The sequence below is a fragment of the Thioalkalivibrio sp. ALJ1 genome (assembly GCF_000745395.1).
GTDB lineage: Bacteria > Pseudomonadota > Gammaproteobacteria > Ectothiorhodospirales > Ectothiorhodospiraceae > Thioalkalivibrio.
The window spans coordinates 503,143-618,485 of the sequence record NZ_KN050684.1 but is presented as its reverse complement, the minus strand read 5'-3'; the positions used below and the strand labels follow the sequence as shown (position 1 = coordinate 618,485).

Sequence of the window (115,343 nt, the reverse complement as noted above, 5' to 3'; positions counted from 1 at the left end):
TCCTGCTGGACGTCGAGATGCCGCGCATGGACGGCTTCGAGTTTGCCTCCCATGTGCGTGACCATCCGGATTTCGGGCAGGTGCCGATCATCATGATTACCTCGCGTAGCGGAACCAAGCACCGCGAGCGGGCAAACCGTCTTGGGGTCAATGGCTACCTCGGCAAGCCCTATCTGGAAAATGACCTGCTGAACGCGATCCGCGAGCAACTGCATGAGGTGCTGGCATGAGCGAGGAAGGGCAGACCGGAGCGGTCGAGGCCGTGATCGTTCAGCTGGACACCGGGTCCATCCTGTTGCCGCGCAGTGCCTTCCTTGAGGTGACGACGCGTACCGGTGCGGTGGAGCAAGCTTCGGAGCACTCGGACATCCCGTGGCTGGAGCCAAGCCTGGTTTGGCAGGATGTGCGGGTGCCGGTGGTCAACGTGAACCAGTTGCTGGACTCGGAGCGTGACAGTGGCGTGGATCGGGCCCGGTTTAGCCGTTTGCTGGTCATGCAGGCGGTGATGCAGCCGGATCACCTGCCCTTCTACGCGTTGGAGGTGCGGGGGACCCCGCATCCGGTGCAGATCACCCCACAGAACATCTACGCCCTTGAAGATGCCGAAGCGACGCCCTGGTCCTGGCGGGTCAAGGCCTCCGGCGTGACGACCCACTTGATGCGGCTGGATACCCTGGAGCAGCGTCTGCTGGAGCTCGTCGAGACGCAGCCGGCCTGATCTTCGGGGTACGTAACGCGGTCAGGTCGTGCGGGTGTTCCACTATCCCTGGAGGTCGCCAAGGCGCGCCTGAACCAGCGTGATCAGGGCGATCGTCGCTGTCTCGGTGCGCAAGGTTCGCGGCCCCATCCCCACGCCAAGAAAGCCGCTCGCCTGGGCCTGCTCGTGTTCCTCGGGCGTGAGTCCTCCCTCCGGTCCGATATACAGCGCGATGGATTGAGGCGCCGATTCGAGCGCTGCGAGGCGGCTTTCCAGTCCCGGTCCACCCTCTTCTGCGAGAATGCGAACCCCGTCGGTAAGGCCCGCGAGGGCGACCCCTGGTTCCGCTGCCTCATGCAACTGCGGCAATTCGTTCCGGCCACACTGTTCTGCCGCAGCTTGCAGGATGCCGCGCCAGTGGCGCTGGCGTTTCTGCAGGCCCTTGTGGGCGGCGGCCGACCGCGAACGCTCACAGAGCACCGGCCGAATGGATTGCACGCCCAGCTCCACGGCCTTCTGAATGGCGAGGTCCATGTGATCCCCACGGGCGACGCCCTGAAGCAGATGCACAGGAAAGGCGGGGTGGCTAGGGTCGGCGGCACGCGGGCCGAGATGGAAGGTGCCGTGGCGACGATCGGTTAGTTCGAGTGTGGCCTCGAACTCGTTGCCGTGGCCGTCGAAAACGCGGCAAGGGGCACCGCTTTTCAGGCGCAGGACCGTAGTGGCGTAGTGCAGTCGATCTTGCGAAGCGGGGAAGGACTGCCCCGCGGCCAGTGCCTCGTTTTCAAGCAGTAGCCGGGGGCAGCGCATATCACTCTACTTCCGATTGTTGAGGTCCAGGGCCTTCCAGATCTGTTCGGTCGGTCCGGCCTGGTTCATCGAATAGAAGTGGATACCCGGGGCGCCCTTCGCCAGAAGGTCGTCGGTCAGCCGCGTGGCGAGCTCGATGCCGAGCTTGCGGATCGACTCCTTGTCATCACCGTAGGCCTCCATCCGCTTGCGGATGTAGCGCGGGATCTCGGCCCCGCACATCTCGGAGAAGCGCACGATCTGGGTGTAATTGGTGATCGGCATGATCCCGGCGATGATCGGGATATCGATGCCCATCTTCTGCACCCGTTCCATGAAGGCCACGTAGGCATCCACATTATAGAAGTACTGGGTGATTGCGGCGTCGGCGCCGGCGTCCACCTTGGTCTTGAAATTCTCGAGGTCCTTCTCGGCATTGGGTGCCTGTGGATGGAACTCCGGATAGGCCGCCACCTCGATCTTGAACTGGTTGCCGAACTCGGCGCGCACGAACTCGACGAGCTCCGAGGCGTAGCGGAAGTCACCGCTGGCGCGGCTGGTGCCGGACGGCAGGTCACCGCGCAGGGCGACGATGCGTTTCACACCGATGTCGCGATAGGTCGACAGCAGGTCGCGCAGCTCGTCCTTGGATGAGGAGATGCAGGAGACGTGCGGGGCGGCCGGAATGCCGTCGTGGTCGATGATGTCCTTGACCGTCTCCAGGGTGCGGTCGCGGGTGGAGCCCCCGGCGCCGAAGGTGACGGAATAGAACTCGGGATTCAGGGCGCCCAGGCGCTTGCGGGCCTTGGCCAGCCGTTCGGCCCCGGCCTCGTCCTTGGGCGGGAAGAATTCAACGCTGTAGACGCGTTCTTGTGTAGACATGTTTGTCCTCCAGACAAAAAGAAGGCGGGCCGCACGAACATGCGGCCCGCCTCGGCGTTCACATTAGCAACGAATTGAAATGTGAGGCTGGCCGATCAGTAGCGGTAGTGTTCCGGCTTGAACGGGCCATCCGCCGACATACCCAGGTACTTGGCCTGATCGTCGGTCAGACGGGTCAGGTTGGCACCCAGCTTCTTCAGGTGCAGCTGCGCGACCTTCTCGTCCAGGTGCTTCGGCAGCACGAAGACGTTCTTGTCGTACTCGTCACCCTTGGTCCACAGCTCGATCTGAGCCAGGGTCTGGTTGGTGAAGGAGTTGGACATCACGAAGCTCGGATGACCGGTACCGCAGCCCAGGTTCACCAGACGGCCTTCGGCCAGCATGATGATCCGGTTGCCGTTCGGCAGGATGATGTGGTCAACCTGCGGCTTGATGTTCTCCCACTCGTACTTGCGCATCGCGGCCACGGCGATCTCGGAGTCGAAGTGACCGATGTTGCAGACGATGGCCTGGTTCTTCATGCGGGTCATGTGATCTTCGGTGATCACGTCCTTGTTACCGGTGGCGGTAACGAAGATCTCGGCCTTGTCGGCCGCTTCTTCCATCGTGACCACACGGAAGCCTTCCATGGCGGCCTGCAGGGCGCAGATCGGGTCGATCTCGGTGATCCACACGGTGGCACCAAGGCCGGCCAGCGACTGGGCGGCACCCTTGCCGACGTCACCGTAGCCGCAGACCACGGCGATCTTGCCCGCGATCATCACGTCGGTGGCGCGCTTGATGGAGTCCACGGTGGACTCGCGGCAGCCGTACAGGTTGTCAAACTTGGACTTGGTGACCGAGTCATTGACGTTGATCGCCGGGAAGGCCAGTTCGCCGTCTTTCGCCATCTGGTACAGGCGATGGACACCGGTGGTGGTCTCTTCGGTCACGCCCTGGATCTTGGCGAGCTGCTCGGAGTACCAGGTCGGCTGCTTGGCCAGACGATCCTTGATCGAGGCAAACAGGGCGACTTCTTCTTCGTTGTCCGGGTTGGAGATGACGGACTGGTCCTTCTCGGCCTTGGCGCCGATGTGCAGGAGCAGCGTGGCATCGCCACCGTCGTCCAGGATCATGTTGGCGCCGCCGTCGAATTCAAAGATACGGTGGCAGTAGTCCCAGTACTCTTCCAGGGTTTCGCCCTTCACGGCGAAGACCGGGGTGCCGTTGTCGGCGATTGCGGCCGCGGCGTGGTCCTGGGTGGAGTAGATGTTGCAGGAGGCCCAGCGCACGTCGGCGCCCAGGGCTTCCAGGGTCTGGATCAGGACCGCGGTCTGGATGGTCATGTGCAGGGAGCCGGCAATCTTGGCGCCCTTCAGCGGCTTGGAGGCCGCGAACTCTTCGCGAGTCTGGACCAGGCCAGGCATTTCGGTCTCGGCGATCGCAATTTCCTTGCGGCCGAATTCGGCAAGGTTAATGTCCTTGACGACGTAATCGGTCGTTTTCTTGTCGTTCATCACAGCATTCATGGATTAACTTCTCCGTTTATCTGGATGAGCGCCGTGTGCATTTTTCAGGGGACATCCAGCTGAGCCTGACGGTCGGGCCGCTGCAGCGCTCCTCAGCCGGATGGGTATTTCGCTTACCAAATTTCGGGTGCTTTTAGAGGCCCGCCATCTTCTTAAGTTCCTCGGCCTTGTCGGTGCGCTCCCAGGGGAGGTCGACGTCCTCACGACCGAAGTGACCGTAGGCGGCAGTCGCCTTATAGATCGGGCGCAGCAGGTCCATCATCTGGATCAGACCCCACGGACGCAGATCAAACACGTCGCGCACGAAGCCTTCGATCTTGCGATCGTCGACCTTGCCGGTGCCGAAGGTGTCGATGGTGATCGAGGTCGGCTCGGCCACGCCGATGGCGTAGGAGACCTGGATCTCGCACTTGTCGGCCAGGCCGGCGGCGACGATGTTCTTGGCCACGTAGCGGCCGGCGTAGGCGGCGGAGCGGTCCACCTTGGACGGGTCCTTGCCGGAGAACGCGCCACCACCGTGACGGGCCATGCCGCCGTAGGTGTCGACGATGATCTTGCGGCCGGTCAGGCCGGCGTCGCCCACCGGGCCGCCGATCTCGAACTTGCCGGTCGGGTTGATGTGAATCTGATCCTTGGAGACCTTGCCCAGCCACTCGGTCGGCAGGACCTTCTTGAAGATCTCTTCATAGATCGCTTCCTGAAGATCTTTCTGCGAGATCTCGGGGCTGTGCTGGGTGGACAGGACCACCGCGTCCAGGCCGGCCGGCTTGCCGTCTTCGTAGCGCAGGGAGACCTGGCTCTTGGCGTCCGGACGCAGCCACGGCAGCTTGCCGCTCTTCATCAGTTCGGACTGGATGCGCACCATCTTGTGGGCGTAGAAGATCGGGGCAGGCATCAGGGTATCGGTCTCGCGCGCGGCGTAACCGAACATCAGGCCCTGGTCGCCGGCACCCTGGGTGGCGCGGTCGGAGACGTCGCGGTCCACACCCTGAGCGATGTCCTTGGACTGTTCGCCAAGCACGTTCAGCACGGCGCAGGTCTTGCCGTCGAAGCCGACGTCGGAGTCGTTGTAGCCGATCTCGCAGACGGTCTCGCGCACCAGGCTTTCGTAGTCGATCTGCGCGCCGGTGGTGATCTCGCCCAGCAGCATGACCATGCCGGTCTTGGTGGCGGTTTCACAGGCGATACGGGCGTGCGGGTCCTGCTCGATGATGGCGTCGACGATGGTGTCGGACACCAGGTCGGCCATCTTGTCGGGGTGACCGGCAGAGACAGATTCCGAAGTAAAGATGTAGTCGTTGGACATTAAGCGTTTCCTTTTGGGTCGGTTCTATTTAGTTTTGCGCAAAACGAACTCTAGTGTAACGCGACTCGCCGGAATTTTCTAAGCCCCTCCCCGGCAATGGTGGGGGCATCGCGACCTGCGCCAGCGGCAAGGCCGCAGCGTGGCGCGGTCTGGGGCCGACTTGCCCCGCTGCTCGAAAGTGGCCAAAATGCATCGCCTTTGATGGGAAGCGCTGCCCGCTCTGCGCTCATGTGGCAGGAGACGAGAGCGCTTCCGCAGGCTGCTCGGGGCACGCCGCGCCCCTGGAGCGCCGGCAGGTACTGGTACTACCTCGTTCGGCCGACTCGTCCGGGTCTGCCGCGCTGGCGCCCTGCGCCGCTGCCCGCCATCAGCCGAATCCAACACTACTTTAGAGCAGGAGATCAGCATGCCGACCCGTAGAGAGCTTGCCAACGCCGTCCGCGCCTTGTCGATGGACGCGGTCCAGAAGGCCAATTCCGGTCACCCGGGTGCGCCGATGGGGATGGCGGACATCGCCGAGGTGCTGTGGAACGACTATATGCAGCACAACCCGGCGAATCCGAGCTGGCCGGATCGCGACCGCTTCGTGATGTCCAACGGCCACGGTTCCATGCTGGTCTACTCGCTGCTGCACCTGACCGGCTACGACCTGCCGATGGACGAGATCAAGCAGTTCCGCCAGCTGCACTCGCAGACCCCGGGTCACCCCGAGTATGGCTACACCGCCGGCGTCGAGACCACCACGGGTCCGCTGGGCCAGGGCATCTCCAACGCGATCGGCATGGCCCTGGCCGAGAAGATGATGGCGGCCCACTTCAATCAGCCGGGTCACGACATCGTTGACCACAATACCTACGCCTTCCTCGGCGACGGCTGCATGATGGAAGGGATCTCCCACGAGACCTGCGCCCTGGCCGGCACCCTGGGCCTGGGCAAGCTGGTCGCCTTCTGGGATGACAACGGCATCTCCATCGATGGCGAGGTTGAAGGCTGGTTTACCGACGACACCCCGGGCCGTTTCGAGGCGTATGGCTGGCACGTCGTGCGCGGCGTGGACGGACACGACGCGGATGCGGTGAAGGCCGCCATCGAAGAGGCGCGCAAGCACAGTGACAAGCCGAGCCTGATCTGCTGCCGCACCGTGATCGGCTTTGGTTCGCCGAACAAGTCTGGCAAGGAAGAGTGCCACGGTGCCGCCCTGGGCGATGACGAGATCGCGCTGACCCGCAAGGAACTGGGTTGGGAGCACGCCCCGTTCGAGATTCCCGGCGACATCTACGACGGCTGGAGCGCCAAGGACAAGGGCGCCAAGGCCGAGGCCGAGTGGAAGGAGCGTTTTGCCGCGTACAAGGCTGCGCATCCGGAACTGGCCGCCGAGTTCGAGCGCCGCATTGCGGGCGATCTGCCTGCCGACTGGAGCGAGAAGGCCAACGCCTACATCAAGCAGACCGTCGAGAAGGCCGAGCAGGTCGCTTCGCGCAAGGCCTCGCAGAACGCGATCGCTGGCATGGCCCCGGCCGTCCCGGAACTGCTGGGCGGCTCCGCCGACCTGGCCGGTTCCAACCTGACCATGTATTCCGGCTCCAAGGGCGTCAGCAAGGACGACGCCGCGGGCAACTACGTGTACTACGGCGTGCGTGAATTCGGCATGGCCGCGATCATGAACGGCATTGCCCTGCACGGCGGGTTCATCCCCTACGGCGGCACCTTCCTGATCTTCTCCGACTACGCCCGTAACGGCATCCGCATGTCCGCGCTGATGAAGCAGCGGATCATGTACGTGTTGACCCATGACTCCATCGGTCTGGGCGAAGACGGTCCGACCCACCAGCCGATCGAGCAGACCCCGAGCCTGCGTCTGATCCCGAACCTGAACGTCTGGCGTCCCTGCGATGCGGTGGAGACCGCGGTTGCCTGGAAGGCCGGTATCGAGCGGACCGACGGCCCGTCGGCCTTCATCCTGTCGCGTCAGGGTCTGCCGCATATGGAGCGCGATGGAGAGCAGCTTGCCAACATCGCCCGTGGCGGCTATGTGCTGAAGGACTGCGACGGCACCCCGGACCTGATCTTCATCGCGACCGGTTCCGAGATCGAACTGGCCGTGCAGGCCGCCGACGAGCTGGCCGGCGAAGGCAAGAAGGTGCGCGTGGTGTCCATGCCCTGTGTCGAGCTGTTCGAGCAGCAAGACCCGGCCTACCGCGAGGCCGTACTGCCGAACGCCGTGCGCGCCCGTGTCGCCATCGAGGCCGGCGCAACCGCCACCTGGCACAAGTTCACCGGCCTCGACGGCGCGGTGTTTGGCCTGGATCGCTTCGGCGAGTCCGCCCCGGGTGGCGCCCTGTTCGACTACTTCGGCTTCAAGCCGGGGAATGTCGCCCAGGTTGCGCGTGACGTGATGAAGGGCTGAGCCCGAATTGATTCTGCATAAGCAATAGAGAGGAGACTTCCATGTCTATCAAGGTTGGTATCAACGGCTTCGGTCGCATCGGTCGCATGGCCTTCCGCGCCATCGCCAAGGACTTCCCGAACCTCCAGGTGGTCGGCATCAACGACCTGCTGGATCCGGAATACCTGGCCTACATGCTGCGTTACGACTCCGTGCATGGCCGCTTCGAAGGCGACATCAGCGTCGACGGCGATCACCTGGTGGTGAACGGCAACCGTATCCGCCTGACCGCCGAGAAGGACCCGGCCGCGCTGAAGTGGGGCGACATCAACGCCGACATCGTGATCGAGTCCACCGGCCTGTTCCTGACCGCCGAGACCGCCCAGAAGCACCTGGACGCTGGCGCCAAGAAGGTCGTGATGTCCGCGCCGTCCAAGGACGACACCCCGATGTTCGTGTATGGCGTGAACCACGGCGACTACGCGGGCCAGAACATGGTCTCCGCCGCCTCCTGCACCACCAACGCCCTGGCCCCGGTGGCCAAGGTGCTGAACGACACCTGGGGCATCAAGCGTGGCCTGATGACCACCGTGCACGCCGCCACCGCGACCCAGAAGACGGTTGACGGCCCGTCCATGAAGGACTGGCGCGGCGGCCGCGGCATCCTGGAGAACATCATCCCGTCCTCCACCGGTGCGGCCAAGGCTGTGGGCAAGGTGCTGCCGGAACTGAACGGCAAGCTGACCGGCATGGCCTTCCGGGTGCCGACCTCCGACGTCTCCGTGGTCGACCTGACCGTAGAGCTGAACGGCGACGCCAAGTACGACGACGTCTGCGCGGCCATGAAGAAGGCCTCCGAAGGCGAGCTCAAGGGCGTGCTGGGTTACACCGACGAGCTGGTGGTCTCCACGGACTTCCGTGGCTACACCGCCCCGTCCGTGTTCGACGCCGGCGCTGGCATCCAGCTGGACCCGACCTTCGTGAAGGTCGTCGCCTGGTACGACAACGAGTACGGCTACACCTGCAACATGCTGCGCATGGTGGAGCACGTCGCCAAGTAATGGCGGATGGCCGGGCCCCCGCCGGGGTCCGGCCGTTTCTCTTCCCGGGTCCAGAGGCCTGGGGCCAGTCCCTTCGGGGGCTAGCCCGAAGCCTTTTTCCTTTTCTTTCTTTTCAACCGTATTTCGAGAGGTACTCCCATGTCTGTCATCAAGATGACCGATCTCGACCTGCAGGGCCGCCGTGTGTTGGTGCGCCAGGATCTCAACGTCCCGGTGAAGGGCGGCAAGGTCACCTCCGACGCGCGTATCCGCGCGAGCCTCGAGACTGTGCAGAAGGCCCTGGAAGGCGGCGCCAGCGTGATGCTGATGTCTCACCTGGGCCGGCCGACCGAGGGCGAATTCTCCGAAGAAGACTCCCTGGCCCCGGTTGCCGAGCACATGGGCAGTCTGCTCGGGCGCGAAGTGCGCCTGGTGCGGGATTACCTCGACGGAGTGGACGCGAAGCCGGGTGAAGTCATCCTGCTCGAGAACGTGCGCTTCAACGCGGGCGAGAAAAAGGACGACGAGGCGCTGGCGAAGAAGTACGCCGCGCTGTGCGACGTGTTCGTGATGGACGCCTTCGGTACCGCCCACCGCGCCCAGGCCTCGACCCACGGTGTGGCGAAATTCGCCCCGCAGGCCTGCGCCGGTCCGCTGCTGGCCAAGGAGCTAGAGGCCCTTGGTCAGGCGCTGGAGACCCCGAAGCGCCCGCTGGTGGCGATCGTCGGTGGTTCCAAGGTCTCGACCAAGCTGACCGTGCTGGAGTCGCTGTCCAACGTCGTCGATCAGCTGATCGTGGGTGGTGGCATCGCCAATACCTTCATCGCGGCCCAGGGCCACGGAGTGGGCAAGTCCCTGTATGAGGCGGACCTGGTCGACGAATCCAAGCGCCTGATGGAGGCCGCCCGTTCCAAGGGCGGCGAGATCCCGGTCCCGACCGACGTGACCGTAGGCAAGGAGTTCTCCGAGTCCACCCCGGCCGAGACCAAGGCCGTGAACGCCGTTGCCGACGACGACATGATCTTCGATGTCGGCCCCGAGACCGCGGCGACCTACGCCGAGGCCCTGCGCAACGCCGGCACCATCGTCTGGAATGGCCCTGTGGGCGTGTTCGAGTTCGACCAGTTCGCCGGCGGCACCAAGGCACTTGGTGAGGCGATCGCCGAGAGCAACGCCTTCTCCATTGCTGGTGGTGGTGACACCCTGGCCGCCATCGACAAGTACAACCTGGCCGATCGCATCAGCTACATCTCCACCGGTGGCGGTGCCTTCCTGGAGTTCCTGGAAGGCAAGACCCTGCCGGCCGTCGCCATCCTGGAAGAGCGCGCCAAGGGCTGAGGCCCGGGCGCGTCCACCGCTGACGGAGATCGACGCGGATGAGACGCACCAAGATCGTGGCCACCCTCGGGCCGGCCACGGATACCGACGAGGCCATGGAGGCCATCATCCGCGCGGGCGTGGATGTGGTCCGGCTGAACTTTTCACATGGTGACCCGGATGACCATCGCCAGCGCCTGGCGCGCCTGCGTGCGGCGTCCGAGCGCGCCGGCCGCTGTGTTGGCGTGCTCGGCGACCTGCAGGGGCCGAAGATCCGGATCGACCGCTTCCAGCAGGGCAAGGTATACTTGGAAGAAGGTGCGCCTTTTGCGCTGGACGCCGATCTCGACCGCAACGCCGGAGACGAGACCCAGGTCGGCCTGACCTACAAGGAGCTGCCGGCCGACGTGCAACCGGAGGACATCCTGCTGCTGGATGACGGCCGCATCGTGCTCAAGGTTACGGCGGTCAACGGTGGTCGGATCGAGACCACGGTGGAAGTCGGCGGCGAGCTGTCCAATAACAAGGGCATCAACCGCCAGGGCGGCGGCCTCTCGGCCCCCGCGATCACCGACAAGGACCGCGACGATATCCGTCTCGCGGCCGAGTTGGAGGTGGACTATCTGGCCGTATCCTTCCCACGGTCTGCCCAGGATCTGCACCTTGCGCGCAGCCTGCTGAAGGATGCTGGCTGGGAAGCCGGCATCTGCGCCAAGATCGAGCGTTCCGAGGCCCTCGAGGTGATCGACGAGATCATCGCCGCCTCCGAGGTGATCATGATTGCCCGCGGCGATCTCGGCGTGGAGATTGGTGACGCCGAGCTTCCGGGCGTGCAGAAGACCCTCATTACCCGTGCACGCACCCTCAATCGTCTGGTCATTACCGCGACCCAGATGATGGAGACCATGATCCAGAACCCGATCCCGACCCGAGCCGAGGTCTTCGATGTCGCGAACGCGGTCCTGGACGGAACCGACGCGGTGATGCTCTCCGGTGAGACCGCGACCGGTCGCTACCCGGCACGCGTCGTGACCAGCATGGACCGGATCTGCGAGGCCGCGGAGCGGCAGCGCGCCGCGCGGCAGTCCGACCACCGCATGGATTCGACCTTCGGTCGCGTGGACGAGGCCATCGCGATGGCCACCATGTATACCGCCAACCATCTGGACGTGGCCGCGATTGCCGCGCTGACCGAATCCGGCTCCACGGCATTGTGGATGTCGCGTATCAGCTCCGGTATCCCGATCTACGCGCTCACCCAGCACGAGTCGACCAGTCGCCGCATGACGCTCTACCGAGGCGTCTATCCGGTGACCCTGGACCCGATCCCCGAGAGCCATGAAAGCGTGAACCGTGAGGCGGTGAACTTGCTCAAGGCCGAGGGCGTCGTGCAGGATGGCGGGCTGGTTATCATTACCAAGGGCGACCTGCAGGGCGAACATGGCGGGACCAACGCCATGAAGATCGTGCGCGTCGGCGAACTGGCCTGACCCGCGCACCACCGGCGGTCGTGTAACCGAGAATCGACTTTTCTACTACCTCAGTCCGAATCCTGTAAGGAGGAATCCATGGCACTGATCTCACTTCGCCAGCTTCTGGACCATGCCGCCGAGCATGGCTATGGCATGCCGGCTTACAACGCCAACAACATGGAGCAGGTCCACTCGATCATGGAAGCGGCCGCTGCGGTCGACTCCCCGGTGATCATTCAGGCCTCCGCCGGTGCCCGCAAGTACGCCGGCGAGCCCTTCCTGCGCCACAACATCATCGCCGCCATTGAGCAGTACCCGGACATCCCGGTCGTGCTGCACCAGGACCACGGCTCCGAGCCGGCGGTCTGCCTGCGCTCCATCCAGTCCGGCTTCAGCTCGGTGATGATGGACGGCTCCCTGATGCCCGACATGAAGACCCCGGCCACCTACGACTACAATCGTGACGTGACCGCCAAGGTCTCCGAGATCGCCCACGCCTGCGGTGTGTCCGTGGAAGGCGAGCTGGGCTGCCTGGGTTCGCTGGAAACCGGCATGGCCGGCGAGGAAGACGGCTCCGGCGCCGAAGGCAAGCTGTCCCACGACCAGCTGCTGACCGACCCGGACGAGGCCGCCGACTTCGTGAAGAACACCAAGTGCGACGCCCTGGCGATCGCCATTGGTACCTCTCACGGCGCCTACAAGTTCACCCGTCCGCCGACCGGTGACATCCTGGCCATCCAGCGCATCAAGGAGATCCACAACCGCATCCCGGATACCCATCTGGTCATGCACGGCTCCTCCTCCGTTCCGCAGGAGTGGCTGGAAATCATCAACAAGTACGGTGGCGACATGGGCGAGACCTATGGCGTGCCGGTTGAAGAGATCCAGGAAGGCATCAAGCACGGCGTGCGCAAGGTCAACATCGACACCGACCTGCGTATGGCCTCCACCGGTGCGGTGCGCAAGTTCCTGGCGGAGAACCCGAAGGAATTCGACCCGCGCAAATTCCTGAAGGCCTCCACCGCGGCCATGAAGGACATCTGCCAGGCCCGTTACGAGGCCTTCGGTTGCGCCGGCATGGCGTCCAAGATCAAGCCGATCTCCCTGGACGACATGGTCAAGCGTTACCTGTCTGGCGAGCTGGATCCCAAGGTCAACTGATCTTGCGGAATGCAGCACATGAAAGGGGGCTTCGGCCCCCTTTTTTTGTGCCATGATGAACGCATTAGCAAGCCTTGATGGAGGCCTTCGTGATGCATCGACTGATCCGTTATTGCCTGACCGCCGTGATGCTGGCGGCCGTGGCCAGTACCGCTCATGCCAACCCGTTCAGCCGCGAGATCGACCCGCAGGACATCATCGATCGCGCCCAGGCGACGGTGGAGAACATGGCGACCCATCCCGAATACGAATCGCTCCAGGAGGAGCTACGCGATGCCCGGGGCGTGGTGATCTTCCCGCGGGTGGCGCGGGGTGCATTCCTCGTGGGGGGCTCCGGTGGGATCGGGGTCTTTCTCGCCTGGGATGACGAGCGCGGTGATTATTCACCGGTCGCGTTCTATTCGCTGGGTTCAGTCAGCTTCGGCATGCAGTTCGGGGGCGATGCGGCCGAGGTGGTGATGGTGGCGCGCACCCAGGATGCGGTGGACTCCATGTTCGGGTCCGCCATTCGTCTGGGTGGGGATGCCTCGGTGGCTGCGGGTCCGGTAGGCGCGGGCCGTAGCGCCACCCCGACCGCCGATTTCCTGTCCTACTCGCGTTCCCGTGGTGCTTATCTGGGAATGAGCTTCTCCGGTTCGCGGATGACCGTGCGCGACGACTTCAACGAGGCCTATTACGGCGAATCCCAGCGTCCGGTGCATATCATCGAGTCGCGCCGTGTCGACCGCGAGGGTACCCGTGCGCTGCGCGAGACCCTGGCCGCCTTCCGTACCGATTCCGGGGCGGAATCCGAAGAGGCCCGCGATCAGGGCCGCGAGCAGGCCCCGGTGGAGCCGATTCGACCGGACAACTTCGAGGTGGAGAGCTTCTGAACCAGCGCCGCCCGCGTGATGCCTTCCGGTGACTCGACGATCGCGGCGTGCGTGCGCGCGCGCAGGGCGGCTCGGTTGTCGAGGCGCGGATCGGCATCCGCCCGGCGGCGGTTGAGCACGATGCCGGCCAGCACCAGCCCGCGCCGCTCCAGGGCCTCCAGGGTGAGCAGGCAGGTGTTGAGTGCCCCCAACCGGTCCTCCGCGACCAGCAACACGGGCAACCCCAGCGCGCTGGCGAGATCCGCGTTCAACCCGTCCGCGCACAGTGGCGAGTAGAAGCCTCCCGCGCCCTCGACCAGCCGGGGGCCTTCCGCGTCAGTCCCGCAGGCGGTGACGAGCTGTGCGACGGTCAGACGCACCCCCTGGTTCGCTGCGGCCTGGTCTGGCGCGATGGCGTCGGGGAAGCGCCAGGGCGTGACCTGTTCGATGTCGGCATCCGGAAGCCCTGCGGCGCGGGTCAGATTCAGCCCGTCTTCGGGGGTCAGGCCGTTGGCGCCCGCTGGGCAGCCGGACTCCACGGGCTTTCTTGGCTGCGGTTTCAGGCCTCGCTCGTGCCAAAGCTGTAGCAGGGCACAGCTGACGAAGGTCTTGCCGACCCCAGTGTCCGTGCCGGTGACGAACAGGCCCTGCGGTGGGGCGGCCATGTCTTCCCGAGTCATGCGTCGCCGGTCAGGCGCTCCAGGGCCTCGCGGTAGCGCGCCGCGGTCTGTTCCACCACCTCCGCGGGCAGCTCGGGGCCGGGCGCCTGCTTGTCCCAGTCCAGCGTCTCCAGATAGTCTCGAACGTACTGTTTGTCGAAGGATTCGGGACTGGTACCGGGCGCATAGCGGTCGGCGGGCCAGAAGCGCGAGGAATCCGGGGTCAGTACCTCGTCGATCAGGTGCAAGGCCCCTGCGGCGTCGACGCCAAACTCGAACTTGGTGTCGGCGATGATGATGCCGCGTTCGGCCGCGTAGTCGCGAGCCATCGCGTAGATCGCCAGGGCGGCATCGCGGACCTGCCGGGCGCGTATCTCGCCGATGGTTGCGATCACCGCGTCGAAGTCGATGTTGGCGTCGTGGTCGCCGACCTCGGCCTTGGTGCTGGGAGTGAAGATCGCCTCCGGCAGCTTCGAGGCGAGCCCCAGCCCCAGCGGCAGCGGGATGCCGCAGACCGCGCCGCTGGACTGGTAGTCCTTCCAGCCGGAGCCGATCAGGTAGCCGCGCACCACGGCCTCCACCGGCAGGGCCTCCAGGCGGCGGATGACGAGGCTGCGGCCTTCCAGAGGGGCACGAATGGCCGGGTCGGGTATGACCTGTTCCAGCGGGATGTCGGTGAGCTGATTGGGGATGTCCAGCTCGCGTTCCACCTTGTGCATCCAGAACTGGGTAATCTCGGTCAGCACCCGGCCCTTGTCCGGCACCGGTGTGGGCAGGATCACGTCGAAGGCCGACAGGCGGTCGGTGGTGACCATCAGCCAGTGATCGGCATCCACCGCGTACAAATCGCGCACCTTCCCGCGATGGACGAGTTCGAGGTCGGGAATATGGCTTTCGAGCAGGGTGTCAGTCATGCCGCGATTCTACCGGCCGCGGCCCCTGCACACCACGCGTTGCTGCACACCGGGCGCTCGAAAGCGTTCACAGGAAGATTTGAAGATCGGAAGAAATCCGATTGGAACACTGGGCTGGACCCATCAGGCTGTCACGACCCAGCCCGCTTTGACCATCAAATCCTTCCCAGCTTCCCGTCTTCCTGTGAATGAACTTTCTGCCTACTCGCTGGTTGCGGTTGGTGGTATGGCTTGTCGGGTGGGGCCGGGGTCGCTATCGTTCGGGCCATGACTGAGATGGCAGGCAATTCGGCGGCGCCCTGGGTGGGCGTGGTGATGGGGAGCACTTCTGACTGGGCGACCATGGAGCGCGCGGTGGATGTGCTGGAGGAACTCGGGGTCCCGTTCGAGGCCCGGGTGGTTTCGGCCCATCGCACGCCAGATCTCCTGTTCGAGTATGCCGAGCAGGCGCGCGGGCGTGGCCTGCAGGCGATCATCGCCGGGGCCGGCGGGGCCGCGCACCTGCCAGGAATGCTGGCCTCCAAGACCCCGGTTCCGGTGCTCGGCGTGCCCGTCGCTTCGCGTCACCTTAAAGGGCAGGACTCTTTGCTTTCCATCGTGCAGATGCCGCGCGGCATTCCGGTGGCGACCTTTGCGATCGGCGAGGCCGGAGCGGCCAATGCTGCGCTGTTCGCGGCGGCGATGCTGGCCAACCACGATACCGGCCTGCGCGCGCGTCTGGATGCCTTTCGCCAGTCCCAGAGCCAGGCCGTGCTGGGGCAGACCCTGCCGCCGGACCCGTCATGATCCAGCCCCCCGCGACCCTCGGGCTGCTCGGTGGCGGGCAGCTCGGCCGCTATTTCGTGCAGGCGGCGCTGGAGATGGGGTATGCCGTATGGGTCCTGGACCCCGATCCGGCCAGCCCGGCCGGTCGTCTGGCGACGCGGCATCTGTGTCAGCCCTTCGACGACCCCGCGGCGCTAGAGGCCCTGGCCGGGCAATGCGCGGTGATTACCACCGAATTCGAGAATATCCCACGCGCCGCCATCGAGTGGCTGGATGCCCATGCCTGCCTGCGTCCGGGCCCGCGCGCCCTGACCATTGCCCAGGATCGCCTGGAGGAGAAGGCCTTTCTCGGCGAGATCGGCGTGCCCCTGGCCCCGTGGCAGGCCCTGTGGGAGAAGGGTGCCTCGACTGGGCACCCGGCCGACGAGGGTCCGGCGTTCCCGGCGGTCTTGAAGACCGCGCGGCTCGGTTATGACGGGAAGGGCCAGGTGCGCCTCGCGCATGCCGATGAGCTGGTACAGGCCCATGCCGAGTTGGGCGGAGTGGATTGTGTGCTGGAGCAGCAGGTCGACCTGGAGCGCGAGGTCTCGGTCCTGGTGGCTCGTTCCCCGGACGGTCATGTCGAGGCCTTTCCGGTAGCGGAGAACAGCCATCGTGACGGCATCCTCCATCTGACCCGGGTGCCCGCCCGTCTGGACGAGCCCACGCGCGAGCGTGCTACGGCCATTGCCCAGCGGATTGCGGAATGCCTGGAGTACCAAGGGGTTCTGGCGGTGGAGTTCTTCCTGACGGTCAACGGCGAGCTGCTGGTCAATGAGATTGCCCCTCGGCCGCATAATTCCGGACACTACAGCCTGGATGCCTGCACCGTCAGCCAGTTCCACCAGCAGGTCCGCGCAATCTGCGGGCTGGGGCTGGCCCCGGCGATGCTGACCACCCCGGTGGCGATGGTGAACCTCCTGGGCGATCTGTGGCCGGCGTCGACCGCGCCCGACTGGCAGGGGGTGCTGGAGGCTGGGCGTGCCCGGCTGCATCTGTATGGCAAGACCAAGGCGCGGCCCGGCCGCAAGATGGGGCATGTGAATGTGCTGGGCCTGCCGGGCGAGGACGATGCCATCGCCGCGGCCTCCACCGCCGAGAGCCTGTGGCAGGGACTGTCCGATGCCGCGGGCGGCCCGGCGGCGCGGGGTGATGCATGACCGAGGCCTTCCCCAACGCCCAGGCGCGGCGCGCCCGGCAGACGGAGCTGAAGCGCGATCTGGAGTTCGAGGACACCCTGGCCGGGGAACGCCTGCGTTTTCGCACCACCTGGGGACTCTTCTCGCCCCGGCGGATCGACGATGGCACACGGATGTTGTTGGAGCGCATCCAGGTGAACCCGGCGGATGCCTGTCTCGACCTTGGCTGTGGCTACGGGCCGATCGGCCTGACGTTGGCGCGCAAGGCTCCTCAGGGCCACTGCACCCTGGTGGATACGAATTTCCTGGCGGTGGAATACAGCCGTCGCAATGCCGAGCTGAACAGCATCCACAATGTCGATTGCGTGACCAGCAACGGTTTCTCGCAGATTCGTGACCGGCGCTTTGACCTGGTGACCTCCAATCTGCCGGCCAAAGTCGGGCGGGAGATGCTGCAGACCTATCTGTTGGACGCCCACGAGCAGATGAACCCGGGTGGCCGCATCTATGTCGTAACCATTACCGGATTGCGGCGTTTTATCGAGAAGGGGTTCAAGGACGTGTTCGGCAATTACGACAAGGTCAAGCAGGGCCGCGAATACACCGTTGCGGCCGCGGTGCGCGAGCCCGACTGAACATGATCGACGGGGCGGGCGAACTGCCGGTCGCGCTCCGGGTGCTGTCCGCCCTGCTGCTCGGTTTGGGGCTGGTCGTGATGCTACGGCGCATGCCCTGGGAGAGCTTTTTCGTGCCCGGCCGCATACAGCTCTTCGTGATTGCCACGCTGTGCCTGCTGCTGATCTGGAGTATGCGCGCCCAGACCCTGGATGGGCTGGCCCTGCACTTTCTCGGCATGACCACTGTAACCCTGATGTTCGGCTGGCAGTTGGCGATCCTAATGGTCTTCCTGGTGGTCGCGATCCTGGGGCTGTTCGGGGTGATTCCATTGGCTGCCTTCCCGCTGACTGTTCTGTTGGCGGGCATCCTGCCGGTCGCGGTCACCTGGGGGTTGTTGCGCCTGTCCGAGGCGCGCCTACCGGCGCACATGTTTATTTATCTCTATGCCGTTGGCTTCCTCGGTGGGGCGCTGTCCGTCGTTGCGACGGTACTCGCCTCGGCCGCAACTTACGGGCTGTTCACCGATCTGGCCTGGGCTGACATCGTTCGCGACTACCTGCGCTACCTGGCCCTGCTGGTGCTGCCGGAGGCGGTGGTCAACGGGATCGTGATCACCGGGTTGGTGATGGTCCGCCCCGAGTGGCTGGCGACCTGGTCGGACGAGCGCTACATCCATGGGCGCTGATGCCGCGAATGGCGTGGTGCCGCGCTCTGCAGGGATGCCCCTGCTTGATTCTGCGTTAATACGGCATTCAGGAAAGCCCTGCTATCGTTCGCTTCAAGACAGGGCGATGACCCTGTCCAGGATCGTGAACGAGGAGACCACAACAATGAAAACCAAGCTATTCGTGCTGGCCGGCATTGCCGGGAGTGTCCTGATGCTGTCCACTGCGGCCCAGGCTGCCGATATTCAGGCCGGTCAGACGAAGTACCAGAACACCTGTGCCAGCTGCCACGGCGCCCAGGGCAAGGGGCAGGCGATCTTCCCGGCGCTGGCCGGCAAAGATGCGGATTACCTGATCGATAAGATGGAGCGTTATCGCGCCGGCGAGGAAGTGGGCGATCACACGGCCCTGATGCGTCCGCAGGCCCAGGGTCTGAGCGACGAGGACATCGCTAACCTGTCTCATTACATCGCGTCCGAGTTTAACTGATCGGTTCGCTCTGCGAACGACCAGTGGAGGCTGCCAGCGGGCCGGGGTTTCCCCGGCCCGTTTGCGTTGGGGGGTGCTTTCCGAACCCTGGGCTTTTGCCTGGCATGGCGGCATCCGGTAAAGTTCCGCGGTTCATAGGGAGACATTGAACCCTGTCTCCCTGGCGCATGACCGGTGGTCGGTCCTGCTTCACCCGTGATCTCTGCGAGGCTTTCCATGGCACAACCCGATTTCATCGCCCCGTCCATCCTGTCCGCCGACTTTGCCCGTCTGGGCGAAGAAGTCGACAACGTCCTGGCCGCCGGTGCCGACACCGTGCACTTCGACGTGATGGATAACCACTACGTGCCCAATCTGACCATCGGCCCGCTGGTCTGCGATGCCCTGCGCAAGCACGGCGTGACCGCGCCGATCGACGTGCATCTGATGGTCAAGCCGGTAGATCGCATCATCCCGGACTTTGCCCAGGCCGGTGCCAGCTACATCACCTTCCACCCGGAGGCGTCGGACCACATCGACCGTACCCTGCAGCTGATCCACGCCGATGGCTGCAAGGCCGGGCTGGTATTCAATCCGGCGACCCCGCTGTCCTATCTCGAGTACGTGATGGACAAGGTCGACATGATCCTGCTGATGTCGGTGAACCCGGGCTTCGGTGGCCAGAAGTTCATCCCGAACACCCTCGACAAGTTGCGCGCGGCGCGCAAGATGATCGACGCCTCCGGGCGTGACATCCGCCTCGAGATCGACGGCGGCGTGAAGGCCGACAACATCCGCGAGATCAAGGCCGCCGGGGCCGATACCTTCGTCGCCGGGTCCGCCATCTTTGGTGCGGGTAGTGACACCGATCCGAACCGCTACGACAGCATCATCCAGCAGATGCGCGACGAGCTGGCCAAGGCCTGATTCGACCGCCACCGGAGACCGGGATGTCCCTGAATCGCCCCCGCATGATTCTGATCGATTTGGACGGCACGCTGATCGACAGCGTGCCGGACCTGGCCTACAGCGTGGATGCGATGATGCGCGAGCTGGGCCTGCCCGAGCGCGGCGAGCCGGCCGTGCGCAATTGGGTCGGCAATGGCGTGGAACGGCTGGTCAAGCGGGCCCTGATCAACGACCTCGACGGTGAACCGGACGCGGAGTGGTTCGAGCGCGCACTACCGGTGTTCATGCGCATCTATCAGGAGAACACGGCCGGGCGTTCGCCGCTTTATCCAGGCGTGCGCGAGGGGCTGGATCAGCTCAAGGCCGCAGGCTACCGCCTGGGTTGCGTGACCAATAAGGCCGAGCGTTTCACCGTGCCGCTGCTGCGCGAGAAGGGCATCCTCGACGACTTCGAGATTGTGGTCGCCGGTGACGCCCTGCCGCAGAAAAAGCCGGACCCGGCGCCGCTGCTGCATGCCGCCGAAAAGTTCGGGGTGGACCCTTCCGAGGCGCTGATGGTCGGGGATTCCAAGAGCGACGTGAAGGCGGCCCGGGCGGCCGGCTTTCAGATCGTCTGCATGACCTACGGTTATAACCACGGCAATGACATTCGCGAAGAGAACCCGGATGCGGTCCTCGACCGGCTGGATGAACTGCCCAGTCTGCTGCCTGCGCGGGCGGCCTGAATGATGGCAACGGGCCGGACAATGGGGCGATGGCGAGACGGCGAATGAGCCGCCGTGCCATCCATCCCCATTGTCAGGAACCGTTGTGATGACCCCCGAACAGTTCGATCAATTGGCCCGCGAGGGCTATAACCGCATCCCACTGGTGCGTGAGGTCCTGGCGGATCTCGAGACCCCGCTGTCCATCTTCCTCAAGCTGGCCAACCGGCCGTACTCCTACCTGTTCGAATCCGTGCAGGGCGGGGAGCGCTGGGGCCGGTACTCCTTCATTGGTCTGCCGGCGCGCACGCGGGTGCGCGTGCATGGCCACGAGATCACGGTGGAGACCGACGGCACGGTGGTGGAGCAGACCACCGAGACCGATCCGTTGGCCTGGATCGAGGCCTATCAGGCGCGCTTCAGGGCCGCCGAACTGCCTGGGTTACCGCGGTTTACCGGTGGTCTGGTCGGCTACTTCGGTTTCGAGACCGTACGTCTGATCGAACCGCGCCTGGAGGGCCCGGAGAAGCCGGACGCGCTGGGTCTGCCCGATATCCTGTTGATGGTCTCGGAAGAGGTGGTGGTGTACGACAACCTCTCCGGGCGGCTGTATCTGGTAGTGCATGCGGATACGACGCAGGCCGATGGCCAGGCCGTGGCCGCTGCGCGTCTGGATGACCTGGAGACCCGCCTGGGCGAGACGCTCGCGCCGCCGGAGGACCCGCCGCATCCGCACGCGGTGCCAGAGTACGTGGCTGGCTGGTCGGCCGAGGGCTTCCAGGCGGCGGTCGCGCGGGCGCAGGAATACATCATGGACGGGGACGTGATGCAGGTGGTGCTGGCCCAGCGCATGAGTGTGCCGTTCTCCGCTCCGCCGTTGAACCTCTACCGTGCCCTGCGGGCGTTGAATCCATCGCCGTACATGTACTTCCTGGATCTGGATGACCATCACGTGGTCGGGGCCTCACCGGAGATCCTGGTGCGCCTGGAGGATGACCGCGTGACCGTGCGGCCCATTGCCGGGACCCGCCCGCGTGGCCGCACCGAGGAGGAGGATCGCGCGCTTGAGGCCGAATTGCTGGCCGATCCGAAAGAACGTGCGGAACACCTGATGCTGATCGATCTCGGTCGTAACGACGTGGGCCGGGTCTGCGAGATCGGCTCGGTGGATGTGACCGACACCATGAGCATCGAGCGCTACTCGCATGTGATGCACATCGTCTCCAACGTGGAGGGCCGGCTAGCCCCGGGTCATTCGCCGATGGACGTACTGCGCGCGACCTTCCCGGCCGGGACGGTCTCCGGCGCCCCGAAAATCCGGGCCCTGGAGATCATCGACGAGCTGGAACCGGTCAAGCGCGGCCCGTATTCCGGTGCGGTGGGGTATCTCTCCTGGTCCGGCAACATGGATACCGCGATCGCGATCCGCACGGCCGTGCTGCACGACGGCGAGCTGCACATCCAGGCCGGGGCCGGCGTGGTCCACGACTCGGTGCCGGAGAACGAGTGGCAGGAGACCCTGAACAAGGGCCGTGCGGTCGTGCGGGCGGCCGAGACCGCGTTGGGCGGGCTCGGGCCTCGCCGCCACCGCGAATAGGGCGCGGGCAAGCCTATGGGTACCCGGGAGAACGTAGGCATGACTCCGTGGTTTCCCGTCCGCTGTGCGGGCCGTTGGCGTCTCTTGCTGCTGGTGCTCGGGCTATGGCTATTGCCAGGGCTGGTGGCGGCCCAGGTTGTGGTGCTGGTGCCGGGAGGCTGGGATCGTGGCGATAGTTTCCGGCATGCCGACTTCACCGCGGCCCTGAATGCCGCCGGCTACGCCGATGGCGGTCGGATTCGGGTGGTGCCCGAGGCGCCCTGGTTCGACCGTGCTGTGGACCCGGCGCCGCGCCAGTTCTACACCGTTGACTTGCCCAGTAGTGCCGCTCTGCCGGAGCAGAGTCGCGCGTTGGGACAGATGGTCGAACGCCTGGTGCGCCGACATCCGGACCGGGAGCTGATCCTGGTCGGGCATTCCACCGGTGGCGTGGTGGCCCGCGACTGGCTGGTGCGGCGCCCGCACCCGGCGGTCTCCACACTGGTGACCTTTTCCGCGCCGCATGCGGGTGCCGGCTGGTCGGCGCTGGCACGCTCGGTGGCGGATGCCCTGGCCGATTCGGCGCTCGGGCTTTACGCCCCATTTGCCGGCCTGCAAGGCTTGCATCGCCGCGATGGGCTTTGGGGGCCGGATCGTGCCTCCCCGGATGCCGCCTATCTCGAGTGGCTGAACACACGAGAGCACCCTCCGATCCGCTATGTGTCGGTGGTCCGGCTCGCGGACCCGTGGGTAGACGCCGCCAGTCAGGACATGAATCGCCTGCCGGCCCTGCGCGGACGAGCGCACACCTTGCCGAGCCCAGGTGGGCACCGGCTAGAGGCGGCTGACGGCACCTTGCTGGCGGCGCTGTTGCTGCCGCGATGAGGACGCGCGGTTTCGGCAGCGTGAACGCGGTTACGCCGCGACCGGCCCGGGCCCGGGTTATGCTGGTGTCCAGACGCGGAGTCCGCGATAGTTTTTCCGTTTGTTTCTGTCCCCAGGGGCGCCAGCCATGATCCTGATGCTCGACAACTACGATTCGTTCACCTTCAATCTGGTCCAATATCTGGGCGAGCTGGGCGCGGACGTGGTGGTGCACCGCAACGACCAGATCACCCCGGACCAGATCGCGGAGCTCGACCCCGCGGGCATCGTGATCTCTCCCGGCCCTTGCACACCGAACGAGGCGGGAGTGTCACTGGAGGTGATCCGGCGCTTTGCCGGTGCGATCCCGATCCTGGGGGTCTGCCTGGGGCATCAGGCGATCGGCCAGGTGTTTGGTGGCCGCGTGGTGCGTGCCCGCGAGATCATGCATGGCAAGACCTCGCCGGTGCATCACACCGGGGTGGGGGTGTTTGCCGGGCTCGAGAACCCGCTGGAGGCCACGCGCTACCACTCGCTGGTGGTCGAGTCCTCCTCGCTGCCCGACTGCCTGGAGGTGACTGCCTGGACTCAACGTGAGGATGGTTCTCGGGACGAGATCATGGGTCTGCGCCATCGCGAGCTGGAGGTGGAGGGCGTGCAGTTCCATCCAGAGTCCATCCTGACCCGCCAGGGTCACGAACTCCTCGATAACTTCCTGCGTCGCCTGCCCCAGCCGGTGTGAACCTAGGGAAACACAGATCAATGTGCACGCTCGCGTTGGTACCCCAGGTTTCCCGAGACAAGGCGCGTCGTGCGGCGGGTAGTGGTTCTACCCGCAAGCGACGCAACGCCGGATCGGGGAACCTGAGGTACCAACCCCACAATCTAGTAAACGAAGGGCTCGGCCGCCCGTTGTTATCAAAAACGGGCGTGGGAACGGCGTTGCGGTTCCCTTGTGCAGAATGACTGCACGGCAGTCACCGCGCCTTGTTCGCACGCAAAAGCGACTCGAGCGCGAGCGTGCACATTGATCAGTGTTTCCCTAGGGGCGCTCCAGACCCAGCTACGCAACGCACTTCGTCTACGCGGTCCGCGTGCTGCTCTGAGGCGCGGAGGGGAGGCGTGAAGGGTTCCGCCGCCGAACGCCGCACGCGATTGCATTTCGCCCTGCTAGTCGCGCCGCTGTCCATGCTGGCGCCGTTTTCCCTGGATACCTATCTGCCCTCGTTTCCGGCGATGGCCGAGGCCCTGGCCGTGGATGGTGTGGCCATGCAGGCAACGTTGTCGGCCTATCTGGTGGCGTTCGCGATCGCCACACTGGTCGCGGGTCCGCTGTCGGATGCCTATGGCCGGCGCCCGGTGGTGCTGTGGGCGTTGCTCGCCTATGTGCTGACCTCGGCACTGCTGGTGGTGGCCGTGGAGTACTGGCAGGTTCTGACGTTGCGCGTGGGGCAGGGGCTGGCGGCGGCGGCCGGTGTCGTCGTCGGGCGGGCACTCATCCGTGATCGCTTCGACCCTTCCGATGCCCGGCGGGTGTTTTCCCTCGTCACCATGATGTTCGCGATCGGTCCGGCGGTGGCCCCGATCCTGGGTGGCTGGCTGCAGGCGGCCTATGGCTGGCGCTCGGTGTTTGCCTTCCTGATGCTCTACGGGGTCTTTCTTTTGCTGGCCGTGCGTGCCTGGCTGCCGGAAACCCTGCCACCGGTCGGGCGTGTCTCCAGTCACCCGCGTCTGGTGATCCAGCGCTACCTCGGCACGCTGGATAACGCCGCGTTTCTGATCCCGGTGGGGGTGCACGCGGCCCTGTTTGGGGCGATGTTCCTGTTCGTTGCGGCGTCTCCAAGCATCATCTACGTGCACCTGGGCGGTGGTGAACGTGACTTTTGGTGGCTGTTCGGGCCTCTCGTCGTCGGTCTGGTCGTGGGAGGCTTTGTGGCCGGTCGCGTCGTCGGGGTAGTCAGCCCGCCACGGGCGGTGGTCATCGGGCTTGGCCTGTCGGGACTGTCGCTCGTGCTGGTCGGGTTGGCCGTGCTGGCCGAGGGCCCGATCGTGGCGATCACGTTGCCTTTTGCCCTGTATAGCTTTGCCCTGGCCCTGGCGATGCCCTCGTTGACCTTGATGGCGCTGGATTGCTACCCCGCCGCCCGCGGGATGGCGGCCGCGATGCAGTCTTTTATCCAGCTCGGCTTCAGCGCCTTGCTCGCGCTGTTTCTGGTGGACTGGCTGGACGATGCCATGGGGCATCTGGTGCTCGCGGCCCTGTGCATCTGGGTCCTGGCGCTGGTCGGGTGGTGGGTTGCCGCCGCCAGCGGTCGTGTCGGCCCGAAACGGGCGTTACACTAGCGCTCCCGACCCCCGGCAGGAGTAGCCCTGTGACCGTGCAGCAAGCGATAGCGGCCCTGATTGAGCGCCACGACTTGGACGAGGCGGCCATGACCGCCGTGATGCAGGCGGTGATGACCGGTGAAGCCACTGACGCCCAGATCGGCGCACTCCTGGTCGCGCTGCGCATGAAGGGCGAGACCATCGACGAGATCCGCGCCGCCGCCGGCGTGATGCGCTCGCTGGCGACTCGGGTCGAAGTTTCGCGTGACGGACTGGTGGATACCTGCGGTACCGGCGGTGATGCCTCCGGTACGTTCAATATCTCCACGGCCTCGGCGCTGGTCGCGGCTGCGGGAGGGGTGCGTGTTGCCAAACATGGGAATCGCTCGGTGTCGTCGAAGTCCGGCAGCGCCGATGTGCTGGAGTCTCTCGGGATCTCCCTGGCCCTGTCGCCCGCTGCCGTGGGGACCTGCATCGACGAGGTCGGTGTGGGCTTCTTGTTCGCTCCCGCTCACCATGGCGCGATGAAGCATGCGATTGGGCCGCGCAAGGAACTCGGCGTGCGCACCCTGTTCAATGTGTTGGGTCCTTTGACCAATCCGGCCGGGGCCCCGAACCAGGTGCTGGGCGTATTCTCCGATGCCTGGGTGCGGCCACTGGCTGAGGCCCTGAAGGGGCTCGGTAGCGAGCATGTGCTGGTGGTGCATGCCGAGGATGGCCTCGACGAGATCAGCATTGCGTCGCCGACCCGGGTGGCGGAGCTGAAGAATGGCGAAATCCACGAGTACACCATCCGCCCGGAAGACTTCGGGCTGGTGGCTCGGGCGCTGGATGCGGTTCGGGTCGACAGCGTGGAGGCCTCGGCCAGCATGCTGCGCGGCGTACTGGATGGGCAGACGGGAGCCGCCCGCGACATCGTTCTGCTGAATGCCGGGGCGGCGATCTATGCCGGTGGCGGGGCGGATACGCTGGCGGCAGGCGTCGAGGCCGCCGCCAGAGCGATCGATTCCGGCGCGGCGCGCGAACGGCTGGAGCGCCTGCAGGCGACCAGCGCACGATTGGCAAACAAGGAAGCCGTATGAATGAAGGCACCGCAGTCCCCGACATCCTGAAGCGGATTCTGGAACGCAAGCGTGAAGAACTGAAAGAGCGTGAGGCGTACTGGCCGTTGCGCGAGCTGCGTGGCTGGATGGGGTCGGCACCGGAGCCTCGCGGGTTCCGTGCGGCCCTGAAGAACGACGTTGACGCGGGTCGCGCGGCGGTGATCGCGGAGATCAAGAAGGCCAGCCCGAGCCAGGGGCAGATCAGCCCGAATTTCAACCCCGAGGCCTTCGCTCGAAGCTACGAGCAGCACGGGGCGACCTGCCTCTCGGTGCTGACCGATGTGGATTTTTTCAAGGGGCGTGACGGCGATCTGCGGGATGCGCGTGTGGCCTGCCAGTTGCCGATCCTGCGCAAGGACTTCGTGATCGACCTGTACCAGGTCTACGAGGCGCGAGTGCTGGGGGCGGATTGCGTGCTTTTGATCGCGGCCGCCCTGGATGACACCGCGCTGCACGAGCTGTATTTCCTGGCCCATGAGCTCGGTATGGATGCGCTGGTGGAGGTCCACGATGCCGAGGAGCTGGAGCGGGCGAAACGGATCAATGCCGACCTGATCGGCATCAACAACCGCGACCTGCACAGTTTCGAGACACGTCTTGAGACGACGTTGGAGTTGAAGGATCAGGTGCCGGAGGAGGCCTTGCTGGTGACCGAGAGCGGCATCCACACCCGTGACGATGTCGCGCGCATGCAGTCCGCCGGGGTGAATGCCTTTCTGGTCGGTGAGGCCTTTATGCGCACCGAGGACCCGGGCGTGGCCCTCGGTCAGCTGTTCCGCGGCGAATCGTAGCGTCTAGTACCCAAGGACGCTGACAGGCCGGGCCGAAAGGAAAGGCCCGGGGTGCGGGACCTTCGGGATCTGGGGTCGATGCCGCGTCAGCGGGTGCCGAACACCACGATGGTCTTGCCGTGAGCGGTGATCAGACCGCGTTCTTCCAGGTCTTTCAGTACCCGCCCGGCCATTTCCCGCGAGCAGCCGACGATACGCGCGATCTCCTGGCGGGTGATGCGCAGCTGCATGCCATCCGGGTGGGTCATGGCGTCGGGCTGGCGTGCCAAGTCCAGTAGGGTATGGGCGATCCGCCCGGTGACGTCCACGAACGCGAGGTCCATCACCTTGCGCGAGGTCTGGCGCAGGCGCGTCGCGATCTGGCTGGTCAGCAGCATCAGGATCTCGGGGTCGCGCTGAGCGATTTCGCGGAACTGGGTGTACGGGATCTCCGCAGTTTCGGTGTCTTCGCGGGTGGTGACGGTCGCGCTGCGCGGGTCATCCTCGAACATGCCCAGCTCGCCGAAGAATTCGCCCTTGTTCAGGTAGGCGAGGACCAGCTCGTGGCCGTTATTTTCGCCCAGTACCGACACCGATCCGCTCACCACGTAATACAGCGTGTCGGGCACGGTGCCTGAGTGAATAATCGTGGTGCGCTTGCGGTACTGACGCCGATGGCAGTAACCAAGGAAACGCTCCAGCGCGGGTGAGGGCTGGGCGGGGCGGTAGACGAACGGGTTGTTCAAGGCTTCCATGGTCACGTCCGAAATGGGCTTCCTGAGAATGTGCTTCAGTGTAAAGCAGCGTTTGAGCTCAGTACCCAGGGCGGCCTGCAGCGGTTCACAAAATCCGGCAACAGGCCTCTGATTTTGTGCAGCAGGTCCGCCCTGAGTAGAGTCCACCTTGAAGTATAGGCACGGATCCTTCCATCCAACAGGAAAAAACCGATGCAGGTGAAAGTGAAATGGCTAGACCAGGTGGCGTTTGTCGGTGAGACCGACAGCGGCCATGCGGTGATAATGGACGGTGCGCCGGACGCTGGTGGGCGTAACCTGGGCGCGCGCCCGATGGAGATGTTGTTGCTGGGGATGGGTGGTTGTACCAGCTTCGATGTGATTGCGATGCTGAAAAAGGCGCGTCAGCAGGTGCTGGACTGCGAGGTGAGTGTGGAGGGGACGCGGGCGGAGACCGTGCCGAAGGTGTTCACGGATATTCATGTGCACTTTCGGGTGTACGGCCACGAGTTGTCGGAAAAGCAGGTCGGGCGTGCGGTGGGCCTGTCCGCGGAGAAGTATTGCTCGGCCTCGCTGATGTTGGGCGCCTCGGCGAAGGTGACCCACGACTTCGAGATTATTGAGGGCCCGGCGCCGCGCTGAGGTTCTTTTCTTGGACTCGGAGGCCGAGGCGTCTACAATTCGCCGCTCGCTGCGGCCCGGGCAAGAGGACACGCCATGCCTCGTCACAAGAAGCAAATCAAGCTCCACGGTTTCAACAACCTGACCAAGAGCCTGAGCTTCAATATTTACGATATCTGCTATGCCTCGGGTGACCGGCATCGCGACGAATACATCGCCTACATCGACGAGGCGTACAACGCCCAGCGTCTGACTCAGATCCTGTCCGATGTGGCGCACCTGATCGGGGCCAATATCCTCGACATCTCGCGCCAGGACTACGATCCGCAGGGTGCGTCGGTGACCATGCTGATCTCGGAGGAGCCGGTGGCCACCGAGAAGATCGGCTACACCGAGGGCCCGGGCCCTCTGCCGGAGACCGTGGTCGGCCACCTGGACAAGAGCCACATCACGGTGCACACCTATCCCGAGGCGCACCCTGAGGGTGGCATCGCAACCTTCCGTGCGGACATTGATGTGTCCACCTGCGGGCGGATTTCGCCGCTACGCGCCTTGAACTACCTGATCCACAGCTTCGAGTCGGACATCGTGATCATGGATTATCGCGTGCGTGGTTTTACGCGCGACGTGCGCGGCAAGAAGCACTTCATCGATCACAAGATCAATTCCATCCAGGACTTCCTGTCGCGCGACACCCAGGAGAAGTACCAGATGGTGGATGTCAACGTGTACCAGGAGTACCTGTTTCACACCAAGATGGTGCTGAAGGACTTCGACATGGACACGTATCTGTTCGGCCTGGGCAAGGACGACTATTCGGCCAGGGAGGCCAAACGCATCTCCAAACTGCTCAAGCACGAGATGATGGAGATCTTTTACGGCAAGAACATGAATCGACCGGGCTAGGGAGACGCTGATTGAATCGCACGTCCGCGCTCGAGTGGCTTTTGCGTACGAACAAGGCGCGGTGACTGCCGTGCAGTCATTCTGCACAAAGGGGCCGCAACGCCGTGCGCGCGCCCGTTTTTTGATCAACAACGGGCGGCCGAGCCCGCTCTTTCAATCACTTGTCGGGTTGGTGCCACCTGTTCCCCGATCCTGCGTTGCGCCCCAATCCATCAAAAACGGGCGGGTAGAACCACTACCCGCTGCACGACGCGCCTTGTCTCGGGAAACAGGGGGCGCCAACGCGGACGTGCGATTCAATCAGCGTCTCCCTAGATACCTGCCGCCTTAGGGAAACACTGATCAGTGTTTCCCTCGGGGGACTGACTGGCTCCGCGCTTGGGTCAGATCCAGTAGGCCGTGCGTGTCATCACGCTGGAGGTCAGTGGCATCAGGAAATTGCGCACCGGCCAGGGCGGCGCCTTGCCACCTAGCGCCATGGCGTGCGCACCGTGCTCCACTTCGTCCTGCTTCATCTGCGCCAGGATGCGTGTGGAGACCTCGTCCTGGGCCGGCAGGCGTTCCAGGTGGCGATCCAGATGGCGTTCCACCTGACGTTCGGTCTCGTCGATAAAGCCCAGGCTGTAGGCGTCGCCGGTCAGGCCGGCCAGCGCGCCCATCCCGAACGAGCCCATATACCAGAACGGCCCCAGCAGGCTGGTGCGGCCTCCCAGGTCGTGCACCCGCCGCGCACACCAGTGCAGGTGGTCGCCTTCCTCACGCGAGGCCTGGTCCAGGTGCTCGCGGATCTCGGGGTTGCGCGCGGTCAGCATCTGACCCTGATAAAGGCCCTGGGCCGCGATCTCGCCGGCATGGTTCACGCGCATTAGCCGGGTCGACAGGCCGCGCTCGTGATCGTCCAGATGCGGCCCTATATTGTCCCCGTCAGGTGATGGCCGGCCAGTCGATCGGGCTTGCCCGGAGACGACCTTCACGAACGCATCGGCCTGGTTGATCAGATGATCCAGCGGGGAGAGGTGGCGCATGGTTTCGTACCGGTTGGAAGCGTCTTGGCGGATTCCATAAGGGTACCGCAAGCGGGTGCTGGGATCAGTGCTCCGCGCGGGCTTTCAGGCGCCCGGCCAGAAACCGCGCGGGCGACAGGATCGGCGGTGCGGTGCCCCTGTCGGCCGCCAGTGCGCGCAGGTGTACGCTGCAGCCGACATTGGGGCTGACGATCACATCCGGGTGATCCCCGGTGAGCGCTTCCAGGGTTTGGTGCCCGAGGCCATCGGCCATAGTTGGCTGGGTCAGCATTGCAGTGCCGCCCGCCCCGCAACAGTTCGGGGTGTCATTTACTGAGGTCAGCGTAATCCCGGGAAGCGCGCCCAGTAGCGCGGTCAACGCCTGGGCCTCCCGGGTCACGTTGCGCTGGGTGCAGGGTAGATGAAGGGCCACTCGCGTGGGTGCGTCGTCCCATGGCGACGCGCCGTTGTGTGCTTTCAGCTGCTCGGCTAGAAACCGGGTGAGGCTCATGCTGCGGGCCGCCAGGGTTCCGTCCGGGTATTCGCGCAGCGTGGCCTCGCAGCCGCTGTCCAGCGCAATGACGGGCAGGTTGCCGGGGAAGGCTTCGATGTTTTTCGCGCGCAGGGTTTGTGCAGCAACACCGTGGCCGACGTGCTGGTCGAGCGCGCCGCAGCAGACCTGGGCCTTCGGGATGACGACACGAACGCCCAGAGCGGCCAACAGCTCCAGCGCGGCCTCCAAATCGGGGCCAGTGAAGAAGCGATCCATGCAGCCGGTGAATAGCAGGGCGTCGGCGGTTTCGATGTCCGCGGTCGCGCGAAGCCGGGACGTTTTGGTCAGAGAGTCCCGGGTGTGGGCAAGACTGCGTCGCCAGTCGCCTGCGGGGAGCAGCCGGTCCATATGCAGGTACGCGCCGCTGCGGGCCGCCAGCCCCCCGAGACGGCGTAGGGTTGGGTGTTGCAGGGCCTGGTGCTGGAGTGTCTGGCGCCAGCGGCGGGCGCGTGAAGGCCTGGCTGGGTGTTCGTCCAGGATCTCGCGGGCGCGGTCCATCAGGGCTCCGAAGGGCACGCGTGCCGGGCACACGGCCTCGCAGGATCGACAACCCAGACAGCCTTCCAGGTGGCTGCGCAGGCGTTCGGATTCGGGTTCCAGTCGACCCTGGGCCAGGCCTTGCATCAGGGTTAGTCGCCCGCGCGGCGAGTCGCCCTCCACCTGATGCCAGGCGTACGTGGGGCAATGCGGCAGGCACAGTCCACAGTGCACACACTGGTCCGCCGCAGAAAGTCCCCTGAATCTCAAGGGCTGGTCCGATGTCCCCAGCGGCTTTGCTAGGGTTTCGCCTCTATTTTCTTCTGGGAGGTTTCCCATGCTCGTGCGTTCGTTCCGACCTGTTGGCCCCGCGTTTGTTTCGCTCATCCTGCTGAGCATACCAGCCTCGCAAGGGCTGGCCTGGGAGGCTGAAGGCTGGCAATCGACCATTGAACTAGGGGCCTCGAAGACAACCGGCAATACCGAGTCGACCAATGCCACTGCGCGCTTCCGCGCCGAGCACACCGCCATCGACTGGCGCAATCGCATTCGTCTGGATGCGTACTTTCACGAAGAAGACGATGAGACTACCGGGCAACGCTACGTCGCCGGCTATCAGGCGGACCGCAAGCTGGGCGAACACGATTACCTGTTCGGGGCCCTACGCTACGAGAGAGATCGCTTCAGCAACTACGACTACCAGGCCTCGGCTACGACGGGTTACGGTCGCCGGCTCATCGACGGCGAGCGGGTGCGGCTGGACGGCGAGATCGGTGCCGGTATGCGCCAGGTGCGCATCCGAACCACCGGGGAGACCGAGAACGAGCCGGTGGGTCGACTGGCCGGAAACTTTCGCTGGGATATCAGTGACAACGCTCGGCTGACCGATGAGCTGCTGATCCTGACCGGTAGTGACAATACCGAGATCGAGAACATTCTTGCCCTGACCGCGGACATCTCGAGTCGGTTGGCCCTGCGCACCAGCTTCACCGTGAAGCACAACACCGACGTCGAGCCTGGTGTGGAAAACACGGACACCATCACGGACGTCAGCCTGGTCTACCGCTTCCGCTGATCGCGTGGACAACGGGCGTGGTCGCCCACCGTTTCGTGGGCGGCAGCGTTATCATGAGCCGGATCGATCACCGGAGAATCCGATGGGGTACTACCAGCGCCATATCTTTTTCTGCACCAATTGCCGGGAGGACGGCAATTGCTGCGAGGATCACGGGGCGACCGAGATGCGCACTTACGCCAAGAATCAGGCGAAGGACATGGGCATCCACGGCAAGGGTCAGGTGCGAGTGAACACCGCCGGCTGTCTCGACCGCTGCAATGAGGGCCCGGTGGCGGTCGTTTACCCCGACGGCGTCTGGTACACCTACCATGACGAGCGCGATATCGACGAGATCCTGGAAGAACACCTGAAAAACGGGCGTATCGTCGAGCGCTTGCAGATCTGACGCATGCTACGTTCACTTGACTTTGAGCGGCGGGTTCCAGAGAATTCGCAGCCCGCGTGGCTACGTAGCTCAGCTGGTTAGAGCACATCACTCATAATGATGGGGTCCCCTGTTCGAATCAGGGCGTAGCCACCACCAATTCAAGGGGTTGCCTCGGCAGCCCCTTTCTCGTTTGGGCACCGTGCCCAACTCGTGCCCACGCCGTGCCCATTCGGTGCCCAGGGCATGCTCGCTGAAGGTCTCCCACCGTTTCGTGCCGCCGCGCCATCGTACGTGGTTACCGCCGAGATGACTCCCCTTCCATCAGGACCTGGTCCGCGCTTCGGTGCCGGAGACGTGGTCATTGTATTTCGCCATCCCCTTCCGGGATGTATTCGAAGAGTTCGCCCACCGAGCAGTTGAACAGCTCGCAAAGTTTGTCCATGGCGTCGATCTCGATGCGAACGGCCTCTTCCTTGTAGAGGAGGGAAACCGTATTGCGATGTAGCCCAGTGGCGCGGGCGACATCCATGATCTTCATTTTCCGCTTTCCCATAAGGGTCGACAGGTGACACCGGATCATCTTGGGAGCCCTTTTTTTATTCTGAATGACATTTTGCCTTGACAGGCGTCATTCTGGGTTCTAAAGTGTCATTCAGTAGGGCATAAATCCGCCCTGCGGGGACAAACTTCACCCAGAAAGTCGCTTTGGAGGCTATATGAGCTACACCTACCTGTCTACTGCCGAACTCTCCGGTCGCATCAAGTACGAAGTACGCACGATTCGCGACCGACTCAAGGACAGCGTCCTGCTTGAGGGCCGTCACTACATCCGCCCTTTCGGGGGGCGGAAGATTCTCTTCATCTGGGAAACGATTGAAGAGGACATGATGAAGTCTGGCGCGTTTGCAGTGCCCATGGCCAACGGGGGTATCTGCAATGGCTAGCGTCCGGGCGCGGAAAGATACTGGTTATCTTTTCCTCGACTTCCGCTATGCAGGGAAACGTTACAGGGAACAGACCACGCTCCCGAACACGCCGGCCAATCGGAAGCGGCTTGAGCAGGTGGCGCGCCGACTGGAGGCGGAAGTCGCCGCCGGGACATTCGACTATGGGGCGTTCTTTCCCGACAGTCCGAAAGCACCGGCGCCCGCGGGCTTGCAACAGCAGGCGGCGGCCATGCCTCGTGCCTCGCTTGCCCCCAAGCCTCCAATGCGAACACCCTCGCTTGAGTCGTTCCATCGAACCTGGAGTGATGAGATGGCGCCGACCTGGCGCCAGACCTACCGGGAAAGTGTCGCCACGGCCTTCAAGACGCACGTCTTTCCGTTCTTCGGGAGGGGTAGGGAGGTCGGCGACATCAGGAAGGAAGACATTCACGCATTCCGGGCCCATCTCGCCAAAGGTAGCCCCGTACGCAAGCGTGAGCTCTCGCCTTCCACCATCAACAGGACACTCAAAATCCAGCGGATGATGTTCGATGAGGCCGCCGACCGCTTCCAGTTTAGGTCACCGTTCGTGGGCGTGAAACTCCTCAAGGAGCGCAAGACGCAGGTTGATCCGTTCACGCTCGACGAAGTGCGGCTGATCCTGAAGCACGTTCGCCCCGACCTGAGGAACTACTTCACCGTGCGCTGCTTCACCGGGTTGCGCTCCGGTGAAGCCCACGGGCTCAAATGGAAGCACGTCGACCTTGACCGTAACCAGATCCTGGTCCGCGAAACGTACTTGGATGGCCGGACCGAGTACACAAAGAACGACGGGTCCCAGCGTGAGGTGGCCATGTCTCGCCGCGTCCGCGAGGCGCTGCGCGCGCAGCGCAAGGCGACCGGACATCTCGACTATGTCTTCACGAACACGGCGGGGCAGCCGATCGACAATCGAAACCTGACCAAGCGGGTTTGGGCCCCCCTGTTGCGTTACCTCGACATCCCCTACCGACGGCCCTACACGATGCGGCATACCGCCGCGACGCTGTGGCTGGCGGCGGGCGAGTCGCCCGAGTGGATCGCTCGTCAGTTGGGCCACACCTCCACGGAGATGCTGTTCAAGACGTATTCGCGATTCATCCCGAACGCGACGCGGCAGGACGGTTCCGCATTCGAGAACCTGATCGACGAACGCTTCGGGGGTGAGACATGAAGGCATCCGTCCCCACCGTCGAGCACTTGGTGCCCGGGCACGTAGACGAAGCCGCGCAAACCTTTGGCGTATATCGCGTCCGGGACTATTTCGAGAGGGCAGGCATTGGCCATCTCGTCCTGCACCACGCTGGCCAGCGTTGGGAGGGGGTGGTGCGGAATCCCGCGGCGGCAACAGGCGTGCGCAGCGGCACGGTCGTTGAGGTCCAGTTTTCCGCGACCCTGGATGGACCGTCCAGCATCTGTTTCATCCGAGCGCTGGAATCGGGCGAGTATCAGCCCAGCCAAGTCATGCCCACATCCTGGTGCATCGACGGATCCGATCCAGACCGGCTCCGGACGCTGATCGAGCGGCTGACGACAGCGCCCTTCCGGCACTGGATGGAGGCCGTGGTGGACGACCTGGTACTGCTGAAACGTTTTTTCCAGCTTAAGGCGAGTTACAAGCACCATCATTCCGTTGCAGGTGGGTTGCTTCGTCATTCGCTGGAGTGTGCCGAGATCACCGAACAGACGATCCAGAGTGCACCGGCATGCTGTCAGACATCAATCGATGACAATCTGCGAGACGCCATGGTGCTGGCTGCGTTGTTCCACGACTTCGGGAAGACGCTCAGCCACTCGAGCGAGTCCTCGTGGTTGCTTCGGAAGACAGCTCACGAACACCTGTCCCTGGTCGCTTTGGCGGCTCATCTGCCACACCTTGCGAGCCTGTCTGTAACCGCACACGCATCACTGGTCCACGTGCTTATCCAGGACGCGCAGCGGCGCGGATTCGCTTCACCCCTACCGCTGGTCGATACGATCCGAATGGCGGATCGCATAAGTGCAGGCCTGTGGATGTCTAGGGCTGACTGAGCGTCATCTACCGTTGTGCGGCGCCGCATCGAGCAACCCCATTGTGTCGAGGAGGCGTCCCCGCAGCGTGGTTGGCGAGTCGCTATGCTGTTCTCAGACTGATTGGTCGCCTCACCATTTCGGGGTGAGCATTTGCCACCTCACAGTTGTCTAGCGAGATTTTGAGAGACATTAAGAGTCGGGCCGAAGGCCACGCCAGCCTACCAGCCCTGGGCAAGGGGGGGCTTCGAAAGCAGATCTGGCTCCAGGGGAAGCAATCTGACGGCCATCGTCGGCCTTCCTCGTGTCCTCAAGGGTTTCTTGTTGATGTCTCTCGCACACTTAATGGGCTAACCTGATTGCCTTCGTGCCGATGCGCAGGGCTGTGATACCTCGCCCAGGTTCGGCGCGGGTTCCAGTCTCCATGTTTCACTCGTCAAGTCTCTCCGCCAGAGCAGCGCTCAGCGCCGGCGGATCGCCGAAATGCGTCGGTCGTCCCGAATCCCCGTCAATAGTTGGCCTGGCTTTCGGGGGTTATCGGCGTTGCTTTCGAGCGGCGCGCTGTAAAAATCTCAGCATCTTCGGCGGTCGCCGCCGCCGCGGCGGCGACCGTTTTGGTGTTGTCTGAGCGATCCGACAACGGATCTGGCTTGGCCCACCAATGGCCGGCGGGTATCGCGCCAGCGACGTCGGCATGGACGCCGATGCCTACGGGGAAGAGCTCCGGTTCAAGCGGCAGAGCCGAGAAATCGCGCGTGCCTTGGACGCTTATCAGAAGGCGCTGGCTGCTGGCGATCAGGCCATGATGTTCGGGTGTCCTACCGACGAGGCGGAACCTCTCATGCCACTGCCCTGGTCGCTTGCGCTGCATTCCATTACCCATAGTGCAAACGTGTTCTGGCCACATGCACTGCGCACTAACTCCTTCCGTCCTGCTGGAACCCCTTCGCGCATGATGCTCCTGGGCCGGTTCCGCAAGAGCCCGACCACTCCGAACGGGCCTTTCGCCAACTGAAGCTTCCAGTCTGATATGGTCCATTTAGGGCCGGGTATGTGACATTCTCCGTGGTCAGGCGCAGTTGTGGGTGGTTTGGGCCTCCCGCGCTGTGCTCCTGGCCAGCACGCGTCCTCGGTTAGAAATTTTCGCTCATTCTGTGAACACAGGAAGACAAGGATGAAGTCATACGAGCACTCTGAATTCGAGCACGAGCGCGCGGCGTTTTCACAGCTTAAGGAGCAGGTTCCGGAACGGAGCGATCTTGAGCTGTATCCCAGCGTTTATATCTCGGACCAAAGCCGAAACGTCTATCATGAGTGCGACCTTCTAGTTATAGCTGAGAACTTTGCCGCTGTGGTTGAGCTTAAGCACTGGCAAGGAGACGTTCACGTTTCAGATAATCTCTGGTGGCGTGCGGGCCGGGCGACGCGCGATCCTCATGAGGTCAACCTGCCCAAGGCCAAAGTTTTTAAGTCATTGCTCGAGAAAGCGTTGCCAGCGACACGAGTCCCATTTGTGCAGTCCATCGTGGTCCTTACTGCAAGCAGCGCGATAGTTACCGGTGCTAATTCAGCGTTTGACACCATCAAAAGGCTCGATACTACTGGTCGCGTATTGGGGGATCACCTGACCTTCGATGGGGTCGACGAGTTTGCGAAATATCTGCGCGAGCGTGTGAAGCGTGATGCTGCCTCGGGGCGTCGGCAATTGACGCCGAAAGAGTTCCTGAATCTCAAGAAGAAGCTAGATATTCGGTTCTCTGGAGGGCCAAAGCGAGAGGACTACGCCGACCAGATCTCTGGCTTCAAGATTATTAAAGATATTGAGCACACGAAGCGTTACGTAAGCTATCTCGCCGAAGCTAGCCCTGCTCGCGGCGAAATGCTATATCGGTTGCGCGTATTCGGGCCAGCGAGCAAGGACCCTGCAGTGCAAGCCCGGCAGTTCCGAAGCCTCGATACCCTCGAGCAGTTGCCGCAGCACCCCAATATCCGTCCAGCGCACCGACATCCCAATGAACGTAATTTGGTAGTCGAGGTTTGCCCATGGAGTGACGTTCAAACGCTCGATCAGATTCTCAAGGCTGGGGTCGGATTAAGCCTCCACTTCGCCGTAAAAGTGGCTCGGGATATCGCGTTGGCGCTTACCCATATTCACGCCGGTGAGAGGCTCATCCATCGTAACCTTACTCCTCGAAGCGTAATAGTCGGTCGCGATGATCATGTCGAGTTAACCGATTTTGACCTTACATTCGACGCAGATTCGGACCATACAGTATTCGATGAAGATGAAGATGTAGATGAACTGGAGCGAGAATATCTTGCACCGGAAGCGCTTGTCGGAAAACCCGATCTATCATCAGATATCTTTAGTCTCGGATGCTTGCTCAACGAACTTCTAAAAGCGAGCGACGGTTCTAGTCATGCGCTGGCGGAGTTGCAGGGGCTCTCAGAGACTATGTCTAGCCAAGTCCCTCAAAACCGTCCAACGGCGGGTTTTGTTGCCGATCAATTATCGAAATTCTTGGGGGAGTCTAGGGCGACCACTGCGGTTGTAGAAGAGCATCCCACCCCTCGGGATCCACAGGTTGGCGATGAGCACGAGACATGGGAGTTAGTTCGCGAGCTCGGACGCGGCGGCACGAGTTGGGTGTTCTATGGTGAAAGTCACGGGTTTCCGGCAGCTATAAAGATCTTCGCTTCCGATGTCCCACGAGATCGTTGCCTTGCTGAGCGTGATTATTTAAATCAAGTCAGAAGCCCATTCGTCGTAGGCTCTCGGGGCTCATTGCTTCTTTGGGCCGGAGTCTACTGGTGTATTGTCCAAGATTATGCCGAGGGCACGAGTCTTGCCACCCTAATTGCCCGGAAGGAACGCCCTGGCGTGGATCTTTTTGCCGAGGTGGCTCGCCAGATGCTGATCGCTCTTGAATCTCTGCATAACGGGTGTTCGGGGGGCGATGAGGGTTTTTACACGAACGAAATAATAATTCACAACGACGTGACACCTGGGAACATTATTGTTGACGAGAAGAAGGGTGTTGCGAAGCTAATTGATTTAGGGGTCGCGAGCAATCCGGGATTGACCCTAATTAGGGGGACGCCCGGTTATGTGGCGCAGGACTTGGTAACTAAGGAAGGTTACTTGGCGTCGCCTCAGGGTGACCTCTACGCCCTTGCTGTAACCTTGGTGGAGTGGGCGACGGGAATGCGGCCGGAAGATTCAGAGTCGGTGCCGCCGCTCTTTCCCGAAGTTCTGCAACCGGAGGCATCCCACCGGTTGGGGGGCGTTATGCGCAAAGCCATGGGCGAGAGCGTTCAGCGTTTTGCTGATGCTCAGCTCATGCGAGAAGCCCTAAATACTGCCTTGGAAGGTCCTGTTGAGAACGCCTATGAGGCGGCAATGAGTATCGCTGGGCCGGAGTGGACGGACGAGGCGGCGGGCGGCCTCCTCCCCGCCGATCACGGGAGTGAGGCTCAAGCCTTCGTTGAATATCTCAATACTACCCATAATGTATCGGCCGATAACCGGCATGCACTCGCTGAGTCACAAGCCACGAGTAGGTATTTCCAAGATCTGCATGTTCAGCTGGAGTTGACCAAAAGTATTGAGGCGGTACTCGCTGACGAGCAGGACGTAGTCATAATGCTTACTGGTCACGCTGGCGACGGGAAGTCAACGGTAGCAATCGATCTTCTTAGGCGCGCGCTAGGAGTGGGATCCGGCGTGAAGCTTTCACATTCCCCGAAGGAGGTCGAGAAAGTTGATCTCAACGGGCGGCCTTTGGCAATCGTAAAGGACATGAGCGAGCTGTCAGCCAGTGATCGCCTTACGCGGCTACGGGAAGGAATGGAGGACAAGGGAAGTGCCGTAATTGTTAGCAATACCGGGCCGTTATTAAGTACGTTTACAGAATATTTTTCGCAGCAGAGAACGAAACACCAGGTTGAGCAAGACGTGCTACGTGGACTTTCGCAACCGCTGATAAACGGCGCGCTTGGAAGAGAAAACAGCTTTCCCGGGATCCACGGAAAAAAGGTCTATATCGCTAATTTGAGCATGCTAGACAATGTCAACGTTGCTGTCGAATTACTCGGTAAGATGGTAGACCATCCCGCTTGGGAGGCTTGTGGTGATTGTCGGGCGTCGGTTCGCTGCCCGATTAGGCAGAACGTTGAGCTGTTGCGCGAGGCGAGAACGGTTACCTTTAAGCGTGTGCGGTATGTGTATGAGAGGTTAACCGCATACGGGCGGCGCATGACCATGCGTCAACTATCGGGGCACATGAGCTTTAGCTTGACCGGCGGGCGGTCTTGTCAAGAGGTGGTGACGCAGGCCGCGGCAGAGGGACCGCGGGCCTTTTTTAGCGAGAGCTTTTTCGGCTACGTTGGCGAGCGGACTGCGCAAGCGGAAGATGCTCTTTTTTGCCTCCGGCAAATGGCCGATCTGCACTTCGGGGCTGCCTCGGCTCCAACCCTTGACCAGCTCGTGCAGGATGGCAAGTTAGCCGAGGCTCTTGAGATGCCGTTGTCTGTCGATGGCGAGGTGAGGCGTCGTCAACAAGAGGCGCGTCACGCGGCCGGAGGAGAGGTGCGCCGGCGCCTGCGGCGGTTAGCGTACATGTTCGGCAAACCCCGGGCCAGCTACGAGGCGCTTGAACGCGTCCTGATCGATGAGTTTCTACATTCACCGATGTTGCGCACGTTAGCCCAATGGGTCGAGGTTGGTGGTGTCGATGCAGGTCTCGTGAAACGCAAGTTCATCAAAATGACGGTCGGGGTGTTAATGGAAGAATACATTGGTTGCATGGTGCCGGAGGGGAAGCGCGAGCGGCTGTTCATTACGCTGCGCCGTCCAGATGAACGGGTTTTCCAATCTGTACAAATTATTTTAAATTCAGTTCCTGTAGAGGAGTTCGATCTTGCGTTTGATCGGGAGCGTGCGCTGCCAATCCTTAGCCATGATTCGGCGCGGTTGGAGTTGACGTTGCCACTTCTGGATTACATTGAGAGCCGCAGCCGTGGGGAGCTGACCAATGAGCTCGATGCGATCCATCGTGCGAGCCTAGAAGAGTTTCGTGGCCAGTTGCTGGCTAAAAAATCGGTGGGGCAGAATTCAATAAAAGTGCTTCAAATAAATGCCGCTGGTGAGGTGGAGACCCACACGTTCAGTGTGGAGGGCAACGGACAGAAATTGGTATATCAATAATGAGCGATTGCAGCCGTTTTCCGGACATAGGTCTCGAACCTAAGACCGACTCAAATCTAGCCGTACGGGCCTTCGGACGCAGATTTTATCGCGATCAAACTCCGTTAGAGTACTTGAGCGAGTTTCTACTCTGTTTCAGCTCAAAAAAGGAGTTACCGGGCGAAAAGTGGGCCTCGGGCTTTCCGCCGTTTGAGGGCGTGCCGCGGCAGAAGCTAGCTTACTGTCCAGAAAGTCGCTTGGCGGTGAAATTGTTTTCTTTTTTTGCGTCATCGAAGCTCGAGACGCGGCACTCCGCGCACGTCCAGAGATTCAAACAGCTAATATCAGATCTTGAAGGTGCAGTGGAGGCCGATCGCCCTGACGAAAAGCATAAGGCCATCGCGGTGTTGCAAGAGTTGTTTTCGGGCTTCGTAGGCGTCGCTGGGCAAAGGACGTGGGCGACCCATAGTTTTATCCCCGCGTCGCGCTTTCTTCTCTCACGTGAGGTGGATTGGCGCCACAGTGCGGCCCTTAAAAAGGGAGTCCAGACTTGGGGGGAGGCGAGGCCGTATTTCACCAGCGGCTCTCATAATTTCATGGCGCGCGGCGGCGAGGTGCTATTCCTGCAGCTGTGGCATGCCCTACGAGGGACCCCGCCAGATCTCCAGCAGTGGTTGGAAGGACGCTATCCGTACATTCACTGGCCGGAGGTGGCAGCGCGGGTGGAGCATGGCCTCGACGAACTTCTAGGTGAGATCGATGCGCCGTTGGCGGAGCTTGGGAGTGTTATCGAGCATGCCGGCACGCGAGAGCCCGCGATAGAGGAACTCAAGAACGACCAGAAATTCGGTTGGGTGCCGCGCGCCTCGTCCCAGGAAGCGGCGTTGTTTGCCTGGGAACTCGCCAATATCGTGGCCTCCCAGCAGGACTCCTTGCGCAAGGTCCGGGTGCTACAGGATCTTTGTTGTTTGCAGGTGCTGCGGAGTATCTGTTTCCAGGCGGCGCGGCTTGTTGGGCCGGATGGGCAGCCGCAGGCTGCGGACTTCGCCGGGGGCTACGCTTGGATCACTGTTGGACCGCAAGCAGGGCTCGGCACCGATCTTGGTAAGGTTTCAAAAGCGTCGCATAGCGCTACGGAGGACCTCCTGTACAAGGCGGTGCGTTCCGAGGAGGTGCCAGCACTCTCGGGCGCTTCGCCGACCGACGCAGCAGCCGACAAGGCGGATCAGCATGCCTTCCGGCTTTTTCGCGCCTTGGGGAAGCAAATAGGGTTGATAGTGCCGCGCACTGGCCCGATGCGGTTCACCCTCTCGGGGACACTTGTCGAGGCTACCGCTCTAGCGCTGATTCCGCCCGGCGAACGGGTTTCGTTCGATGAGTTCCTGTGGCGTTTATACAGGCACTTCGGTATCGCCGTGGGCGCAGCTCAAATCGAGGCTGCGTCGTCGACCTTGGCCGAGGGTATTCGCTTGGCGCCCCAGCGCGACAGCGCTGCTTGGCTTGAAGACGAGCTTAAACGCGGCGGTTTCCTGATCGCGCTTTCCGACGCGACCCCGCTCGTAGAAACCCCGGACTGAGACGCATACATGCATCTGTTTACCAGAACCTTTAAAGGATATATCGCCGGGCTCATCAATCACGCGCTCGAGGATGAGGGCGCGGGGGAGCTGCGTGTCTTCGCTCAGTCTATGCCGCCGGGCGCGGTTTACCAGATCTTCAATGGGGTTCGCGATTTCCTCGATAGTAAGACCGCTCGAGTGCGCTGCGAGATGCGAGTCGCAAAGGGGCTCCACGACCATTGGCGTGAGAGCGGTGCGCCTCCGGGCGAGATCGATCGATTGTTGCAGCAAGGATGGATCGACACCGATGACCGGCTTACTCATTATCGTAACCTCACTGCCGAGGCGGATACGGATTTGCTGTTGGTGATGCTGGTCGGCATCGACCACGCTACCGATCGCGGCGGGCTTGCTGATTTCTATACGCTGACGGATGAGGCCCTCTTTCGGGATTGTATGGGAGCGAGCTACCAGGGCTGGGTGGACTATAGCCTTAACCAGGCTGGCCTTGCCGATGCCACCGGCGCGGGCGGGCGCGACTTCGATCAATTTCTACGCCAGCTCTTTCAGATGCGGCCACGCAATCTGATGGCCTTATCGGAGTTCCTTGTCGACGTACTGCTACCTCAGGGCGCCAGCTGCGATAGCGCAAGCGATTTCCTTGGGCTAGCATTCGAGAACTTGCCATTTTGGGGTATTCCGCCGCTTTTCTCGCCGGCCGACCCAGTCCGGCGGATCGATCTGTTGCCGATCGCTGCGAAGATCTTCGACCGCGAGTTGTTCCGTGAGAAGCGGGAGCGCATCAGAGCGCTCGAGCGCATTGCTCAAGCGGAGTCGGAATTGGCTGTAGCGCCGCAAACCCGGTCCGGCGTGATCTACCAAGACGTTCAGGACTTCACCAATACAGTTTCTGAATTTATCGAGCGCGGTAGTCGGCAAGTGCAGGAACGTTTGTTGCAGACCGATTTCTACGTCGTAACGCAAATTTTACAACGTAAACCGAAAGCCAAGCTGAAGAAGGTCCGTGATCAGACCCTCAGAGGGCCGAGTCTCGAGGTGTTTTTACGCGCAGTTTTCGACACTTTGCATGACTTCGTAGCTGGCTGTGGCCGGAGGTCGGCAGCAGACCAGATTCAGCGGATTGAGGTTTCGATCGAGTCATTTCAATTCGATGGCACTGAGGACGATCAAGATCACGACCTTGGCGGTGCCCAGGAGGTCTTTCAAGGATTAGTTGGGGGCCTAGACAAGTTCTTGGCGGAATTCAAGATTCCACTTAGCACGGAGTCGGAGGACGGCAGTGACTCCCGTGAGATTCCGATCGTCTTTCTCTTTGGTAGTGCCGGCCGGGGATTGACGATTGAGTCGAAACGGCTGAAAGAAAGCCGCCTACGATTTCGCGTAGAAGCGGTGGCCGAGACCGGTGACCTTACTGTCAAGCGGAGCTTCGTTTGGGTCCTTGCCCCTCATCACGAAGAGCGGGTGCGGCTAACTAGCGCACGCCTGATAGAAAACGAGCTACGTAACGATCCGTCTATGCGTCTTCCGGTGGTGCATGTCGGTTCGGCCTTGGACGAGTTGTACTTCGCCCTCGATGCGGGTGAGGCACACCGCATGTTCACGTCAGCTTTGAGCACCGCCTCTTATAGCGACGTGCTTGATGGTCTTCCGGTGGGCGATCTCGATAGCGACATAGAAGCTGCGTTGGCCGAGTTGTCTGCCGCTTATAGGAACTTTGTGCGTGAGCTAGCGACGAAGGGCTATTTTGCGGCGTTGGATAAGCCGTTACGGGATCTAGTCAGGACCTATAAATCGGCCGTTGATCTTGCTTTGAGGCGAGATGAGGAGAAGCAAGCCTACGGAGATGACCTTCTCCGGAGGTTGTACCAGGCGTTCCTGTGTGTGCCGAACGATATATCGTCGACGAGTGCCTACATTCCTGTGGCGCTTGCTACAGGAATTACGCCGGCGATAGCCGAAACTGTGCAGGCTCGTGAGGTCTTCCTACGCGACGGGTTTCTGCAGGTGGGGCAAAGCCTCGTGGAGGACGGCCATCGTTCCGGGCGCGCGAAATTTGATCGACTTCTAGGCCTAGTCGAGCTACGTCGACCGCTTTACGGCTTGGTGTTCGATTCGTCGCGGCGTCTAACCACGAATTTGCGCTCATTCGGGCTGCTGCATCGATTAGGAGAGCGTCCAGTCGCGGCCCCAACGCTTGCCGCCCAAGCTGAAATGCGAGCCGAGGACGTAAGCGACGGCGGGAGCCTGTCCGAATACCGGAGAGCCTCACCCGAATCGCGGGTCATCACTCAAACGCTAGTGGACTACCGCGAAGTGCACCCGTATGCGTCGGATCGACTTGCGGTAATGGCCGCCAACGTCGAAGATTTGCGGCCATTGATCGCCGGCATTGAGGCTTTCTTACAGCAAGAGCTTGGCCGGCAGGATCCTGCGATAACAGTGCCCTATATGATGAGCGTTAGGATCATCGGTCGCGGTCCGTCGCCGACGGCCGCTCAGGAGGTGCTGCGCCGTTGGCAGGAGAGCTGGAGTGACGAAGGAGGTCGGCAGCTACGGCCGTGCCGGCTTACACTTGCCTATCTCCCAGCTCACAGCCGCGAGGAAGTGCTGACATTTCTTGCGGCGGTCGATGAGCCGCATGACCTCGGTTTTCTGTTCGATTTTCTCAACGACCAGACAGGTGGTGACAGCATTGTGCCGGTAGAGGAGTTTACCCACGACTGGGGACCCGGAAATATCGGTAAGTTCCCAATCAGCGAGCATCCTCGACCCGTGCGACCGACCGATCCGCACCTAAGGCAGGGGCAAGTGAGCAACCGTCGCTTTCAACTCGCTGCCCGTCACGCGGAGATTAGCGCACGTCTTAAGAACCCGGATCATCCGAGCCGGGACCATCTGATCTTTAATCAGGTTGAATATGGCGATTTAGAGCGAGCGATGATGCGTTGCATGCATTCACTCGCCCGCTGGGTCGCCTGTGTCGACCGTTTTGTCGACAAGGCGTTGATATTAGACGCCGATGGTGAGTCATCCGAGCAACGCAAACTGGTTGGATTTACCTCCGGTGTCGGAGCGTACGGCGAGTTCAACCTGACACTTTCGACGGAGACAAGCACCGCTGGCGAGTTGTTGCAAGGGACCGCTCGGCAGTTGGGATTGATCTTTAGGGGCTGGTCTGACGAGGACTGTCAAGGCGCCGCACAGTGCTTGGTGACCGAGGCTCAGGCTATCACCGGTTTGTCATTGGTGCGAGCGCTTGGAAATGAAGGGGTAATGCGTAATGTCATCGGCTACGCCATCGCCAATCGAATCTATCTAGGCCCGTCCAACGCAATCATGTGTGCGGCGATTCCGCTCGATTCGTTCCCACACTGGTTTAGGGGTGCAGAGCATGGCTATGTACCGGATCTCTTGTTATTAGAAGCGCACTTGGACGGCGATCACTTTACCGTTGAAGCAACCGTTGTCGAATGCAAGGTCGGCCAGCGCTCGCCTACGCATGTCGAAGAAGCCGTGACACAGGCGGCGGTCGGTGTGGAGCACCTGAGCACGCTGTTTTTGCCCAACAGCGTGCGCGATCGGGCGAGCGACTTCGACCGCCGCTATTGGTGGGCGCAGCTCCATCGAGCTTTGGTGGTGAGGAACCTGCACCCGATCGAGTCAAGCAAGGAACGCGCGGTAGACCGGGCGCTTGAGCAGCTTGCCGAGGGTTCATTCGATGTCTACTGGCGCGCGGTCGCCGCCACCTTCTGGACTGACGACCCTGATCAAACGCCGAGCCTCCGTCCGGCCCGAACTGTTGGTCCGCTGCTGGGCACCGGGGACGTACCGCTCAATGTCTACCACGCTTCGGTTGGGTCCCGGGCGACACTTACGGCCCTAAGGGGTGGGGAGCCCCAACTGCGTGATCAGCTTTGGCCAGACCAGGCGGTCCGGATTGTCAGGGAGGATCGCGCTGATGAAGTGCAATTGCAGGAGGCCACATCTCGGACATCGCCAAGCGAGCTGGGCGAAGGTTGGTCTCGGCCTGAGCAAGAGTCTCCCGTAGCGGCGGGGGCGGAACATCAGGTCTCCGTTGCGGAGGCACCGGTTACGCAACCGGAAAACCCGGAGCCGGGGATCTCAAAGGTTACGGCAGGGGCTGAGATCGAACCCTTGGAGGAGTCGGAGAGGGTGTCGCCAATGAACCTTACTTCCAGCATGCCCGAGCGCATTCTACTCGGTTATGAGCTGACTAAACATGGTGGTGGGGTCGCCGCACCCGTTTATTGGGAATACGATCATTCGCAGTTGCCAAACCGGCACTTGATGGTATTCGGCAACTCTGGGCAAGGTAAGACTTATGCTATTCAAGCGGTGTTGCTGGAAATGGCCAAGGCAGGGCAATCTTCCCTGGTTATCGACTATACAGACGGTTTTCTACCTGGGCAGCTCGAGCCGGAACTGAGTGAGACGGTGAACCCGGAGACCTTCGCGCTGGCCGCCGGGCGCAAGTTGCCGCTCGATCCATTTCGACTCCAGAGTAGCGAGATCGAAGGCATCGGACGCTTTCAGGAGACGCCCTTTGACGTAGCCAAGCGGGTGGTGACCATCTTTACGGCGGTTTACACCTCTCTTGGGGAGCAGCAACAGGCGACCTTGGTGAGCAAGATAGAGCATGGTGTGCAATCCGGCGACCTCTCTCTGCAAGCCCTCTATGACCAGCTGCGCGACGATGGCGAGGACCTATTGGCTAATAAGCTAATGCCGCTTGCTCGTACCGAGCCATTTACCAGCGTCGATGAGGAGGCATGGTCGGCGCTATTTGAAGGCGCGAGCAGTTACATCAATATCTTGCAGCTAACTCGGATTCCTAAGGAGGTGCAACGACTGATCATTGAGTTCTTGCTTTGGGACTTATGGGACTACCTGCGGCGGACCGGAAATAAAAACCGACCGCGCTTGGTGGTGCTCGACGAAGTCCAAAACCTTGATCATCGGAGTGGATCGCCGCTTGAAAAATATCTCCGCGAGGGGCGGAAGTTTGGAGCCTCGATGATCCTTGCTACCCAAACGATGAGCAACTTCAATCGCGAAGAGCGCGACCGCTTGTTCCAGGTTGCGCACATGTTGCTTTTTAAGCCAGCCGACACCGAGCTTAAGAGTTTTGCCAACGTGCTCAAGGACCGTACACCGGGTTCGACCATGGATGAATGGACGCAGTTACTCTCGTCCTTGCAAAAGGGGGAGTGCCTGTCGGTTGGCTTCGAACGGGGTCCGGACGGTCGCCTACGGCAGCAAATCCGTCATGTTGCCATTAGCCCGCTCTTGGAACGCATCGGAGATACACCTTGAGTGCTCTGAAAGGAGAGCGCTTACCCCTCAGTTTCCATATGACTTTCCTGCCCGAGCGGCGGTATCTAAGCAGCTTGCTCAAAGATACGGAGCTCGCTGAGGGCGGTACCGTGGAAGAGATCTCCGCACGCACGGGTATCCCGACTGGTAAGTCGAGCGGTAAGGTGAAGCCACTAGTGCAGTATGCCCAAGGAATGGGTTTGCTCGAGGTCGAACAGTTGAGGGGGACGGGGCGCCTCCGGCTCACGCTAACAGGGCTTGCGCAAGTGGTTCTCAGAGAAGATCCGTGCCTGCTTGAGGAGAATACGCAATGGGCTCTCCACCTTATGCTTTGTCGGCACCATGGCGGAGCTGAGGCATGGCACGCTGTGTTCGTGGATGCTGCCGCGGTTCTCGGGCGCAGTTTTCTGGCTGAGGACTTAGAGCGGTTTCTGAAAAATCGCTTCGGCTCGAGCCGTGACGCGATCGGTCCCCTACTTCGGACGTACGTTGACCCTGCGGGGTTTGGCAAGGTCGCGGCCATTTTGCAGGACGCGGATCGCGTGCTGCTGCGCAAGGTACCGCTGCATCCAGCCCTGTACGATACTGTGGGAGCGCTCCTATTTCTTCATTGGGATGCTTCCATGCCCGACGACACTCAAATCGCTCTTAATGAACTTGAGGCATGTTCGGGTCTGATTACCGCGGCCGGTTGGAATTTAGAAGAACAGTCGTGCTTTCTGAGTGCGATGGAAAACGGGGGGCTGTTACGGGTCGACCGACAAACCGGAGCGCCCATTCTGACTCGTCTCGTCTCCACGGATGAAGCCCTAAGGTTAATGTATGGCCGACTCGTCTGACACTGATCCTAAGCACGTTGTCGGTGACATCGTACGCTTTCGCAGCGACCTGTTCTTTGACGGCGCGGTGCAGCTGCGGTGGGTGAGCGAGGCACCTGAGCGTGCGCTGAAGGCCGCGAGCCATTTCGTCTTCCATGGACCGCGCTATCACGCTGTTACGCGTGAGGATGCGAGCGATGGCTATGTACTGCGGGATACCGCGACCTTCAGCACTGATCTAGTCGAGGGACTCGCGCATGGCGAGACGTTCCAAGGTAATCCTTTCTCGCTGGCCATAGCTGGTTATGGCTCCGGTAAGTCGCACTTGGCCGTCACGCTTGCCAAGTTGTTGAATGACCCGTCCGGCGAGCTTGCTGTCCAGATCCAAGAGAACGTCCAGGCCGCTGATGTAGACGTAGGGGGGCGGCTCGCCACGGCGCTCGACTCACTCAAGAAGCCTGTGCTAACGGTGTTGCTCGACGGCATGGCAAATTTCAATCTCGGCGCGGAACTCAGCCGGAGCATCATCGTCAAGTTGAGGTCCGCCGGCTGTGACCTTGCTGCCGTTGAAGAGCTCTCGCCGCGGTTCAAAGCCGCCGAACAGTTTGTCGTGCGCAACTTCGCTCTTCGCGGCGCGGACTTTGCCGAGGAGCTGCCAGGAGGCGATGCTGAGTCGATCATTGCCCTACTGAGTGAGCATGACGAGGCTACCTACAGTGCGGTCGATACCATCTTCGAGCGGGCGAACGGCACACACATTCCCGTGGAGGGTCTGGAGTCGGTGCAAGACCTGATCGTCACCGTGACCTCCCTCTACTGTGGAGAAAACGGGCCGTTCAGTGGGATGCTTATCCTGTTCGATGAGTTTGGCCGCTTCCTAGAGTACGCAGCTGAGCAGCCGCAGCTCGCCGGGGACTCGGCGCTGCAACAGCTGTTCCAAGGTGTTCAGGACAGCGCTGGCCGAGCACGTTTTCTCGGCTTTATCCAGTACGACCTCAAGGCCTACGCTAGCCGGATAGAGCGCCGTGACTTGATGCATTTGCAGCGCTATATCACGCGTTTCGATGCGGCGGACAAGTCGTATCTCTCGACGAATCTCGAAACGTTGTTTGCCCACCTAATTGAGAAGCGCGACGCTGACTTCGTGGATCGGCAGGTTGCCAGAGGTGATGTCGCCGGAGGTGATGAGGTTGCGGTCACTCATTATCACTTTATACAGGCCTTGCCCGAGGCCACGCGTTTACCGGTGTGGCACGAGCTTGAGCAGTTCCGGCAGGTGATCTGCGCTGGCTGCTGGCCGCTAGATCCGCTAGCGGTCTGGTTCTTGACCCGGCAGCAAGATGTCGTGCAGTCACGTTCGGCGCTAAACATCGTCAAAGCCTCCGTTGAGCGCATCGCTGAGCAACCGGCCTTGACGGGCACGGGACATGCGCGGGTGATTTCCGCCGCAGATTTGCTCCTGACTGACATGCTGCCTGAGTTTGTGGCGGCAGAGCAGGCGCGCGGCGGGGCCGTCGCTGAGACCCTGCAGGGCATTCTTGAGGAGCGCGACGCTCAGCTCGAAGCCAATGACCGTCGCATTCTCGCGGCCGCGGCGGTGCTTCTCAAGTTGCGAGTGCGACTTCCGCAACGCGACAAATATGAGCGGTTTCTCGCACTTGCTGCCGGGGTTCATACCGGGTCCCTGGCGCCGGCGCTGCATCACCTAGGTGAGGAACTCGGTGTCCTTGAGTGGAACGACGACTTCGGGCAGTACGAGCTTATACAGGATGCCGCGACGCGCGGTCAGTTCCGACACTTGCTCCGAAGCCGTGCCGCAGATCCGGCGACGCAAGTGGCGGGGCCCCTATTCAGGACCTATGCGCGAACCTTATGTGGCCTGCAGGCCGTCGATCCAGGTTTCGCAGAGGCGCAAAGTGTTGCAACGCAGGATTGGCTCTTCGAGCCAGTGTATGCAGCCTCGGATTCGATCACTGATAGCATTGTGAACGCCTTCAAGGACTGGAGGCAGGCGGCGGATGTAAACGAAGCCAAAGGTCGCATAATCTACACTTATGTCGGTAGTTCCGAGGACCTCGAGCGCGTCCGCGGAGTCGTGCGCGCGGGGCTCAACGACGAGCTGCGGAAGCACGGGGTTATGCAGGCCCCAGTTTGGGTATCACTATTATGTGATGCCGATGGGCGCCTCGCCGAGAGCTTGCAGCGTTGGTGGGTGCTCGAACGAGGCCTGACCGAGCAGGATAAGGAGCGTTACCGGCGCTTCGTGTCGGCCGAGGCCGAACGGGTGGTAAATCTCGCGCAGAGTGCGACGACGCAGGCACTAAGCGAACGGCTACATGAGGTGGCTGGCTTTGATGAGGCGCCGAGCGGTCGCTTGTCCAAGGTTGGGCAGGAAGTACTTGCCGTCGTGTACCCGCAGGTTGTCCCATTCCCGTTCGATGGTTTTTCCACAGGCACGGGGGTTGGCACTACGGCCAAGAAAGACTGTCTCGAGATTGTGCGGGCGCTTGTCAGTGGAGAGGCTGACGCTGAGTGGGTGCAGTCGCGTGGGACTCGGTTGCGTAACCGAGCAAGCCAATTGCTGGCGCGTGCTTGGGATGTATTTGACCGAGACGGGTCACTCGCCGCGAAGCCGGGGAACCGGCGCATTAGCGACGTGCTCGATACGCTCGACGGATGGCATCAAGAGAAGCTCTCACGCTCACTCGAGGAATCGCGACGGGCGCTGATTGCTGCTCCCTATGGCTGCAGCCTTGCTTCAGCGGGGATAATCTTAGGGCTCTTTGTGGCGCGACGTTGGCCGCAACGTAGGCTCTTCGTTGACGGGGAAGCCATTCAGGCGGCCGGCTGGATTGGGGAAGCTTTTAAGGCCAATGACCTAAATGGGAAGGTACTCGCACGTACAACGGTTCATTTCATCGCGGAGGATGCCCAAGCACGTTGGGAGCATCTCTTAGAAGACTGGCGCAATGCCACTCGGCACAGACAGCGCATCGAATATCGTCAGCAGGCGAAATCCCTCGAAGGGGAAAGTGCCGTGCCGGTTGAGTTTGTTTACCAGTATGAGCAACTGGTCGATCAGGCGAGTCAGGCCCAAGCGACGGTGCAGACCTTCGAATCCAAATTCGAGCAGCTTCAGCGCGAGCTTGAGGGCAGCTTCCAAAAGGCCAACTCGCTGTCGGCACTTGCCGTGTGTGATCGGCTGGTCGCGCTCCATCAAGAGGTGACGAACGGCGCGTGGGAAGCGGAGGAGGTCGACTATGTCGAGCGGCTACTGCCGTGGGTGCGCAGCCAGTTGGAGCAGGAAGCACCGCGCTGGATTGAGCGGGCACACTGCCGATCGCCTCAAGAGGTTGGCGAGTACCGCCACAAGATGGAGAGAGCCGCGGCAACCTGCAGGCGGCTAGATCTTCCGGCGCTTGCAGAACGTGTTGATCGCCAGAAGACGAACTCCATTGCCACCGTGGAGGACCGTTTTAAGTACCAAAGCGTCTTTGCTGAGGCTCGGCAGTTCGCCAGAATGACAACGATTTCGCCCGTAGCAGCTATTGTCGAACTCGAGGCGGTTCGGAGCCAGGCTGATCGTTTCAGTGAGGAGCTTCGTGAGGCTCGGCAGCTGCTGCAGGAGCCGGACCTTGACGAGATTGTCGAGCAGTTGCAACAACATCAAAGCGAGGCGACCGATGCTATCGCAAGACACCGCGCTGACCTGCAGGAACTCTATCAGACTTCTATCTACTCGCTCGATACCGCCCGAGCCCTGCAGAGGCAGATTGCGCAGGCAAGGGAGGTGTTTTCTGGGCAGCCCGACCTTAGGGATATCGAGGATGCGCGACAACAACTCGAAAAGATCTGTCTCGATTTGGAAACCTGGAGCAGCATTGAGGGTAGTCCGGAGGGCATTGAGGCACAGCTCAGCTCGGCGATTGAGGCGCGCTGCGCCGAGCTCGATCAATGGTGCGACGATGCTGAGGTAGACCCGCTGTGGTCGTTTCGCGAACTCTATGGCGAGTTTTGCAAACGCCATGTTGCTGCCGCCCATGAGCGCTCGGCTCTCTGGCTGCGCAGCTCCGTACCGCGACTGGAAGAAATTAATACCCTCTCGCTCGAGCAATGCCGGCAGAGGTTAAAGGTGCTAGAAGGGGGGCGTCCTGGGTATCTCGGCACGGCTGACCTGGAAGCCGTAGAACGGATCTGCGAAGCTTTGCGGAGCCGCGCTAGTGATCTTGAACAGCAGCATGAGCGAATCGAGGCAGAGCGCTGGCTCGCGCAATTCGAAGGCCTGGATAGAAAAGTCGATGAGTTGTCCGGCCGTGAGTGTGACCAACTGCTTCAAACACTTAGGGCGCCGCCTGAGCAGTTGAATGTCGTGGAGAAACAATTCATTCAGGATCTGACTACGGCCGTCGAGCAGCGTCTTGATGCCCTCGATGTTTCCGATATCATCGTACGGATTCGTCGGCTCAACCCGCACGCCTTGCGCCAAGTCATCGATGCCATCAAGCATGCAGATAATGCTAGCACCTGACGGTGCCAATCATGTCAGGCCTTTCATTGCCCTATCCTTGATCCTACGACCGAAATCGGCTGCCGCCTTCCCGTCGATGGGCCCATTGAAAACTGGAGGTCTCCGGGCACACTAGAGCCAAAGGAGGCCGAGATGCGCAAGAGTCGGTTTGCGGAAAGCCAGATTGTTCAGACGCTGAAGCAGGTCTGTCGCCTTCCCGTAAATTCGGTCCATTGAAAACTGGAGGTCTCCGGGCACACTAGAGCCCAAGGAGGCCGAGATGCGCAAGAGTCGGTTTACGGAAAGCCAGATTGTTCAGACGCTGAAGCAGGTCGAAGGCGGCCGGAAGGTGAAGGACGTCTGTCGGGAGATCGGGGTCTCGGAAGCAACCTACTACCAGTGGAAGTCGAAGTACGGCGGCATGGAGGCAGCCGACGTCCGACGGCTGAAGGAGCTGGAGGACGAGAACAACCGGCTCAAGCGGATGTATGCCGAGCTGGCCCTGGAGAACACGGCCCTGAAGGACGTCATCACAAAAAAGCTCTGAGCCCGGACGAGAAGCGCTGCGTGGTCACTGCGTTGACGCAGGAGCATGGGCTGAGTCAGCGCCGGGCCTGTCAGGCGGCCGGGGTTGCGCGATCGGTGGTGCGGTATCGCAAGCAACCGGACCGGGACGATGCGGTGATCGCACTACTGCAGGAGCTGGTGGAACGCTATCCGGAGCGGGGCTTTGGCAAGCTGTTCAAGCTGATCCGGCGTCGGGGCCTGCCCTGGAACCACAAGCGGGTCTGGCGCGTGTACTGCGCCCTGAAGCTGAACCTGCGGCGCAAGGGTAAGCGCCGCTTACCACCACGGGAGCCACGACCTCTGGCATCGACCGAAGCTCCGAACGCGTGCTGGTCAGCGGACTTTATGTCGGATGCGCTGTGGGACGGACGGCGCTTTCGCACCTTCAAGTCGTAGATGACTTCAACCGGGAAGCGCTGGCGGTGGAGATCGATCTGAATCTGCCCGCACCCCGTGTGATCCGGGTGCTGGAGCGTATTGCGGCCTGGCGGGGCTATCCCCAGCAACTCCGCCTCGACAATGGTCCCGAGTTCGTCTCGGCCGCGATCGCCGACTGGGCCGAGCAGCGGGGCGTGGAACTGAGCTTCATCCAGCCGGGCAAGCCCATGCAGAACGGGTTCATCGAACGGTTCAACGGCAGCTACCGCCGAGGGGTCCTGGACCTCTACGTCTTCCGAACGCTGACCGAAGTCCGGGAACACACCGAGCAGTGGCTGCAGGACTACAACGAAACCATCCCCCACGACTCGCTAGGGGATCTCACGCCGGTCGAATACCGGCAGCTACACCACCCAGAAACCTCTAGTTATGCGTGGACCTAATCCGGGGAAGTGGACACTCGAAAAGAACATCGTATCCCGTGGATTCGCCAAAGGGATGGCTAGCACCATGGTCGATATCACGGATTGCGGCAACAACGTGCTGGTGCGCTATTCCGTTGGGAATTTTGTTCGACATCGCGCGGTCTCGAAAGCAGCCAGTCCCAATTAGATGGCAGCTCTTGCTATCCCTGGCTAAGCGTCGCTTGTGTGGGTTGTTAGAAAATGTTGCCAGGGTGGGTCGGATTGTACTGGGTCCCGTCCAAGGCTACACAGAAGAGTTCTAATTAAATTAATGTCGCGAAAGGCAGGGCGCGCGGCAAGATGTTAGAGGTGGCATATTGCGCACCCATCTACGTCGTCAGGCGGCTTTACTTCATACTCCCGCGGGTCTCTTTCGAGCTCGGCCAGCGTTCGGCCTTCAACCCATGTAAATTTTTTTCCGTTGATGGGGCGCTCGTATTCCTTCGCCTTCTCAAATAGGTCTGGATGGTGGCGTTTGAGAGCTTGCCATTCCCCTTTTTGCTGGTAAAAGCAGAAATAGCAGCCAGAGCGTGACCGCCAATCGTAGTATTTAGGCAATCCAAGACCGGATTCTTCGAGGAGCTTTTGGATGTCAGTCAGCCCCATCTTATGTTCTTTAAAAGGGTAGACTGGGAGGATGTTCGGCTTGTCAGATAACGCGGGTGGTTTGGCCGATTGTTGCTGATAGCCAGCCCGGTTTTCGTCGTGGCGAATACCAATAAAGCTGAAGGCCGTATTGGCGCCGACGTACCGCTCAAAAGGTTCGATCTTGAGCACGCGGGTACACCAGCGGGATCTTGGACTTGGTAGATAGCCGCCATAGACCTCGAGCCACATGTCAAACGCGTTTCTCTTTCCTTTTTTTTCAGCCTTGAGTTTTTCGAACGCATCAAGGCGTGTAACCTGGGTCCCTAGCCGGGCCTCTAGGCGCTCAAGATATTCGTCGGTTTCCGGTAGTTCCACGCCGGTATCGCAGAACACATATTCGACAGGAAGTTCAGGGTAGTTGTCTCGCATGAAGAGGGCCAGGGCGGTAGAGTCTTTGCCTCCCGAGAGGCTGACGATGTGTTTCACGTTTTGGGCGTTTGCCTCAGCGAGTGCGTCATGGAGAGTCGCCATTTTCCGCCTCCTCTAATCGGGTGATAAGGTTTCGAAGTTTTGCATTTGCATCGCGCCCACCAATGACAGTCGCCAGATTAGTGACTAGAGTTTCAATTCTGTGGCTGTATAGGTCTGCCACTGCCGCTCGTGTGCCTTTTGTCGATATTTGGTGGGCATCAGGCGCGAGTGCCCTAGTCTCAATCTGTGCCACCAAGTCGGCAAAGCGGTTTCGGAAGCGCACTAAATCGCTGTCCGTCCATCGTTGCGGTATTCGTTCAGCAACGATAGCGGCGAGCGCATCGGCGAACGCGTGGTCGTCGGGGAAGCGTTTCAAGGGTAGCGCGAGCACGGCTTTGGCTATGCCGGAAACTTGGTCCTCGACATGCGGTGGTAGGGTGCGCCGCCAGCCGTCGAAGCGTGCCATCGTTGTGCCCGAGGAATCGGTGTGAGCTAGTAGCCTGAGGTTCTCATGCACTGCCGTCAGCACGCCATTTCGATAGGTGTCGACGACGCCCGCCAAAGACCGCGTAGCCGATGTCGTCCATCTAAGTATGCCCTCAATGTCGCTGCCCGGGACGTCTGCGAGTTCTGGAAGTCGGCGGAAGAAGAGCTGAACTGGGCTTAGATCTCGCGAGAGCGTCTGTTGCAGCTGTCTGACATCGGGTGGCACCTCCGAAGTGTCTAACGCGCCGGGAGGGAGCCTAGCTCGCCACGCCTCGAGGCCGTCGTACACGGCGCGAAGGGGGTCGCTTGAGCGACTAGCGTTGACCCCAAAAATCGAGCCTAGTTTTACCAGGTAATCGCGGGTCGCTGCATCTAGCTTCATAACGGAAAGGACGTAGGCGCTGGGCTGCTGGCAGATGCTTTCGATGTCACTGGGAAGAAGGTCATCGAGGTATTCGCCCCGTTGGTCGCTGATTGCGCGCGCGGAGGGAAAGGCCTTCAGTGCGGCAGCGAACAAGACGGGCAAAACCCCACCGCGAATCCCATACGGCGGCGTTTTTAGTTCCGTGAAAAATCCAGTGAGATCTTTCGGGCATTCGTCTGGAGTCGTGAGTAAGGCTTTAAACTTTAGCCAAACTTCGGCGAGGCGCGGGTCTGCTATGCTCTCCGGTTGAACATAATCGTAAGATAACTCCTCCTCTCTCGCCGGCGCGTACAGGCCTGTGTTGAGAAGCACTGTGCGGAATACGGAAGCGTCCGCGAACTCGCCCTCGATTCCCAGGCGAGCGTGTCCATGCTGCTCCAGAATTCCCATAACGACCTTACGCCGTGCATTGACGATCTGCGCAGAAGGCTTGTGCCTCACAATCATCTCATTGTTGATGACGGGTGTCCTTGGAAACACTTCCTCACATATGATGGATAGTGCGGTCAGAAGGGTGGCTCGGTCGGTGACCTCGAGTCTACGCCCGCCGCTGAACCAGTCCGTCTCGGAACTAGGTTGTGTTAGTCGTGCTAGCTGATTGTGGAGATGGGCTTGTGTCTCATCCAGCATCTGCTGCAGTTCTTTTTGGATCAGCGGATCTTCGGCGAGCAGCGTTTCATCCTGCTGCATTCGTGTGAGGCAAATTAGCTCGGCAGCAGCGGAGCGAATGTCGAGCATCTCCCCGGGTGCCACGATCACCGTTAGGGGGTCGGGGTGTTGCTTGGCGGAACCGCGTGCGGCGGTGCAGTCACTTTCAGTCTGCGGTACGACGTATAAGATGCGACCGTCGGCGTGGCCGTGTTGCTGCTCGTTGCTCCGTCGCTTGGCCGATATATCATTAACGGTCACAAATTCGCATTCAAAGTAACGTCGGATCTTGTATGTATCGTTGTAGCGGACCGGACGCCAGACCGACGGCCGGAACTCTTTGTTGAGAAGAGCTAGAGTGTCAAAGTCGCCCTCAAGGCGGGCTAGTTCATTTTCAAGCCTCGCGCGTAGGTCGACGTCAGTCCCGTGCCAGAGGGAGATTTGGTCGGTGCGACGACGATGCAATAAAAGCTTACGTTCGAGCAGGTGGTTGATTGCGCGGGTGGCATCTGCGTTGCCGCCAAGTGAAAACTCAAGAAGTGAGCGACTAACGCGGCTGCGTTCTCCAGAAAGGCCGAGTTCGAGAATGCTCGCGGTCTTCAGGGCTCGTGCCTCGAGGGTGTCGTCAACTTTGGATATTGCGCTCTCCGTCTCAAGCCATTTTCGGTAAGTTCCGCCCGCGCCGGTATCGGCTTGCATGGCCGGCGCGAAGTAGTCATAGAGATGTTCAGGCGTAATGGTCTCGCGTAGGTCTGCCGACATAACGAAGCCAAAGAGGGTGCGTTCGTGCTGCGCGGCGCGGGCAGCGAGCCGCGGCAGGATGTACAAGGCGGCCGGATGCAATGGCGAAGCGTGCTCAAGTAATTCGGAGAGTTCGCCCTCGAGTTCCGTGAACAACCCGACTTTGATGGCGGACTCTGCGATCCTTGCGTCAAGAGTGTCGGCTGAGCGTGTTTCCTGCTTGTGTGCGGCAACTATTTTGCTAATTAGTCGGTATAGCTCTTTGCTGTCGTCGACGTACTGGATCGGGTCGAAACGGCCTTCGACTTTTCGCCACTCGGCAAGCATGGACTGGCTGAGGCCGGATGCATACTGCAGCAGGCCTTGATGCATCAGTAGCCCGAGGGTTATCGGTAACTTCTGAGTGCGAGTAGCATACTCTGCCAAGGTCTGGATCTCGGCCAGTCGCTGAGGCTGATTGCTCCGGACGAGTTGCTCGACGTGGCGACCGAATTCATCCCAGATGAGCACGACGCGGTCAATCTGGCGTGGTTCGGACTTGGAGGGCGTACAGTTGTCCTTGAGGTAATCGAGGACTGCCAGCGCGCCACTAATGCCCTTCGCTTCCATGCGTTCGAGTTGCGATGCACGGCCCTGCATTCCTATCCGGTTGAGGGATGCAATCGCGGCATTCTGCACCGCATGGCCGATGTCGCGGATGGAGCCTTCGAGCGCGACCGCTATGCCATGAACTTCGCTTTGCGCGAGTCGCTCTTGTGCGAACTCTCCGAACTCTGGCTCAACTCGACGCAGACGTTCACCGATGTTTTCGAGAGTGGCTTTAGCGTCTTTGCGATTCTCCACTAGTTGGAGAAGGTAAGAGGCACTAACGGATTTGCCTGTGCCGTAGGGGGCAATGACGAAAAATGCGCGCTCTCTGGTAATGCCGCTGACACCCCGCAGAAAGGCGATCGCCTTTGACGTGGGCTCGTAATGGCCGATTCGCTCGGGCTCAGTGGCATCAAAAACGATGTTGATGGAGCGTAGGAAGGGAGTGTCTTGTTGCATGACTAGGCTGCCGCTCCCGGAGCGTAGGTACGTTGATAAAACTCTTCTAGCCACTCGTTGGGGCAGCGATTGTCGATGTGCACCTTGCGCTCGCCGGCTGATCCGAGGATGAGGACGGCATCTCTCGGTAAGTCTGTCTCGGCCTTCTCAACAACATTGATGAACGCATCGAGGCTGAGCTGTAGGCAGCGCCCAAGGCCACCCTCGACAAAACATGCTTCCCGGAGAGGGATATCGCCTTCGTGGAGCGCGCCGCTGACGGACAGTGCATATCCGAGCATCTCGGCCGGAATAGCGGTTATGTCGGTCTCGTTGCGCCGGTACGTATGCGAATCGCGAAAGTAGGTGAGTAGTCCTAAACGTCGAAAGGGCGAGTCCGCCGCGTCTTCTGGGTCAGCGTGTTCGTTCGGCACGGGGACGGCATACGTCGATAGCAAACAGGCAATGTCCCGTTGCAAGGTCCGCAGGACTGGTGCGCGTTGCGCTGAGGATTCAAGGAAGCGTTTCAGGGCTTCGGAACAGGCGATCCGATCGAAGCGTTGCGGGCTGTAGCGGGAGAAGAACCACTGCCAGCTTTGTGCCTCGTCTGGGTTGTTTACGAGATTGATGTGCAAGGCAAGCCAGGTGCCTGTCTGCAAGAAGTATGGGTCATTCTCTAAGACTACTTGGCCAAACGCGGTCGGCACCAGTAGCTTGTTTTTGCCGCCCGCTGCGCCGGCCCGCGTCTCAGCGAGTCCAGTCGCGATGAGCCAGTGTCGGATGGACTTTGCCATGTTCCGGCCTACGCCGAGGGTGTCGGCCACGAAGGGGTCCTTGAATGCCTCATGGTCGGCTTCGACCAGTTTGAGCCCCTTGTGCAGCCACCCTTCGCGCACCGGGAAGGTCTCATGTCCGCCAAATCTCATGCGAAAATCCTCTTCAGGCGCTCTGCCTCATTTGCTACGGTTTTTGCGGCGAGTTCTATTTCTTGCTGAGTGCTGGTGATCCCGAAAGAGAAGCGAACGCTAGCGTAGGCCTGCGCCTCGCTAAGGCCCATGGCGCACAGCACATAGGACGGCTCGGGCCGGCCCGCGGTGCAAGCTGAGCTCTGGGAGCAGTAAATGCCGAGGGCGTCAAGTCGGCCGATTAAGGCTTGGCCATCGATATCCTGGAAACGCAAGTTGGAAGTGTTGCAGACGCGGCGCTCTTGGCTGCCGTTGACATGTACCCAAGGGCATTTCTCAATCATGATGCTTTCGAAGGTGTCTCGCAGGGTACCCATGTGGGTAATGGCTTCGGATAAGTGTGCGTAGCGACGTTCGAGTGCGCACTGCATGCCGGCGATGCCGGCGATGTTTTCGGTTCCAGCGTGCCGCCCGTCTTGTTGATTACCGCCTACGCACAGTGGGTGGATAAGTTCTGGGCGCCGCGCGTAAAGCGCGCCGACTCCGGTGGGGCCATTAAATTTGTGGGCAGTTAGGCTGATAAAGTCAGGGTCCAATGCCTTTAGCGAGGCATTGGTTTTGCCTATGGCCTGAGCTGCATCGATATGGACGAGTGCGCCATGTGTGCGTGCTAGAGCGGCTATTTCCCCGATCGGTTGCAACACGCCCGTTTCATTGTTTATCCACTGGACAGAGATTGCTGCCCTTGGGTTGGTCATCAGCGTCTGACGCAGGGCGTCCAAATCCACGACCCCGTCAGCGCTGACCCCAATGTGTGCCACTTTTTTCCCTTGGGCCTGTAGCCGTTCTGCGCTTCTGAGGATCGATGAATGCTCGATTGCGCTCGTGATGATGCAGTCGCTGTGGCGTGCGAGGGAGTGCAATGCGAGGTTGTTCGCCTCTGTTCCGCTGCCCGTGAAAACAAAGTGTTCTTCGGGGGTTTCGAGGCAACGTTGTAGCGTTTCGCGCGCGTTCCGCAGCAGTCTTCGGGCCGGCTCACCCTGTCGGTGGCCGCTCGACGGATTGCCGTAGGCAACCGTGAGCGCTTCGGACATCGCGCGGACTACCTCCGGTAGAGGGGGGGTCGTCGCGTTATGGTCCACGTAAATTGGCTGAGAGGGGAGGTCTGCCATAACCTCAGACAGTATATGTTCGCGGTCCCCTGGACAAGGATCACGACGTGTATCCAGCAATGAGGGTTGATGGGCTCGAATGCTGGTCAAGCTGAGTAAGTGATTGAAAGAAAATAAAAACGAACGATGGTGGTTGGCTTGTAGCTCTTTGGAGCCCTCAGAAACTATCGTTCAAGTCCTTCCGACACAGCTTCAGGGCGATTCCTAGGCACGAGGACCTGCCTGCTTGCTTCCTGGTATCGGCAGAAAGCATTGGCCAGCTGCATCTGCTGCGGGGTTCGGCATTCGGCCTCGAAGATCGCAGGGGCGCCTACGAGAATGGCCAGGGCCTTGGCTCGCGACACCGCAACGTTAAGCCGGTTGGCGCTGTAGAGGAAGTCCATGCCGCGTGGGGCGTCCAGGTGGCTGGATGTCGTGAGGGAGTAGATCACCACCGGTGCTTCCTGCCCCTGGAACTTGTCCACGGTCCCGACGCGTGCGCCCTCAGGAAGTCGTTTCTGGATCTCGAAGACCTGGGCGTTGTAGGGCGCGATGATCAGGATGTCATCCAGGGTGAGCTCCGCCTGCGAGCCCTTGCGGTCGGTCCACGAAGTATGTGAGCACATGAGCTGATCGACGAGTTGGGCGATGGCCTCGGCCTCCTCGGTTGCCGCGCTAGTATTGCCGGAATGTTCGATAGGCAGATACCGAAGGCCGCTGCCCTTGATGGTCGCGTCCGAATGGATGGCCTGTTGGGGGCAGCTATCGACGGCGTTCAGTTTGCCGTCGTAGAAAAGCTCAGAGTTGAACGCACAGATGTCCGGGTGTAGGCGCCAGGTTTTGTCCAGGAACAGGCCTCGATGGGAAGGGATGGTCGCTTCTTCACCGAGAAGGTGTTCAAGGGCGGACACGCCGACACCATCGGGATGCGAGCCCTGGCTGGGCTGCTCAAGCTGTTGGGGGTCCCCGAGCATGACCATATTGGGGGCGGCATAACCAACGGCGAGTGCGTTGGCCAGGGAAAGCTGTCCGGCCTCGTCGATCACGAGCGTATCCACCGCGTCTCGGGCAGCGGGGTTCGCCCAGAAAAACTGCGTCCCACCGGCGACCTGGACGTCTCCCGAGCTCAATGCATCCAGGAGTTTCTCGGCTTTGTCGAAGTAACGGATGTGATGCGGTTCGTCCTTGTCTCCCTTGTCCGGCTTCTGGCCCATCTGCAGTTCGACGCCCATTTCTTCCGCCGCCTCGGCGACGCTGTCGAGGAGATTGCGAATCACCTTGTGACTGTTGGCTGTGACCCCGACCTTTCGGCCGTGACGCACGAGCTCACAGATCATCCGGGCACCGGTGTAGCTCTTGCCCGTCCCCGGCGGCCCCTGGATGGGCAGCACGCCGCCATCCATTGCGGGTGCGATCCGTAGCGCGGCGTCGAGGGGCGTTTCATTCGGGTGTCGGAGCTCTTGGCCACCGTTGTCCAGCGGCTCGCGAAGGAGCAACGCGCGGGCGCTCTGATACGGCCCGGGGCCTTCAATGCCATGGGCCGCAACATATTCGCCGAGGGCGAGAACGGAATCCGAAAGAACCTTGGTGTCCACGCGATCGAACTTGAACACGCATGTCGGATGTTCGCCCGCCGTATCTCTCATCTTCTGGATGGTGATGGTCTGGTGGGAAGTGTCCACTTCAGCCGCTTTACCGATCTTCGCGCCGCCGAGCGTTTTCAGAGTATCGCCAGCGCGCAGATCGGTATCCTGCGACTCAAACGCATACTGATCGAGCGGGATGCCGGTCTTCGAACGCCCGACCGTTTCCATGAACGTCATGTCCCCGATCGCGGATTTCTCATGGATCAGTTCGTCCGCCGACAGATCGCAAAGTCGGAAATACTCCCACCAATTGGCCTTGTCCTCCCGGCGATGCCATTCGAGCGAGTGCGCGAGGATCCAGCGGGCCTGTTGCTCCGGCGTCCGTTCGGTCGGATCGGCCGGGACGTCGTGCGTAAGCTGGGCGATCAACTCCTGAATGTGCCGCTCGGCCTCGCTCTGGTCCTCGCGTTCGCGGGGCTCAGGCGGCTCCGGCCGCGGCACGTCCTTACCCGAATGGATCAGGTCCTGCCGAAGCCTCTCCAACCAGTCCCGCAGGCCAGCGGTGGCGAAGCAGTCGTCCGCGTTGTACTGCTGGACGGTCTTCCGGGTGTCGTCATCAATCGCGCCCAGGTCGTCCAGCTCCAGCGCGAATGACAGGCGCGTCAGGGCAGAGTTGGCTTCGGGCATCGCCACCTGGCGCTCGAAATCGAAGAACGGTTCGAGCCTCTTGATCGAGTAACTCTCGACGCCTGCGCGCAGGGCATGCCGGGTGACGCTGAGCAGGTCGACGAACACCTCATCCCTGAGCAGGTTGTCGAGTTCCAGCACCCGCGTCGCGTAACGGCCCATCAGACGCTTGAGAGCCGCGGGTTCGTAGGGCGCGAAGTGGTAGACATGCAGGTCCGGGTAGGCCTTCTTCCGCTCGTCCACGAAGTCGATGAAGACCTCGAAGGCGGCCTTCTCTTCCTCGCGGTCAAGGGCCCAGTGGGATTGGTAGTGCCACGCACCTTGTTCGTCCTGGTAGGCGTAGCCGAACAGATACTCCAGTCCGTGCTCGCCGACGAAGGCGTCGCTCTCGATGTCGAAGAAGATGTCGCCCTTCGAGGGCTTCGGAAGGGCTGTCATGCCGAAGCCTGGCTCGGGCTGAAGCAACTCGTATTCGGGTAAACCGCTTTGGCGTGACTTGAGCTGGATAGCCGCCTGATGGCGTGTTTTCTCAAGGGCCTGCACGGAACCGCGCTCGGGACGGAATCCGAGCGGCACAGGGACCTGTGCGAGCGCTTCGACCGTGTCGATGCCCTGCTTGCGCCATTCGTTGATTTGCCCCTTCGTGATCCCGGCGACCAGCGACAGATGGTCGTCCGCGCGCCGGCGGTCGTCGCATTCGCGCTGCCAGCGGCACATGTCGCAGTAGGGTTTGGGATCCGGGTAGGTGCAGGCTTCATCCGCTGTGTCCGCCGCCTGCTCGGCCGCACGTTTCACGCGTCGGTAGTACGCACTGTAGTCGGCAACACGAAACCACTGCGGCTCATACCCACTCCAGGGTACGACCACTCCAACCTGATCGGGTTCGGTGCCCTGCATGGAGGCGAGGAGGTCGGCGTAGAGGCAGAGTTGAAGGATCGTGGCCCCCTTGGTTTCCCGCGAGAGTTTCGTGTCCACGATCCGGTAGCTGTAGTCCCCGAGGGCGCTTGGAATGTCGACTCGAAGCAGGACGTCGGCCCGTCCGCTCCAGACACCATCGCGCAATGCGGCCTGGACGATTACTTCGGCACCGGCCTCCATCGCCTCGCGTGTTGTCTGTACCACCTCGTCCGTGATGCCGACCCCATCAATGGGAACAACTGACAAACCGTGGTCGGTCATCGCCTGGATGAACGCGCTTTCGTGTCGGAAGCCGCGTTCGCGAAGGATTTCGGCCAGGGGATCGTAATAGTCCGGCTTGGCTCGCTGGCCGGTCTGCTGCTGCCAGTCGAGCACGGTCAGGTGATCACACGCGGCATGCGCGACGAGATCCGTGGCACTGAGTGTGATTTTGCCCTCATTCACTTGCATGCAGGATTCCTTTCCACGATCGGTGCGTTTGCAGGTGATGGTAGCAACAGGGGTGGCTCACATTGTGAGCCACCGTGGGAGTGTTTCCTTCTGTGTCGTATCCCCCGCTACTCCGCGCCCATCCGACCGGACTGTCAGTCCTTCACTGGGGGAGGCTGGATCCGATTCGCACTCATCAGTGCGATTGCTGCGAGATGCAGAACGTACTTGTATGCATGCGCCGACATGCGGCGGCCATTCGATGTTGGTAGGAGCAGGGTAACGGTCAGCTTTCCGTACCGGCGGTTTTTGCTCTTGAGCGTGGTATGAGGGTTGCTTTGAACGGAAATGCCGAGTCGATCCCTCCATCGTTTCAACTGCGTCTCCTCGTCAATCCGGCTCTTCTCGGCATACACGTGTGTACCGACAATCATCCTGGGGTCGTCGGCCAAGTGGCGGAGAAGCTCCACAAACGGGTTGGCTATTTGGGGTGTGTAAAACCGAACTCCGGAGTTCTTCGCTTCGACGTGGGTGAGGAAGTGCTCAATAGTGGGGCCGATGTCGCCCAGTGGACCGGACTTCGAAAGCAGGCCTCTCATGCGTTCGATCATGCGGTCTGCAAGTCGCGAGTCTGCTTCGCTTTCCAAAGGGGCCGGGGTGAGCGGCACCCCGGGTCCGCGGAATCCTCCCTTCCGGACTTTGGTGACGAAGCGGGGCTGGCCTTTCTGCGACCGGATTGAAGCGATTTCCTGGGCGGCAGCAATGACGGCCTGGCAGCGGCGATCGTCGAATCCCGAGCGCTTTGCAATAAGGGGCAGGGGGTAGCCGTTATCGTGGTCCTTCAGGATGCGGATAAGGTCGTTCGCGGCCATCGGGGCGGGCGCATGGTTGGGGACATTGACGGTAATGGGGGCCGCCGCTGGTTGAACGACAGGCGGGGCGTGTTTCTTCGTTGGGAGGGCCTTGACGATCCTTGGGTGCAGGCTGGCGGCGGAAGCCGGATCGGGTTGGCGCTGATCCTTCAGGAAGCGTTTCGTGGATTCATACGACTGCCCGAGCAGTTGCGCGTAGACGGTGGCCTCCAGTCGAGGCAGCGTCTGGCGGACCTTCTCGTACAGCACCAGGTCCATGCCATGCAGATAGGTGGTGAGGGTCATTTCCGGTGAGACGTGCCCGGCGATGGCGCCGATCGCGTGCAGCCTCTTCATGGAGTCCGGCCGCCCTCCGGTGAGCCGGGAAACGAAGGTCGTGTCGACGGGGCGTTGGGCTTTCGGGTCGTGGATTTCGTGATCGCGCTCGGGTATCTCCGCGCGCAGGTGCCAACGGCTCAGGGCGGCGTGGCGTAGCGAGTACATGACCACGTCGGGGTTGTTCGTGACCTGCCGAAGGATCGGCTGCAACTGTGTCTGCAGTAGATTGCCGTCGATGCGCAGATCTCTATCCGCGCTCTCGCTCATAAGCAGGGCTCTGGGGGCTGTTCCGAACAAAGCTTGCAGTTGTGCCACACGGCCGGAAAACCAGTGGAATTCATCGTCCGGGCACAGTGCGGCCAAGTCGACCCGACGCAGTGACGGTCGACTCTTGTTCGTGCCGTAGCGGTTCGTCCTGACGGTTATGACGGTGTCGGATACTCCCACCAGGATTTCACTGAGACGCAGCTTCATGCACTCGGCCGGACGAAGCCCGGCGCGAAAGCCCAGGAACAAAGCCATCTCGAGCGTTTCTTTTCGGGTGGGGTGGGCCTTGTACTGCGCCTGGATGGCCCTTCGCGTGGCCTGGTATTCCGCCTCCGTGATAATGAGGGCACGGACGCGGGGGGTTCCGCGGCTGGTTTCGGCCAGGGTGGTCTCGAGTGGCTCCACCCCGTGCTGCCTGAAGAGATATGCGTGGAACTCGTCCAGTGCGGTGGCCGGGAGATTCTTTTCCTTCCGGCGGGTCTGGTGCAGCACGTCCGAATACAGCTCCTCGAAGTCGTCGGTGTCCATTTCCCGAATATCGTCGATTTCCGCGCTATCCAGCAGGCTGATCAGCGGCCGTACGATTGGCGCCAGATAGCGGCCGTAGACAGTGCTGGGTGCCAGTGGTTTTCGGTGCCAGGAGGATCCATGCGACAGGAGCACGATGGCCCAGTGGGCCAGTAGATCCGCGACGACATGATGGCCGAGAGCCTGGGTGCTCATCAGCTCTTCAAGTCGGCGCACGCAGTCGGTCCGTGAAAGTTTCTTTGAGTGCTTGTCATCGAAAGCCTGCAACAGACGCCGGGCGACGCGACTGGTGTCCTTGTCTGGCGTGCCGCCTGGCCTGATGGGATAGGGCAACGAAACCGCATCGGGGACTGCCTTGGGCGGCTGAGTGCTCAGCTTTGTATTGCGCGAAACCCGCTGATTCAGGAGCGCGACCCAGCGGTCTGGGGGCAGGGAACAGCTGGGTATGCGCCCCAGCGCATATTCTGCGAGATACGCGGGGATGGAGGCGCCGGGTTCTCGCTCGAGCGCGGCCCAAGCACCCTGGCACCACCGGCCGGGCGTCATGCCTGACGGGGTCGATATTCCCAGATCGGTCATCAGTCCGCGGATCGTGCTGATGATTTCCTTCGCCCGTTTTTCCGCGTTCTCTCCGGACGGTACGGGAAACTGGTCGGCCGTGTGGTGACGCAGAAAGCTCGCCAACAGTGCGGCCGTCAGGTCGTCGATACACCATCGGTGGAGGGCTTCGTTCTCGCCTACAAGATTCAGTCGCCGCGCGCTCGACTCGGGGATTTTGATGTCGAGCCACAACTGCTCTCCACATTGTTGGATCGGGCCCGATTGCAGGGCCTGCGGCAGGAATGCGAGGTATCGTGCGTCACAGAAGCCGGCGAAGTGCAATGCGCTGGCCAGCACCAGTTCCCCGCGTCGGGTGGCGAGGGTGGAGGTGCCTTTTTCCTGCCAGCGCTGTTCGTGGCGGTGGAGGTTGTCGAGCGCGGCTGTGAGCTCTTTGCGAATGGCCACAAATTGGGTGCCGCGGCGGAAGTTATCTTCATCGCGTAGCAGGCTGTACCGATGCTGGTCGGTAAAGAGGTTGGGTGCGGTGAGTGTCCAGAGGCCCTGGCGGTTCCCGAGATTGACGCCGACCGAGAGAAAATTGTTCTGGTTGCGCCAGTCGACCGCCGATTCGGCCTCTTCCTGGATGCACTGGGCGATATGATCGACGGTCCTTTGCCCGTCGGAGGGCGGTTCCCCCTTGGCAAGCTCCGGCGATTCGCGAAGCACAATGCGCTGTAGCCGGCCGAGGGACGCGTTGGCTTCCAGTGCGCGCTGACGCGCACGGGCCTCGCGCCCAATGGATTCTTCAGGGGCGCGGGGTGCCGGTCGGATCCAGACGGAATGAAGTGTCATGCGGGCACTCCTTCCACCGGGATCCAGCCATGTCGCTGCAGCATCGGCTCGATCCAATCGGCGGCGGCTCCGCGCATATCGTGAATGCTCAGTGCCGAATAGGGGCCGTAGCCTTCCATGCCGATCGGTTCGTGGCCGAGCAGGGCGTCGATCCATTCGCCCGGGCAGCCCGTCTCGGTCAGATGCGTGCGGATATGATGGCGGCCAAAGTTTACGGGGGCGGGGAACAGGTTGCTCAGACGAGGCGAGAGTGTTCCGGGCCGAACGGGTTCGACGGACATATCCTTCGACAGGAAAACCAGGAAAGGGATCGACTCGTCGTTGCCGAATGCGGCGGCCCGCAGCTCGGCAGCCGGTTCGGGCTGGCGATGGTCCCACCGGGACGCGAGTGCCAGCAGGTGGCGGCGATAGGCCTTGAGTTGTTCGAGGACGGTCGGAGCCAGGGGGATGAGCCGCTCGTTGCCGTTTGCTCGGGCTTCCTTGTCGACGGCGAACAGCAAGCCGTTATCCCAGTCGATGTCGAGCACGCTCTCAATCGGATCGCGTATGGCGCGAAGCCCCGTACCGATCAGGGCCAGCATCGACGTGTAGAGAGTGTATGCATTGTGGTGCGTGACATGTTCTTCGGTTCCGGCACGCGCGGATGGGACCTCGGGGATCCCCTCACGGAGTTCGCGGGCGATGCCTTCCCATACCCCAGGCAAGGGCCGCAGCGCGCTCCCGTAATAGCATTCGTCTAATGTGGCGGAAGCAGAGTCCGCTTCGTCGTCGCCGGACGTGCCGAAGATGTGATCGATCGCATCACGATAGGCAGAGACCAGGCGGGATTTCGAGGTCGTCTGATATACGAGCGGAGTATGCGCATGCGGGTCCCCGTTGCCCGACAGGATCCAGGCGTAGGACCAGATGCCGCATTGATCCGCGATGACCTGAGGCAGGACGGCCGGGATTCGCGCGAGTCGCAGTTGGCTGTAGTGCTGGTCATTGATCTTTTTCAGCTGTGCTGTGGCCGCCTGCTTCAGTTCGTTGAGGTCCGAGACGAACATGCTCGACGTATGCAGGGTCCCGGCGGCACTTCGGGCACGCTGGAGCAGGGTCAGGATCGGACCCGGGAGGGTAAGCAGGAGTCCCGTTGCGATCGGCTGCAGGAGTTCTGATATCGCGCTGTACAGGGCGGGATCCATTTCGGGCGCAGGGACCCGCACCCAGAGGTGGACGCCGTCCTGGTTCAGTATGGCGCGGCACTGGTCATTGGGAATCGCCGATTCATCCTTTACGACGGGCAGTCGGTGGAGATCCTCCATGGTCCCGCCCGTGGCGAGCATCAGTCCTAGCAGGCCGACCGCTTCGGCTTCGACGGTTTTGCTCGTGTTCGCGAAAGCCTGAGACCAGCGTTCCAGCGCTGCCACGAGAGATCGGATCTCGTCGTCGCGCGGTATCCCCCGGTGGATGGGCAGGCCCTGATTCGCCCGCGCCCGGTCTTTGACCATGCCCTGCTGGCAGCGGGTACGCATCGACAGACTGCCGCCGCGAGGCTCGCCTCGAAGGCTATCGGACTGGACGGTCGCGCGTTTCGCCCGGACTTCGTCCGCTGCCAGCCCAGCGCACTTGTAGTCCTGAGCCTCATCGTCTGTCAGGGGCGAAATCGAAAGCAGCCTAGTGCCCCCGACAAGTTCCGAGCGTCGGCGACGGTCGTCGCGGTTCCCTTGGCCACTTTCGCCAGGCTCAGGCGCCGATGGGCGCGCCCCCTTGTTCGGCGGTGGACGTTGCGCACTGCTCTTGTTTCGCCGTCGGCGCATATTCCGCGCATCCCGGATGGTCACTTCGACGTCTCGTAAAGCGCTTAAGAGGTGGTTTACGGCATCCGGGATGTGTTCTTCGAGGCCGGTGTATACATCAGCGAAGATGATCTTCTTGCGTGGTAGGCGGGCCAGGAGCTCCTTGTGTTTTCCATCGGCCATCTGTCGCACAAGTCGGGCGGCCGAAACCGCGCTGGGTATGGGGTGCCGGGAGCCCTGTTTCGTCGACTTGCATAGGTCTATCCGATCCCCCTCATCGTGGTAGATGAGGGTGGCGTAGGCGAGCATCAGCTGCGACGCGAGAGGGCGGAGGGTCTCGCGGAGATCCGGAGTTGCGGCCGCTAGATGCAGCAGCATTCCGTACACTGGTACCTGGTCGGTCTCGCCGTAGATGGCGCGTCGGGCATCTTTCGCGGTTATTGGGAGCATGGAGGAACGCCATGGCATTTTCGCCCCGATCTGCTCGCCCGCGGCCCGGAGCATCGCGATCATCTCGGCCTGGTCTGCGTCACACTTGCATGCAGTCAGCCATTCCGCGCAGGCGATCCACTCTCGTACGACATGGCTACGCAAGTTAGATGAGGCTCTGGGGTAACGCAGGATGCAGGGAAACCGGTCGATGAGGCGATCATCGAAGCGACCATCCGGGTGGACGGACAAGACGTTCGCGCTGTCTGCGTCATTCACCACCGTGCACCCCCTTGCGTATACGATTCAGCGGTGAATCGGTAGACGATGTCCCCGTGCCGCTGCGGTTCCGCGGTCGGCGCAAGGTATTGCGGCTTATCCCCGTCACCTCGGCAAACTGGCGAGCGCTCCTGATTGATGGACACCACTTTTCGATTGCTGCCGTTGGCATGGCGCCTCGGATGGCATCCATCTGTCGGATGTAGCCGTCGGGGGCAGGTGCGGAGTAAAGGGTATGCAGCTGCCGGGCCCAGATGGCCGCCCAAACGTCTTCGCTGTTGCTGCCCCTGTATTCGACGACCGTGATTCGATCCTGTGGCTCGAAATACATCTGTGCCGCCTGCAGGAGTCGACGCTCGCCGAGCGTCACAATCGTGTGATCGGACATGCGTGTGACAGGTATCGGCGTTGTCTCCAGCAGTGCCCTGACCCCGTCGGGCGTAAGCGCGTCCAGGGCGAGGAGGTGACGGCCCCCAATGCTCATCTCTGCCTCTTCGAGGGCAGGATGAGAGTGCGCTAATTCAACAATTTTTACTTTTCGATTGGCACGTTCCATGTGTCACGATTCCTTTTGCATTGAGTTCTGTATCTGGATCGACCTTATTGGGCTTTTTTTGATCCTAGACACAGGATCATCAGTCGTGCAATAGGTTTGGCGAAAAAATTTCAATAAGATCGTCCGATCCATCACCGCAAGGGTCTGCAAGTCTCTGTTTGGTATAAATAAAAACAAAAATATAAGGAATTCAAATTAGGGTTTAGTTCTCCGAGTTCATTCGAAACATTGAGTTTCCCGAGTTCAAAGTGAACATTGGTTTGGTGTTGGCGTAGAGTTATATCGGATTTGGCGTAAAGGTGATTGTTTTCTAGTTTGATGCGGTTGGGTGGCGCTGGTGGTCGCGTCTGAAGAAGGTTCGTGGTGTTACCCCGGGGGGGCGTTTTTCGCGCGCGCGAAACAGGCCCTTCGGTGGTGTCTCGATTTAATGTAACTATTGGTTTTCACGAAGTGTTCGGGGTTTTGGTGATTTGTGTGACGCGAGGCTTGGCGGCAAGAGAAACCACGTTGTCGCGGCGACAGAAGCGCTTGCTGATCCTGGTCATCAGTTGAGGTTGCCGCACGGAACCGGTCGAGCGTGCCGGAGGCGCCTTAAAGGGGGCGGTTCGATTGGGGGGGCTGGAACGGGGATCGCCTACGGCGCGCGATGTCGCGTCCGGAGTTGGACGATACGGCTGCTGCCCTGCAGGGGTTTGATACGGGTTCAATTGGGGTGCCACTGGAGGCTACCAGTGCCCCTATGTACGCCGTAGCGTTCGTGACATGCTTGGGTGATGTGTGGACGTATGACACGCTATAGCGCGACCAGCGAGCTCGCGGCGCGGTATTTCCAGGTGCCGGTCGACGAGGTTTTTGACGCGCCTCGGTATAACGTCGCACCCGGAACGGGCCTCGAAGCGATACGCGCCGGAGATGAAGCTCCTGCCGCCTTCCAGCCGATGTTCTGGGGCTTCCAGCCGAGCCGGGTGGAGGAAGGTCCGCGCCCGATTAACGCCCGCGCCGAAAAGGTTGCCACCAGCCCTTACTTTCGGTCCGCATTCGCGCATCGACGTTGCATCGTGCTCGCGGATGGCTGGTACGAGTGGCGCAAGACCGATGACGGTAAGCAGCCGTACTACATCGCCCTGGCCGCGGACGCCCCGCAGGACATCCTGATGATGGCGGGCATTTGGGAGCCTACCGCCGATGGCGGCGCCTGCTGCGCGATCATCACCGAACCCGCATCCGAGCGTCTGGCGCACATTCACGACGGCAAGCCGCTGGTACTGGATGCCGAGTGTCGCTGGGACTGGCTCGATCCCGAACGGACGGAGCGGGAGGCGATCCGAGCCGGGACTGTCCGTCTGAACCCGGATGCCTTGGTCTATCACCCCGTTTCAACGCGCGTGAACCGCCCAACCGAAGACGACCCCGGATTGATCGAAGCGATCGCCTGAAGGGCTTCATGCCGTGGGGTAGTGCTACCTTGGTGAATAAGCCCGGAACGGGCACTCAGGCAGGTAGCAGCGAGGCCCAAGCAGAGCGAAGTTGAAGCGCGCATGACCTGGGTCCGCGAGCAAGCCGCATCGGTTTTGGCACCCGTGAAATTGTGGATGACTGGATGTGCACGAGCAACTCTCGTGCGCGGCGATGCCCCAATCAACTTGCTGGAGACGAAGGAGGGCACCGACCGGGTCGAGGCGATTTTGGGCCGGATCCAGCATGGCGTGTGTTCATGCAGGGGTAAGGTGAATCTGGAAGCGGGCTCGGGCCCGAGGGATTTGTCCTGAAGGGGACTTGTGTGTCCAACTGACATGTACACACTGAATCTCGGGGTGGCCAACATGAAAGAGATCAACGTCCGCGACGCACGAGAGCAGCTCTCCAGGATCTTGAAAGAGGTGGAGCGGGGTGAGGAGGTTTGCATTCTGCGTTGGGGCCGACCCGTCGCCCGCGTGGTGGGGCCGGCCGCAGAACCGCCGGGGTTTCGTTCCCGTGCGGACCTGCGGGAGAGCCTGCCGGCCACGCGGGAAGGGACCGTCGATACGGTCCGCGCACTGAGAGATAGCGAACGCTACTGACATTCCACGCCGACACCAGTGCAGTCCTGCCGTTTTACCGCAGCGAGCCCGCCAGTGAAATGATCGAGCAGATCTTGCTCTCGCAGCGCGAGCCGCCCGTTATCAGTGAGCTGGTGCGAGTCGAGTGTGCTTCAGCATTGGCCTGGTGGGTCCACATGGATGAACTGGACGAGACTCAGGCCAATCGTATTGAGTCGACGTTTCACGACGACGTTCGCGAAGGGCGTTTTCGCCTCGTGGCCCCGAACTCGGGTGTGTTTGAGCGGGCCATGCGCTGGTTGCTTACACGTCCTACAACCTGAGAACACTGGGCGCGCTGCATCTGCCGTGCACCGAGCCCAGCGAGGCGCCATTGTTCACCCTCGACGAGGCGCGACCGGCGTCGGCGGAGTTTTTCGGCGTCACGGCATTATTGGGTAGGGGGGCGGATCAGCGCCTGCGAGTTGGCAGACAGGGAGCGCCCCGCAGAGTAGCGATCACGGAGAAGCACTCGATGTGCCCACGGAGCGTCGAGGTCGCTGAAAGGCTTTTGGTCCGGTTTCGAGAAATTCCTGGCGTTTTACAAGCAGTGCCGTTCCCAGCGCCCTCTCGAGCGGTGCCTGGAGCCGCTCTCGAGCACTGTCCGTCAGGCGGATGAATCCCATCCGGTGGAGCGCATCGTTCATGGCTGTATCGCGGTCGAGTGCGCCGGCTTCGGCCACCGTGCGAACCAGCGATAGCTTCAGTTCGGTATCGGGGACGTGGTCGAGCTGACGGAGCGCATCCGGGAGACCCGTCCAGTCCCGCAGGCAGGGCACCGCGAACTGTTCGCCACGGCCAGAGAATTCACCTTTCAGGCGGATCAGCCCCTGCGCACCCAGGGCCGCGCGGCGTTCATGGATGCGTGCCTGGATTCGGGAACCGGCTCGGGAAAACCCTGCGGACTCCAGCAGTCGCCGGGTGAGGATGGCGAGGTGAACCGGCCCTTCGGTGTCGACGATCCGCAACAGAGCCCGATCGAGTGCCTCCTGCGGGATGTCGTCGAACCGGTCGTGTCCCGATAGAGCAAGATCATTCGTCTCGGTTTCCCGGTAGGGCTGCGTATCCCACGTGGTCACCCAGTCGCAATCATGGTCGCGACAATACGAACGCCAGGCGGCACAGGTCTCATTCGGCCCGGGGTGCTGGATGAAATGCTGATGTGCCCGGACCAGGGCTTCCAGGGCGCCAGGATCTGTCTCGCTCATCGCTCCCCCTCCAGGACCAGCTCCACGCCCATGGCCTCGGCGGTGAGGTCGATCATCGCTTCCTGCAGCAGGGTCTTGGGCCCATCGCGCAGGCAGGCGTCATCCAGGGCCAGCAGGACCTCGCCGCGCCACTCCGAATCGGCGGTCTGCCCGAGGCTCTGCGCCAGGATTGTCACAATCCCCATGGCCGGTTCGATGTCTTCCGGCGGCAGAGGTCCCAGCCAGATGCGCCAGTGCTCGCTGGCGGTTTGCATGTCCTCGAACAAGGCCGCCTCAGCGGCTGGGGCCGAGCTATCTTCGGAAGAGCGTTGTGGCAACGTTGACGCCCCGCGGCCCAGGGCCAGGAACGCAAAGGCGAGGGCCGCAAGCTGATCCCGGCCTGACCAGGTCGAAGGGTCGGCCCCGTGCTTGGCCAGAACCTGGTCGCCCAGTGCGCGGACCGTGTCCAACGAAAACCGAGGACGTGCCGCTTCCTCCTCCGCGAGCTGACGTCGGGCCTGGGCCGCGGCGGCGAGGCGCCCGATCCCGCCGATAAGCCCCGCGAAGAGTCGCAGAACCCCACCGAAGAGCCAGTAAACGCTGGCGAAGAGCGCGAAGATCCCCTGGATGGCGGCTGCGTTTTGCCCCCGCAGTTGAACCCCCGCGATCTTGGCTGACGAGCGCCCGGGCCGGATCCAGTTGAACGAGCCGATTGGGGTCTTGGTGGAGACGGTGACACCCGACTTCGACAGGTTGAACCTGGCTGCATCCGAGCCATAGCGTCCGCGCAGAATGAAGCGACCGTTCTGGAAGGCGACCTGGGTGTTTTTCGCCAGACGCGTAGACACCCGTACGCCGTGGTTGGTATTGCCGGTCAGGTTGATGCCAGCGGCTCGCGTCTGCGCCCGCAGCGACAACCCGCCGGTACGACTGGCTCGCAGATAACGCCCGGTGTGCTCGATGCGCTTCTGCCGGCCGTCGCGGTCCTTTTCGCCAACCTTCAGCAATGCCATAGGCCGAGCCTATCACCCGCGCCCGACACAAGCCTTTGCAAGCAACCAGGTCGATCAGCGCCCATCCACCAGCGGGTCGCCTCCGAGGTGTTCACGCAGTGCCTCGTACTGGTGTAGCGCGGCGAGCATCTGGACGAATTCCGACTCGCGCAGCAGGACGACGCGCGAGCCATCCCGAATCTTCACGAATTCCGGGTGCAAGGGCATGTCATCAATCATCCCGAGACCCTCGCGTGGTTTTGCCGTAAGAGACTCCACAATCGGCTCCTGTGGGATTGAAAATTCGCGCGCTGCTTCTATGTTCGAAAGCGGATCAACTCGCGACGTAACCACAGGCTACATGTGGAAGGCGACAACGAGTGACGCGGAAGGGGGGCAGACCGTCTCGCAACATACCTGCCCTGTACACCCAACGTCGCGCGAGATGCCGAGAATATCGGAACCTTGTCAGTGACCGACTGATCGGTATAGCCTAGGGGCACATCAAGAGTTGGGTCGACGCCCAAGCCAACCTGCCGAACCTGGGCAAGGTGGACTGCGAAAGCAGATGTGGCTCCAAGTGGAGCAATCTGACAGGCACCGTCGGCCCTCCTGTCCTGGAGGGTTTTTTGTTGGTATCGCCCGCGAACGTAAATCCTAGCCCGCACCGCCTGATGGTGCGCTGGAACAGGTTGGGGTGCTTGGTCGCCAAGTGGCCCGATTGGTACCGCTTCTTTAACCAGGACGCCGCCCGTGAGCCGGACCGGCACTAATGTTTTTGCTCAGGGGTCTGCCGCTGGTGGATCGCTTTTGAGCACGGACTCGCAGAGATGATGAAGCAGTAACGGATTGGCCCACCTACGGGCCGGGGGGATTTGATCCAGCTTGCCGTCCCCGGCGTTGCGCCAACACGGCTAAAACGGAGAACAGCCATGTTTTTTTCAGACGGACTCTTCACGTCCGAATCGGTATCGGCGGGCCATCCCGACAAGGCCTGCGACCAGATATCCGACGCCATCCTCGACGCATTTATGGCCCTAGATCCGCACGCCCGTGTGGCCTGCGAGGCCTTCGCAATCCGCGACAAGGTCATCGTGGCCGGGGAATTCCGAACCGCCCATCGTGATCATTACGAGACGGTCCGCGAGTCCGCAGAGGCGCTTGTTCGGGACACTCTGAAAGCGGTCGGCTATCGTTCTGCGGAATCTGATATAGATCCCGACAGTTGCGAGGTCGAGATCCGCTTCAATCGCCAGAGTCCTGAGATCGCCGGGGCCGTGGATGGCGACTTGCGGGATCTCGGCGCAGGCGACCAAGGCATGATGTTCGGCCATGCGACGGACGAGACCGAACATCTGATGCCCTTGCCCTGGGCTCTCGCGACGGATCTGGTCGCGCGTGGCGCGGAGATCGCTAGGGGGCAGGGCATTCACCTTTTGGCCGATGCGAAGAGCCAGGTCACCGTGGCGTACGAGAACGGTAAGCCTTCTGGTGTTCAGGCCGTCGTCCTGTCCTGGCAGCACGATCCCGCACATTCCATCGACGAGATTCGCGAGTTCCTCTCAAGCGTTGTCGTGGACGAAATCATCCCCAACGAACTTCGCCTGCCCGGTTTCAGGACGCTGGCCAATCCGGGAGGTGCCTGGAGCGTTGGTGGCCCGCGATCCGACACGGGTCTCACGGGTAGGAAGATTATGGTGGATACCTACGGTGGAGCGTGCCCGCATGGCGGCGGCGCTTTCTCGGGTAAGGATCCATCGAAGGTGGATCGTTCGGGCGCCTATGCGGCTCGTTACGTGGCCAAGCACGTGGTGGCAGCCGGCTTTGCTCGTCGCTGTACGGTCCAACTCTCGTATGCAATCGGTGAGGCGGAGCCCGTTTCGATTGGGGTGGACCTGCATGGCACTGGCGCTGTCCCGGAGCATTTGCTGGTCAAGGCGATCCGGGAAGTGTTCGACCTGACACCGGCCAGCATCATCGAAGAGTTGAAACTGAATCGTCCCGTCTACCAGGACACAGCGAGACTCGGCCATTTTGGCGCGTACCGCACGCCGGCGCTCCACCAGTGGGAGTCCCTGACGCGCCTAGACGACGTTCGCTCGGCACTGCGCGCCTGAGTTTCCAATCCGATTGCCGAATCTTTCAAGGAGTCCACCTATGTCCACCGTACTCACCCGCCGATATGAATCGGCGCTGGTCTATGCGACCCAACTGCACGCGACACAGAAGCGAAAAGGAACCGAGGTTCCCTATATCTCCCACCTCCTGGCCGTATCCGGGCTTGTGCTCGAAGGAGGGGGCGACGAAGACGAGGCCATCGCGGGTCTGCTACACGACGGGCCTGAAGATCAGGGCGGCGAGGCTACCCTGAACCAGATCCGACAGCTTTTTGGGAGCCGAGTCGGCGACATCGTCGCGGCATGCTCGGACACGTTCGAGACGGAGAAACCTTCCTGGCGCAAGCGGAAGGAGGAATACCTCAAGCATCTGGAGGATGCCGACGATTCTGTCCTGTTGGTCTCGTGCGCCGACAAGCTCCACAACGCTCGATCGATCCTCGACGACTTCCACCAGGTCGGTCACCGTTTGTGGGACCGTTTCAATGCGAGCCGGGATGAGACGCTTTGGTATTACGGGGCGCTGTCCCGAGTGTTCGCGGCGCGCGGCCCGCATGACCTTGCGGAAAGACTGGAGCGTATCCTGCAGGAGCTCAGTGCTGCCTGTGTCGCAGACAACAACCCGGCCGGTGAATCGACCGAGGAGAAGGACGCATGAGCCAGATCACCTATCCATTCATCGTGGTCCGTCTATTCGCGGCCATTTACCAGCGTGAACCCCTGCACATCGTTCAGGGCGGAAAGGCGATGGAAGTGAGTCGCGGCGATTCGTATGTCCGCCATCCGGATCCCCTCCTTCCGGATGGGAGCATCAGTCCCGACTGTCGTGAACTCTTGATCGAGGGGGTTCAGCTTGCCGTTCGCGAGAAGGGCTTTCGCATGTGCATCGTCTGGGGCCCCAAGAGCTGCACATTTGTGGAAAAAGAGTCGGTGAGAGACAGCGACGAACCACCATCAGGAGGTTTGAAGCTGGAAACCGAGTTTCCGATTGATTCTCCCCGGGTGCCACGAGCTTCTGTCATGGACGAACCCGTGGACATCGCCACGCTAAAGCCCATCCGGCACTAGTAGTGCCAATCCGGTTCATCGAACAGAGGGAAGAAACGTCATGGCAGAAGAGCAAGACATCTTGCGGGTTCATTTGGATTCACAAGACCCGTTCGATGAGGACGATCGAGAACTCGGATATCTACTCGAAATGGATCCGGATCGAGGTTGGGATTTATGGCATCTCGTGGATGGCAAAAAAGATCATCTGGTTTTAGCCGAGCAGAAGCCGATTGAGTGCTTCAACCGTATGCTTGATCTCCCCGTGGACATCGCCATCTATGAGTTGGAGGAGTCGGGTGCCATATGCGAAGTCGCTTATCAGGACTGGGATAGCGGTGGGCCGGGGGCAGGGGCCGGTCGGGTGTCCGTTTATCGGTTGGGTGACCGAAGGGTGGGCTTCGTATACTTCATCTCGCACGACGCCGGGTTTAGCGATGGCTACGATGATCTGAAGAAGGCATGCGAGGATGGATGGATCGATCGGTAAAAGATTCTGCCTTTTTCAGGCATTATATATAATCGTCGGTCGTTTCCTGTTTCCTCAGTTGCGTCCTTATCAACTATAATCTCTCGCCGGTTGAGTTGGGGGCTAATTTGGGTGGTAATATGAAAGGTAAGATTAACTATTTCGGAAAAGACTGTTCGGGCACCGAGGAGTATCGATCGGATACAGAAAAAGAATCTATCGTAGCTCGGCTGATCGATGAGTGTGAAGATGTGGACATCGAAATAGTAGTGTTCGATGAAGGAGCAGAGGCGGGGGTGGAGCAGGATGATGGGGGTGGTTCCGCGCGCCCGAGATTGCGATTGGGAGTTGGGGGTGGGTGGAAGCGCGGCAAGTGGGCGGAGTTTTCTCTTCTGTATGGTTTCGGTGTTCTGGGTTGGTTGTATATAACTGCTTTCAAAAATGGGCTTCTTTATGATCTAATTGTTATTCGTTCGTTGTCTGGAGCGTTTGCACTCGTATTGGTGAGTCTTGCAATATCTCATGCAATCGCCGGATTGAGCCGATTGGCTAACGGAGTTTGGCCTGATTGGCGCATTCGGTTAGCAGCTCCGTTTTTGATAATTCTTCTCTTTTATTATGATGCTGGTTTAAGTATTGATTGACCTTGAGTCCACGCACCGGATCGGCGTCTTGGCGGCTAGGGAGATGCAGATCAATGGTGTTGTATTTGGCGTCCTGGTCCGCCAACGTGTTTTTGGAATAGTATTTGTCCCTCGGTAGCTTGGTGTACGCCCTGTAATCGCGGCCTTGGACAATTACGGGACTGTGTCCCGGTCCTTCGGGCACAATAACCTGCGGCCGGAGCCCCCATCGTCGCGCGAGATGAAGGCACGCGGGGGCGGATCAGACTATACAGCTCCGTATTTTTCTCGGGAGCGCCGGGTGAACGCTCCTAGCGATGCCGACACTTTAATTCACGAGGGAATGACTGCGTGCCGGCTTCAACCGCCAGGTTGAATGCGCGAAGGTCATGACTTCGGCCGGTTCCGGACGCGAGGCTGTCGGGAGCGGACGGGCAGCCATCCGATAGCCCTCCAGTGCGACCATCAGCGCATCGGCCATCTTCGTTTTGGCCTCGCTGCGGTCGTCGCCGTCGGTGAGGGCCCCTGGCACGTCGCGGTAGGTGGCCAGGTAGCGCCCGTTGGTGTCGCTCTCAATGCGAACGGGGTGCTTGTTTGCGGACATCTCGATTCCTCCGTGATTCGGGGCTGTGTAAGCCACTTGGGTGATTCGTCGATTGCCATTTTGACCCGCTGAGGCGACATGATTTGACGCCTCGGCGTGAGAGGGTGGCGATACGTGGACCTCGATTCGAGAGTACTTTGCCATGAGCACCATCCGAATGGGCCTGGTTGCCCTCATAGCGATCACGCTTGTTGGCTGCGCCACGGTGCCGCCGTCTGGGGGCGACGCTCGTCATGTTGGAAAGCCCATGATCCGCGACGCCGACGGGCGTATCACCGGATACATCGACGAAAAGCGGTTCGGACCCACCTATATCCGGGCCCCGGACGGTCGAATCCTGGGCACGGTTGAACAGGGACCGGGTTCGGCGCCCACGCGTATACGGGATACGGACGGCCGGATCTTGCGGCAGATCGACTGAATGGGACGTCCTGCAGATCATTCCTTCAACTACGCAGGGCCCTCATTGCGGATGGGGGTGGTGCTCTCCGGCGCGAGCGGCCGTCTATCCACCGCGAAGTTCGTTCTCATAGGGATTTTGGGCGGTTGGCATCAATGGCCGCGAGGGGGGGCATGAAAGATTTCGAGAGCCGGGTTGTGGAGCACGTTGACGGCGGTTGGACGCTATGGGTCCAGCAACCTGGAAGCGGGCCATTCGCGATCCTCGAGGGCTATCCCGGCAACCTGCCAGACGGGCGCGGCGTGATGGGACGTGAAACGAATGCCGCCTTGAGCCTCCACGTAGAGGACGACAAGGATGGCTCAGTCGCCGAGATATACCTTGACGGGCATGCACAGAATGCCAAGAGAATCCGCTTCCCGTGCTCTCATTCCTCGGAAGTGGTTCGGTTTTTCCAGCGGGCGGTCTCCCCGGGCATGATGGGTATAGATGCCGCCGACGTGTTCTCGGTGCTTCCCATGTCAGACGGGATGGGTCTTATAGCCGAATGCCCGCGCCCCAGGGGGCAGCGCGATCTGGACGATGTTCAAGAGATTCTTGCCGAACAAGTGAGTGAGCATGGTCCGGCGTACTCGGCTATGGTGGCGCTTCCGGTGGACGACACCGTGACGCCGGGGACTGTGGATGTCGTTGCCCAGTCGGTAAGCCGCCATATTCCCAGAGCGTCCGCTCTGGTTCTGGCCGCACCGCTTGCGGCCGCGGATCGAGAACCGATGAGGACCGGTGTTTTTTGGAGTTCGCTTGGTTGAGGGGGTGGTATGGAAGTGATGGGGCAGCCCGTGGAGAGACTGGCGAAAGATGCAGCATGCCAGTTGTGGGAGGATCTACGTTGGTATTGGCCGGCCTTCGGGAACAATGGGATCGGCGAGAGCAACGCGATTTCGGCACTGATCCGCGTTCTGCAGGATCGATCAGGCTCGGCCTGCACAAAAACCGATAGATGCCAGGGATGCTCCGGCTATTTCTTTCAGGCTTATACAGAAGCACCATCAACACCGCTTACCGCTGGGGAGAACCAAAGGGTGCCTCAGTCGGCGAAGAATCGTCGGTTGGATTTGGTAGTCACTTGGGGCTGCGGCGAGCAACTGGAGGGTAGGCTCCTTGTAGAGGCCAAGCGTTTGCACAACACGAGTACCGCAGAATCGCTGGTACGAGATATCGGCCGAATAGACGAATTCAGTTTTATCCACGAAAACAACGAAGGAGCGCAGGTTCTCAATCGGCTTGAGAGTGATTTGGGGTTGATTGTGGCTTTGACTTGCGACGATAAACTGGCTGTCTGGTGGGATGGGTGCTTCGGTGAGGGCAAAAAAGGCTCACCGGGTCGTTTTCCCGAGCGAAAGTGGGCGCGAAGTTGGCAAGATCTCGGTGACGCTCTCTCCGGGCTTGTGGATCCAGTTGGCGGTTCCAAGCGTCTCGATTGGGGGGAACTGTTTAACGGGCTTAAAGGGAAAGGTAGCGAGTATTTCTTGTACGTCTTTTTTTCGCGGTCTGGGCGTTCGGGTTAGTGACGTCACGGGGGCTGGATGTAGGGGCGAGTAGCCCTCGGAGGCACTTTTCGGTATCCCGGTTTTGAAGCTTGAGAGGGGTGCAATCCTTGTATTCCAAGAAACAGAAGGAGTGGTATGAGGTTTTCTGGGGAAGTGGAGGTTGAAGACGGCGGGTTTGAATTGGAATTCAAAGAGCTCATCGTGCGTTCAGACGATGTTGGCTTTCAGCTTCAGGGGCATGACGAGTTCGGTGTTTTCAAGGTCAGTGGCGCGGCAGCGAAGCTTCCTGCGGGAGAAGGATTCTCGGCGGAGGCAATCGCTAAGTACGAAGACTATCCTCCTGACGACGATCGGACGGAATTCTCGTTGCTGCTTGAAAAAGTAGAGGTGCTTGATGACGGTCAGGCCTGTCACGTCGTCGGGGCATGGATCGAGCGCCCCGAACGGTGGCCGTTCAGCGGGACGTTGGAGAGGGCTTGATGCGAGTGGCTTGTCCGTTTCTTGTTCGGGCGGGCGGGTACCAAAAATGAACAACGGATTTATCCAGCGGCGACGGGGGTGAAGGTTCGCAGGTGCGTGTCGGACGCGTGCCGGGGAAATCGACTTGGGCCGCGCCGTAGGGATGTCGAACGCGGGTGGCCGGGTTCTCTGGAGGATCGAGTTTTAGCAGGGCGGATCTCGGGCGTCAGGGGTTGACGCCCCGCTGCCACATTCTCCCGGTCTCGGATCCCGAGAGGGGCCGATCATGACCAAGGGGAGAATGAACATGCATAGAAACATCCTTGCCGTTGCTGCGTTCGCAGCGATGTTTGGCATTGGGACAGCGCAGGCGTCGGGTTTCAACGGCGGATACGTCGGTGGCCAGATTGGAGGGGCCTCGTACGATATCGACGCGTCCGTGAGTGGAGTCGGCAGCCTCTCCGGGCTGAGCGGTACGGGAGTGGCCGGCGGGATCTTCGCCGGCTATGGCGGCGTATCCGATGGAGGTGTCTACGGCGGAGTCGAAATCGACGTCCAGGCTGAGGACGCGGATGCCTCGGTGTCGATCGACGGCGAAGGCACGGCGGGTGTCGAGGCCCGTCACAGCTACGGAGTCACCGGACGTATCGGCGGGCTGGTGAGCGACAATGTCCTCGTCTACGGGCTTTTGGGCTATCAGCAAACGGAAGTCCGCAGCAGCGTGCGCGGTCCCGGCTTCGTGAACGGCTCCGACACCGACCGCATCAACGGCCCGCGGATCGGGGCGGGCGTGGAAGTGCAGCGCGATACCGGATGGTTCATGCGGGGCGAAGTGTCCTATACCGCTTACAGCAGCGAGTCGTATGGCGACCTGGAGATCGACCCCGGTGCGACTCGTGTGCAATTCGGTCTTGGGTACCGGTTCTGAAGGGCAAACCGCGCGATCATGCGCTCGCGGGATGACCGCGCCGAGCAGTACCCAATCCCGGGAGATGGCGTCGTTGTCATCTCCCGGTTTTGCGTTGGGGCAGGCTGCCTGTCAGTCTGAACAGAGGGCAGGGGCCTGCGCCGGATGAACAGGGAGCCGGAAATGAGTCAGGGCAACGGAATGCGTGCCACGCTGCAGCGGCGGATGCTGCTGCTGGGGATGATCCCAAGACAGCCTCGCCGTGTGAGTGCGCCGGCTCTGGTCGAACACCTGCAGGCGCGTGGGCTGTCCACCACGCTGCGCACCATTGAACGGGATCTGGAAACGCTTTCCGGCTTCCTTCCGCTGGGCCGTGACGAACGCGATCGCCCGTACGGGTGGTACTGGCTGTCCGAGGCGCCACTTCAGGACGTCCCCGCGCTCGACCCGGAGACGGCCCTGACCCTGCAGATCCTGGATGCACATGCCGCACGCCTGCTGCCGCCATCCGCGCGCGAGCGCCTGAAGCCACAGATTTCGCGAGCGCGTGACGTGCTGGATGCCGCCGGCCAGGACTCCGGTCTCAGCCTGTGGCCCGAGCGGGTCCGTATCCTCTCGAACGGTCCCCCGCTGGATCCTCCCGAAATGCCCGATGGTGTTTTTCCGGTCCTTCAGCAGGGCCTGCTGGAGCGCCGTTGCCTGGACATCACCTACCGCTCCCGCTCGCGCGGGCGCGTAAAGGATCACCGGATCCACCCTCTGGCCTTCGTGTTCCGCGAGCCGGTCACCTACCTACTCGCGACCATCGAACCCCATCAGGATGTCCTTCACTTGGCAGCCCACCGAATCGAGGCGGCCACGCTGACGGACTGCCCCGCCGGCGATCCCGTCGATGGGTTCGACCTGGATCAGCTCATCCGGGATGGCGCCTTCGATTACCCCGAGGGCGAGCGCATCCAGCTCGACATTCGAGTGAATGGCGACTTGGCCTACCACCTCCACGAGGCGCGCTTGTCGGATGATCAGACGATCGAGGCGCAGGCCGATGGCACATCCAGAGTAACCGCGACCGTGCGGGATACCGCTCGCCTCAAGTGGTGGCTGCTGGGGTTGGGTGCGGGCGTAGAGGTGATTGGGCCGAAAGCGCTGCGCGATGCGATCGCCCAGGAGCTGGAGTCGGCCCGGGTCGCCTACCGATCGGAGGCGCGTGCGTGAGGGGCCTTCGCGCTTTGCGGGACGGGTGGTTGGGACTCTCCGGTCGCCGCCGCCCTGCCACACAAGCGGACGTCCAGGCTTGGACCGTCGGCAATCTCCTGCTGGAGCTGCCGCGCTGTGGCCCTCGCGTACGGCTTCTGTGGCCGGAGAACGACCGGACGACCACAGGCTGTGAATGGATCGTGCCTGCGCGTGACCTGGCGGACTGGATTCAGTCGTGTCCCAAGCCCGTGGTTGCCGCAAGGCCGGACGGGGTCCGCCGGGCTTTCCACCTGTGGCTCCAGGCCGCGGATGATCTAGGCGACGCCACCACGGATCTTCCGGAGGCGTTTCGAGCCGAGGTGCAGGGCCGCTACAGGGAGATCCTGTCGGCGACCACGGGAGACCTTCGTTGTGTGCAGTGCCAGGCGTTCGTGGCGTCCCCGTGGGTGGAGGAAGAGGGCAGAGCCCAGGATGGTGCATTCATCGTCTCGACCACACGCGTTTGTTGCGAACGCGGTCATGACCTTTTCCGCGAAGACGCGACGATCGAAATCCATCGTGGAGCCAGCGCGCCTGTTTGATCAGGCGCGATGTATACACCGGCGCGCGGGCGTGGCCCGCGCAATGTGAAAAGGAGACAGGGTGATCATCGGACGACTGGCAGGGTTGGTGTTGGGCGGGCTGTTTCTGGCCGGGTGTACGACCACACCGGTCACGCTGGATCCGGCCTCGAGCCGCGATGCGGCTGTGGCCGGCGAGGCAAATGTAGAGATGGGGGCTGTGACCGACAGTCGCCAGCACGGGTCGAACTGGCTGGGGGCCATTCGGGGCGGTTTCGGGAATCCCTTGCAGACGCTGGAGACTGAGAAGCCGGTATCCGAGGTGGTCCGCGAACAGTTCATCACGGGGCTGGAACAGCGCGGCATGCTGGCGCAGGAAGGCGAGGGGGATTTCATTCTCGAGGTTGATATCGAGCAACTGGATTCGAACCAAGTGATGCGGCGCGAGGCGCATTCGAGACTGGATGTCGCTCTGATCGAACAGGGCTCGAGCCAGGTCGCCTACGAAAACTCGGTTCGTTCGAGCAACGTCGAGGGTGGTGCCGGGGGTGGTGTGTTTGCATCCATCGAGAAGCTGGAAGAGATCCTGACGCGGACCTTGTGGGAGACGATCGACGAGGCCCTGGACGACGAGCGTCTGCACCAGGCCATCGCCGACGGCCCCGCCGAGGCTCAGCCATCCAGCGAGCTGGAGGTGGATATTGAGGCCCTCCGACGGCTTCGAGACCGCGGTGTGATTACAGAAGACGAGTACCGCGAGCGCGTACTTCAGTTGGTGGACTGATGATGAGCCGTTTCAAACCGAGGGGGCTTGTGGGGCGCCGCCTTGATGAGAAGGTCGCTGAGTCGGCCATAAACGCGCTCGTGAGCCTATGACTTCAAGTCCACGGTTCACACTCGAAGCAGGGGGTTGGTACGCGATGGAATTGCTGGGTGAGGAATTCGGTCCATCACTTCGCACGTACTCCCCCGTGAAGGTGTTCGGTGTGCGGCTATCCAACGACGGCTCCAGGCGCTTTGGCCTGGACTTCTTCCACGCGAACTATCCCTGCGGCGTGCAGCATAAGAACTATACGATCCAAACCATCGAACGAAACCGCTTCTTCTTGCTTGGAAGCGTAGAGGGCTCAGGCGTATCGCGATTGATTCTGCTGTCCCCCATTTCTGCGGCCTGGTTGAGTGAGCATTTCCAGATCGAGGTGCCGCATGGCGAGGATGTTGGGCGTTTCCTCGAGCGGAAGCAGGCCTCAAAGGGCATTGCTCCGTGATGGTATCCCTCTTTCCAGATATCCCCTCTCGGCAATTGGTTGGCATACCCCGCCTTCATCGGTAGGAATCCTGCGTACTGACGACACGGAGAGTCGAACATGGAAGGTTTTTGTACACAGTGTGGCGCGTCGCTTGCCGAGGGCGCACGGTTTTGTGGGAAGTGCGGAGCAGCGCGATCCATGGACACGACCTCGGGAAACCTCAGGCCGGCGGTGCCAGTTCAAGGTGGGTCAGGAGCGCGGGGGCAGGAAGAATGGCCAGTGACCGACCCTCTTAGCGATCCGCGATACGCGGGTTTCTGGTATCGCGTGCTCGCATGGGTGATCGACTACGTCCTCTCCTTGATCGTGACGCTGTTCATCGTCCTGCCCATCGGGTTCCTGTACGGGGTCATGATGATGGAGTCTGCGACCGGGCCGGAGATCGAGGCGGGTGCGGAAGGGCTCGGGCACATTCTCGGCATCGTGATCGCGTGGCTGTACTGGACGGTGTTTGAATCCTCCGGTTGGCAGGCGACCCCCGGCAAACGGATGTTGGGCCTTCGTGTGACGGACGCTGAAGGCAACCGGATTGGCTTTGGCCGAGCGAATGCCCGCTACTGGTCCAAGATCCTTTCGGCACTGATCCTGTTTATCGGCTTCCTGATGGTGGCCTTCACCCGCCGCAAGCAGGGCCTGCATGACCTGATCGCCTCAACGCTTGTGCTGCGCCGCTGAATCCAGCCGCCTCGATACGCTCCGTTCATCGAGCCCCACAGCATGGCCTGCGCCGTGCGACTGGTTTGGTCGCACCAATGCCCTAGGGTGGGCGTGAGCTCTTCACGCATCGCCACCTTAAGGAGGCGTTTCTGCTGAAGTTGGCCCAAGCCCATGGGTGTCCCTGGCGTGCTGGCTGTACCAGTCGCGCTGGCGCTACACGTTAGCGCTCACCTAGCCGTAGTCGGTTTCGACCTGAACGTTTCGCTGAGGATAGAGCGTCGTCAGCCCGACGGAGAAGTTCCTCAAACCCTTCGTGTTCGAGCAGAGTCGCGGCTCCGATCGATACGGTCATCCTGTGCCCGTGATTCATCCCGGGAACGTCGAGGGTTGGTATTGCCTCGACGACGCGCGCACCGAGATGTTGAGCGCCCACCTGATCGGTTTCCGGCAGGAGTACCACGAATTCTTCGCCGCCGATGCGCCCCATGAAATCGGTATCGCGCAACAGGTCGACACACCCCTGTGTGAACTGGCGCAGGGCCTCGTCCCCTTGGGCGTGACCGTACTGAGTGTTAATCGTCTTGAAGTGATCGATGTCCAGGACGAGTAGCGAAAGGGGGCGGTGGTGGCGGTGAGCCCGGTCGATTTCATGTTCGGCCTGCTCGAAGACGGCCCGCCGGTTGGCGATACCGGTCAGAGGATCGCTGTAGGCGGCCTCGCGCCAGTAGCGCTCGAGTTGTTTGCGCGGCGTGACGTTGATGGCGACCCAAAGCACCACCGGCTTCGGGTGGTTGTAGCTGGGTAGCGGCAGGGCTCGGCCCTCGAACCACTGCTCGGTTTGGTATTGATCGCAATCCCGAATGACTGAAGGCAGCAATGACACATCAGCCACCCGAAGCTGATACTCCACCGTTTGCATTTCGCCAGTGTGCAGGGCTTTCCTCACGTGGGTCAGACACGTCTCTGCGACTGCTGGAGGCAGAGCATTCGAGAGCGTATGGCCTTCCAGCGACTTGCCGTTCGCGTACATGGCCTCGTTGGCTCCGCCGAGTACCTTGACGTAGAGGCCGTCCTCGTCGAGCACGAACGAGATGTCGGGGAGGGCTTTTAGCAGCGTGAGGAGTTGGTCCCTTTCCGTTTGCAAGGCGGCAATGGTGGCAGCTTGCGTTGAATCTTGAATGTCGTCCATGCGGTGTGCTCCTGCTCCTGTGCCGTCTGTGCTACGCCGTGTTTGAGGTAAGTTTGGTCAGGCGAAGCCTGCGCGCCGTGTGCTCGCACCGGGCTTGATGCGATGCTCGGCGATCAGGGCGTTGGCAAGTGCCTGCAATGTGAGGCCCTCGCCTGACGTGCTCCGGCGCGATTGGCTTCGCACCACTGTCGCGAAGTCGCCAGGGGTGAGGCCGTCGAGCTGGCGTACGATGGCGTGAGCGGTATCGTGTGCGGCACGATCGGCTTCATCGGTCGGTTGTAGTCGCGTGACAAGGCGATCGAAGAGTTGCGCGCGCTGTTGCTGATCCAGTGGCCGCAATTCCAGCTTGTGATCGAAGCGGCGCAGGGCGGCCGGGTCCAGGGCCTCCAGAAAATTGGTGGCGCATACGAGGATGCCGTCGAAGGCCTCGATCTGGACCAGGAGTTCGTTGGTTTTTGTCATCTCCCAGGTCTGGCGGGCCTGGGACCGATCCGTGAGGAAGCTGTCGGCCTCGTCCAGTAACAATACGGCGCCTTCCTTCCGCGTTTCGCGAAAAGCCTGGGCCAGGTTCTTCTCGGTCATCCCCACGTACGGCGAGATCAGTTCCGAGGCGGTGCGCTTGCGCAGGGGGCGGTCGGCCTGTTCGGCAAGATGATGAGCCAGCGCTGTCTTGCCTGTACCTGGCGGGCCATACGCGAGCAGGGTGCCTTGCCCACCAGCAACCAGGTCTTGGATGACCACCTCGATCGGCGTGTCGGTATTGAGGTATTCCAGACCGTAATCCAGTGCATCCATCCCGCGAGGCGTGGTCAATGGCGGGCGACCCTGAAATTCGGCCTGTTGGTTCAGGTGATTCGCCATGATCGATTCCGGCGTATCCGGGCTATTACGCAGGAGCCGCGCCACTCGGGCCGCACGGCGGATCTCGGCGGGGGTCAGGGCTTCGGTCCCGGCTATGTGATCCAGCCAGGCCTCGGTCACGTCGAGATCTTCGCAGGCGTGCGCGAGGAGTGCGCGTCGGACCGAGCGTGGTGGGTGCCCTACCTCGAGGGCGTAGTCGAAACGGCGCAGGTACGCTGGGTCCAGTTGATCCCAATGGTTGGTGATCCAGATCGCCGGAACGGGATTATCCTCCAGCATCTGGTTGGTCCAGGCCTTCCCGCGGTTTTGCGAGCGGGGGTGGCCACCAAACCGCGCCGTGCCTGAATTGACCTCGAACACATCCTCGATTTCGTCGAAGACGATTAGGGCATCCTTGGCCCGGCGCAGCAGGTACTGGCAGAGCTGGTAGGCTCGTTGCCGATGGCTGGGTTCCATGGGGCTGCCGTGGGCGTCTTCATGGTTCACCTCCCGTGCGTGGAGCTCGGCTTCATGGGCGACACGCCGCGCGATCTGGGTCTTCCCCGTGCCCGGGGGGCCATACAACAAGATGTTGACGCCCTGAACGCCATCCCCGGCAGCCTGGAGGAGTAGCGTCTTGATTCGTGCGATATCGGGTTCGAGGTGCGCCAGGGCAAGTTGATTCTCCTCGGGATCGGGCGCGTCACTGAAAAAGCCCGCAAAGATGCTGTCCGGGGAATCCAGGGTTCCGAGCAGTTGGGAGGCGAGGCTGTCTAGCAAGTCGAACCCGAGATCGCGCCCGTTGGATGAGGACACCGTGACAAGACCGGAACGGACCAGGGTTGCGCCGTGCGAGAGCGCATCCTGGATCTCACGGGTGGCCCGGTTCAGGGCAAGCGCGACGATTTCTGCCGAGGCCAGATCGCAGGATTCGCGAACTTCGGATAACAGCTTTTCAAAGCTGTAGTGGGACGTGTAGAGGGTGAGAAACTCCAGGATTTCGCATTCTGTGTCGTGCAGACCCAAGGGTTCAGCAAGGATCCGGATGTTGCGCGCGATTGACCGGCCTTGGAGCCATGATTCATCGCCCTCGACTGCCTTGAGTCGTTCCTGAACGGCTCGCTCCAAGGCTAGATGATCATCCTCATCTTCTTCGTCGAGGTGTATGCCGAGCCCTTTCAGTTCGCCTCTGTTTGCCCATGAACTCAGGTTGTCACTCGCATCCTGAGGCAGGGCCGTCGCAAGGATTCGCAGGCTCCAAAGCGTTCTCATGTTTCGCACGTCGTCCGACGGGGACGGACGGCTGGATCGCATGCTGTGTCTGCGCGGTCGACGCCGAAGGTTCAAGGGCATTGGGCACTCCTGGGTTCAGGGAGCCTCAGCTTCACAGAGGGGTGCGACAAAAGTTGACGCCAAGATGGCGCGCTCGAGTCACTCGCTGATGAGGGTCATATGAACCCGCTGACGGCCGATGCGGAGCATCTACCGCTCAACGCTCGCTTGCAGGTCCTGGGGCGCCGTTCGGCCTCGGGCTGGCGCGTGACACTCCAGGGTGAAGTGAAGTACCTAGGATCTGGAGAGCATGGTCTCGAGTTGAACCGGATCGTGCTCGATTAGCCTCCAGCCGGACACGCGACAAATACCGTCGCGCCACTACGGAAGAATGATCCCTCCAGCCGCCAATACAGGGAGGGTCGATTATGCGAGTGGTACGGAAAATCCGAGGGGAGCATCGCGTTCAGTTCGAGACCAATGAGAACCTGGACCCGGATAGGCTGCTGGCGCAGCTCATGGACAAGTATCCGGAGCACGACCTGAGCTTCGTCGACGACCCCTTCGAACCGGGTAGCAAGGCGATACGGATCGCGCACCCCAACGATCCGAAGGCTCAGGAGCCCAAACCGGTCGGCGCGGGGGCACCCTCGGCCGAGTCGCAGACAATCCAGGCCGGCGCGGAACCGAGAGCGTCCGAGGCGGCGCGTGCCCCTGAGGAGGCAAGCGCATCGGAGGCCGCCTCGGATACCAAGGCCTGTCCATATTGTGGAGAGACGGTCCGTGCGGTCGCGATCAAGTGCAAGCACTGCGGGTCGGATCTGACGTCCACCGGGGCGCCTGAAACCGGAGCGTCGCGTGCGGTGCGGACATCCCCTGACCTCGGCATCTTCCTGCTGGGCGTTCCGATCCTGGCGGTCGTGCTGATCTGGGGTTGGGTGGGCAATATGGATCTGCTGCAGTCCCCCGAAACCAACCTGATGAGCATCGTGATCGGTACCGTGCTAATCACCGCGTTGCTCGGATCGGTCGAGGCGGCCGGAGCGGGTATGCAGACAAACCGCCAGAAGGGCACCTATGGGCCGACCGCCTGGTTTTTCCTGATCCTTATGCTCTGGGTGGTCTGTTATCCGGCTTATCTCTACAAGCGTCGGCACTACGGGTTTGCGAACCTGCTCGTGCCCGGGCTGGTAGCAGGGGCGGTGTTTATTGGAAGCTGGCTACTGATGGATGTCGCCATCATTGAGGCTCGAGCTGGACTGCAAAACCCTTTCCAATAGGACCCTCTCGCACTGTCGATGGAATGGCCCGGGCTTTGAAAGGACCCCGGGCTTTTTTGCGTCGGCTGCCTCCGTATTGCGGGCAGCAAGAATCATCAGGCGACGAAAACCGTCGCCTCCGTGGCGGATACTGATGCTCCAGATTGACCAGGAGATCCATCATGCCGCGCACCGGACGCATGCGTTCCCGCAGATTTCATTCCCAGTCCCGACCGCTGCGCGGTGAAGCGTTGCTGTGGGCCCTGCGCCTGTGGGTCGCGGCGCGACGGCGCGACCATGGCGATTGGCTGCTCCAGGAGCTTCAGCCGGAAACGCTGACGGACCTTGGGATCGACCCCTCCATGGATCCCGACATGGAGGACTTCGATGAGGCGCTGGAACCGGAACGGATCGACGCGGCGCTGGAGCAGCAGCTCGAGCGCGTAAGCCGGCATCCCCCGAGACCCCAGCGCGAGCGCTTCGCTACCAATATCCGGATGCTGGGTGATCGCCTGGGGCTGACCGATTGCGAGCAGCAGGTGCTGCTCTTCCTCGTCCTTCACGAGATCGATACCGACCTGTCCAGCATGGTGGCCATTGCTCGCAAGGCGGTAGCCATGAGCAGCACTGAGGTGATGGCCGTAGCACTCGATTACCGGGAGCAGGATGTACGTGTGGCGCTCTCGGCGGATGGCACGTTGATCCGATCGGGGCTCATTCAGCCCAATGTCCGGATGGGCATGGACACCGCGCACATGGAGTACGAATTGCTGCGCGGCATCGGCCTTGAGCTGGACGCACCTGACGCGTCGCCCGATGCGATCTTTCGGACGTATTTTCGACCTTCGCCCGCGCCTCAGGTCGGCATGCTGCCGATGACCCATCTGGAGGAGGAGCGTGCGCGCGTCGCGGCGCTTCTCCGTCAGGCATCCCGGCAGGGCGCCGCGGGGATCAATATCCTGATTCACGGTGAGCCGGGTACGGGCAAGACACAGTTTGCGCGCTCCGCAGCGGCGGAGGCGGGCCTCACGGCGGTAGAGGTCAACTTTGAAGACGGTAGCGGTGACCCGCTGGAGCCGCGCAGTCGCCAGCGAGCCTATCAGTTGTGCCAGCACGTGGTGGCGCGCGCTCCCGGTCATGCCGTCCTGTTTGATGAGATCGAGGACGTGTTCGACGCCCGTAACGGCTGGATGCGCGTCGGCAGCCGTGGCGACCGCCCGGGTGGCAAGGCCTGGACCAACCAGATGCTCGAGGCCAACGCAACGCCCGCGATCTGGATTACCAACCATGTTGGGCAGATCGATCGCGCCTATCTCCGTCGGTTCGACTACACCCTGGAGCTGCGCCAGCCCCCTCGCTCGGTGCGCCGATCACTGCTCGAACATACCCGGGGTGACTTGCCCGTCTCGGACGCCTGGATCGAGAGGGCCTCACAGATCGAAGGGCTGACCCCGGCCGAAGTGCAGAGCGCCTTCCGTGTGGCGCGCCTCCTGCATGCCGAGGATCGGCAGTTAGGTCTCGAATCGTTCCTGGACGAGCAGCTTGCGCGTCAGGCGCATCTGCAACAGCGCCGGCCGCCGGTTCGGCGGCGCGGATCCGATCTGCTCCGGTACGACCTGAGCATGCTCAATACGGATCAACCGATCGAGCCGGTCGTCCAGCACCTGGCGGCGACGGGGGAGGGGAGCCTCCTGTTGCACGGTGTACCGGGGACCGGCAAGACCGCCCTCGCCACCCATCTGGCCGAGCAAGCTGACCGCCCCCTGACCCAGCGACCGGCTTCGGCCCTGTTGTCGCCCTATGTCGGCATGACCGAAAAGAACATCGCCCGGCTCTTCCGCACGGCCGAGGACGAGGGCGCCGTCGTTCTGATCGACGAAGCCGACAGCCTCGTCGGAAGTCGGGAAACCGCCCGTGCGCGTTGGGAAGTCAGCCAGACCAACGAGATCCTAGTCCAGATCGAGCAGTTCCACGGCATAGCAATCTGCGCCACCAACTTCCTGGGAGCGATCGATTCGGCCGCCCTGCGCCGCTTCGATTACAAGCTGGAGCTGCGGGCGTTGGATGCAGAGCAGAGAGAAACGATGTTTGCGGAGCTTCTCCGGTGCCTGGCCGTGGCCTCGCCACGATATTCCAATACTCAGCGCCAACAGCTTCAGCGCATCGAGACTTTGACCCTCGGCGATTTTGCCACAGTCGCGCGTCAGTTCAGCGGGCTCAATCCTACGCGTAACCCGTCTGTAGACTGTTTGTTGGAATCGCTCTCCGCTGAGTCGGATTGGTCGCCACTCTCAACGGCTCGACGAGCCGCTTTTTAACGCATTTGACTTAACAGTATTGGCCTTGAAATAATAGGGTTTAATATTAAATTGGAAATGCCATGCCATACAGCCGCGGCGCACCTCGACGAAGCGATAGCTACCAAAGTACTCCTTCTGAAAGGGGTGAGTATCGGATCATCGAGAATGATACAAAAAATATAAAGTACATCGGCGTTGCTGTTAATCTTAAGCGTCGTCACTACGAGCATACTCGCGCGGGGCTTTTTGTTGAAGGTTTCGATCATATTAGATACCTTATTGCTGATTCCGAAGCTGACCATGAAGAAGTGTATTCGCATGAGAGGCGCTCAATAAGCAGGCATGGTCCCCAGCATAATCGTTGTGCTGGAGGTAACGGTCGCAGGCCTAAATGATATGCAGAGGTTGGGGATGGATAATTTGTCTAAATATGCGCGGGATTTTATGTCCCGCCAAACCTTTTCGGAAGACGAAATACGGGAATATGTGCGCCGCGAGGAAATGGGGCCCTACGAGCGCGCACAGTGGGAGTTAGATAACGACCGAGATGAAGAGCTTTGGGTCAGGTGTATGGTCAAGGCCCGTCAGGATGTTGACGAAGCGAGATCGTTATATATAGATCAAGCGGCTGGCGCCCTGATTCGCGAGGTCGAGGAAGAAGAGGTTCAGCAGCGCGTGGAAACGGAGGAGCGCGCTAGGCTTTGGAACAGGGACCGTCGCGAGGCTTTAGGAAAGATACCTTGGCTTTCTAGAAGGAACGGAGCTGTTGTAGGGGGGGCTCCTGGGCGTATTCCTTCCAGTCTTTACCTCTAATATAGGCGCATGGGGTTTGGGTGCCGGGCTGGCCTATATGGCTTTCATAGGTGTGTCGGGGTATGTGGGGTCGCTTTTAGCTCACGGTATTCGGCGCGTGGTTGTTTCAAAATACCGTAAACTGTATTCGGATGAAACTATTCTGTCGTCTAGGACGTGGCTGGAGCGGAGTATTATGATCGGGCTTATTTTCCTCGCTTGGTTCGGTCTGCTGGACTATCTTCAGCGTTTGGTTGGGTGATGCCGAGTAGTGCTTCTTTGGTGCTGTGATTGGGTGAGGGTGTCATGGAATGTGCGGACGTTTTGATTGGCATGCCCGGTCGTTGATCCGGCGCCGGTCGGATCACCCTGCGTGTTCGGGTAGATGGCTCATGGGCTCCATGCACGATCCACAGATAACCTCGGTTTCCGGTCGCGCCCAGACCCGCGCCTCGCAGGTCGGGCAGTTCATGCGCAGACGGGGATCCGGGCGCGGTGCGGGTGGTGCAAACACTGCCGGTTTGTCGGCATCGTCGCGCATTGCGATCGTTTCGGCCGGCGCGGGGGCGCTGGTCACGGCCAGCCCCTGTTTGGCCAGGGCCTCCTGCACCTGGGCAACCGACTCGGGGTCGGTGGGGGCATGCCGGTCGAACCAGGGCAGTTCGAACCCGGTGGCCAGCAGGTCCGAGCAGGCTCGGGCGAAGGGCCCGTCCGGCTGGATGTAGTGTGTGACCCGGCGCCCGGTCTGTTTTCCATCCGGCAGGCCGGTATCGCTCGGCACCAGACCGATCGCTTCCATCTTGCCGACCCACTCCCGGTTATGGTGGTTTGATCGGCTCGGCCGGCCGAAACACTCCTGCCAGTGATGCACCATCTCGTGTACCAGCGTGGACAGCGCGACCTCCAGTGGATTCAGGGTGAAGTACCCCGGATGAACACCCAGCTCGTGGATGATCGTGCCATCCGAGGAGATAAAGCGTTCGGCGTGGTGGTAGCCGCGTTGCCGGCGGGAACTGCGCAGCGTGATCAGGCAGGGCGGCAATTCGTTGTCGAACAGCCGTTCGTTGAAATGATCGAAGGCCCGCTGCAGGGCAGAGTACATCGACAGGGTGGGGGAGTCGGTCATGGTGCGTTTCCGGGATCGAGTCTTGAGTCCCGAGATTGTAGCGCCCCGTTTTTGTCACAAATCCGGTCACAAACTTGGCGAGCCGAGACCTATCCCGCCCAGGATCTGGTTCGTCCATAGGATCGTTTCACTAAATGCTTGGGAGAGAAATTTAAGGGTTATATATCAAATCCTTAATGAGGTAGTATCTTCTCAATAATCATTTCAATAGGCAGGTTCGGATGAGGAGCAAGCGAGAGGCAGCGCATCAGCGGCTCGGCTTGGCGCTTGCCAGGCTCGCCCCGGCGCGTGCAGCCGATCTTGCCCGCGAACTGGGGCTGTCGGTCCCCACCCTTCACCGATTGCTGCAGGAGGCGCCCGAGCCCGTGCTTGCGGCCGGGCGGGCCCGGCGCACTCGCTACGCTCTGCGCAGAGCGCTGCGAGGCGACTTCGCGCCCACTCCCATCCGTGTGATTGATGAAGCCGGCCAGCCGCACGAGCTCACGGAGCTCTCGCCCATCCAGCCACAGGGCTGCCATGCCGACTTCGGTGGCTCGGATTGGCCTTTGGAGGAGGACGACGAGACCCCCGAAGGATGGTGGGCCGGTCTGCCATACCCTTTGTACGATATGCGCCCCCAGGGCTACCTCGGGCGCCAGCTGGCGTATCGCTTGCAGGACACGCTCGAGGTGTCACCCAATCCAGATGCCTGGAGTGACGACGATATCCTCTGGGTTCTGAGTCGTGTGGGCTCCGATCTCCCGGGCAACCTGGTCGTTGGTGATGCCGCATTCAAGGGCTGGCAGAAGGCTCGCCTGGATCCCCCTCCGATTCTCGGGGTGGACGAGATCGAAGGGATGTATGTGAAAGCGGCGGAGGAGGCCATCTCGCTGGGCCTTGCGGGCTCCAGTGCTGCGGGTGAGTTCCCGAAATTCACCGCCCTTCGGGACTTGCAGGGCAGTCATAGTCCGCACGTCATCGTGAAGTTTTCGGGTGCGGACGAGTCCGCGACCGTGCAGCGCTGGTCCGATCTGCTGGTGGCGGAGCATCTGGCACTGGAGGCGGTCGCGGGGCTGCCCGGTGTGCAGAGTCCGCCCAGCCGAATCCTCCAGCAACAGGGCCGCACGTTCCTGGAGATCGAGCGCTTCGATCGCCACGGACTGTTCGGCCGCAGCCCGGTGGTGACGCTGGAGACCGTGAACGCGTCCTTGCTTGGCCAGGCCCCTTCGGCATGGGACGCCCTCGCCCAGGGTCTCGCCGACAAGCGTCTGCTGGCGCCGGAGGCGGTTGCAGCCATCCGTCACATCACCTGGTTCGGAAGACTGATTGCCAATAACGACATGCACCTGGGCAACCTTGCCTTTCGACCGGAGGGCGGTCGGCTTGTCCTGTGCCCGGTCTACGACATGCTCCCGATGGCCTACGCGCCGCTCCCGGGTGGCGAGTTGCCGCGCTTGACGTTCGAGCCCGCCCTGCCATTGCCCCGTGAACATGGCGTGTGGGTCACCACTTGTCACGCTGCTATCGGGTACTGGCAAACCGTGGTGGATGACACCCGCATCAGTTCCACGTTTCGCAGTGTTGCGTCCGACAACGCCCTCGAGCTGCAAAGGCGCATGGCACTCGTTGCTCCCTGACGAGGCGTTGCGCAGTGCCCATTGGAGCCCGGCGTCTGCCGGGAGGCACGCTGTTTGCGCGCGCAAACAGCGTGCCTCCTTGCGTACACTGTCCCTGAACGTGCCGCATGACCTGAGGGCATCGCCGTGGAACATGAAAAGCGCCAAGGTGACGGTTCGCCTGCCCAAAGCGGATGCGAACGCGCATGCCATGACCGTGACCGAGATGCTCGGTCGTCTGTCGATGAGCGGCAGGGTCAGCCCGCGCCGAGACTGGTGCCGAACGCCACCACCGTCCGGGCCATGCGTGTGCTGGAATCCGGCCAGGGCAAGCGGGCCGACGCCGTTGCAGGGTTGTTCCGGGCCTTGGGAATCTGATGCGCCTCCCGTTGCCCCGACCTGCAACAGGCAGCGGTTTGTGTGAACGGCGCTGGAGTTCATGGCCATGACCACACGAACCGGAGATACCCGTCAAACGACCGTGCGCCTGCCGAGCGAGACGTATCGACGCCTGATGGTGCCGGCCGACAAGATGGGCCGCACGATGACCGACTGCATCCGCGAGGCTGTTGAAGAACACTTGACCGACCTTGAGGGCATCGACCAGGCCGATCAGACGCTGGCGCGGATCCGGTGCGGCGAGGAGTCGGTGATCGGTTCCGAGGCGTTGTGGCGTGACCCGCACGGTTGAGTTCGCCCGCCCCGCTCAGTCGATATCCCCGCTGCACCAGGCGTGTGACAGGAGATGGCCGAATGCTCGGAGCTATTATTGGTGACATGGTGGGAGCTCCCTGGGAGTTTCGGCGCATCACCACGAAGGACTTCCCGCTGTTCAATGACCGCAACGGGATTACCGACGACAGCATCATGACGGTCGCGGTAGCCGACGCCCTGTTGCACGACAAGGATCCGGCCGAAACGATGCGGGAGTGGGCCCGGAAGGTTCGGCCGGCCCCTCACCTGGGTGGATATGGCAAGAAGTTCTTTAGCTGGCTCGCGGCGCCGACCGTCCAGGCCCCCTACGGCAGTTTCGGCAACGGAGGCGCGATGCGGGTATCGCCTGTCGCATGGCTGACACATTCGCTTGATGAGTGCCTTGAGTCGGCCCGAAAGGTCACCGAGGTCAGTCACGATCATCCCGAAGGGCTCAAGGGTGCGCTGGCGACGGCGCATGCCGTGTGGCTTGCTCGGCAAGGCGTGGATGCGGCCGAGATTCGGGCGGCACTGGAATCTGCGTACGGCTACGATCTCAGCCCGAGCGTGGATGGGTTCCGTTCGGTTCACGAGCACAACGAGACCGCGCCCGGGACGGTTCCACCGGCCATCGTTTGCGCATTGGAATCCGAGGATTTTGAGGATGCCTTGCGCAATGCCGTGTCCATGGGCGGGGATGCAGACACGCTGGCAGCCATTGCGGGCAGCGTGGCGGAATCCCTGCACGGGATCCCCGATGTGATGATCGAGTCCGCCCTGCCGCACATTCCCGCAGTGATGCGGGAGGTGATCAGTGTTTTCGACTCGGGGCGCTAGGGCGCTAGGGCGCTAGGGCTAGCGTAAAGGCCCCCCCTGCGAGTGACGCGGAGGGGCCGATAGTGCTATCGAGCAGGGTCCAGGGTTATCCAGCCGGACGGCTCTTCGGGCATGCCGGTCTCGATCCAAAGGCCGTGGGCCGTGGCTTTTTTCTGGATGGCCTCGGATAGGCCTTTCCGGGCTCTATTGTGTCCATGCTGGATAAAGACCTTCTTGCTGGCCATCGTTTGGCGGCTTCCGCTGCCTTGGGGAAACTCGTGTACTACCCAATCAACCAATTCCGCCTGGTCCGCATGGGCAGAATATCCCGATAGAGTCGATATCGATGCCTTGATGTCGCGACGCGGCAGCGAAGGTCCGTCGGGTTGCTTCCAGGACAGATTGTCTCGGAGTTTGCGTCGTTCAGAGTTTGGGACGGGGGCGAGTTCCTGAAGCTTGTTGCCGATGGATCCGGGGGCACAATATCCCGTCAAGGCGACTTCATTGTCGGCCGACTTTAGGAGATCTGGAAGCCAGCGGATTGCCGGGCCAGCGTCGCACATCCCCGAGCTCATCACGGCGACCCGTGGGCCTGCTTGAGCAAGCTCGACGTCGTTTGCGCCTTTCTTGTCTACCCTAAAGAGTGAGCGCCACTGGGCCGAGATCGCATTGCCCGGCGGTTCATTGGGGATTGGCGTCGCAGGTGCAGCACAAAGTGCTTGTTTGCAAAGATTGTGGGCGTGATCAAAATGGTCAGGATCGTCCTTGTCGAGCCCAAGATCTCGGAACACCTGCTTGCCAAGCCAAAGAGGGCGGACCTTGCCCCTATTGCCTTGGGGCCCCACCTTGCTGAGAGCTTTCACAGTGATCTCGTTGACTTTTTCTGCGAGAGGTGAAGCTAGGATGAAGTCCATCCCGGAGTAACGCTCTGGATTGCTGGCGACCACAAAATGGATGTCGAAAAGGACATCTTGCGTGCGTGCGGTACTGAAAGCAGGGATTGCCAGTGTCCCGCCCGTCTTCATCGCTCGGTCCATTGCTTCCGCGAGGCGGCTTCTTCTATTGACGGGGTCCGTTTCCTCGGGAGGCCGGGTCCTGTCTCCGTAGGTAGATTCAACCACCGCAAAATCAGCGGGCGCTGGATGCATCAGGTGCCGTGAGAAGGGCGCAACTTCCTGGTCTTCCCTGCCCGGGCCGATGTCTCCTGAGAAGACGATGCTCGTTTGCTCTGATTTGGGATCACCCCAGAGAATTGTCGCGCTGACAGATCCCAGGATGTGCCCGCTTCGGAAGAATCGGATAAACAGGTCGTCTGCAACCGGGTGGTAATCGCCAAACTTGGTCGTGCCGCCGGGGGTGTGGAAGTGGATTCGTTCCACGTCTTTCAGCTCGAACGACGTGTCTTGTTGTTTCGCTGCGTCGCCCAATAGAAGTTCCGCAAGCTCCTTGGTTTCCTCCGTGCAGTAGACGGTTCCTTCGAAACCACGTTTGTAGAGCTCAGGGATCAATCCGCAATGGTCCACATGGGCATGGGTCAGTATTACGAATCGGATGGTTTTGGGGTCAAAGGGCCACTCGTCACCGGCATTCCACTGATCAGCGGTGGGTTCGCCCTGCTGCATGCCGCAGTCCACGAGGAAACTCCATCCGCGGGTTTCGTCCCGCATCCAGGTGCATGATCCGGTGACTTTTCCCAGAGGGCCGACGAATCGAATTTGCATGGTCATTGCGATCTCCTTGGTTTTTTCGTTTATCGCCCATGCAGATTGAAGTGTGGCTCGCCCGCGCAGCAATCAAAGTGCACCGCTATGCACCGATGCACTTTGGCGAGGTCAACGTGGGCGCTTTATGCTGGCCCATTCCAAACGGCGAGTAGCGATCCATGACGAGCCTTGATGAGATGCGGCGGAAGGCCAACTACAGGTCAATGAAGCGCTTGGCCGAAGCGCTCTGCGAGGCTGTGCCCGAGGAGCCCAGGCAGTCCCGATCGGTCGGCGCAAAGCTGAGTGACCTGAACCACGGAAAGACGGGATGGTGGGAGCGGAACAGCCGGTTTGCAGAAAGGCTTGCGGCTCTGCTCGGGTGTAGCAAGAGCGATCTCGGGATCCATGCTGCAGCCGACCCACTGGCCACTTATCGCTTCGAAGGATTTCCGGAGATACGACCTCTGGATCTGCGTCGTGAGGAGGCCTGCCGTGTGGGGTATTTCAGCCACAAAGATCGTGACTGCAGCAGTGAGCTGGATCCCTGGTTGGGCGTGCGGCCGGGTGTCGCCGCCGGTCATGGTCTGCTCCGCGGCGTGTACTGGGTTTTTTTCCCACCGGGTACCGGTCTCGACCTTTTCTGGCAGCAACTTAACGTTTCAGGGCCGTTCGAATGCATCGCTGCGACATCCGTCCACGACGTGAACGAACGTCTCCTGGATCCGGCGCCGCTCTGTCTGAGGGTTTCAGACTCCAAAGGGTGGAAGGATAAGAAGGCATTGGAGCGGCGTGCTCCGCTTGGGTCCGTCCTGATTGCGGCTCCATTTCCCCTGCCAGAGGAATTTTTCAGTAGGTCGAGTTTGGGGCGGCTTCTGGAAGACCTCAGCGATAACGGTTTGAAGGGGTACGAATTCATATTGATGCGCGACTGGCATCAACGGTTGATCGATTGGCTGGCTTCCCGGCTTCGCGCTCAAGGCGGACGGAAATGGGACAGTGATCGATTGTGGCAATGGGTAAGTGATCTGCCCGAGTCTGGGTTGGTACCAACTCCGCGAGCCCTGGTCGAGGTCGCTGGCCTGTCGTATCGCATCGGTTCGGGAAGACTGCCCAGCCCAGTTGGGGACGATGCCGCCGAGCAATGGCTTTCATTGGTGATTAGTGGGGATCCAAAGACTCAGCGGCTGTTCCGAGATTGCGTGAGGGCCTGGCTCTTTTCGGCTGACGTGCCATGGGGATCATGGATCGGGGCAGAAGATTGGAAGCGAGTGGTTGAGACTGCCGTTGAAGCCATTCAGCCGCACGATAGTCGGGAAGTGGTTCTCTCGTTGCTGCCTGAGCCGATTCCCCAAGACCCATCTTCTGCATCGATGCTCGATGAGGCAGTAGGAGCTGCAGATCGTCTCACCGAGGCGGGCTTGCTGGAAGAAGATGCGATGGGTGCGAGGAGAATGACCCCCCACGTGGCCGTCCACGCGATCGCCGTGGGAGATCTGCAGCAGGTTATCGCGAATGGGGACCTTGGTGATTGGGGTGCTTTGTCCTTTGATCCGGAGCGGTCTGCCCTCGTGGAGGATGCGCTGGCGGATCTTGGCGTAGATCAGATTCAGGTGTGCGCTGAGCGCAGCGTTCGCAATGCGGTGTTCGATGCAGCGAACATCGGCGCAGCCGAGGCGGTATTCCTGGCCGGTGGGCAAACCCTGAAGGAATCAGGGGGTGCCCCGCAGTCCATGATCCATCTTAGGGACCTTGTCCTGGATCGGCTGTTCCGGAATGAAGTTGCGGCCGGGCAATCCTTGTCGGCCACATCTACCAGGGCTTATGGGTGGCTAGCAGCGTGCTGGTCCTGGAGTCTTTACACGGAACGTCCGACATTCCAGCTCCCGGTCGGATGGCAACAATTATTCCCAGGGTGGGTGGATACGCCCAGCCTGGAGTTGCATGGGGATATCCAAATCCCTGATGCGAGCGTTCGCCTTTCAGGGCTTCCCCCGGCGCAGCAACGACTGGTCGATCTTGCGGGCGAGATTGCGGACCGGATTCCGACGCCCCCAATTGATGCCCATGCAGTCTTTCACCCAGGTTTGCTGGCGCGGGCCGTGCGGGATGCCTGCGCCGCGCGGCATGACTGCTTGGTGCCCTGGGTATGGTGGGAAACCGTTATGTCCGTGGAGTGGTCTCGGGATGTCTTGTCTAGCAAATTGCGTGGATCGGAGGATTACACGCAGGCCTTGATCCGCATTTTTCGAGCCTTTCCGCGAGGTGGCGCTGGCATTAAGCAGCTCCAGCTTTGGCTCTTGGGCGCTTCGGGGGTCAAAAACGATCTGCTTGAGAAGGCCGAAGCTGGCGCATTCGTGGCAGGCCTGAACGATGAACAGTTGGCAATCGTGACTTCGGTGTTCCCCTTGATGCCCGTTACCATTCAAAGAGGCATTTTGGACCATTGTCGGGACCGGATGGATGCCTGGGATTGGTGGCAGCGTATTGAAGACGGGCTCACCCCCGAATTGAAGAACGAGGTGGCCGGTTGGGTAGAGAACTCCGGGCCGGAAAGTCGTGCAGCTGCGACATGGCTCTGGAGGGAACAACCCCAAGAAGCAATCAGGATGCTGGAGAAGCATTTGGGCAGGGAGACTGGTGGCAAGCTATTGGAGAGCTATGCCGGGCACCAAAAATCATTGGAGAGGGTTGTCTCGCTTTTGGAGTGCCGTAGCGGACCTTGTCCACGTGAGATTCGCTCCTTCGCAATGGCGCAGCTCGCGGAGTCAGGGCATCTCGCTCCGCGGCTGCTGGCATTGATGGCGTGATCTTCGGCCCTTTCTCTGTGTTAGAAAGGCGCTTGGGTTCTGTCTTCTACGGCTTCATGCGGCCATACCGCGTGCTCCAGCCGACAGGGCCAGGTGAGACAGTTGGGTGGCAAGGGCATGTGCGGAACGGTTGATTCGCTCTGCCGATAACACCTTGGGCTCTACGCACGAGTCGTTGTTGTGTCGCCCACCAACACCAGACAATCAGAAGCACTGATCACCCGTCGCACTCCGTCTACGCTTGGAAATGCGGAGAATGATCCGCATCATCTCCGCATAATATGCGGAGATTGGTGTGCGATATATCTGGGAACTGATCGGTTGGCCCCACTGGCAGTGGGACGCGGAACATATCGCGCCGATGCTGGCCGCGGCCGCGCGCGAGCAGGGCCGGCTGCTCGGGCGGATGCAGGGGTTGGGTTTCGCGCTGCGCGAGGAAGCGTCGCTGCGGGTGTTGTCGGAGGATATCGTGGACTCCGGCGCCATCGAGGGCGAACGGCTACCCCTGGATCAGGTGCGCTCTTCCTTGGCACGTCGCCTCGGCCTGGAGGCCGGGGGACTGGTCGCTTCAGGGCGGGATGTCGACGGCATGGTCGACCTGATGCTGGATGCCACGAAGGCCTTTGACCGTGAGCTGACGGTGGATCGGCTGTTCGACTGGCATGCGGCCCTGTTTCTGACGGGGCGTAGCGGAATAACGCGGATTCCGGTCGCGCGCTGGCGGGATGACGAAGAAGGGCCGATGGAGGTGGTGTCGGGGCCCGTGGGCCGGAAGACGGTGCACTTCTCCGCGCCACCGGCCGAACGAATCCCGGGGGAGGTCGACGCTTTCTTCGCCTGGTTTAAGACACCCGGACCGCTGGATCCGCTATTGGTGGCGGGGCTGGCTCATCTCTGGTTCGTGACGATTCACCCGTTCGCGGATGGAAACGGGCGTATCGCGCGGGCGATCGCCGATATGGCGCTGGCACGAGCGGATGGGTCGGCGGAACGTTTCTACAGCATGTCCGGGCAGATCCTTCGGGAACGCAGTGACTATTACGCGATCCTGGAGCGGACCCAGAAACAGGAGGACCTGGACATCACCCTGTGGCTGGAATGGTTCCTCGGCTGCCTGCGGCGTTCGCTGGACAGCGCCCAAGATGCGCTCGAGCACGTGCTGTACAAGGCGCAATTCTGGGAGCGGTTCGCCACGGAGCCGCTCAATGCCCGACAGATCAAGGTTCTCAATCGTCTGCTGGACGGCTTCGAGGGTGGGATGACCTCTTCGCGTTGGGCCCGGATGGCCAAGTGTTCGCAGGACACGGCGCAGCGGGACATTACGGACTTGGTGGCTCGAGGCGCATTAGTGAAGAATCCGGGCGGCGGACGCAGCACGAGTTATTCCTTGCCGGACACGTTCGGATGACCCGGCGCGTGGCACTGGGTCGACAAGGAATGCTGCAGGGATCCAGCACTGTTCATGCGGGGTGCGCCCAGGCATCTGCGGGAATCTGGCTGTTACCTTCAGCGCATCTGAACCGCTTGGGCCACGACTTCGCGGGCTACGAACTGTATCGATGCAGCGTCATTGCGCGGATGAAGTCGAAGTCTTCCCAGGTTGTATGACCGGATCCCACTCACCCGGTCGCAACCCCGCTTGCAGCAGATTTTGTACATCGTCCGCATGCGCTTGGAAGTTCTCGGTCAACGCGGACACATCGAGGGCCTCGCCCGTAGTGGAGACGAGCCAAAGTCGCCAGGGATACTTCTGATACCGGTAGGCAAGGGCGCGGCTGGGGCGCTTCGAAACCATGCCAGTGGGCAGTCCTTTGCAAGTTGGAAGATCGTCCCGGCAGAGCGTTGCGGGGCGGGCAGCTTGCGACAGTCAGGTGCCAGGGGTGGCCATTGCGGTGTTTGTGCGAACCCAGTATTTTGGATTTCCGGTCGGGTCGTAGTGCGGCTACCACAGAGAACAACAAACGAAATGCCTCCGCAAATGGAGGCCGCACGGGAGACGCATCTGTTCATGCGGCCTACTTTGAAAATGATTCTCAAAAAGTCGGCTGTTCTTGGATTGAGTGCAGTTTCGCGCCCGCGAAATCGCCCCGTCTATTGGCTCCCTTACGCTGAAACATTGGACGCGTTTCGCGCCCGCGAAACGACGGCTGGGGCCCGGCCTGGAGAGTTCATCGAGCTTAATGTGGAAGATCATCTGAGGGTCAGGCTGGCACACATTCTGTGCCACCGCGGTACAGTTCTATGCGCGCTTGGAGGGCACAATCGTCGTGAATTGGTTTTTTGGCGGATGAGGTTAAGGACCTTTGGAATCGCTTCATAGAGCCGTTTAAGGCCGATCCTGGGCGTTGGGAAACCATCTGAGGGTGCGCACTCATAATGATGGGGTCCCCTGTTCGAATCAGGGCGTAGCCACCACCGAATCCCGGACAGGGGCTGTCAGCGATATGACAGCCCCTGTTTTGTTTGGGGCCCCCGGGTGGGGGCGGTGTTGTATTGCCGGTATGCAGGGGCTCGGATAGACTGCGCGCCGGGTCGCGTGCCTGCGCGCGGGCGGCCCCTCAAGGGAGCAACCTCGGACGAATCCATGAAACGCTACGGAATCCGCATCCGCCTGCCGGAAGGCAGCACCATGGCCATGCCGCACCTGCTGGGGCCGGACTGGGAATCCTATCGCTGGTACGACAGCGAACAGGCGCGAGAGAAGGCGCTGGCCGACATGCAGCGCGACCTCCCCAACTACCGCAAGGGTGATCACGTCGCCCAGATCCTCGAGCGCGTCGAACGCGACGCCTGATCGCGCATCGCGTCCCCCCGGCTGCGGCCGGCCCATGGGTCAGCATGGTCAGGGCAGTGTCAGTGGCTCCATCAGGTAGCACAGGCAGTCCTGGGCGATCACGCGGGTATCCAGCGTGAGCATGGACGGCATGGCCTGGCGCTTGAGCCGGATCTCCTGGCCAGTACGTTCCAGATACTCGTCGGTGACCTCGGAGCCGTCCTCTGCGATCGCGATCAGCGGATCCCGGGCGTCTGCGTGGACGTTGACCAGGCGCGAGCCGGCAGGCAGTAACTGGAAGTTCAGGCCGTCCAGGTCGGGCTCCAGGCGCACGTGGTGCTGTGCATCCAGTCCCACCTGTAGTCCCGCCCGAACCCGAACCTGCGCCACCGTGTGGAAGATCTCGATGGCGCCTTTCCGAGGCGGCTCTTCGGCGAAATGGCCCAAATGCAGCACGGCATCAATCATCTCACGGGCGTGATCCACGCCGGCCGCGTCCTCAGGGTGGCCACATTCCAGCGTGACGGACGGCCCGAGGCGCGCCAGCGCCATGGAGGCGACCCCGCGGGGTCGGGTGAAGTACACCACCGTACGTCCGAACAGCGCGGCCAGGTTCAGGAATGGTGCATCCAGACGGTTGATGCAGGCGTAATGCGGATTGCGCCCGGTGTTGTTGTGCAGGTCGATCGCGGCGAACAGGCCGCGTCCCTCCAGACGCCGGCAGAGTTCGGCAAAGAGGTCGGCCTCGGGCGAGCCGCCCTGCTCGGTCCCCGGCCAGATGCGGTTGAAGTCGGGCTGATGGTCCAGGTGCCGCTGATTGAGCGCCGCGGCCTGCGGGTTGCCCACGATCAGGGTGAGCGCCCGAGGTAGCGGCCGCCCGGTGTATTGACGCAGGAGCTGCTGGACGGCGCGCAGGCCCACCGGCTCGTTGCCGTGCAGCAACAGGACCACGGCCACGGCCGGCTCGCGCTGGCCTTCCAGGTGGATCAGTGCCGGGCCGGGTACGCACTGGTGCAAAGTGGTTGGCGTAGCCTCGATGAAGCCGTCAGGCAGTTCGAAGTATTCGGTTATCGTGGTCACAAGTAACTAGAGTCCCCAGGTGTGAACGGCTGCACCGGTGTTCTGCCAGCCACGGTAGGCCCGGACCAGGCCTGGCCAGTCGCGTCCATGTCGCGTGACCCAGGCGCGTTGCCATTGGGCCCCGGTCTGGCCGCTGGCGACCCGTGCGGCGATGATGCCGAGAAGGGTATTGCGCTCACTGGCATCGATGCCCAGGCGTTCCAGCCCCTCGGCGGCCCGAGGTAGCAGTTCGCGGGTAATCAGGCGGGGTGCAGGCATTGGATCCCGGTGTCCCCAGCGCAGACGTGCATCGAGACCGTGGCGCGCCGCATTGTAGAAGTTGTCGCGTGCCTCGGAAAACGGGGTCTCCAATGTGCCGTCTGGAGATTCGGCCACCAGGTACTCGATAAGCCCCAGCGCAAAGGCCGTATTGGCCAGCATGTCGATCAGCGACGGGCCGGCCGGAAGGCAGCGAAACTCAAGCCGCAGGCTATGCCGGCCATCGGCGTCGCAGCCGACAATGGGACGGTTCCAGCGCCAGATCGTGCCGTTGTGGAAGGCAAGGTGCGCCAGCCGGTCGGGTGTTTCGTCCAGGTCCACAGGGAGCAGCACCGGGAAGTGTTCGAGGTTTTCGGTGAACAGCTCGCCGATGGAGTCGTGCAGGTAACCGGTTCCGAAGGTGACGCGGCGGATCGGTCCGCGTGCCGAGTTGGCGAATCCGCCGACCTCCACAGACTGCTCGAAAAGCGGGATGCGGCTCTCGGCCCACAGGTCGTGGCCGAAGATATAAGGCGTGTTGCCCGCAGCGGCCAGTACCGGCGCAGTCGCGACCATGGTGGCGTTGTAGGTGCGGTGGGCGATCGCCGGGCGTGTCTCGATATGTACCTGGAACGAGGTGGTGGCGGCCTCCAGCATCACGTCCGCGTGGCGGTGCTGGAGGTGTTCGTGGCCGACAATATCGACCTCCAGCGGACGCTGGGCGCGCTGTTCCAGAATGGCGCTGTTCAGGGCCCGGTAGCGGGCCTGGTGTGACATGTGGTGGAGGCCCAGATCGCCGGGCTCCAGGGTGGGCAGGCTGCCGGCCATGAGCAGTTCGGCGCCGGCATGCCGAGCGGCGCGGCGCGCCTGGCGCAGGGTCTCGTTCAATTCGTCGAGAATGGCACCGAAACAGCCGTGCCCGGTATGAAACACGCTGCTGTTCAACTCGATGTTGAACTGTGCCAGCTCCGGGGTGGCCAGCGGGCTGTCCATCGCTTCGAGAAAAGCGTCGTTCACCGGGAGCGGGCGCCCGTGCGTATTGCACAGCCAGGCCTCGATCTCAAAGCCTAGACGGGGCGGCGGGGGAGGTTCCAAGGGGGGCGCTGTCTTTAGCCAGTCCAGCAGCCAGGCGGTTTCGTCGGCGAGGACACGGCGAAAGCGCTCGAAGTCTTGCGCCCCAAAATGCTCCTCGCGGATCTCCTGACCCAAGGCTAGTGGTTCCTCGTTATATTCATGGCAGGACCACCACTAATCCTCGTCCCGGTCGTCGGGTGCTTCGTCGTACAGGCTCTCGAGCAAATCGCCCCAGATCTGTTCGTGCTGTTCGATGAAGGTCAGAAGGCCCTTGCGGAACGCGAGGTAGTCGGTCTCGAAGGCCTCAAAATCGGCCCCGCCGTTCAGTAGCTTGGCGGCCCGGTCGGTCTGCTGCAGACTGTCGCGCAGGTTGAGGCTGGCGGCCATCGCCCCCTTTACGCGCTCGCGCTCATGCGGGATCCAGGCGCGGTCCGACAGCATGGAGCGCAGGTTCTCGCCCAGCTCCAGCAGGCGCTTGCGCAGGCGCGGAACGGCTCCGATGGTGCCGGTCTTGAGGTCGCCCCAGACGGCATCGGTGATCAGGCGTGCCCAGCGTTCGCGCAGGTCCGCGACGGTCGCGGGGTCAAAGGCGAACGAGCGCTCGAGTTTTTGCGGATCGAATGGCATTGGGTATCCTGAGCGCAGGAGTCGAGGGTGAGCGACTCATATGAACGACCGGACCGGAATAGCCCGCCGCCCGGTAGCGTCCTACAGGGTACAAGAACAAGCAAGGCCGCACGTACGGCCTGCGGATGGAGGAAGCAACAACATGGCGACCTGGTTCGCGCAGCGCAGGCTGCGTCAGAAGGTGTGCGACCTGCGGCCCCAGATGTATCGCATGGCATTTGCGTGGTGTCATGACGCGGCGCTGGCGGACGACCTAGTGCAGGAGGCAATGATGAAGGCCCTGACCCGGCTGAAGTCGTTGCAGGACGAGAACGCCCTGAAGGCCTGGGTGTTTCGGATTATGACCAACTGCTACCGGGACTGGGGGCGGCGGCACAAGGACACGGTGGATGTGGACAGCATGGAGCTGCCCTGCGAGGACTGCCCGGAGCAGCAAACCGAGCGCAACCGCATGATCGCGGATGTTCACCGGGCGATGGCCGAACTGAGTACCGATCACCGGCAGGTGGTCGCACTGGTGGACCTGGAAGGCTTTGCCTATTCCGAGGTCTCGGAGGTGCTGGATGTACCCATCGGCACGGTGATGAGTCGCCTGAGCCGGGCTCGGGCACAGTTGAAAAAGGTGCTGCTGGAGCAGCAGGCCGACACGGGGAAAGCGGCCGATACACCCTATCTCAAGGTAGTGAGGAATCGGCATGTCGAATGAACGACTGAGTGCAAAGAACCGGCCTAGCGAGGAGATTCTCAACGCCTTCGTGGATGGTGAATTCTCCCCCGAGGACCGCCTGCACACCCTGAAGACGATTTCCTCCAGTGAGCACCTGAGCCGGGAAGTCTGTGACATGCACCAGCTCAAGGAGCTGGTCAATATGGCCTACGAGGACGTCCCGGCCGGGCGCGCCAGCACCGGTCGCTGCCGTCTCGCGCGCGGGGGCCGTTCGGCCTGGTTCCCGTCCGTCGCCGCCGGCGTCCTGGCACTGGTCGTGGGTTCGCTGGGCGGGTACGAGATCACCCGCGATGCCGGGTTCTTCAGTGGCCAGCATTCGGCCGCGAATGGGCAGGATGCCGGCGCCCTGGCGCAGGTCGCTGCCAGTCGGGATACGGCGGGTGGCGCCGCGGCCCCGCAGCAGGTGTTTTCAGCCACCGAGACCGACCAGATTTTGCTGCACATCAATGAGGGCGACACCCGTGCGATGGCAGAGCTCCTGGATGATATCGAGAGCATGTACCGAGAGGCGGCGACGGTCGGGCGCGACCTGAACGTGCAGGTCGTGGTGCACAACAATGCAATGAATCTGCTGCGCGCCGACAGCGCGCCCTACCCGGAACGGGTGGCCAGCATGGCGGAGGCGTATCCCACGCTGCGGTTCACCGCCTGTGCCCAGACCCTTAACCGTCTGGCGCGCGAGGAGGGCAAGACGGTCGACACCCTGCCGCAGGCCGAGCTGATTGATTCCGGCGTCGCCGAGGCGGCCCGCCGTCAGGCCGAGGGCTGGATCTACATCAAGGTCTGATCCGGGCGCGCCGGGAATTCCGATGATCCCTTATCTACGCGTTCCGCCCCCCGGCTGGCTTCTGGCCGGGGCGTTCTTGTTGATGCTGGTGGCTGGTGGTGCCACCGCGCTGCTGTTTGGAACCGTTTCCGAGGCACCGGCGGCCGACGAGCCGCTGCGGGTGGTCTATCACATCAACACCGATGACCCGGAGCTGCATCTGAATGCCCTGCGCAATCTACAGAACCATATCGACGGTAGCCCTGCAGATGTGGTGCTGAAGATCAAGGTGCTGACCCACGGCAGCGGCGTCAGTCTGTTGCAGCACGCTGCGGAGGACCCTGACCTGCGTAGTACCGTGAATACCCTCAAGCTGCAGGACGTGCGCTTTCTGGTCTGTGGTAACACGCTGGACTCGCGCGGTCTCTCGCGCAGTGATCTGCACGAGGTGGCCAAGGAGGATGTGGTTTCAAACGGGATCGGCGAGCTGACACGGCTGCAACGTGCCGGCTATACCTACATCAAGCCTTGAGCCCGACGCATAGCCGCGCCGCGTTCAACGCTGGCCGAGCTCGGTATCCAGTGTGGACAGACGTTCCGGGGTGCCGATGTCGCGCCAGTCGCCCGTGTAGTGCTCGCCGGTAACCTGTCCGGCCGCGATGGCCGCGCGTAGCAGCGGCCCCAGGGCGTGACGCCCGGGCGGCAGATCCTGGAACAGCTGCGGGTTATACCAGCCGATGCCGCTGAAGGTCAGGCGCTCGCCGCCTTCCAGCACGACCGATCTCCCTTTCAGGCCGAAGTCGCCCTGTGCGTGATGCCCGGGGTTATCCACCAGTACTAGGTGCGCGAGCGCACCGCTGGACGCAGTGGACATGTTGGCTGGCGGAGTCAGAGGGTGGTCACACCAGACATCGCCATTGACGACCAGGAACGGTGCGTCGCCCAGGAGCGGCAGGGCCTGGCGGATGCCGCCTGCGGTCTCGAGGGCGCCCTCGGGCTCCGGCGAGTAGTGGAGGGTGATCCCTTGGTGCTGCTCGCCCAGGGCCGCACGGATCTGCTCGCCCAGATGTGCGAGATTGATCACCACATCGCGGTATCCGGCGGCCGCCAGGCGGTCCAGCGTGTGTGCGATCAGGGGGCGTCCGCCCGCCTCCAGCAAGGGTTTGGGGCAGTGGTCGGTCAGGGGGCGCATGCGTTCGCCGCGCCCGGCGGCCAGGATCATTGCGCGCACGTTCTAGTCCCTTTGCCTCTGCTTAGGCATGCGTTCGGGCATGTGCTCGCGGAACCATTCGGCGACGGGCGTGAGCTCCGGGTACGACAGCCCTTGTGCCAGCAATCGACGCAGTCGTGGCAGGTGCTCCAGATAGCGGGGCTTGGCATCCCGGCGTGCCAGGCGCACGAAGATCCCCAGGATCTTCGTGGTGCGCTGGACGCCGAGCACACGATAGTGTTGGCAGAAGGCCTCTCGATCCCAGGCGGTGCTCGCGAGGTAGCGTTCCAGGGCGCGCTCCACGGTGGCGGGTGATACGTCGCGTCGGGCGTCCTCCAGCAGCGAGATCACGTCATAGGCCGGGCTGCCGAGCACGGCATCCTGAAAGTCGAGGACGGCACAGTCTGTGGACGAGTCGGGTGGCAGCATCAGGTTGTCGACATGGAAGTCGCGCAGCACCAGGGTGTCGGGCAGCGCAGGCAGGTCTTCGAGAACGTCCTGCCAGGCGTTCAGAAAGGCCGCCCGGGACGCGCTCGGTATTGACGCGCCCTGCTGTTCCAGCCAGTACCAGTCGGTGAACAGGGCCGCCTCGTCCAGCAGCCGCTGAACGTCGTAGGCGGGCAGGTCCGCCACCTCGGCGGCGTGTTGCGGCCAGGCCTGGTGCAGTTGAATCAGGGTGTCGATTGCCCGGTCATAGAGCGGTGCTTCTGCGGCCCCCTCGGCCAGGGCCTGGGTGAAGGTCCGATCGCCGAGGTCCTCCAGCAGAACGAAGCCGGCCGCCGCGTCGTGGACGTGTACATGGGGCGGGCGCAGCCCGAGGGTCTCCAGCAGCCGCGCGATCTGCGCGAACGGATCGGTCGCCTCGCGTTCGGGCGGCGCGTCCATCAGCACCATGGGCTCGCCGTCGCGACGCAGGCGGAAATAGCGCCGGAAACTGGCGTCTGCCCGCAGCAGGGCGAGGTCCGTGAATGTCCCCGGCTGACCCTCCAGCCAGGACAAGATCTGCTTGCTGCGGACGTCGTCCGGGATCATGCGCGGATCTCGGGTAGGTCGCCGGGTACCCGCTCCACGCGGGTTGTGATCCGGCCGTCGGGGTGCAGTTCCAGCACGCGGTATCCAGCATGTTCAGCGTCCAGGGCGAAGGCCGCGGAGCCCGGGGCGAACTGGATGCAGGTGGAGGGGCATCCGAGTAGTTCCACGCCACCGCGCACGGCGCGGAAGTCCTGGTGGATGTGCCCGAACAGGCAAGCGCGTACGTGCGGGTGACGGTCCAGTACCGCGAAAAAAGCCGCGGGGTTGGTCAGTCCGATACGGTCCATCCAGGCGCTGCCGATCGGCACCACCGGATGATGGACCGCAATCATGGCCCAATGCGCCGGGTGGTCACCGAGTACCTGGTCGAGTCGTTCCAGTTCTTCCGCGGTTAGGGTTCCGGACACCTGATCCGGCGTGGCGGAGTTGAGCCCCACGAGCAGCCAGTCTCCCAGCTCTTGGTGCCCATCCACGGCGTGACCGGCCTCCGCGAAGGCCTGCTGCAGCAGGTGTCGTGAATCGTGGTTGCCCGCCAGTCCAGCCAGTGTCCAGCCCTCCAGGTGTTCGTCGAGCAGCCCTAGGATGCGGGTGTAGACCTCTGGGGTGGGCGTCTCTGCCAGGTCACCGGTGAGCCACAGCAGGTCGGGCTCTTCCTCGCGCTGTTGCAGGGCGGCGAGTACACGGGCGAGCTGTTGATCGCTGTCCGGGTAGCCCGGCCGGATCGGTCCTGGTTCGAGGCCCAGGTGGGTATCGCTGATCTGGAAGATGCGTTGCATGCAAGGCGTGTCGCTGTTGTGGTTCGTGTGCTCGGAATGTGTGCTGGGGCGCGCCACCATTGTTGCCGCCCGCCCCGGTTATTGCCCTATACTCGATCGGGTGTACCGCATATCGCGCCGGGGCCTTCTCCGCATGGGGCGGGAGGGGGCTGGCGAGGGGTCCGAGATGAGCCAAGAAGCCAAGATCCGCCCGGATTCCGGGTATCGTCCGTCCGAGGACGAACCCTACATGAATCCGCGCCAACTGGACTACTTTCGTGCCAAGCTCGAGGCCTGGCGTGCCGAGCTGATCGACGAATCGGAACAGACCCTGGAGCATCTGCGCACGGAGAGCTGGCAGGAGCCGGACCCGAACGACCGCGCCAGCCATGAAACCGACGCCGGCCTGGAACTGCGTACGCGGGATCGCTACCGCAAGCTGCTGAACAAGATCGACGCGGCGCTGGCGCGCATCGACCGGGGGGAATACGGCTACTGCGAGGAGAGCGGCGAACCCATCGGGATCGCCCGGCTGGAGGCCCGACCGATTGCCACGTTGAGTGTCGCCGCCCAGGAAGCCCACGAACGCAACGAGGCTCGGTACGAACAGTAGTTCGCCACGGGTAGGTTTACCCTTCGTCTGACAGCGTGCGGGTGAAGACCCGCGAGTTTCGGGCCTGGTTGTAGCGAGCCTGGCGGCTGGCGGGCAGGTCGTCCACCTTGCCCAGCGTGTAGCCGCGCTCCTGGAACCACTGCGCGGTGCGCGTGGTGAGCACGAATACGCGCCGGATACCCTGGTCCCGCGCCAGCCCTTCCATCGCCTGCAGCAGCCGATCGCCGCGCCCGCTCCCGCGATAATCCGTGTGCAGGGCAAGACAGGCGATCTCCGCCGCATCTGACTCGAAGGGATAGAGCGCAGCGGTGCCGATGATCAGGCCATCGGCCTCCAACACCTGGAAGCGATCAATCTCCAGCTCCAGATGCTCGCGAGCGCGGTGGACCAGGACCCCTTCCGCTTCCAGCGGCTCCAGCAATGCATGAATGCCTCCCACATCGTCGAGGGTCGCCTGGCGCAGGCGCTCCAGCGGTTCGCGTGAGACCAGCGTGCCGATGCCCTGGCGGGTGAAGAGCTCGGTCAGGAGGCCGCCGTCGTCGCGCCGGTCCACCAGGTGTACTCGCATCTCGCGGGCATGGCAGGCGTCGATTGCGCTCCTCAGGTGATTCGCCAGTTCCTGCGGCAGATCGGCGCTGGTCTCCAGCAGTTCCTGGGCGGCCGGAACGGTGAGTTGGTCGAACACCCCATGTTCCGGGTCACGCAATACGCCCGCTTCCGTCAGGAAGATCAGCTTGTCGGCATCCAGCGCGATTGCTACCTGGGTGGCGACGTCCTCTCCGGAGAGATTGAAGACCTCGCCGGTGGGCGAGTAGCCCAGTGGCGAGACCAATGCGACCTGCTCCCGGTCCAGCAAAGCGGTGAGTGCGGCGGTATCGATCCCGCGGACCTCGCCGGTGTAATGGAAGTCCACGCCGTCGCGCACACCCAGTGGGCGCGCGGTGAC

The 115,343-nt window shown here is 61.7% G+C and carries 100 protein-coding genes, 1 tRNA gene, 3 pseudogenes and 2 riboswitches (2 of these 106 only partly in view); of the genes and pseudogenes, 70 read left to right on the top strand and 34 right to left on the bottom strand.

Going from position 1 to position 115,343, the window contains the following annotated elements; genetic code table 11:
- Nucleotides 1–230, top strand: partial view of a hybrid sensor histidine kinase/response regulator gene (locus F462_RS05225; protein ID WP_038052141.1) — the end only. It extends 5,371 nt beyond the left edge of the window; the window shows 230 of its 5,601 coding nt (coding positions 5,372–5,601); its start codon lies off the left edge, out of view; it ends in the stop codon at nt 228–230.
- Nucleotides 227–718 (top strand): hypothetical protein, encoded by a 492-nt coding sequence (locus tag F462_RS05220; RefSeq protein WP_038052140.1) that lies wholly within the window; start codon nt 227–229, stop codon nt 716–718. Before F462_RS05225 ends, F462_RS05220 begins: the two co-directional genes overlap by 4 nt.
- A 42-nt stretch (nt 719–760) precedes the next feature.
- Here F462_RS05220 and F462_RS05215 read toward each other — a convergent pair whose 3' ends face one another.
- The 4 genes from F462_RS05215 to metK (F462_RS05200) all read right to left on the bottom strand — a co-directional run bounded on the left by F462_RS05215 (nt 761) and on the right by metK (F462_RS05200) (nt 5,182).
- A complete protein-coding gene (locus F462_RS05215; RefSeq protein ID WP_038052139.1) occupies nt 761–1,507 on the bottom strand; it encodes a 16S rRNA (uracil(1498)-N(3))-methyltransferase in 747 nt (248 codons plus the stop codon).
- Nucleotides 1,508–1,513: 6 nt separating this feature from the next.
- Complete coding sequence (gene metF, locus F462_RS05210; RefSeq protein WP_018142235.1) at nt 1,514–2,368, bottom strand: methylenetetrahydrofolate reductase [NAD(P)H]; 855 nt, start codon at nt 2,366–2,368, stop codon at nt 1,514–1,516.
- 95 nt (nt 2,369–2,463) lie between these two features.
- Nucleotides 2,464–3,876 carry an adenosylhomocysteinase gene (ahcY, locus tag F462_RS05205; protein WP_038052138.1) on the bottom strand — a complete coding sequence of 471 codons (1,413 nt, stop codon included), beginning with the start codon at nt 3,874–3,876 and terminating at the stop codon, nt 2,464–2,466.
- Nucleotides 3,877–3,895: 19 nt separating this feature from the next.
- Nucleotides 3,896–3,976: riboswitch (S-adenosyl-L-homocysteine riboswitch) on the bottom strand.
- Nucleotides 3,977–4,009: 33 nt separating this feature from the next.
- Complete coding sequence (gene metK / locus F462_RS05200; protein ID WP_018142233.1) at nt 4,010–5,182, bottom strand: methionine adenosyltransferase; 1,173 nt, start codon at nt 5,180–5,182, stop codon at nt 4,010–4,012.
- Nucleotides 5,183–5,588: 406 nt separating this feature from the next.
- On the opposite strand from metK (F462_RS05200), the gene tkt reads away from it, so the two are divergent.
- The 6 genes from tkt to F462_RS05170 all read left to right on the top strand — a co-directional run bounded on the left by tkt (nt 5,589) and on the right by F462_RS05170 (nt 13,430).
- Nucleotides 5,589–7,589 carry a transketolase gene (tkt, locus tag F462_RS05195; protein WP_038052136.1) on the top strand — a complete coding sequence of 667 codons (2,001 nt, stop codon included), beginning with the start codon at nt 5,589–5,591 and terminating at the stop codon, nt 7,587–7,589.
- Nucleotides 7,590–7,630: 41 nt separating this feature from the next.
- Nucleotides 7,631–8,629, top strand: coding sequence for a type I glyceraldehyde-3-phosphate dehydrogenase (gene gap / locus F462_RS05190; protein ID WP_012983751.1), 999 nt, complete (start codon nt 7,631–7,633; stop codon nt 8,627–8,629).
- Between the two features lie 138 nt (nt 8,630–8,767).
- Nucleotides 8,768–9,946, top strand: coding sequence for a phosphoglycerate kinase (locus F462_RS05185; RefSeq protein ID WP_038052134.1), 1,179 nt, complete (start codon nt 8,768–8,770; stop codon nt 9,944–9,946).
- 38 nt (nt 9,947–9,984) lie between these two features.
- Complete coding sequence (pyk, locus tag F462_RS05180) at nt 9,985–11,415, top strand: pyruvate kinase (RefSeq protein ID WP_038052131.1); 1,431 nt, start codon at nt 9,985–9,987, stop codon at nt 11,413–11,415.
- A gap of 78 nt (nt 11,416–11,493) precedes the next feature.
- Complete coding sequence (fba, locus tag F462_RS05175; RefSeq protein WP_018142229.1) at nt 11,494–12,558, top strand: class II fructose-bisphosphate aldolase; 1,065 nt, start codon at nt 11,494–11,496, stop codon at nt 12,556–12,558.
- A 92-nt stretch (nt 12,559–12,650) separates the two neighbouring features.
- Nucleotides 12,651–13,430, top strand: coding sequence for a lipid-binding SYLF domain-containing protein (locus F462_RS05170; RefSeq protein WP_038054825.1), 780 nt, complete (start codon nt 12,651–12,653; stop codon nt 13,428–13,430).
- Here F462_RS05170 and bioD read toward each other — a convergent pair.
- Complete coding sequence (gene bioD, locus F462_RS05165) at nt 13,364–14,074, bottom strand: dethiobiotin synthase (RefSeq protein WP_155996190.1); 711 nt, start codon at nt 14,072–14,074, stop codon at nt 13,364–13,366. The genes F462_RS05170 and bioD overlap by 67 nt on opposite strands.
- A gap of 11 nt (nt 14,075–14,085) precedes the next feature.
- On the bottom strand, nt 14,086–14,982 hold the full coding sequence (locus F462_RS05160) for a phosphoribosylaminoimidazolesuccinocarboxamide synthase (RefSeq protein WP_038052129.1): 897 nt from the start codon (nt 14,980–14,982) through the stop codon (nt 14,086–14,088).
- A 276-nt stretch (nt 14,983–15,258) separates the two neighbouring features.
- Here F462_RS05160 and purE point away from each other — a divergent pair, with 276 nt between their 5' ends.
- The 13 genes from purE (at nt 15,259) to trpC (ending at nt 26,948) form a co-directional block, all read left to right on the top strand.
- A complete protein-coding gene (gene purE / locus F462_RS05155) occupies nt 15,259–15,768 on the top strand; it encodes a 5-(carboxyamino)imidazole ribonucleotide mutase (RefSeq protein WP_018142225.1) in 510 nt (169 codons plus the stop codon).
- A complete protein-coding gene (locus F462_RS05150; protein WP_038052127.1) occupies nt 15,765–16,946 on the top strand; it encodes a 5-(carboxyamino)imidazole ribonucleotide synthase in 1,182 nt (393 codons plus the stop codon). Before purE ends, F462_RS05150 begins: the two co-directional genes overlap by 4 nt.
- Complete coding sequence (locus tag F462_RS05145) at nt 16,943–17,560, top strand: class I SAM-dependent methyltransferase (RefSeq protein WP_038052125.1); 618 nt, start codon at nt 16,943–16,945, stop codon at nt 17,558–17,560. Before F462_RS05150 ends, F462_RS05145 begins: the two co-directional genes overlap by 4 nt.
- A 2-nt stretch (nt 17,561–17,562) precedes the next feature.
- A complete protein-coding gene (locus F462_RS05140) occupies nt 17,563–18,228 on the top strand; it encodes an energy-coupling factor ABC transporter permease (protein ID WP_038052123.1) in 666 nt (221 codons plus the stop codon).
- Between the two features lie 145 nt (nt 18,229–18,373).
- Nucleotides 18,374–18,697 carry a c-type cytochrome gene (locus F462_RS05135; RefSeq protein ID WP_038052121.1) on the top strand — a complete coding sequence of 108 codons (324 nt, stop codon included), beginning with the start codon at nt 18,374–18,376 and terminating at the stop codon, nt 18,695–18,697.
- A gap of 216 nt (nt 18,698–18,913) precedes the next feature.
- Nucleotides 18,914–19,603: a ribulose-phosphate 3-epimerase gene (gene rpe / locus F462_RS05130; RefSeq protein WP_038052120.1), complete on the top strand. Its 690-nt coding sequence runs from the start codon at nt 18,914–18,916 to the stop codon at nt 19,601–19,603.
- Nucleotides 19,604–19,626: 23 nt separating this feature from the next.
- Entirely contained in the window at nt 19,627–20,310 is a 684-nt protein-coding gene (locus F462_RS05125) for a phosphoglycolate phosphatase (protein ID WP_038052119.1), read from the top strand.
- An 88-nt stretch (nt 20,311–20,398) separates the two neighbouring features.
- The gene (gene trpE / locus F462_RS05120) at nt 20,399–21,886 is read left to right on the top strand and encodes an anthranilate synthase component I (protein ID WP_038052118.1); all 1,488 of its coding nucleotides are present in this window, start codon (nt 20,399–20,401) and stop codon (nt 21,884–21,886) included.
- A 39-nt stretch (nt 21,887–21,925) separates the two neighbouring features.
- Nucleotides 21,926–22,750 (top strand): esterase/lipase family protein, encoded by an 825-nt coding sequence (locus tag F462_RS05115; RefSeq protein WP_038052116.1) that lies wholly within the window; start codon nt 21,926–21,928, stop codon nt 22,748–22,750.
- 127 nt (nt 22,751–22,877) lie between these two features.
- On the top strand, nt 22,878–23,471 hold the full coding sequence (locus tag F462_RS05110; protein ID WP_038052115.1) for an anthranilate synthase component II: 594 nt from the start codon (nt 22,878–22,880) through the stop codon (nt 23,469–23,471).
- A gap of 380 nt (nt 23,472–23,851) precedes the next feature.
- Nucleotides 23,852–25,072: a multidrug effflux MFS transporter gene (locus tag F462_RS05105; RefSeq protein ID WP_038052113.1), complete on the top strand. Its 1,221-nt coding sequence runs from the start codon at nt 23,852–23,854 to the stop codon at nt 25,070–25,072.
- A gap of 29 nt (nt 25,073–25,101) precedes the next feature.
- Nucleotides 25,102–26,136 carry an anthranilate phosphoribosyltransferase gene (gene trpD / locus F462_RS05100; RefSeq protein WP_038052112.1) on the top strand — a complete coding sequence of 345 codons (1,035 nt, stop codon included), beginning with the start codon at nt 25,102–25,104 and terminating at the stop codon, nt 26,134–26,136.
- The gene (gene trpC, locus F462_RS05095; protein ID WP_038052110.1) at nt 26,133–26,948 is read left to right on the top strand and encodes an indole-3-glycerol phosphate synthase TrpC; all 816 of its coding nucleotides are present in this window, start codon (nt 26,133–26,135) and stop codon (nt 26,946–26,948) included. The genes trpD and trpC overlap by 4 nt, the downstream gene beginning before the upstream one ends.
- 86 nt (nt 26,949–27,034) lie before the next feature.
- Here the strand turns inward: trpC and crp are convergent, their stop codons facing one another.
- Complete coding sequence (crp, locus tag F462_RS05090) at nt 27,035–27,682, bottom strand: cAMP-activated global transcriptional regulator CRP (protein WP_018142212.1); 648 nt, start codon at nt 27,680–27,682, stop codon at nt 27,035–27,037.
- Between the two features lie 192 nt (nt 27,683–27,874).
- Between crp and F462_RS05085 the strand changes: the two genes are divergently transcribed.
- Together F462_RS05085 and speD are read left to right on the top strand one after the other, a co-directional pair.
- A complete protein-coding gene (locus tag F462_RS05085; protein ID WP_038052108.1) occupies nt 27,875–28,303 on the top strand; it encodes an OsmC family protein in 429 nt (142 codons plus the stop codon).
- A gap of 75 nt (nt 28,304–28,378) precedes the next feature.
- A complete protein-coding gene (gene speD / locus F462_RS05080; protein ID WP_038052107.1) occupies nt 28,379–29,188 on the top strand; it encodes an adenosylmethionine decarboxylase in 810 nt (269 codons plus the stop codon).
- A gap of 383 nt (nt 29,189–29,571) precedes the next feature.
- On the opposite strand, the gene coq7 is transcribed toward speD, so the two are convergent.
- Both coq7 and F462_RS05070 read right to left on the bottom strand, forming a co-directional pair.
- Nucleotides 29,572–30,213, bottom strand: a complete 642-nt coding sequence (coq7, locus tag F462_RS05075) for a 2-polyprenyl-3-methyl-6-methoxy-1,4-benzoquinone monooxygenase (RefSeq protein WP_038052105.1) — start codon at nt 30,211–30,213, stop codon at nt 29,572–29,574.
- 64 nt (nt 30,214–30,277) lie between these two features.
- Complete coding sequence (locus F462_RS05070; protein ID WP_244270849.1) at nt 30,278–31,456, bottom strand: (Fe-S)-binding protein; 1,179 nt, start codon at nt 31,454–31,456, stop codon at nt 30,278–30,280.
- A gap of 103 nt (nt 31,457–31,559) precedes the next feature.
- Here F462_RS05070 and F462_RS05065 point away from each other — a divergent pair, with 103 nt between their 5' ends.
- The 3 genes from F462_RS05065 to F462_RS05055 all read left to right on the top strand — a co-directional run bounded on the left by F462_RS05065 (nt 31,560) and on the right by F462_RS05055 (nt 32,820).
- Nucleotides 31,560–32,297 (top strand): DUF481 domain-containing protein, encoded by a 738-nt coding sequence (locus F462_RS05065; RefSeq protein ID WP_038052101.1) that lies wholly within the window; start codon nt 31,560–31,562, stop codon nt 32,295–32,297.
- Nucleotides 32,298–32,379: 82 nt separating this feature from the next.
- Entirely contained in the window at nt 32,380–32,685 is a 306-nt protein-coding gene (locus F462_RS05060; protein WP_038052099.1) for a (2Fe-2S) ferredoxin domain-containing protein, read from the top strand.
- A gap of 58 nt (nt 32,686–32,743) precedes the next feature.
- Nucleotides 32,744–32,820 (top strand) — tRNA-Met (locus F462_RS05055).
- A 205-nt stretch (nt 32,821–33,025) separates the two neighbouring features.
- Here F462_RS05055 and F462_RS05050 read toward each other — a convergent pair.
- Nucleotides 33,026–33,247, bottom strand: a complete 222-nt coding sequence (locus F462_RS05050; protein ID WP_038052097.1) for a helix-turn-helix domain-containing protein — start codon at nt 33,245–33,247, stop codon at nt 33,026–33,028.
- Nucleotides 33,248–33,383: 136 nt separating this feature from the next.
- Here F462_RS05050 and F462_RS05045 point away from each other — a divergent pair, with 136 nt between their 5' ends.
- The 3 genes from F462_RS05045 to F462_RS05030 are packed head-to-tail and all read left to right on the top strand — an operon-like array spanning nt 33,384 to nt 35,663.
- Complete coding sequence (locus tag F462_RS05045; RefSeq protein WP_018937363.1) at nt 33,384–33,611, top strand: hypothetical protein; 228 nt, start codon at nt 33,384–33,386, stop codon at nt 33,609–33,611.
- Nucleotides 33,604–34,806: a tyrosine-type recombinase/integrase gene (locus tag F462_RS05040; protein WP_038052092.1), complete on the top strand. Its 1,203-nt coding sequence runs from the start codon at nt 33,604–33,606 to the stop codon at nt 34,804–34,806. The genes F462_RS05045 and F462_RS05040 overlap by 8 nt, the downstream gene beginning before the upstream one ends.
- Nucleotides 34,803–35,663, top strand: coding sequence for a TraI domain-containing protein (locus F462_RS05030; RefSeq protein WP_051918112.1), 861 nt, complete (start codon nt 34,803–34,805; stop codon nt 35,661–35,663). Before F462_RS05040 ends, F462_RS05030 begins: the two co-directional genes overlap by 4 nt.
- A gap of 487 nt (nt 35,664–36,150) precedes the next feature.
- Here the strand turns inward: F462_RS05030 and F462_RS13960 are convergent, their stop codons facing one another.
- The gene (locus F462_RS13960; protein WP_244270848.1) at nt 36,151–36,513 is read right to left on the bottom strand and encodes a hypothetical protein; all 363 of its coding nucleotides are present in this window, start codon (nt 36,511–36,513) and stop codon (nt 36,151–36,153) included.
- Between F462_RS13960 and F462_RS14080 the strand changes: the two genes are divergently transcribed.
- The 7 genes and pseudogenes from F462_RS14080 to F462_RS04990 all read left to right on the top strand — a co-directional run bounded on the left by F462_RS14080 (nt 36,445) and on the right by F462_RS04990 (nt 54,454).
- Nucleotides 36,445–36,657, top strand: a complete 213-nt coding sequence (locus F462_RS14080) for a hypothetical protein (RefSeq protein WP_371180513.1) — start codon at nt 36,445–36,447, stop codon at nt 36,655–36,657. The two genes, F462_RS13960 and F462_RS14080, sit on opposite strands and share 69 nt — an antisense overlap.
- 159 nt (nt 36,658–36,816) lie before the next feature.
- Nucleotides 36,817–40,848 (top strand): NERD domain-containing protein kinase family protein, encoded by a 4,032-nt coding sequence (locus tag F462_RS05020; RefSeq protein WP_038052089.1) that lies wholly within the window; start codon nt 36,817–36,819, stop codon nt 40,846–40,848.
- Between the two features lie 113 nt (nt 40,849–40,961).
- Nucleotides 40,962–42,404 carry a hypothetical protein gene (locus F462_RS05015; protein WP_156100395.1) on the top strand — a complete coding sequence of 481 codons (1,443 nt, stop codon included), beginning with the start codon at nt 40,962–40,964 and terminating at the stop codon, nt 42,402–42,404.
- Between the two features lie 9 nt (nt 42,405–42,413).
- Entirely contained in the window at nt 42,414–47,741 is a 5,328-nt protein-coding gene (locus tag F462_RS05010) for an ATP-binding protein (protein WP_038052087.1), read from the top strand.
- On the top strand, nt 47,738–48,580 hold the full coding sequence (locus F462_RS05005; protein ID WP_156100394.1) for a hypothetical protein: 843 nt from the start codon (nt 47,738–47,740) through the stop codon (nt 48,578–48,580). Before F462_RS05010 ends, F462_RS05005 begins: the two co-directional genes overlap by 4 nt.
- The gene (locus tag F462_RS05000; protein WP_038052085.1) at nt 48,564–53,087 is read left to right on the top strand and encodes a hypothetical protein; all 4,524 of its coding nucleotides are present in this window, start codon (nt 48,564–48,566) and stop codon (nt 53,085–53,087) included. The genes F462_RS05005 and F462_RS05000 overlap by 17 nt, the downstream gene beginning before the upstream one ends.
- Before the next feature lie 259 nt (nt 53,088–53,346).
- Nucleotides 53,347–54,454 (top strand): annotated as a pseudogene (locus F462_RS04990) (IS3 family transposase).
- Between the two features lie 324 nt (nt 54,455–54,778).
- On the opposite strand, the gene F462_RS04985 reads toward F462_RS04990, so the two are convergent.
- The 8 genes from F462_RS04985 to F462_RS04950 all read right to left on the bottom strand — a co-directional run bounded on the left by F462_RS04985 (nt 54,779) and on the right by F462_RS04950 (nt 70,954).
- Nucleotides 54,779–55,594, bottom strand: coding sequence for a phosphoadenosine phosphosulfate reductase domain-containing protein (locus F462_RS04985; protein WP_038052084.1), 816 nt, complete (start codon nt 55,592–55,594; stop codon nt 54,779–54,781).
- Nucleotides 55,578–58,880, bottom strand: a complete 3,303-nt coding sequence (locus F462_RS04980) for a hypothetical protein (RefSeq protein ID WP_038052082.1) — start codon at nt 58,878–58,880, stop codon at nt 55,578–55,580. Before F462_RS04980 ends, F462_RS04985 begins: the two co-directional genes overlap by 17 nt.
- A 2-nt stretch (nt 58,881–58,882) precedes the next feature.
- On the bottom strand, nt 58,883–59,785 hold the full coding sequence (locus tag F462_RS04975) for a DUF4007 family protein (protein WP_051918110.1): 903 nt from the start codon (nt 59,783–59,785) through the stop codon (nt 58,883–58,885).
- Nucleotides 59,782–60,936, bottom strand: coding sequence for a cysteine desulfurase family protein (locus F462_RS04970; protein ID WP_038052080.1), 1,155 nt, complete (start codon nt 60,934–60,936; stop codon nt 59,782–59,784). The genes F462_RS04975 and F462_RS04970 overlap by 4 nt, the downstream gene beginning before the upstream one ends.
- A 164-nt stretch (nt 60,937–61,100) precedes the next feature.
- Complete coding sequence (locus F462_RS04965) at nt 61,101–64,556, bottom strand: TM0106 family RecB-like putative nuclease (RefSeq protein WP_051918109.1); 3,456 nt, start codon at nt 64,554–64,556, stop codon at nt 61,101–61,103.
- Between the two features lie 134 nt (nt 64,557–64,690).
- Nucleotides 64,691–67,912 carry a hypothetical protein gene (locus F462_RS04960; RefSeq protein ID WP_038052078.1) on the bottom strand — a complete coding sequence of 1,074 codons (3,222 nt, stop codon included), beginning with the start codon at nt 67,910–67,912 and terminating at the stop codon, nt 64,691–64,693.
- Complete coding sequence (locus F462_RS04955) at nt 67,909–70,068, bottom strand: site-specific integrase (protein ID WP_244270846.1); 2,160 nt, start codon at nt 70,066–70,068, stop codon at nt 67,909–67,911. The genes F462_RS04960 and F462_RS04955 overlap by 4 nt, the downstream gene beginning before the upstream one ends.
- A gap of 322 nt (nt 70,069–70,390) precedes the next feature.
- Nucleotides 70,391–70,954 (bottom strand): hypothetical protein, encoded by a 564-nt coding sequence (locus tag F462_RS04950; protein ID WP_038052074.1) that lies wholly within the window; start codon nt 70,952–70,954, stop codon nt 70,391–70,393.
- 785 nt (nt 70,955–71,739) lie between these two features.
- Here F462_RS04950 and F462_RS04945 point away from each other — a divergent pair.
- From F462_RS04945 to F462_RS04930, 4 genes and pseudogenes are all read left to right on the top strand, one after another.
- Complete coding sequence (locus F462_RS04945; protein ID WP_038052073.1) at nt 71,740–72,390, top strand: SOS response-associated peptidase; 651 nt, start codon at nt 71,740–71,742, stop codon at nt 72,388–72,390.
- A gap of 102 nt (nt 72,391–72,492) precedes the next feature.
- Nucleotides 72,493–72,723 carry an antitoxin Xre/MbcA/ParS toxin-binding domain-containing protein gene (locus F462_RS04940; protein ID WP_038052071.1) on the top strand — a complete coding sequence of 77 codons (231 nt, stop codon included), beginning with the start codon at nt 72,493–72,495 and terminating at the stop codon, nt 72,721–72,723.
- Between the two features lie 54 nt (nt 72,724–72,777).
- Nucleotides 72,778–73,014, top strand: a complete 237-nt coding sequence (locus tag F462_RS04935) for a type II toxin-antitoxin system Phd/YefM family antitoxin (protein ID WP_038054813.1) — start codon at nt 72,778–72,780, stop codon at nt 73,012–73,014.
- Nucleotides 73,015–73,073: 59 nt separating this feature from the next.
- Nucleotides 73,074–73,417 (top strand): annotated as a pseudogene (locus F462_RS04930) (type II toxin-antitoxin system VapC family toxin); the annotation flags it as partial.
- A 73-nt stretch (nt 73,418–73,490) separates the two neighbouring features.
- Here the strand turns inward: F462_RS04930 and F462_RS04925 are convergent.
- Genes F462_RS04925 through F462_RS13625 form a run of 3 tightly spaced genes read right to left on the bottom strand, consistent with a single transcriptional unit; the run spans nt 73,491 to nt 75,490 of the window.
- Nucleotides 73,491–74,240: a DUF3320 domain-containing protein gene (locus F462_RS04925; protein WP_038052069.1), complete on the bottom strand. Its 750-nt coding sequence runs from the start codon at nt 74,238–74,240 to the stop codon at nt 73,491–73,493.
- Nucleotides 74,237–75,232 carry a hypothetical protein gene (locus F462_RS04920; RefSeq protein WP_038052067.1) on the bottom strand — a complete coding sequence of 332 codons (996 nt, stop codon included), beginning with the start codon at nt 75,230–75,232 and terminating at the stop codon, nt 74,237–74,239. Before F462_RS04920 ends, F462_RS04925 begins: the two co-directional genes overlap by 4 nt.
- A 54-nt stretch (nt 75,233–75,286) precedes the next feature.
- Nucleotides 75,287–75,490, bottom strand: coding sequence for a hypothetical protein (locus F462_RS13625; protein ID WP_156100393.1), 204 nt, complete (start codon nt 75,488–75,490; stop codon nt 75,287–75,289).
- Between the two features lie 217 nt (nt 75,491–75,707).
- Nucleotides 75,708–75,814, top strand: a riboswitch (SAM-I-IV-variant riboswitch).
- Nucleotides 75,815–76,143: 329 nt separating this feature from the next.
- On the opposite strand from F462_RS13625, the gene metK (F462_RS04915) reads away from it, so the two are divergent.
- From metK (F462_RS04915) to F462_RS13620, 5 genes are all read left to right on the top strand, one after another.
- Nucleotides 76,144–77,328, top strand: coding sequence for a methionine adenosyltransferase (gene metK / locus F462_RS04915; protein ID WP_038052065.1), 1,185 nt, complete (start codon nt 76,144–76,146; stop codon nt 77,326–77,328).
- A gap of 40 nt (nt 77,329–77,368) precedes the next feature.
- The gene (locus F462_RS04910) at nt 77,369–77,986 is read left to right on the top strand and encodes an HD domain-containing protein (protein ID WP_038052063.1); all 618 of its coding nucleotides are present in this window, start codon (nt 77,369–77,371) and stop codon (nt 77,984–77,986) included.
- Nucleotides 77,983–78,396: a hypothetical protein gene (locus F462_RS04905; protein WP_038052061.1), complete on the top strand. Its 414-nt coding sequence runs from the start codon at nt 77,983–77,985 to the stop codon at nt 78,394–78,396. The genes F462_RS04910 and F462_RS04905 overlap by 4 nt, the downstream gene beginning before the upstream one ends.
- A gap of 40 nt (nt 78,397–78,436) precedes the next feature.
- Nucleotides 78,437–78,865 carry a hypothetical protein gene (locus F462_RS04900; protein WP_038052059.1) on the top strand — a complete coding sequence of 143 codons (429 nt, stop codon included), beginning with the start codon at nt 78,437–78,439 and terminating at the stop codon, nt 78,863–78,865.
- A 119-nt stretch (nt 78,866–78,984) separates the two neighbouring features.
- A complete protein-coding gene (locus F462_RS13620) occupies nt 78,985–79,488 on the top strand; it encodes a hypothetical protein (RefSeq protein WP_156100392.1) in 504 nt (167 codons plus the stop codon).
- Between the two features lie 307 nt (nt 79,489–79,795).
- Here F462_RS13620 and F462_RS04895 read toward each other — a convergent pair whose 3' ends face one another.
- Nucleotides 79,796–80,071 (bottom strand): type II toxin-antitoxin system HicB family antitoxin, encoded by a 276-nt coding sequence (locus tag F462_RS04895; protein WP_038052057.1) that lies wholly within the window; start codon nt 80,069–80,071, stop codon nt 79,796–79,798.
- 142 nt (nt 80,072–80,213) lie between these two features.
- Here F462_RS04895 and F462_RS04890 point away from each other — a divergent pair, with 142 nt between their 5' ends.
- The 11 genes and pseudogenes from F462_RS04890 to F462_RS04850 all read left to right on the top strand — a co-directional run bounded on the left by F462_RS04890 (nt 80,214) and on the right by F462_RS04850 (nt 87,129).
- A complete protein-coding gene (locus F462_RS04890) occupies nt 80,214–80,492 on the top strand; it encodes a hypothetical protein (RefSeq protein WP_038052055.1) in 279 nt (92 codons plus the stop codon).
- Nucleotides 80,493–80,644: 152 nt separating this feature from the next.
- Nucleotides 80,645–81,280: a hypothetical protein gene (locus tag F462_RS04885; RefSeq protein ID WP_244270844.1), complete on the top strand. Its 636-nt coding sequence runs from the start codon at nt 80,645–80,647 to the stop codon at nt 81,278–81,280.
- A gap of 9 nt (nt 81,281–81,289) precedes the next feature.
- Complete coding sequence (locus tag F462_RS13615; RefSeq protein WP_156100391.1) at nt 81,290–82,039, top strand: hypothetical protein; 750 nt, start codon at nt 81,290–81,292, stop codon at nt 82,037–82,039.
- A 117-nt stretch (nt 82,040–82,156) separates the two neighbouring features.
- Complete coding sequence (locus F462_RS04880) at nt 82,157–82,501, top strand: hypothetical protein (RefSeq protein ID WP_038052051.1); 345 nt, start codon at nt 82,157–82,159, stop codon at nt 82,499–82,501.
- A 286-nt stretch (nt 82,502–82,787) separates the two neighbouring features.
- Entirely contained in the window at nt 82,788–83,408 is a 621-nt protein-coding gene (locus F462_RS04875) for an outer membrane protein (RefSeq protein ID WP_038052049.1), read from the top strand.
- A 162-nt stretch (nt 83,409–83,570) separates the two neighbouring features.
- Nucleotides 83,571–84,602, top strand: a complete 1,032-nt coding sequence (locus tag F462_RS04870) for a helix-turn-helix transcriptional regulator (protein WP_038052047.1) — start codon at nt 83,571–83,573, stop codon at nt 84,600–84,602.
- The gene (locus tag F462_RS13885) at nt 84,599–85,165 is read left to right on the top strand and encodes a hypothetical protein (protein ID WP_038052046.1); all 567 of its coding nucleotides are present in this window, start codon (nt 84,599–84,601) and stop codon (nt 85,163–85,165) included. The genes F462_RS04870 and F462_RS13885 overlap by 4 nt, the downstream gene beginning before the upstream one ends.
- A 61-nt stretch (nt 85,166–85,226) precedes the next feature.
- Entirely contained in the window at nt 85,227–85,928 is a 702-nt protein-coding gene (locus F462_RS04860; protein WP_038052044.1) for a YajG family lipoprotein, read from the top strand.
- Nucleotides 85,929–86,064: 136 nt separating this feature from the next.
- Nucleotides 86,065–86,412, top strand: a complete 348-nt coding sequence (locus F462_RS04855; protein WP_038052042.1) for a hypothetical protein — start codon at nt 86,065–86,067, stop codon at nt 86,410–86,412.
- A 99-nt stretch (nt 86,413–86,511) separates the two neighbouring features.
- A pseudogene (locus F462_RS14075) lies at nt 86,512–86,580 on the top strand (zinc-ribbon domain-containing protein); the annotation flags it as partial.
- Between the two features lie 93 nt (nt 86,581–86,673).
- Nucleotides 86,674–87,129 (top strand): RDD family protein, encoded by a 456-nt coding sequence (locus F462_RS04850; protein WP_244270843.1) that lies wholly within the window; start codon nt 86,674–86,676, stop codon nt 87,127–87,129.
- Between the two features lie 202 nt (nt 87,130–87,331).
- Here F462_RS04850 and F462_RS04845 read toward each other — a convergent pair whose 3' ends face one another.
- Together F462_RS04845 and F462_RS04840 are read right to left on the bottom strand one after the other, a co-directional pair.
- Nucleotides 87,332–88,300 (bottom strand): sensor domain-containing diguanylate cyclase, encoded by a 969-nt coding sequence (locus F462_RS04845; RefSeq protein ID WP_038052040.1) that lies wholly within the window; start codon nt 88,298–88,300, stop codon nt 87,332–87,334.
- 57 nt (nt 88,301–88,357) lie between these two features.
- The gene (locus tag F462_RS04840; protein ID WP_038054810.1) at nt 88,358–90,166 is read right to left on the bottom strand and encodes an AAA family ATPase; all 1,809 of its coding nucleotides are present in this window, start codon (nt 90,164–90,166) and stop codon (nt 88,358–88,360) included.
- Between the two features lie 426 nt (nt 90,167–90,592).
- Here F462_RS04840 and F462_RS13750 point away from each other — a divergent pair, with 426 nt between their 5' ends.
- The 4 genes from F462_RS13750 (at nt 90,593) to F462_RS04825 (ending at nt 94,784) form a co-directional block, all read left to right on the top strand.
- Nucleotides 90,593–90,757: a hypothetical protein gene (locus tag F462_RS13750; protein WP_208854130.1), complete on the top strand. Its 165-nt coding sequence runs from the start codon at nt 90,593–90,595 to the stop codon at nt 90,755–90,757.
- Nucleotides 90,758–90,840: 83 nt separating this feature from the next.
- Complete coding sequence (locus F462_RS04835; protein ID WP_038052038.1) at nt 90,841–91,692, top strand: zinc ribbon domain-containing protein; 852 nt, start codon at nt 90,841–90,843, stop codon at nt 91,690–91,692.
- A 161-nt stretch (nt 91,693–91,853) separates the two neighbouring features.
- Nucleotides 91,854–93,989, top strand: a complete 2,136-nt coding sequence (locus F462_RS04830) for an AAA family ATPase (RefSeq protein WP_038052036.1) — start codon at nt 91,854–91,856, stop codon at nt 93,987–93,989.
- 393 nt (nt 93,990–94,382) lie between these two features.
- On the top strand, nt 94,383–94,784 hold the full coding sequence (locus tag F462_RS04825; RefSeq protein ID WP_156100390.1) for a hypothetical protein: 402 nt from the start codon (nt 94,383–94,385) through the stop codon (nt 94,782–94,784).
- A gap of 343 nt (nt 94,785–95,127) precedes the next feature.
- Here F462_RS04825 and F462_RS04820 read toward each other — a convergent pair whose 3' ends face one another.
- Complete coding sequence (locus F462_RS04820; RefSeq protein ID WP_038052032.1) at nt 95,128–95,889, bottom strand: SprT-like domain-containing protein; 762 nt, start codon at nt 95,887–95,889, stop codon at nt 95,128–95,130.
- Between the two features lie 221 nt (nt 95,890–96,110).
- Between F462_RS04820 and yjjJ the strand changes: the two genes are divergently transcribed.
- The 3 genes from yjjJ to F462_RS04800 all read left to right on the top strand — a co-directional run bounded on the left by yjjJ (nt 96,111) and on the right by F462_RS04800 (nt 99,014).
- Nucleotides 96,111–97,505: a type II toxin-antitoxin system HipA family toxin YjjJ gene (gene yjjJ, locus F462_RS04810; RefSeq protein WP_081911361.1), complete on the top strand. Its 1,395-nt coding sequence runs from the start codon at nt 96,111–96,113 to the stop codon at nt 97,503–97,505.
- Between the two features lie 424 nt (nt 97,506–97,929).
- Nucleotides 97,930–98,175, top strand: coding sequence for a type II toxin-antitoxin system RelB family antitoxin (locus F462_RS04805; protein WP_038052029.1), 246 nt, complete (start codon nt 97,930–97,932; stop codon nt 98,173–98,175).
- A 62-nt stretch (nt 98,176–98,237) separates the two neighbouring features.
- Entirely contained in the window at nt 98,238–99,014 is a 777-nt protein-coding gene (locus tag F462_RS04800; protein WP_026181385.1) for an ADP-ribosylglycohydrolase family protein, read from the top strand.
- Between the two features lie 65 nt (nt 99,015–99,079).
- On the opposite strand, the gene F462_RS04795 is transcribed toward F462_RS04800, so the two are convergent.
- Nucleotides 99,080–100,720: an MBL fold metallo-hydrolase gene (locus tag F462_RS04795; protein ID WP_038052028.1), complete on the bottom strand. Its 1,641-nt coding sequence runs from the start codon at nt 100,718–100,720 to the stop codon at nt 99,080–99,082.
- Nucleotides 100,721–100,875: 155 nt separating this feature from the next.
- On the opposite strand from F462_RS04795, the gene F462_RS04790 reads away from it, so the two are divergent.
- The 3 genes from F462_RS04790 to F462_RS04780 all read left to right on the top strand — a co-directional run bounded on the left by F462_RS04790 (nt 100,876) and on the right by F462_RS04780 (nt 106,297).
- Complete coding sequence (locus F462_RS04790) at nt 100,876–103,503, top strand: hypothetical protein (protein ID WP_038052027.1); 2,628 nt, start codon at nt 100,876–100,878, stop codon at nt 103,501–103,503.
- Nucleotides 103,504–103,798: 295 nt separating this feature from the next.
- Entirely contained in the window at nt 103,799–104,911 is a 1,113-nt protein-coding gene (locus F462_RS04785; protein WP_038052026.1) for a Fic family protein, read from the top strand.
- Between the two features lie 1,176 nt (nt 104,912–106,087).
- Nucleotides 106,088–106,297 (top strand): hypothetical protein, encoded by a 210-nt coding sequence (locus tag F462_RS04780; protein WP_038052025.1) that lies wholly within the window; start codon nt 106,088–106,090, stop codon nt 106,295–106,297.
- Nucleotides 106,298–106,345: 48 nt separating this feature from the next.
- On the opposite strand, the gene F462_RS04775 is transcribed toward F462_RS04780, so the two are convergent.
- From F462_RS04775 to F462_RS04765, 3 genes are read right to left on the bottom strand one after another with little or no spacing between them, the layout of a single operon-like run.
- Nucleotides 106,346–107,356, bottom strand: coding sequence for a M14 family metallopeptidase (locus F462_RS04775; protein ID WP_038052024.1), 1,011 nt, complete (start codon nt 107,354–107,356; stop codon nt 106,346–106,348).
- Between the two features lie 6 nt (nt 107,357–107,362).
- Entirely contained in the window at nt 107,363–108,802 is a 1,440-nt protein-coding gene (locus F462_RS04770) for a glutamate--cysteine ligase family protein (protein ID WP_038052023.1), read from the bottom strand.
- Between the two features lie 39 nt (nt 108,803–108,841).
- Complete coding sequence (locus F462_RS04765; protein WP_038052022.1) at nt 108,842–109,294, bottom strand: hypothetical protein; 453 nt, start codon at nt 109,292–109,294, stop codon at nt 108,842–108,844.
- A gap of 142 nt (nt 109,295–109,436) precedes the next feature.
- On the opposite strand from F462_RS04765, the gene F462_RS04760 reads away from it, so the two are divergent.
- From F462_RS04760 to F462_RS04750, 3 genes are all read left to right on the top strand, one after another.
- Complete coding sequence (locus F462_RS04760) at nt 109,437–110,000, top strand: RNA polymerase sigma factor (protein ID WP_038052021.1); 564 nt, start codon at nt 109,437–109,439, stop codon at nt 109,998–110,000.
- Nucleotides 109,990–110,808, top strand: a complete 819-nt coding sequence (locus F462_RS04755) for a hypothetical protein (RefSeq protein ID WP_038052019.1) — start codon at nt 109,990–109,992, stop codon at nt 110,806–110,808. The genes F462_RS04760 and F462_RS04755 overlap by 11 nt, the downstream gene beginning before the upstream one ends.
- Before the next feature lie 82 nt (nt 110,809–110,890).
- Nucleotides 110,891–111,319, top strand: a complete 429-nt coding sequence (locus tag F462_RS04750) for a DsrE family protein (protein WP_371180512.1) — start codon at nt 110,891–110,893, stop codon at nt 111,317–111,319.
- A 24-nt stretch (nt 111,320–111,343) separates the two neighbouring features.
- On the opposite strand, the gene murU is transcribed toward F462_RS04750, so the two are convergent.
- From murU to F462_RS04735, 3 genes are read right to left on the bottom strand one after another with little or no spacing between them, the layout of a single operon-like run.
- Nucleotides 111,344–112,018: an N-acetylmuramate alpha-1-phosphate uridylyltransferase MurU gene (murU, locus tag F462_RS04745; protein ID WP_026280057.1), complete on the bottom strand. Its 675-nt coding sequence runs from the start codon at nt 112,016–112,018 to the stop codon at nt 111,344–111,346.
- 3 nt (nt 112,019–112,021) lie between these two features.
- Nucleotides 112,022–113,029: an aminoglycoside phosphotransferase family protein gene (locus F462_RS04740; protein ID WP_018874281.1), complete on the bottom strand. Its 1,008-nt coding sequence runs from the start codon at nt 113,027–113,029 to the stop codon at nt 112,022–112,024.
- Nucleotides 113,026–113,805, bottom strand: coding sequence for a metallophosphoesterase (locus F462_RS04735; RefSeq protein ID WP_018874282.1), 780 nt, complete (start codon nt 113,803–113,805; stop codon nt 113,026–113,028). The genes F462_RS04740 and F462_RS04735 overlap by 4 nt, the downstream gene beginning before the upstream one ends.
- Nucleotides 113,806–113,971: 166 nt before the next feature.
- Between F462_RS04735 and dksA the strand changes: the two genes are divergently transcribed.
- Nucleotides 113,972–114,397, top strand: coding sequence for an RNA polymerase-binding protein DksA (gene dksA / locus F462_RS04730; RefSeq protein WP_018142193.1), 426 nt, complete (start codon nt 113,972–113,974; stop codon nt 114,395–114,397).
- A gap of 16 nt (nt 114,398–114,413) precedes the next feature.
- Here dksA and argA read toward each other — a convergent pair whose 3' ends face one another.
- Nucleotides 114,414–115,343, bottom strand: partial view of an amino-acid N-acetyltransferase gene (gene argA, locus F462_RS04725; RefSeq protein WP_038044754.1) — the 3' portion only. The gene runs 441 nt beyond the window's last position; 930 of the gene's 1,371 nt are visible here — the last part of the coding sequence; its start codon lies off the right edge, out of view; its stop codon occupies nt 114,414–114,416.

Coding starts and splice junctions, on each gene's coding strand:
- F462_RS05220 (WP_038052140.1), top strand. CDS start 227: ATGAGCGAGGAAGGGCAGACCGGAGCGGTCGAGGCCGTGATCGTTCAG.
- F462_RS05215 (WP_038052139.1), bottom strand. CDS start 1,507: ATGCGCTGCCCCCGGCTACTGCTTGAAAACGAGGCACTGGCCGCGGGG.
- metF (WP_018142235.1), bottom strand. CDS start 2,368: ATGTCTACACAAGAACGCGTCTACAGCGTTGAATTCTTCCCGCCCAAG.
- ahcY (WP_038052138.1), bottom strand. CDS start 3,876: ATGAATGCTGTGATGAACGACAAGAAAACGACCGATTACGTCGTCAAG.
- metK (WP_018142233.1), bottom strand. CDS start 5,182: ATGTCCAACGACTACATCTTTACTTCGGAATCTGTCTCTGCCGGTCAC.
- tkt (WP_038052136.1), top strand. CDS start 5,589: ATGCCGACCCGTAGAGAGCTTGCCAACGCCGTCCGCGCCTTGTCGATG.
- gap (WP_012983751.1), top strand. CDS start 7,631: ATGTCTATCAAGGTTGGTATCAACGGCTTCGGTCGCATCGGTCGCATG.
- F462_RS05185 (WP_038052134.1), top strand. CDS start 8,768: ATGTCTGTCATCAAGATGACCGATCTCGACCTGCAGGGCCGCCGTGTG.
- pyk (WP_038052131.1), top strand. CDS start 9,985: ATGAGACGCACCAAGATCGTGGCCACCCTCGGGCCGGCCACGGATACC.
- fba (WP_018142229.1), top strand. CDS start 11,494: ATGGCACTGATCTCACTTCGCCAGCTTCTGGACCATGCCGCCGAGCAT.
- F462_RS05170 (WP_038054825.1), top strand. CDS start 12,651: ATGCATCGACTGATCCGTTATTGCCTGACCGCCGTGATGCTGGCGGCC.
- bioD (WP_155996190.1), bottom strand. CDS start 14,074: ATGGCCGCCCCACCGCAGGGCCTGTTCGTCACCGGCACGGACACTGGG.
- F462_RS05160 (WP_038052129.1), bottom strand. CDS start 14,982: ATGACTGACACCCTGCTCGAAAGCCATATTCCCGACCTCGAACTCGTC.
- purE (WP_018142225.1), top strand. CDS start 15,259: ATGGCAGGCAATTCGGCGGCGCCCTGGGTGGGCGTGGTGATGGGGAGC.
- F462_RS05150 (WP_038052127.1), top strand. CDS start 15,765: ATGATCCAGCCCCCCGCGACCCTCGGGCTGCTCGGTGGCGGGCAGCTC.
- F462_RS05145 (WP_038052125.1), top strand. CDS start 16,943: ATGACCGAGGCCTTCCCCAACGCCCAGGCGCGGCGCGCCCGGCAGACG.
- F462_RS05140 (WP_038052123.1), top strand. CDS start 17,563: ATGATCGACGGGGCGGGCGAACTGCCGGTCGCGCTCCGGGTGCTGTCC.
- F462_RS05135 (WP_038052121.1), top strand. CDS start 18,374: ATGAAAACCAAGCTATTCGTGCTGGCCGGCATTGCCGGGAGTGTCCTG.
- rpe (WP_038052120.1), top strand. CDS start 18,914: ATGGCACAACCCGATTTCATCGCCCCGTCCATCCTGTCCGCCGACTTT.
- F462_RS05125 (WP_038052119.1), top strand. CDS start 19,627: ATGTCCCTGAATCGCCCCCGCATGATTCTGATCGATTTGGACGGCACG.
- trpE (WP_038052118.1), top strand. CDS start 20,399: ATGACCCCCGAACAGTTCGATCAATTGGCCCGCGAGGGCTATAACCGC.
- F462_RS05115 (WP_038052116.1), top strand. CDS start 21,926: ATGACTCCGTGGTTTCCCGTCCGCTGTGCGGGCCGTTGGCGTCTCTTG.
- F462_RS05110 (WP_038052115.1), top strand. CDS start 22,878: ATGATCCTGATGCTCGACAACTACGATTCGTTCACCTTCAATCTGGTC.
- trpC (WP_038052110.1), top strand. CDS start 26,133: ATGAATGAAGGCACCGCAGTCCCCGACATCCTGAAGCGGATTCTGGAA.
- crp (WP_018142212.1), bottom strand. CDS start 27,682: ATGGAAGCCTTGAACAACCCGTTCGTCTACCGCCCCGCCCAGCCCTCA.
- F462_RS05085 (WP_038052108.1), top strand. CDS start 27,875: ATGCAGGTGAAAGTGAAATGGCTAGACCAGGTGGCGTTTGTCGGTGAG.
- speD (WP_038052107.1), top strand. CDS start 28,379: ATGCCTCGTCACAAGAAGCAAATCAAGCTCCACGGTTTCAACAACCTG.
- coq7 (WP_038052105.1), bottom strand. CDS start 30,213: ATGCGCCACCTCTCCCCGCTGGATCATCTGATCAACCAGGCCGATGCG.
- F462_RS05065 (WP_038052101.1), top strand. CDS start 31,560: ATGCTCGTGCGTTCGTTCCGACCTGTTGGCCCCGCGTTTGTTTCGCTC.
- F462_RS05060 (WP_038052099.1), top strand. CDS start 32,380: ATGGGGTACTACCAGCGCCATATCTTTTTCTGCACCAATTGCCGGGAG.
- F462_RS05050 (WP_038052097.1), bottom strand. CDS start 33,247: ATGATCCGGTGTCACCTGTCGACCCTTATGGGAAAGCGGAAAATGAAG.
- F462_RS05045 (WP_018937363.1), top strand. CDS start 33,384: ATGAGCTACACCTACCTGTCTACTGCCGAACTCTCCGGTCGCATCAAG.
- F462_RS05040 (WP_038052092.1), top strand. CDS start 33,604: ATGGCTAGCGTCCGGGCGCGGAAAGATACTGGTTATCTTTTCCTCGAC.
- F462_RS05030 (WP_051918112.1), top strand. CDS start 34,803: ATGAAGGCATCCGTCCCCACCGTCGAGCACTTGGTGCCCGGGCACGTA.
- F462_RS14080 (WP_371180513.1), top strand. CDS start 36,445: ATGATGTTCGGGTGTCCTACCGACGAGGCGGAACCTCTCATGCCACTG.
- F462_RS13960 (WP_244270848.1), bottom strand. CDS start 36,513: ATGCAGCGCAAGCGACCAGGGCAGTGGCATGAGAGGTTCCGCCTCGTC.
- F462_RS05020 (WP_038052089.1), top strand. CDS start 36,817: ATGAAGTCATACGAGCACTCTGAATTCGAGCACGAGCGCGCGGCGTTT.
- F462_RS05010 (WP_038052087.1), top strand. CDS start 42,414: ATGCATCTGTTTACCAGAACCTTTAAAGGATATATCGCCGGGCTCATC.
- F462_RS05000 (WP_038052085.1), top strand. CDS start 48,564: ATGGCCGACTCGTCTGACACTGATCCTAAGCACGTTGTCGGTGACATC.
- F462_RS04985 (WP_038052084.1), bottom strand. CDS start 55,594: ATGGCGACTCTCCATGACGCACTCGCTGAGGCAAACGCCCAAAACGTG.
- F462_RS04980 (WP_038052082.1), bottom strand. CDS start 58,880: ATGCAACAAGACACTCCCTTCCTACGCTCCATCAACATCGTTTTTGAT.
- F462_RS04975 (WP_051918110.1), bottom strand. CDS start 59,785: ATGAGATTTGGCGGACATGAGACCTTCCCGGTGCGCGAAGGGTGGCTG.
- F462_RS04970 (WP_038052080.1), bottom strand. CDS start 60,936: ATGGCAGACCTCCCCTCTCAGCCAATTTACGTGGACCATAACGCGACG.
- F462_RS04965 (WP_051918109.1), bottom strand. CDS start 64,556: ATGCAAGTGAATGAGGGCAAAATCACACTCAGTGCCACGGATCTCGTC.
- F462_RS04960 (WP_038052078.1), bottom strand. CDS start 67,912: ATGACACTTCATTCCGTCTGGATCCGACCGGCACCCCGCGCCCCTGAA.
- F462_RS04955 (WP_244270846.1), bottom strand. CDS start 70,068: ATGCTGCTGCATCTAGCGGCCGCAACTCCGGATCTCCGCGAGACCCTC.
- F462_RS04950 (WP_038052074.1), bottom strand. CDS start 70,954: ATGGAACGTGCCAATCGAAAAGTAAAAATTGTTGAATTAGCGCACTCT.
- F462_RS04945 (WP_038052073.1), top strand. CDS start 71,740: ATGACACGCTATAGCGCGACCAGCGAGCTCGCGGCGCGGTATTTCCAG.
- F462_RS04940 (WP_038052071.1), top strand. CDS start 72,493: ATGACCTGGGTCCGCGAGCAAGCCGCATCGGTTTTGGCACCCGTGAAA.
- F462_RS04935 (WP_038054813.1), top strand. CDS start 72,778: ATGAAAGAGATCAACGTCCGCGACGCACGAGAGCAGCTCTCCAGGATC.
- F462_RS04925 (WP_038052069.1), bottom strand. CDS start 74,240: ATGAGCGAGACAGATCCTGGCGCCCTGGAAGCCCTGGTCCGGGCACAT.
- F462_RS04920 (WP_038052067.1), bottom strand. CDS start 75,232: ATGGCATTGCTGAAGGTTGGCGAAAAGGACCGCGACGGCCGGCAGAAG.
- metK (WP_038052065.1), top strand. CDS start 76,144: ATGTTTTTTTCAGACGGACTCTTCACGTCCGAATCGGTATCGGCGGGC.
- F462_RS04910 (WP_038052063.1), top strand. CDS start 77,369: ATGTCCACCGTACTCACCCGCCGATATGAATCGGCGCTGGTCTATGCG.
- F462_RS04905 (WP_038052061.1), top strand. CDS start 77,983: ATGAGCCAGATCACCTATCCATTCATCGTGGTCCGTCTATTCGCGGCC.
- F462_RS04900 (WP_038052059.1), top strand. CDS start 78,437: ATGGCAGAAGAGCAAGACATCTTGCGGGTTCATTTGGATTCACAAGAC.
- F462_RS13620 (WP_156100392.1), top strand. CDS start 78,985: ATGAAAGGTAAGATTAACTATTTCGGAAAAGACTGTTCGGGCACCGAG.
- F462_RS04895 (WP_038052057.1), bottom strand. CDS start 80,071: ATGTCCGCAAACAAGCACCCCGTTCGCATTGAGAGCGACACCAACGGG.
- F462_RS04890 (WP_038052055.1), top strand. CDS start 80,214: ATGAGCACCATCCGAATGGGCCTGGTTGCCCTCATAGCGATCACGCTT.
- F462_RS04885 (WP_244270844.1), top strand. CDS start 80,645: ATGAAAGATTTCGAGAGCCGGGTTGTGGAGCACGTTGACGGCGGTTGG.
- F462_RS13615 (WP_156100391.1), top strand. CDS start 81,290: ATGGAAGTGATGGGGCAGCCCGTGGAGAGACTGGCGAAAGATGCAGCA.
- F462_RS04880 (WP_038052051.1), top strand. CDS start 82,157: ATGAGGTTTTCTGGGGAAGTGGAGGTTGAAGACGGCGGGTTTGAATTG.
- F462_RS04875 (WP_038052049.1), top strand. CDS start 82,788: ATGCATAGAAACATCCTTGCCGTTGCTGCGTTCGCAGCGATGTTTGGC.
- F462_RS04870 (WP_038052047.1), top strand. CDS start 83,571: ATGAGTCAGGGCAACGGAATGCGTGCCACGCTGCAGCGGCGGATGCTG.
- F462_RS04855 (WP_038052042.1), top strand. CDS start 86,065: ATGGAATTGCTGGGTGAGGAATTCGGTCCATCACTTCGCACGTACTCC.
- F462_RS04845 (WP_038052040.1), bottom strand. CDS start 88,300: ATGGACGACATTCAAGATTCAACGCAAGCTGCCACCATTGCCGCCTTG.
- F462_RS13750 (WP_208854130.1), top strand. CDS start 90,593: ATGAACCCGCTGACGGCCGATGCGGAGCATCTACCGCTCAACGCTCGC.
- F462_RS04835 (WP_038052038.1), top strand. CDS start 90,841: ATGCGAGTGGTACGGAAAATCCGAGGGGAGCATCGCGTTCAGTTCGAG.
- F462_RS04830 (WP_038052036.1), top strand. CDS start 91,854: ATGCCGCGCACCGGACGCATGCGTTCCCGCAGATTTCATTCCCAGTCC.
- F462_RS04825 (WP_156100390.1), top strand. CDS start 94,383: ATGGATAATTTGTCTAAATATGCGCGGGATTTTATGTCCCGCCAAACC.
- F462_RS04820 (WP_038052032.1), bottom strand. CDS start 95,889: ATGACCGACTCCCCCACCCTGTCGATGTACTCTGCCCTGCAGCGGGCC.
- yjjJ (WP_081911361.1), top strand. CDS start 96,111: ATGAGGAGCAAGCGAGAGGCAGCGCATCAGCGGCTCGGCTTGGCGCTT.
- F462_RS04805 (WP_038052029.1), top strand. CDS start 97,930: ATGACCACACGAACCGGAGATACCCGTCAAACGACCGTGCGCCTGCCG.
- F462_RS04800 (WP_026181385.1), top strand. CDS start 98,238: ATGCTCGGAGCTATTATTGGTGACATGGTGGGAGCTCCCTGGGAGTTT.
- F462_RS04795 (WP_038052028.1), bottom strand. CDS start 100,720: ATGACCATGCAAATTCGATTCGTCGGCCCTCTGGGAAAAGTCACCGGA.
- F462_RS04790 (WP_038052027.1), top strand. CDS start 100,876: ATGACGAGCCTTGATGAGATGCGGCGGAAGGCCAACTACAGGTCAATG.
- F462_RS04780 (WP_038052025.1), top strand. CDS start 106,088: ATGAAACGCTACGGAATCCGCATCCGCCTGCCGGAAGGCAGCACCATG.
- F462_RS04765 (WP_038052022.1), bottom strand. CDS start 109,294: ATGCCATTCGATCCGCAAAAACTCGAGCGCTCGTTCGCCTTTGACCCC.
- F462_RS04760 (WP_038052021.1), top strand. CDS start 109,437: ATGGCGACCTGGTTCGCGCAGCGCAGGCTGCGTCAGAAGGTGTGCGAC.
- F462_RS04755 (WP_038052019.1), top strand. CDS start 109,990: ATGTCGAATGAACGACTGAGTGCAAAGAACCGGCCTAGCGAGGAGATT.
- F462_RS04750 (WP_371180512.1), top strand. CDS start 110,891: ATGCTGGTGGCTGGTGGTGCCACCGCGCTGCTGTTTGGAACCGTTTCC.
- F462_RS04740 (WP_018874281.1), bottom strand. CDS start 113,029: ATGATCCCGGACGACGTCCGCAGCAAGCAGATCTTGTCCTGGCTGGAG.
- F462_RS04735 (WP_018874282.1), bottom strand. CDS start 113,805: ATGCAACGCATCTTCCAGATCAGCGATACCCACCTGGGCCTCGAACCA.
- dksA (WP_018142193.1), top strand. CDS start 113,972: ATGAGCCAAGAAGCCAAGATCCGCCCGGATTCCGGGTATCGTCCGTCC.